This window comes from Pseudomonas sp. NPDC089752, from assembly GCF_044748725.1.
Taxonomy (GTDB): Bacteria; Pseudomonadota; Gammaproteobacteria; order Pseudomonadales; family Pseudomonadaceae; genus Aquipseudomonas.
Genome location: NZ_JBIVGP010000007.1, coordinates 1 through 112129, shown reverse-complemented (window position 1 = coordinate 112129; position 112129 = coordinate 1). Strand labels below are relative to the sequence as shown.

General features: G+C 62.6%; 111 protein-coding genes and 1 other RNA gene (1 of these 112 cut by a window edge). 52 read left to right on the top strand and 60 right to left on the bottom strand.

Translation table 11 applies throughout. The features are described 5' to 3' along the window. From murF to rsmI, 8 genes are all read right to left on the bottom strand, one after another. Nucleotides 1–1298, bottom strand: partial view of a UDP-N-acetylmuramoyl-tripeptide--D-alanyl-D-alanine ligase gene (gene murF, locus ACIPZF_RS13670; protein ID WP_400799989.1) — the 5' portion only. It extends 70 nt beyond the left edge of the window; 1298 of the gene's 1368 nt are visible here — the first part of the coding sequence; it begins with the start codon at nucleotides 1296–1298; its stop codon lies off the left edge, out of view. Continuing rightward, entirely contained in the window at nucleotides 1291–2781 is a 1491-nt protein-coding gene (locus tag ACIPZF_RS13665) for a UDP-N-acetylmuramoyl-L-alanyl-D-glutamate--2,6-diaminopimelate ligase (protein ID WP_400799987.1), read from the bottom strand. Before ACIPZF_RS13665 ends, murF begins: the two co-directional genes overlap by 8 nt. After that, on the bottom strand, nucleotides 2778–4511 hold the full coding sequence (locus ACIPZF_RS13660) for a peptidoglycan D,D-transpeptidase FtsI family protein (RefSeq protein ID WP_400800584.1): 1734 nt from the start codon (nucleotides 4509–4511) through the stop codon (nucleotides 2778–2780). Before ACIPZF_RS13660 ends, ACIPZF_RS13665 begins: the two co-directional genes overlap by 4 nt. Beyond that, nucleotides 4511–4804 carry a cell division protein FtsL gene (ftsL, locus tag ACIPZF_RS13655; RefSeq protein WP_400799985.1) on the bottom strand — a complete coding sequence of 98 codons (294 nt, stop codon included), beginning with the start codon at nucleotides 4802–4804 and terminating at the stop codon, nucleotides 4511–4513. The genes ACIPZF_RS13660 and ftsL overlap by 1 nt, the downstream gene beginning before the upstream one ends. Then, nucleotides 4801–5748 carry a 16S rRNA (cytosine(1402)-N(4))-methyltransferase RsmH gene (rsmH, locus tag ACIPZF_RS13650; RefSeq protein WP_400799982.1) on the bottom strand — a complete coding sequence of 316 codons (948 nt, stop codon included), beginning with the start codon at nucleotides 5746–5748 and terminating at the stop codon, nucleotides 4801–4803. Before rsmH ends, ftsL begins: the two co-directional genes overlap by 4 nt. Further along, nucleotides 5745–6200 (bottom strand): division/cell wall cluster transcriptional repressor MraZ, encoded by a 456-nt coding sequence (mraZ, locus tag ACIPZF_RS13645; protein WP_011535546.1) that lies wholly within the window; start codon nucleotides 6198–6200, stop codon nucleotides 5745–5747. The genes rsmH and mraZ overlap by 4 nt, the downstream gene beginning before the upstream one ends. A 308-nt stretch (nucleotides 6201–6508) precedes the next feature. After that, nucleotides 6509–6868, bottom strand: an RNA gene (gene rnpB / locus ACIPZF_RS13640) — RNase P RNA component class A. Between the two features lie 56 nt (nucleotides 6869–6924). Further along, nucleotides 6925–7800: a 16S rRNA (cytidine(1402)-2'-O)-methyltransferase gene (gene rsmI / locus ACIPZF_RS13635; protein ID WP_400799979.1), complete on the bottom strand. Its 876-nt coding sequence runs from the start codon at nucleotides 7798–7800 to the stop codon at nucleotides 6925–6927. A gap of 187 nt (nucleotides 7801–7987) precedes the next feature. Between rsmI and ACIPZF_RS13630 the strand changes: the two genes are divergently transcribed. From ACIPZF_RS13630 to ACIPZF_RS13610, 5 genes are all read left to right on the top strand, one after another. Then, a complete protein-coding gene (locus ACIPZF_RS13630) occupies nucleotides 7988–9805 on the top strand; it encodes a penicillin-binding protein activator (protein ID WP_400799976.1) in 1818 nt (605 codons plus the stop codon). Beyond that, entirely contained in the window at nucleotides 9805–10176 is a 372-nt protein-coding gene (locus ACIPZF_RS13625; protein WP_400799974.1) for a YraN family protein, read from the top strand. The genes ACIPZF_RS13630 and ACIPZF_RS13625 overlap by 1 nt, the downstream gene beginning before the upstream one ends. A gap of 86 nt (nucleotides 10177–10262) precedes the next feature. Next, nucleotides 10263–10856: a phosphoheptose isomerase gene (locus ACIPZF_RS13620; protein WP_400799971.1), complete on the top strand. Its 594-nt coding sequence runs from the start codon at nucleotides 10263–10265 to the stop codon at nucleotides 10854–10856. After that, nucleotides 10853–11431 carry a BON domain-containing protein gene (locus ACIPZF_RS13615; RefSeq protein WP_400799968.1) on the top strand — a complete coding sequence of 193 codons (579 nt, stop codon included), beginning with the start codon at nucleotides 10853–10855 and terminating at the stop codon, nucleotides 11429–11431. Before ACIPZF_RS13620 ends, ACIPZF_RS13615 begins: the two co-directional genes overlap by 4 nt. A 38-nt stretch (nucleotides 11432–11469) precedes the next feature. Then, entirely contained in the window at nucleotides 11470–11688 is a 219-nt protein-coding gene (locus ACIPZF_RS13610; protein WP_400799965.1) for a YgdI/YgdR family lipoprotein, read from the top strand. A 50-nt stretch (nucleotides 11689–11738) separates the two neighbouring features. Here the strand turns inward: ACIPZF_RS13610 and ACIPZF_RS13605 are convergent, their stop codons facing one another. The 7 genes from ACIPZF_RS13605 to rplM form a co-directional block, all read right to left on the bottom strand. Further along, nucleotides 11739–12170, bottom strand: coding sequence for a ClpXP protease specificity-enhancing factor (locus ACIPZF_RS13605; protein ID WP_400799963.1), 432 nt, complete (start codon nucleotides 12168–12170; stop codon nucleotides 11739–11741). A 10-nt stretch (nucleotides 12171–12180) separates the two neighbouring features. Next, complete coding sequence (locus tag ACIPZF_RS13600) at nucleotides 12181–12804, bottom strand: glutathione S-transferase N-terminal domain-containing protein (RefSeq protein ID WP_400799960.1); 624 nt, start codon at nucleotides 12802–12804, stop codon at nucleotides 12181–12183. 119 nt (nucleotides 12805–12923) lie between these two features. Continuing rightward, on the bottom strand, nucleotides 12924–13703 hold the full coding sequence (locus ACIPZF_RS13595; RefSeq protein ID WP_400799958.1) for a cytochrome c1: 780 nt from the start codon (nucleotides 13701–13703) through the stop codon (nucleotides 12924–12926). Continuing rightward, complete coding sequence (locus ACIPZF_RS13590) at nucleotides 13703–14914, bottom strand: cytochrome bc complex cytochrome b subunit (protein WP_016395499.1); 1212 nt, start codon at nucleotides 14912–14914, stop codon at nucleotides 13703–13705. Before ACIPZF_RS13590 ends, ACIPZF_RS13595 begins: the two co-directional genes overlap by 1 nt. Then, the gene (petA, locus tag ACIPZF_RS13585; RefSeq protein ID WP_400799955.1) at nucleotides 14914–15507 is read right to left on the bottom strand and encodes a ubiquinol-cytochrome c reductase iron-sulfur subunit; all 594 of its coding nucleotides are present in this window, start codon (nucleotides 15505–15507) and stop codon (nucleotides 14914–14916) included. Before petA ends, ACIPZF_RS13590 begins: the two co-directional genes overlap by 1 nt. 263 nt (nucleotides 15508–15770) lie before the next feature. Beyond that, on the bottom strand, nucleotides 15771–16163 hold the full coding sequence (rpsI, locus tag ACIPZF_RS13580; RefSeq protein WP_264311679.1) for a 30S ribosomal protein S9: 393 nt from the start codon (nucleotides 16161–16163) through the stop codon (nucleotides 15771–15773). Between the two features lie 14 nt (nucleotides 16164–16177). After that, nucleotides 16178–16606: a 50S ribosomal protein L13 gene (rplM, locus tag ACIPZF_RS13575; RefSeq protein ID WP_008097538.1), complete on the bottom strand. Its 429-nt coding sequence runs from the start codon at nucleotides 16604–16606 to the stop codon at nucleotides 16178–16180. Nucleotides 16607–16864: 258 nt separating this feature from the next. On the opposite strand from rplM, the gene ACIPZF_RS13570 reads away from it, so the two are divergent. Together ACIPZF_RS13570 and ACIPZF_RS13565 are read left to right on the top strand one after the other, a co-directional pair. Next, nucleotides 16865–17905 (top strand): NADP(H)-dependent aldo-keto reductase, encoded by a 1041-nt coding sequence (locus tag ACIPZF_RS13570; RefSeq protein WP_400799952.1) that lies wholly within the window; start codon nucleotides 16865–16867, stop codon nucleotides 17903–17905. Nucleotides 17906–18083: 178 nt separating this feature from the next. Next, nucleotides 18084–19004, top strand: a complete 921-nt coding sequence (locus ACIPZF_RS13565) for a GlxA family transcriptional regulator (RefSeq protein ID WP_400800582.1) — start codon at nucleotides 18084–18086, stop codon at nucleotides 19002–19004. A gap of 108 nt (nucleotides 19005–19112) precedes the next feature. Here the strand turns inward: ACIPZF_RS13565 and zapE are convergent, their stop codons facing one another. The 3 genes from zapE to ACIPZF_RS13550 form a co-directional block, all read right to left on the bottom strand. After that, nucleotides 19113–20207: a cell division protein ZapE gene (zapE, locus tag ACIPZF_RS13560; protein WP_400799949.1), complete on the bottom strand. Its 1095-nt coding sequence runs from the start codon at nucleotides 20205–20207 to the stop codon at nucleotides 19113–19115. A gap of 166 nt (nucleotides 20208–20373) precedes the next feature. Next, nucleotides 20374–21723, bottom strand: a complete 1350-nt coding sequence (locus ACIPZF_RS13555; protein ID WP_400799946.1) for a tryptophan--tRNA ligase — start codon at nucleotides 21721–21723, stop codon at nucleotides 20374–20376. A gap of 25 nt (nucleotides 21724–21748) precedes the next feature. Next, nucleotides 21749–22384 carry an alpha/beta hydrolase gene (locus ACIPZF_RS13550; RefSeq protein ID WP_400799943.1) on the bottom strand — a complete coding sequence of 212 codons (636 nt, stop codon included), beginning with the start codon at nucleotides 22382–22384 and terminating at the stop codon, nucleotides 21749–21751. Nucleotides 22385–22520: 136 nt separating this feature from the next. Between ACIPZF_RS13550 and ACIPZF_RS13545 the strand changes: the two genes are divergently transcribed. Continuing rightward, nucleotides 22521–22958: a YhcB family protein gene (locus ACIPZF_RS13545; RefSeq protein WP_400799940.1), complete on the top strand. Its 438-nt coding sequence runs from the start codon at nucleotides 22521–22523 to the stop codon at nucleotides 22956–22958. A 159-nt stretch (nucleotides 22959–23117) separates the two neighbouring features. Here the strand turns inward: ACIPZF_RS13545 and ACIPZF_RS13540 are convergent, their stop codons facing one another. Then, on the bottom strand, nucleotides 23118–24314 hold the full coding sequence (locus ACIPZF_RS13540) for a methionine gamma-lyase (protein ID WP_400799938.1): 1197 nt from the start codon (nucleotides 24312–24314) through the stop codon (nucleotides 23118–23120). 127 nt (nucleotides 24315–24441) lie between these two features. Between ACIPZF_RS13540 and ACIPZF_RS13535 the strand changes: the two genes are divergently transcribed. The 6 genes from ACIPZF_RS13535 to ACIPZF_RS13510 all read left to right on the top strand — a co-directional run bounded on the left by ACIPZF_RS13535 (nucleotide 24442) and on the right by ACIPZF_RS13510 (nucleotide 29114). Further along, a complete protein-coding gene (locus ACIPZF_RS13535) occupies nucleotides 24442–24921 on the top strand; it encodes an Lrp/AsnC family transcriptional regulator (protein WP_400799935.1) in 480 nt (159 codons plus the stop codon). 111 nt (nucleotides 24922–25032) lie between these two features. Continuing rightward, nucleotides 25033–27330, top strand: a complete 2298-nt coding sequence (locus ACIPZF_RS13530; protein ID WP_400799932.1) for an S-type pyocin domain-containing protein — start codon at nucleotides 25033–25035, stop codon at nucleotides 27328–27330. Continuing rightward, the gene (locus ACIPZF_RS13525) at nucleotides 27327–27587 is read left to right on the top strand and encodes a bacteriocin immunity protein (RefSeq protein WP_400799929.1); all 261 of its coding nucleotides are present in this window, start codon (nucleotides 27327–27329) and stop codon (nucleotides 27585–27587) included. Before ACIPZF_RS13530 ends, ACIPZF_RS13525 begins: the two co-directional genes overlap by 4 nt. Nucleotides 27588–27751: 164 nt before the next feature. Continuing rightward, entirely contained in the window at nucleotides 27752–28072 is a 321-nt protein-coding gene (locus ACIPZF_RS13520; protein ID WP_400799926.1) for an S-type pyocin, read from the top strand. Continuing rightward, nucleotides 28069–28332 carry a bacteriocin immunity protein gene (locus ACIPZF_RS13515; protein ID WP_400799923.1) on the top strand — a complete coding sequence of 88 codons (264 nt, stop codon included), beginning with the start codon at nucleotides 28069–28071 and terminating at the stop codon, nucleotides 28330–28332. Before ACIPZF_RS13520 ends, ACIPZF_RS13515 begins: the two co-directional genes overlap by 4 nt. Before the next feature lie 188 nt (nucleotides 28333–28520). Continuing rightward, on the top strand, nucleotides 28521–29114 hold the full coding sequence (locus ACIPZF_RS13510; RefSeq protein WP_400799920.1) for an RES domain-containing protein: 594 nt from the start codon (nucleotides 28521–28523) through the stop codon (nucleotides 29112–29114). Here the strand turns inward: ACIPZF_RS13510 and ACIPZF_RS13505 are convergent. The 4 genes from ACIPZF_RS13505 to ACIPZF_RS13490 all read right to left on the bottom strand — a co-directional run bounded on the left by ACIPZF_RS13505 (nucleotide 29001) and on the right by ACIPZF_RS13490 (nucleotide 33644). Beyond that, nucleotides 29001–29633 (bottom strand): hypothetical protein, encoded by a 633-nt coding sequence (locus ACIPZF_RS13505; RefSeq protein ID WP_400799917.1) that lies wholly within the window; start codon nucleotides 29631–29633, stop codon nucleotides 29001–29003. The genes ACIPZF_RS13510 and ACIPZF_RS13505 overlap by 114 nt on opposite strands. A gap of 160 nt (nucleotides 29634–29793) precedes the next feature. Next, complete coding sequence (cysN, locus tag ACIPZF_RS13500; RefSeq protein ID WP_400799914.1) at nucleotides 29794–31695, bottom strand: sulfate adenylyltransferase subunit CysN; 1902 nt, start codon at nucleotides 31693–31695, stop codon at nucleotides 29794–29796. 15 nt (nucleotides 31696–31710) lie between these two features. Further along, a complete protein-coding gene (cysD, locus tag ACIPZF_RS13495) occupies nucleotides 31711–32628 on the bottom strand; it encodes a sulfate adenylyltransferase subunit CysD (protein ID WP_060508578.1) in 918 nt (305 codons plus the stop codon). A gap of 257 nt (nucleotides 32629–32885) precedes the next feature. Next, a complete protein-coding gene (locus tag ACIPZF_RS13490) occupies nucleotides 32886–33644 on the bottom strand; it encodes a Nif3-like dinuclear metal center hexameric protein (protein ID WP_400799911.1) in 759 nt (252 codons plus the stop codon). Between the two features lie 158 nt (nucleotides 33645–33802). Between ACIPZF_RS13490 and algW the strand changes: the two genes are divergently transcribed. Then, the gene (gene algW / locus ACIPZF_RS13485) at nucleotides 33803–34966 is read left to right on the top strand and encodes a Do family serine endopeptidase AlgW (protein ID WP_400799908.1); all 1164 of its coding nucleotides are present in this window, start codon (nucleotides 33803–33805) and stop codon (nucleotides 34964–34966) included. Nucleotides 34967–35097: 131 nt separating this feature from the next. Here the strand turns inward: algW and ACIPZF_RS13480 are convergent, their stop codons facing one another. The 4 genes from ACIPZF_RS13480 to ACIPZF_RS13465 form a co-directional block, all read right to left on the bottom strand. Beyond that, on the bottom strand, nucleotides 35098–35862 hold the full coding sequence (locus ACIPZF_RS13480; RefSeq protein ID WP_054899237.1) for an amino acid ABC transporter ATP-binding protein: 765 nt from the start codon (nucleotides 35860–35862) through the stop codon (nucleotides 35098–35100). Nucleotides 35863–35872: 10 nt separating this feature from the next. Beyond that, a complete protein-coding gene (locus tag ACIPZF_RS13475; RefSeq protein WP_400799905.1) occupies nucleotides 35873–36970 on the bottom strand; it encodes an amino acid ABC transporter permease in 1098 nt (365 codons plus the stop codon). 10 nt (nucleotides 36971–36980) lie between these two features. Beyond that, nucleotides 36981–38159 carry an amino acid ABC transporter permease gene (locus tag ACIPZF_RS13470; protein WP_400799903.1) on the bottom strand — a complete coding sequence of 393 codons (1179 nt, stop codon included), beginning with the start codon at nucleotides 38157–38159 and terminating at the stop codon, nucleotides 36981–36983. A 66-nt stretch (nucleotides 38160–38225) separates the two neighbouring features. Beyond that, nucleotides 38226–39254 (bottom strand): amino acid ABC transporter substrate-binding protein, encoded by a 1029-nt coding sequence (locus ACIPZF_RS13465; protein ID WP_387525791.1) that lies wholly within the window; start codon nucleotides 39252–39254, stop codon nucleotides 38226–38228. Between the two features lie 331 nt (nucleotides 39255–39585). On the opposite strand from ACIPZF_RS13465, the gene ACIPZF_RS13460 reads away from it, so the two are divergent. Next, a complete protein-coding gene (locus ACIPZF_RS13460; protein WP_400799899.1) occupies nucleotides 39586–40242 on the top strand; it encodes an alpha/beta hydrolase in 657 nt (218 codons plus the stop codon). 100 nt (nucleotides 40243–40342) lie between these two features. After that, nucleotides 40343–41803: an ATP-dependent RNA helicase RhlB gene (gene rhlB, locus ACIPZF_RS13455; protein WP_400799897.1), complete on the top strand. Its 1461-nt coding sequence runs from the start codon at nucleotides 40343–40345 to the stop codon at nucleotides 41801–41803. 113 nt (nucleotides 41804–41916) lie between these two features. Here rhlB and moaE read toward each other — a convergent pair whose 3' ends face one another. The 5 genes from moaE to ACIPZF_RS13430 all read right to left on the bottom strand — a co-directional run bounded on the left by moaE (nucleotide 41917) and on the right by ACIPZF_RS13430 (nucleotide 46057). Continuing rightward, nucleotides 41917–42363, bottom strand: a complete 447-nt coding sequence (gene moaE / locus ACIPZF_RS13450; protein WP_400799894.1) for a molybdopterin synthase catalytic subunit MoaE — start codon at nucleotides 42361–42363, stop codon at nucleotides 41917–41919. 2 nt (nucleotides 42364–42365) lie between these two features. Beyond that, on the bottom strand, nucleotides 42366–42611 hold the full coding sequence (gene moaD, locus ACIPZF_RS13445; protein ID WP_400799891.1) for a molybdopterin converting factor subunit 1: 246 nt from the start codon (nucleotides 42609–42611) through the stop codon (nucleotides 42366–42368). Then, nucleotides 42611–43081 carry a cyclic pyranopterin monophosphate synthase MoaC gene (gene moaC / locus ACIPZF_RS13440; RefSeq protein WP_400799888.1) on the bottom strand — a complete coding sequence of 157 codons (471 nt, stop codon included), beginning with the start codon at nucleotides 43079–43081 and terminating at the stop codon, nucleotides 42611–42613. The genes moaD and moaC overlap by 1 nt, the downstream gene beginning before the upstream one ends. 173 nt (nucleotides 43082–43254) lie before the next feature. After that, on the bottom strand, nucleotides 43255–44649 hold the full coding sequence (locus ACIPZF_RS13435) for a PhoH family protein (protein ID WP_400799885.1): 1395 nt from the start codon (nucleotides 44647–44649) through the stop codon (nucleotides 43255–43257). A 280-nt stretch (nucleotides 44650–44929) separates the two neighbouring features. After that, nucleotides 44930–46057, bottom strand: a complete 1128-nt coding sequence (locus ACIPZF_RS13430) for a polysaccharide deacetylase family protein (RefSeq protein ID WP_400799883.1) — start codon at nucleotides 46055–46057, stop codon at nucleotides 44930–44932. Nucleotides 46058–46193: 136 nt separating this feature from the next. Here ACIPZF_RS13430 and yaaA point away from each other — a divergent pair, with 136 nt between their 5' ends. The 15 genes from yaaA to ACIPZF_RS13355 all read left to right on the top strand — a co-directional run bounded on the left by yaaA (nucleotide 46194) and on the right by ACIPZF_RS13355 (nucleotide 65481). After that, complete coding sequence (gene yaaA / locus ACIPZF_RS13425; protein ID WP_400799880.1) at nucleotides 46194–46973, top strand: peroxide stress protein YaaA; 780 nt, start codon at nucleotides 46194–46196, stop codon at nucleotides 46971–46973. An 870-nt stretch (nucleotides 46974–47843) separates the two neighbouring features. Continuing rightward, nucleotides 47844–49160 (top strand): nucleotide sugar dehydrogenase, encoded by a 1317-nt coding sequence (locus tag ACIPZF_RS13420; protein WP_400799878.1) that lies wholly within the window; start codon nucleotides 47844–47846, stop codon nucleotides 49158–49160. Nucleotides 49161–49233: 73 nt separating this feature from the next. Continuing rightward, the gene (gene alg8, locus ACIPZF_RS13415; RefSeq protein ID WP_400799875.1) at nucleotides 49234–50715 is read left to right on the top strand and encodes a mannuronan synthase; all 1482 of its coding nucleotides are present in this window, start codon (nucleotides 49234–49236) and stop codon (nucleotides 50713–50715) included. 36 nt (nucleotides 50716–50751) lie between these two features. Continuing rightward, entirely contained in the window at nucleotides 50752–51918 is a 1167-nt protein-coding gene (locus ACIPZF_RS13410; RefSeq protein WP_400799873.1) for a PilZ domain-containing protein, read from the top strand. 12 nt (nucleotides 51919–51930) lie between these two features. Beyond that, entirely contained in the window at nucleotides 51931–53358 is a 1428-nt protein-coding gene (gene algK, locus ACIPZF_RS13405) for an alginate biosynthesis TPR repeat lipoprotein AlgK (RefSeq protein WP_400799870.1), read from the top strand. Next, complete coding sequence (locus tag ACIPZF_RS13400; protein WP_400799867.1) at nucleotides 53355–54833, top strand: alginate export family protein; 1479 nt, start codon at nucleotides 53355–53357, stop codon at nucleotides 54831–54833. Before algK ends, ACIPZF_RS13400 begins: the two co-directional genes overlap by 4 nt. A 19-nt stretch (nucleotides 54834–54852) precedes the next feature. Then, on the top strand, nucleotides 54853–56412 hold the full coding sequence (gene algG, locus ACIPZF_RS13395) for a mannuronan 5-epimerase AlgG (RefSeq protein ID WP_400799864.1): 1560 nt from the start codon (nucleotides 54853–54855) through the stop codon (nucleotides 56410–56412). A gap of 13 nt (nucleotides 56413–56425) precedes the next feature. Further along, entirely contained in the window at nucleotides 56426–57868 is a 1443-nt protein-coding gene (locus ACIPZF_RS13390) for an alginate O-acetyltransferase (protein ID WP_400799861.1), read from the top strand. Nucleotides 57869–57876: 8 nt separating this feature from the next. Beyond that, complete coding sequence (locus tag ACIPZF_RS13385) at nucleotides 57877–58980, top strand: mannuronate-specific alginate lyase (protein ID WP_400799859.1); 1104 nt, start codon at nucleotides 57877–57879, stop codon at nucleotides 58978–58980. A 180-nt stretch (nucleotides 58981–59160) separates the two neighbouring features. After that, the gene (locus tag ACIPZF_RS13380) at nucleotides 59161–60618 is read left to right on the top strand and encodes an MBOAT family O-acyltransferase (RefSeq protein WP_400799856.1); all 1458 of its coding nucleotides are present in this window, start codon (nucleotides 59161–59163) and stop codon (nucleotides 60616–60618) included. A 10-nt stretch (nucleotides 60619–60628) separates the two neighbouring features. Continuing rightward, nucleotides 60629–61786: an alginate O-acetyltransferase gene (locus tag ACIPZF_RS13375; protein WP_400799854.1), complete on the top strand. Its 1158-nt coding sequence runs from the start codon at nucleotides 60629–60631 to the stop codon at nucleotides 61784–61786. A gap of 20 nt (nucleotides 61787–61806) precedes the next feature. Continuing rightward, nucleotides 61807–62454: an alginate O-acetyltransferase AlgF gene (locus ACIPZF_RS13370; RefSeq protein ID WP_400799851.1), complete on the top strand. Its 648-nt coding sequence runs from the start codon at nucleotides 61807–61809 to the stop codon at nucleotides 62452–62454. 35 nt (nucleotides 62455–62489) lie between these two features. Beyond that, nucleotides 62490–63944, top strand: a complete 1455-nt coding sequence (locus tag ACIPZF_RS13365; protein ID WP_400800579.1) for a mannose-1-phosphate guanylyltransferase/mannose-6-phosphate isomerase — start codon at nucleotides 62490–62492, stop codon at nucleotides 63942–63944. A 96-nt stretch (nucleotides 63945–64040) separates the two neighbouring features. Then, nucleotides 64041–64505 (top strand): multidrug transporter, encoded by a 465-nt coding sequence (locus ACIPZF_RS13360; RefSeq protein ID WP_400799849.1) that lies wholly within the window; start codon nucleotides 64041–64043, stop codon nucleotides 64503–64505. A 151-nt stretch (nucleotides 64506–64656) separates the two neighbouring features. Continuing rightward, nucleotides 64657–65481, top strand: coding sequence for an SDR family oxidoreductase (locus tag ACIPZF_RS13355; RefSeq protein WP_400799847.1), 825 nt, complete (start codon nucleotides 64657–64659; stop codon nucleotides 65479–65481). Between the two features lie 4 nt (nucleotides 65482–65485). On the opposite strand, the gene ACIPZF_RS13350 is transcribed toward ACIPZF_RS13355, so the two are convergent. The 4 genes from ACIPZF_RS13350 to ACIPZF_RS13335 form a co-directional block, all read right to left on the bottom strand. Further along, entirely contained in the window at nucleotides 65486–66937 is a 1452-nt protein-coding gene (locus ACIPZF_RS13350) for an efflux transporter outer membrane subunit (protein ID WP_400799844.1), read from the bottom strand. Beyond that, nucleotides 66934–67995 carry an HlyD family secretion protein gene (locus ACIPZF_RS13345; protein ID WP_400799841.1) on the bottom strand — a complete coding sequence of 354 codons (1062 nt, stop codon included), beginning with the start codon at nucleotides 67993–67995 and terminating at the stop codon, nucleotides 66934–66936. The genes ACIPZF_RS13350 and ACIPZF_RS13345 overlap by 4 nt, the downstream gene beginning before the upstream one ends. 26 nt (nucleotides 67996–68021) lie before the next feature. Further along, a complete protein-coding gene (locus ACIPZF_RS13340) occupies nucleotides 68022–69563 on the bottom strand; it encodes an MFS transporter (protein ID WP_400799839.1) in 1542 nt (513 codons plus the stop codon). A gap of 115 nt (nucleotides 69564–69678) precedes the next feature. After that, on the bottom strand, nucleotides 69679–70584 hold the full coding sequence (locus ACIPZF_RS13335) for a LysR family transcriptional regulator (RefSeq protein ID WP_400799836.1): 906 nt from the start codon (nucleotides 70582–70584) through the stop codon (nucleotides 69679–69681). A 155-nt stretch (nucleotides 70585–70739) separates the two neighbouring features. Between ACIPZF_RS13335 and ACIPZF_RS13330 the strand changes: the two genes are divergently transcribed. Continuing rightward, nucleotides 70740–71189: a universal stress protein gene (locus tag ACIPZF_RS13330; RefSeq protein WP_400799834.1), complete on the top strand. Its 450-nt coding sequence runs from the start codon at nucleotides 70740–70742 to the stop codon at nucleotides 71187–71189. Here ACIPZF_RS13330 and ACIPZF_RS13325 read toward each other — a convergent pair. The 5 genes from ACIPZF_RS13325 to ACIPZF_RS13305 all read right to left on the bottom strand — a co-directional run bounded on the left by ACIPZF_RS13325 (nucleotide 71186) and on the right by ACIPZF_RS13305 (nucleotide 76864). Next, nucleotides 71186–71845 (bottom strand): Abi family protein, encoded by a 660-nt coding sequence (locus ACIPZF_RS13325; RefSeq protein WP_400799831.1) that lies wholly within the window; start codon nucleotides 71843–71845, stop codon nucleotides 71186–71188. The two genes, ACIPZF_RS13330 and ACIPZF_RS13325, sit on opposite strands and share 4 nt — an antisense overlap. Nucleotides 71846–72096: 251 nt before the next feature. Next, on the bottom strand, nucleotides 72097–72960 hold the full coding sequence (locus ACIPZF_RS13320; RefSeq protein ID WP_400799828.1) for an efflux RND transporter periplasmic adaptor subunit: 864 nt from the start codon (nucleotides 72958–72960) through the stop codon (nucleotides 72097–72099). A gap of 10 nt (nucleotides 72961–72970) precedes the next feature. After that, entirely contained in the window at nucleotides 72971–73171 is a 201-nt protein-coding gene (locus tag ACIPZF_RS13315; RefSeq protein ID WP_008097766.1) for a DUF1656 domain-containing protein, read from the bottom strand. Beyond that, nucleotides 73161–75338 (bottom strand): FUSC family protein, encoded by a 2178-nt coding sequence (locus ACIPZF_RS13310; RefSeq protein ID WP_400799826.1) that lies wholly within the window; start codon nucleotides 75336–75338, stop codon nucleotides 73161–73163. The genes ACIPZF_RS13315 and ACIPZF_RS13310 overlap by 11 nt, the downstream gene beginning before the upstream one ends. Next, entirely contained in the window at nucleotides 75335–76864 is a 1530-nt protein-coding gene (locus ACIPZF_RS13305) for an efflux transporter outer membrane subunit (RefSeq protein ID WP_400799823.1), read from the bottom strand. Before ACIPZF_RS13305 ends, ACIPZF_RS13310 begins: the two co-directional genes overlap by 4 nt. 180 nt (nucleotides 76865–77044) lie before the next feature. Between ACIPZF_RS13305 and ACIPZF_RS13300 the strand changes: the two genes are divergently transcribed. Both ACIPZF_RS13300 and ACIPZF_RS13295 read left to right on the top strand, forming a co-directional pair. Beyond that, complete coding sequence (locus ACIPZF_RS13300; protein ID WP_400799821.1) at nucleotides 77045–77992, top strand: LysR family transcriptional regulator; 948 nt, start codon at nucleotides 77045–77047, stop codon at nucleotides 77990–77992. Between the two features lie 182 nt (nucleotides 77993–78174). Then, nucleotides 78175–79149, top strand: a complete 975-nt coding sequence (locus ACIPZF_RS13295) for a 2-hydroxyacid dehydrogenase (RefSeq protein WP_400799818.1) — start codon at nucleotides 78175–78177, stop codon at nucleotides 79147–79149. Here the strand turns inward: ACIPZF_RS13295 and ACIPZF_RS13290 are convergent. Beyond that, on the bottom strand, nucleotides 79146–80042 hold the full coding sequence (locus ACIPZF_RS13290) for a DMT family transporter (protein ID WP_400799816.1): 897 nt from the start codon (nucleotides 80040–80042) through the stop codon (nucleotides 79146–79148). The two genes, ACIPZF_RS13295 and ACIPZF_RS13290, sit on opposite strands and share 4 nt — an antisense overlap. 136 nt (nucleotides 80043–80178) lie before the next feature. Here ACIPZF_RS13290 and ACIPZF_RS13285 point away from each other — a divergent pair, with 136 nt between their 5' ends. Next, on the top strand, nucleotides 80179–81054 hold the full coding sequence (locus ACIPZF_RS13285; protein WP_400799813.1) for a helix-turn-helix domain-containing protein: 876 nt from the start codon (nucleotides 80179–80181) through the stop codon (nucleotides 81052–81054). Between the two features lie 108 nt (nucleotides 81055–81162). Here the strand turns inward: ACIPZF_RS13285 and ACIPZF_RS13280 are convergent, their stop codons facing one another. The 5 genes from ACIPZF_RS13280 to ACIPZF_RS13260 all read right to left on the bottom strand — a co-directional run bounded on the left by ACIPZF_RS13280 (nucleotide 81163) and on the right by ACIPZF_RS13260 (nucleotide 87213). Further along, nucleotides 81163–83553, bottom strand: coding sequence for a TonB-dependent siderophore receptor (locus tag ACIPZF_RS13280; protein ID WP_400799810.1), 2391 nt, complete (start codon nucleotides 83551–83553; stop codon nucleotides 81163–81165). 217 nt (nucleotides 83554–83770) lie between these two features. Further along, nucleotides 83771–85006, bottom strand: a complete 1236-nt coding sequence (locus ACIPZF_RS13275) for a sigma-70 family RNA polymerase sigma factor (RefSeq protein WP_400799807.1) — start codon at nucleotides 85004–85006, stop codon at nucleotides 83771–83773. A gap of 4 nt (nucleotides 85007–85010) precedes the next feature. Further along, nucleotides 85011–85337, bottom strand: a complete 327-nt coding sequence (locus tag ACIPZF_RS13270) for a DUF3325 domain-containing protein (protein WP_400799804.1) — start codon at nucleotides 85335–85337, stop codon at nucleotides 85011–85013. Beyond that, nucleotides 85337–86911, bottom strand: coding sequence for a PepSY-associated TM helix domain-containing protein (locus tag ACIPZF_RS13265; RefSeq protein ID WP_400799801.1), 1575 nt, complete (start codon nucleotides 86909–86911; stop codon nucleotides 85337–85339). The genes ACIPZF_RS13270 and ACIPZF_RS13265 overlap by 1 nt, the downstream gene beginning before the upstream one ends. After that, nucleotides 86908–87213: a DUF3649 domain-containing protein gene (locus tag ACIPZF_RS13260; RefSeq protein ID WP_400799799.1), complete on the bottom strand. Its 306-nt coding sequence runs from the start codon at nucleotides 87211–87213 to the stop codon at nucleotides 86908–86910. Before ACIPZF_RS13260 ends, ACIPZF_RS13265 begins: the two co-directional genes overlap by 4 nt. Nucleotides 87214–87314: 101 nt before the next feature. On the opposite strand from ACIPZF_RS13260, the gene ACIPZF_RS13255 reads away from it, so the two are divergent. From ACIPZF_RS13255 to ACIPZF_RS13235, 5 genes are all read left to right on the top strand, one after another. Next, nucleotides 87315–87860, top strand: a complete 546-nt coding sequence (locus ACIPZF_RS13255) for a sigma-70 family RNA polymerase sigma factor (protein ID WP_400799796.1) — start codon at nucleotides 87315–87317, stop codon at nucleotides 87858–87860. Beyond that, nucleotides 87857–88786: a FecR domain-containing protein gene (locus ACIPZF_RS13250; protein WP_400799794.1), complete on the top strand. Its 930-nt coding sequence runs from the start codon at nucleotides 87857–87859 to the stop codon at nucleotides 88784–88786. Before ACIPZF_RS13255 ends, ACIPZF_RS13250 begins: the two co-directional genes overlap by 4 nt. An 81-nt stretch (nucleotides 88787–88867) precedes the next feature. Continuing rightward, nucleotides 88868–91195 carry a TonB-dependent Fe(3+) dicitrate receptor FecA gene (gene fecA / locus ACIPZF_RS13245; RefSeq protein ID WP_400799791.1) on the top strand — a complete coding sequence of 776 codons (2328 nt, stop codon included), beginning with the start codon at nucleotides 88868–88870 and terminating at the stop codon, nucleotides 91193–91195. 229 nt (nucleotides 91196–91424) lie between these two features. After that, on the top strand, nucleotides 91425–91772 hold the full coding sequence (locus ACIPZF_RS13240) for an HPF/RaiA family ribosome-associated protein (protein WP_016395445.1): 348 nt from the start codon (nucleotides 91425–91427) through the stop codon (nucleotides 91770–91772). A gap of 125 nt (nucleotides 91773–91897) precedes the next feature. Further along, complete coding sequence (locus ACIPZF_RS13235) at nucleotides 91898–92200, top strand: DUF3509 domain-containing protein (RefSeq protein ID WP_400799788.1); 303 nt, start codon at nucleotides 91898–91900, stop codon at nucleotides 92198–92200. Nucleotides 92201–92203: 3 nt separating this feature from the next. On the opposite strand, the gene ACIPZF_RS13230 is transcribed toward ACIPZF_RS13235, so the two are convergent. Together ACIPZF_RS13230 and ACIPZF_RS13225 are read right to left on the bottom strand one after the other, a co-directional pair. Beyond that, nucleotides 92204–92500, bottom strand: coding sequence for a hypothetical protein (locus tag ACIPZF_RS13230; RefSeq protein WP_400799785.1), 297 nt, complete (start codon nucleotides 92498–92500; stop codon nucleotides 92204–92206). Nucleotides 92501–92613: 113 nt separating this feature from the next. Then, a complete protein-coding gene (locus ACIPZF_RS13225; RefSeq protein ID WP_400799782.1) occupies nucleotides 92614–93084 on the bottom strand; it encodes a phosphate-starvation-inducible protein PsiE in 471 nt (156 codons plus the stop codon). Between the two features lie 226 nt (nucleotides 93085–93310). Here ACIPZF_RS13225 and ACIPZF_RS13220 point away from each other — a divergent pair, with 226 nt between their 5' ends. Next, on the top strand, nucleotides 93311–93574 hold the full coding sequence (locus ACIPZF_RS13220; protein ID WP_028689835.1) for a YebG family protein: 264 nt from the start codon (nucleotides 93311–93313) through the stop codon (nucleotides 93572–93574). Between the two features lie 172 nt (nucleotides 93575–93746). Here ACIPZF_RS13220 and ACIPZF_RS13215 read toward each other — a convergent pair whose 3' ends face one another. Continuing rightward, nucleotides 93747–94766, bottom strand: a complete 1020-nt coding sequence (locus ACIPZF_RS13215; RefSeq protein ID WP_400799779.1) for a Leu/Phe/Val dehydrogenase — start codon at nucleotides 94764–94766, stop codon at nucleotides 93747–93749. Nucleotides 94767–94889: 123 nt separating this feature from the next. Between ACIPZF_RS13215 and ACIPZF_RS13210 the strand changes: the two genes are divergently transcribed. Next, nucleotides 94890–95696, top strand: a complete 807-nt coding sequence (locus ACIPZF_RS13210; protein WP_400799776.1) for a SirB1 family protein — start codon at nucleotides 94890–94892, stop codon at nucleotides 95694–95696. On the opposite strand, the gene maiA is transcribed toward ACIPZF_RS13210, so the two are convergent. The 3 genes from maiA to hmgA are packed head-to-tail and all read right to left on the bottom strand — an operon-like array spanning nucleotide 95690 to nucleotide 98932. Beyond that, a complete protein-coding gene (gene maiA, locus ACIPZF_RS13205) occupies nucleotides 95690–96322 on the bottom strand; it encodes a maleylacetoacetate isomerase (protein ID WP_400799773.1) in 633 nt (210 codons plus the stop codon). The two genes, ACIPZF_RS13210 and maiA, sit on opposite strands and share 7 nt — an antisense overlap. Before the next feature lie 12 nt (nucleotides 96323–96334). Continuing rightward, the gene (fahA, locus tag ACIPZF_RS13200) at nucleotides 96335–97627 is read right to left on the bottom strand and encodes a fumarylacetoacetase (RefSeq protein WP_400799770.1); all 1293 of its coding nucleotides are present in this window, start codon (nucleotides 97625–97627) and stop codon (nucleotides 96335–96337) included. Nucleotides 97628–97630: 3 nt separating this feature from the next. After that, a complete protein-coding gene (gene hmgA, locus ACIPZF_RS13195; protein WP_400799767.1) occupies nucleotides 97631–98932 on the bottom strand; it encodes a homogentisate 1,2-dioxygenase in 1302 nt (433 codons plus the stop codon). A gap of 114 nt (nucleotides 98933–99046) precedes the next feature. Between hmgA and ACIPZF_RS13190 the strand changes: the two genes are divergently transcribed. Beyond that, nucleotides 99047–99829: an IclR family transcriptional regulator gene (locus ACIPZF_RS13190; protein ID WP_400799764.1), complete on the top strand. Its 783-nt coding sequence runs from the start codon at nucleotides 99047–99049 to the stop codon at nucleotides 99827–99829. 230 nt (nucleotides 99830–100059) lie between these two features. Here ACIPZF_RS13190 and ACIPZF_RS13185 read toward each other — a convergent pair whose 3' ends face one another. From ACIPZF_RS13185 to ACIPZF_RS13175, 3 genes are all read right to left on the bottom strand, one after another. After that, nucleotides 100060–100974, bottom strand: coding sequence for an SDR family oxidoreductase (locus ACIPZF_RS13185; protein WP_400799761.1), 915 nt, complete (start codon nucleotides 100972–100974; stop codon nucleotides 100060–100062). Between the two features lie 114 nt (nucleotides 100975–101088). Next, nucleotides 101089–101994 (bottom strand): alpha/beta fold hydrolase, encoded by a 906-nt coding sequence (locus ACIPZF_RS13180; RefSeq protein WP_400799758.1) that lies wholly within the window; start codon nucleotides 101992–101994, stop codon nucleotides 101089–101091. 197 nt (nucleotides 101995–102191) lie between these two features. Next, complete coding sequence (locus ACIPZF_RS13175; protein ID WP_400799755.1) at nucleotides 102192–102647, bottom strand: flavodoxin; 456 nt, start codon at nucleotides 102645–102647, stop codon at nucleotides 102192–102194. A gap of 102 nt (nucleotides 102648–102749) precedes the next feature. Between ACIPZF_RS13175 and ACIPZF_RS13170 the strand changes: the two genes are divergently transcribed. Continuing rightward, the gene (locus ACIPZF_RS13170; RefSeq protein ID WP_400799753.1) at nucleotides 102750–103178 is read left to right on the top strand and encodes a PAS domain S-box protein; all 429 of its coding nucleotides are present in this window, start codon (nucleotides 102750–102752) and stop codon (nucleotides 103176–103178) included. A gap of 59 nt (nucleotides 103179–103237) precedes the next feature. Further along, complete coding sequence (locus ACIPZF_RS13165; protein ID WP_400799750.1) at nucleotides 103238–103855, top strand: hypothetical protein; 618 nt, start codon at nucleotides 103238–103240, stop codon at nucleotides 103853–103855. Here ACIPZF_RS13165 and ACIPZF_RS13160 read toward each other — a convergent pair. Next, nucleotides 103840–104763 carry a MerR family transcriptional regulator gene (locus ACIPZF_RS13160; protein WP_400799747.1) on the bottom strand — a complete coding sequence of 308 codons (924 nt, stop codon included), beginning with the start codon at nucleotides 104761–104763 and terminating at the stop codon, nucleotides 103840–103842. The two genes, ACIPZF_RS13165 and ACIPZF_RS13160, sit on opposite strands and share 16 nt — an antisense overlap. A gap of 251 nt (nucleotides 104764–105014) precedes the next feature. On the opposite strand from ACIPZF_RS13160, the gene folM reads away from it, so the two are divergent. The 3 genes from folM to ACIPZF_RS13145 are packed head-to-tail and all read left to right on the top strand — an operon-like array spanning nucleotide 105015 to nucleotide 106347. Next, nucleotides 105015–105707 (top strand): dihydromonapterin reductase, encoded by a 693-nt coding sequence (gene folM, locus ACIPZF_RS13155; protein ID WP_400799745.1) that lies wholly within the window; start codon nucleotides 105015–105017, stop codon nucleotides 105705–105707. Nucleotides 105708–105716: 9 nt separating this feature from the next. Then, complete coding sequence (locus ACIPZF_RS13150; RefSeq protein ID WP_400799743.1) at nucleotides 105717–106013, top strand: DUF1244 domain-containing protein; 297 nt, start codon at nucleotides 105717–105719, stop codon at nucleotides 106011–106013. Beyond that, the gene (locus ACIPZF_RS13145; RefSeq protein ID WP_400799740.1) at nucleotides 106006–106347 is read left to right on the top strand and encodes a HopJ type III effector protein; all 342 of its coding nucleotides are present in this window, start codon (nucleotides 106006–106008) and stop codon (nucleotides 106345–106347) included. Before ACIPZF_RS13150 ends, ACIPZF_RS13145 begins: the two co-directional genes overlap by 8 nt. 24 nt (nucleotides 106348–106371) lie before the next feature. On the opposite strand, the gene ACIPZF_RS13140 is transcribed toward ACIPZF_RS13145, so the two are convergent. The 3 genes from ACIPZF_RS13140 to ACIPZF_RS13130 form a co-directional block, all read right to left on the bottom strand. Beyond that, nucleotides 106372–107280, bottom strand: a complete 909-nt coding sequence (locus tag ACIPZF_RS13140; RefSeq protein WP_400799738.1) for an alpha/beta fold hydrolase — start codon at nucleotides 107278–107280, stop codon at nucleotides 106372–106374. 77 nt (nucleotides 107281–107357) lie between these two features. Continuing rightward, nucleotides 107358–108557: an enoyl-ACP reductase FabV gene (gene fabV, locus ACIPZF_RS13135; protein WP_400799735.1), complete on the bottom strand. Its 1200-nt coding sequence runs from the start codon at nucleotides 108555–108557 to the stop codon at nucleotides 107358–107360. A gap of 97 nt (nucleotides 108558–108654) precedes the next feature. Then, nucleotides 108655–109539 (bottom strand): LysR substrate-binding domain-containing protein, encoded by an 885-nt coding sequence (locus tag ACIPZF_RS13130; protein ID WP_400799732.1) that lies wholly within the window; start codon nucleotides 109537–109539, stop codon nucleotides 108655–108657. Nucleotides 109540–109674: 135 nt separating this feature from the next. Here ACIPZF_RS13130 and ACIPZF_RS13125 point away from each other — a divergent pair, with 135 nt between their 5' ends. Genes ACIPZF_RS13125 through ACIPZF_RS13115 form a run of 3 tightly spaced genes read left to right on the top strand, consistent with a single transcriptional unit; the run spans nucleotide 109675 to nucleotide 111930 of the window. After that, a complete protein-coding gene (locus tag ACIPZF_RS13125; RefSeq protein ID WP_400799729.1) occupies nucleotides 109675–110715 on the top strand; it encodes an agmatine/peptidylarginine deiminase in 1041 nt (346 codons plus the stop codon). Between the two features lie 34 nt (nucleotides 110716–110749). Next, nucleotides 110750–111835: an extracellular solute-binding protein gene (locus tag ACIPZF_RS13120; protein ID WP_400799727.1), complete on the top strand. Its 1086-nt coding sequence runs from the start codon at nucleotides 110750–110752 to the stop codon at nucleotides 111833–111835. Beyond that, nucleotides 111805–111930, top strand: coding sequence for an agmatine deiminase family protein (locus ACIPZF_RS13115; RefSeq protein ID WP_400799725.1), 126 nt, complete (start codon nucleotides 111805–111807; stop codon nucleotides 111928–111930). Before ACIPZF_RS13120 ends, ACIPZF_RS13115 begins: the two co-directional genes overlap by 31 nt. Nucleotides 111931–112129 lie beyond the last annotated feature (199 nt).

Genomic DNA, 112129 nt, shown 5'->3' with positions numbered 1-112129 from the left:
TTGATCAAGATAGTGGTGTTGCTGTCTGTCTCGGCGCCAACGGCCTCGATCAGCTCAGCTTGAGTCGCGAAATGACGGCCATTGGCGCCGAACGCCTTGACCGCATGTGTCATGTTGGAACCTACCGCGTACAGGGCGTCGACCTTGCCGCGTGCGTAGTCGCCCACCTGACGGTGGCCTTCCTCCGCCCACTGGCCCAGTTCGCCGATATCCCCAAGCACCAGAACGGTGCGCCCGGAAAAGCCGGCGAGTATATCAATGGCCGCGCACATCGAGGTGGGATTTGCGTTGTAACTGTCATCGATCACCCGCACCCCATTCGGCGCGATCTGCGCCACGGTGCGGCCCTTGACCGGTTGCACGGCATTCAGGCCCGCGGCGATGCCGCTCAGGCTCAGACCAACGGCGTGTGCGGCGGCGGCCGCGGCCAGCGCGTTGCTGACGTTGTGCTCACCCAGCACGTTGAGCTGCACAGCCACCGATTCGCCGGCGCCATGCAGGGTGAATGAAGGGCAACCACGCGCATCGCGACCGATATCGGTGGCGTAGAAATTGGCGCGAACGTCGTTGCGGGCGAAGCTGATGACCTTGTGCGCACCGGCACGGGCTTTCCAGATGGCAAAGGCCTTGTCGTCCAGATTGAGGATGGCCGTTCCGCCCTCGCCCAGGCCTTCGAGGATTTCACCCTTGGCTTCGACGATTTTTTCCGGGCCGCCGAACTCGCCAACGTGGGCGGTACCGGCGTTATTGATGATGACCACCTGCGGCTGGGTCAGGCCGACGGTGTAGCGGATTTCGCCAATGCGCGATGCGCCCAGCTCGATCACAGCGGCGCTGTGCTCAGGGGCGATTTCCAGCAGGGTCAACGGCGCACCGAGGTCATTGTTCAGGTTGCCTCGGGTGGCATGCACCAGGCCACGGGTGCGCAGGATGCTGGCGAGCATCTCCTTGACCGTGGTCTTGCCGCTGGAGCCAGTGATGGCCACCACCGGCTTGTCGAAAGCAGCGCGATTCAACGCACCCAGTTGGCCGAGCGCAACGCGGCAGTCCTTGACCAGCAGCTGCGGCAGGTCGACATCGCCGACCTCGCGCTCGACCAATGCTGCCACGGCGCCCTTGGCCTTCACATCGGCCAGGTAGTCGTGGCCGTCGAAACGCGGGCCGGTCAAGGCAACGAACAACTGCCCGGCAGCAACGCTGCGGCTGTCGATGCTGACACCGGTGAAGCTGGCATCGGCGCCAACCTGGCGAGCACCCAGTGCCGTGGTCAGCTGGCTGAGTGTCATGGGCTTAAGCATGTGGAGCCTCCCAGGCTGCAAGTGCCTTCTCGGCTTCGACCAGGTCGGAAAATTCATGGCGCTCGCCATGGATCTCCTGGTAATCCTCGTGCCCCTTGCCGGCCAGGACGATGACGTCATCGGCAGCAGCAGAAGCGATCAGGTGCGCAATGGCCTCGCCACGGCCGGCGACGAATTCGACGCTGTCGGGCTTGGCGAAACCAGGGCGAATATCGGCGAAGATGCCTTGCGGATCTTCAGTACGGGGGTTGTCATCGGTGACCAATACCCGGTCAGCCAGGCGCTCGGCCACCTCGGCCATCAGCGGGCGCTTGCCGCGATCGCGGTCGCCGCCACAGCCGAACAGGCACAGCAACTGGCCGTGTGCGTGCGGACGCAGGGCTTCGAGGACTTTTTCCAGGGCATCAGGCGTGTGGGCGTAGTCGACCACCACCAGCGGTTTCTTGCCGCCACCCAGGCGCTGCATGCGGCCAACCGGCCCCTGCAACTGCGGGGAAATCTTGAGAATTTCGTCCAGCGAATAATCCAGCGCCAGCAGCGTTGCCACGGCCGCGAGCACGTTGCTCAAGTTGAAACGGCCGAGCAATTGGCTACGCAGGGTGCGCTCACCCTGAGCGGTGACGAGGATCGCGCGCACGCCATCATCATTGAAGTGGGCTTCGCGGCAGAACAGCGAGGCGTCCGGGTTTTCCAGGCTATAGCTGAGCAGCCGGGTTTCGATAAGATCGGCACTCGGACGCCGGGCAAAGTCTTCGGCCAGACGGCGACCAAACCCATCGTCGAGGTTGACCACCTGGCAGCGCAGGCTCGGCCAGGCGAACAACTTCGCCTTCGCCGCCTCGTAGGCTTCCATGCTGCCGTGGTAATCGAGGTGATCACGGGACAGGTTGGTCATTACCGCGATATCGAATTCCAGGGCGGCGACACGGCCCTGCTCCAGGGCATGCGAGGAAACCTCCATCGCCACGGCCTTGGCGCCGCCTTTCTTCAGATCGTAGAGCGTCGACTGCACCGCGATCGGGTCAGGCGTGGTCAGGCGGCCGCTCTGCAGCTCACCATAAAAACCAGTGCCCAATGTGCCGATCAGACCACAACGCTGGCCCAGCGCGTCGAGCGCCTGCGCCACCAGTTGGGTGACACTGGTCTTGCCATTAGTTCCGGTGACGCCGACCAGGTTGAGCTGCCGGCTCGGCTCGCCATAGAAGGTGCCAGCAATTCTGGACAGCTGCGCCACCAGTCCCTTGACCGGGATCAGAGGGGCGTCGGTGATCGGCAGCACGCTGGCGCCCTGCTCTTCATAGGCAACGGCGGCTGCGCCACGGACCAGGGCATCGGCGATATGGTCACGCCCGTCGACCTTGGCTCCCGGCACGGCCAGGAACAGGTCACCCGGGCGCACGGCGCGGCTGTCCAAGGTCAGCTCACGGATCAACGGATCGCGGCTGGCGTGGGCGAAAAGCTTGCTCAGTGGCATTGTCATCATCCACGCCCTCCCTTGGCGGGTACTGCATTGACTTGCTGCTGTTCGGTCGGCGGTGGCAGGTTGTCCGGCGGCACGTTCATCAACCGCAGGGTGCCGGACATGACCTTGCTGAACACCGGCGCCGATACCAGGCCGCCGAAATAGCCACCCTTGCTCGGCTCATCGATGACCACGACCACGGCGTAACGCGGGTCGCTCATCGGGCCGAAGCCGGCGAACAGCGAGCGGTAGGCGTTTTCGGTGTAGCCCTTCGAGCCGACCGTGGCCTTGCGCGCGGTACCCGACTTGCCACCCACGTGATAGAACGGCACCTGGGCACGGAACACGCCGCGCGGCGCTTCGATCACCTGCTGCAGCATGCCCTGCACGGTTTCGGCGGTTTCCTTCGGAATGGCCTGGACGGCTTCAGGCGCCTTGTCGACCTTGAGGATCGACAGCGGCACCATCTTGCCGTCGTTGGCCAGTGCCGCGTAGGCATGCACCAACTGCAGGGCGGTCACCGACACGCCATAGCCGTAGGACAGTGTCGCGGTTTCAGCCTTGCGCCACTCACGGTGGTTAGGCAGGTTGCCGACGCGCTCGCCGGGGAAACCGAGGCCGGTGTACTGGCCCAGGCCTACCTGGGACATGACCCGGTAGATGGCCTCGCCGCCGATGTCGAAGGCGATCTTGCTCATGCCGACGTTACTGGAGTTGATCAGGATGCCGGTCAGGTCGAGGATCGGGCCCTCGCTACGGGACACGTCCTTGATGGTGTAGCGGCCAATCTGCAGGCTGCCTGGGTACACTTCGACCTTGTCGGTCGGCTTCCAGCGGCCGCTCTGCAGTGCAGCGCTCATGGAGATCGGCTTGACCGTGGAGCCTGGCTCGAACACGTCGATGATCGCCCGGTTACGCATGGCGGCCGGGAACATGCTGCGGCGGTTGTTGGGGTTGTAGGTCGGCTGGTTGACCATGGCCAGAACCTCACCGGTCTTGACGTCCATGATCACCAGGCTACCGGCCTTGGCTTCCTGCTCGGCAATCGCGTTGCGCAGCTCGCGAGTAGCCAGGTATTGCAGGCGCAGGTCGATCGACAACGCCAAGGTCTTGCCGGCCTTGGCGTTCTTGGTCACCTGAATGTCCTTGATCAACCGGCCGCGCCGGTCCTTGATCACCTGCCGCTTGCCGGGCACGCCGGCCAGCCACTCGTCGTAGGCCAGCTCCACCCCTTCACGACCATGGTCGTCGAGGTCGGTGAAGCCGACCATGTGGGCGGTGACATCACCGGCCGGGTAGAAGCGGCGGAATTCTTCCAGGCCGTACACACCTGGCACTTTCAAGTCGAGCACGTGCTGGCCCTGCTCCGGGGTCAGGCCACGGACAAGGTAGATGAATTCCTTGCCGGCCTGCTGGGTCAGGCGGTCGGCCAGCTGCTGGGGGTTCTGCCCAAGCGCCGCCGCCAGTTGCGGCCAGCGGTCCTTGGATGCCTGCATTTCCTTTGGGTTGGCCCACAACGTGGTGACCGGGGTACTGACCGCCAGTGGCTCACCGTTGCGGTCGGTGATCAGACCACGGTGTGCCGGAATAGGGATGTGCCGAAGGCTGCGGGCATCGCCCTGGCCTTTGAGGAAATCACGGTCGACCACCTGCAGGTCAATGATGCGCCAGCAGATGGCACCGACCATGATCGCCAGCAAGCCGATCACCACACGGAAGCGCCAAGGGTAGAGTGCGCCTTCGAGCTTCATCATGGCGACACCATCCGTACTTCATCAGCCGCGGGCACGCGCATTTTCAGCTGTTCGGAGGCAAGGCTCTCGATACGGCTGGCGGCGGTCCAGGTGCTTTGCTCGAGGATCAGCCGCCCCCACTCCGCCTGGGCCTTGTCGCGCTCATTCAATTCGCCGTAGAGGGTGTTGAGCAGCTGACGGTTCCAGTGGGCGCTGTACGACACGGCGATGGCCGAAATCAGCACGCCGACGAACAGCAGAAGCATGAGGAAGCTTCCGCCTGGCAAAGGCTTGGCGAATAGCCGGCTCACCGAAGCTTCTCCGCCACTCGCATCACGGCGCTGCGCGACCGCGGGTTGGCCTTGAGTTCGGCGTCGGAGGCGAACTGCGCCTTGCCGATGAGCTTGATCTTGGGTTCGAAGACCTTGTGCTGAACCGGCAGGTTGCGCGGCAGGTTGTCGGCTTCACCCTTGACCAGCTTGCGCATGAACAGCTTGACGATGCGGTCTTCGAGCGAGTGGAAGCTGATCACCGCCAGGCGGCCACCGACTTCCAGGGCATCGAGCGCGGCTTCAAGGCCGGTTTCCAGATCGCCCAGTTCGTTGTTGACGTGGATGCGCAGGCCCTGGAAGGCGCGGGTAGCCGGGTTCTTGCCCTTTTCCCAGGCGGGGTTGGCCACTTTGAGCACTTCGGCGAGGTCGGCGGTGCGGGTGAACGGTTGCTTCTCGCGGCGCTCGACCACGGCACGCGCCATGCGCCCGGCAAACCGCTCTTCGCCGTATTCCTTGAACACGCGGGCGATTTCTTCCACAGGTGCTGTGGCGATGAATTCCGCTGCGCTGATGCCCTGGTCAGGGTTCATGCGCATGTCCAGCGGGCCGTCGTTGAGGAAGCTGAAGCCGCGCTCCGGGTCATCCAGCTGCGGCGAGGAAACGCCCAGGTCGAGCAGAATGCCGCTGACCTTGCCGTCCAGACCGCGCTCGGCCACCTCGGCGCCCAGTTCGGCAAAGCTGCGCTGCACAATGACAAAGCGGCCGTCTTCGGCCGCTAGCGCTTGCCCGGTGGCAATCGCTTGAGGATCTTTGTCGAACCCCAGCAGCCGCCCTTGCGGCCCGAGCTTGCTGAGGATCAGACGGCTGTGCCCGCCGCGGCCGAAGGTGCCGTCGAGATAGCAACCGTCGGGGCGCAGGGCCAATGCCTCGACAGCTTCGTCGAGCAGGACGGTGATGTGGTTGAAGCCGCTATCTATGGTCACAGGATCAGGTCACGCAAATCGTCGGGCATGGCGCCCGGTTGTTGGATAGCTGCAAGGTCGGCTGCCGAAACTGCGTTCCAGGCATCCTCATCCCACAGCTGGAATTTGTTCAGCTGCCCCACCAGCATCGCCTTCTTGTCCAGCTTGGCGTACTCACGCAGGCGGGGCGGTACCAGGAAACGCCCACTGCCATCGAGCTCCAGGTCAACCGCATTGCCGATCAGCAAACGCTGCAGGCGACGGTTTTCCTCACGCAACGACGGCAAGGCGCGCAACTTGGCTTCAATCTGTTCCCACTCATCGAGGGGGTAAACACATAAGCAGGGGTCTACGGCATCGATGGTCACGATCAGCTGACCATTGCAACGCGAATCGAGCTCGTCACGGTACCGGCTCGGCATGGCGAGACGGCCCTTTGCATCGAGGCTGACGGCGTTGGCTCCGCGGAACACGGCTGCGATTCCCCACAATGTTAGCTTTTTTGTGCCAGAAAACCCACTTCATCCCACTTTCTGCCACTTGCGCACACTATAGGAATCCGCCTGCTGCACCGTCAAGGCACGTTCATAAGGAAAACCCTTACAGGACCGAGATTTAGCGCGATAGAAGAAGGAGGGAAGCATTACCAGGGACGAAAAAAACGTGAAAAATCAAACCCACTCAAACGAATGCAGTTCGAAGTTAAAGTGATTTATTAAGAGTAAGATTTTTTCGGTATTACCAGGAGCGATCTGCTATCGATTAAGCAGGAGGGAGGGAGGTGGAGAGTCGATCTGTAAGCCGGGTTTTGTCGAGAACAGTCATTCCTCTACGACGGCCATCACTGGACGCCTCTAGCAACCTACCCGGTTCCGACGCGGGCCACGCCTGATGGAACCCTATTTGGTCTTGCTCCGAGTGGGGTTTACCTAGCCACGCACTGTTGCCAGCCGTGCGGTGCGCTCTTACCGCACCTTTTCACCCTTACCGGCACCGAAGTGCTTAGGCGGTTATTTTCTGTGGCACTTTCCGTAGGCTCGCGCCTCCCAGGCGTTACCTGGCACTCTGCCCTATGGAGCCCGGACTTTCCTCCCCCATCTTTTGCGGAACAAAAGACAGCAGCGACTGTCCGATCGACTCTCCGCCGCCAAGGTTAACGGCACGCGCGCTCAAGAACAAGCAATACCGCAAATTACCTCACTGAGCTTTTTGCTTTTCCAGTGCCACCTGATACAGCAGGTTCTTGCGCACACCGGTAATTTCTGCGGCCAACGCCGCCGCGCGCTTGAGCGGCAACTCGGCCAGCAGCAAGTCGAGCACGCGTTGCGCTTCGGCGCTGATCGCCTCCTCGCCCTCCGGCGCGCTCCAGCCACCGACCAGCACCACACACTCACCCCGCTGCTGGTTGCTATCGCCCGCCACGAAGGCATGCAGTTCGCCGAGCGGCAGCCCCTTGAGGGTCTCGAAGGTCTTGGTCAGCTCGCGCGCCAGCAGCGCCGGGCGCTCGGCACCGAATACCAGCGCCATGTCTTCCAGGCATTCGAGAATACGATGGGGCGCCTCGTAGAAGATCAATGTGCGCGGCTCTTCCTTTACTTGCTCCAGGCGCGCACGACGGCCCGCGGTCTTGGCCGGCAGGAAGCCTTCAAAGATGAAGCGGTCGGACGGCAGGCCGGCCGCCGAAAGCGCAGCGATCAGCGCGCAAGCGCCGGGCACCGGCACCACATCGACCCCAGCGGCACGCGCCTGGCGTACCAGGTGATAGCCTGGGTCGGAAATCAGCGGAGTACCGGCATCGGATACCAGCGCCACATCCTCACCGGCCAGCAGCTTGGTGATGAAGCGCCCACCCTCGTCGCGCTCGTTGTGCTCATGGCAGGCCGCCAGCGGCGTGTCGATGCCGAAGTGCTGCAGCAGGCGGATCGAATGCCGGGTGTCCTCGGCTGCGATCAAGGCAACGTCGGCCAGCACCTTCAATGCCCTGGCGCTCATGTCGTCGAGGTTGCCGATTGGGGTAGCGACCACGTACAGCGTCCCCACGGTGGATTTCGAAGCCCCTGCCACATCAGTCACTGCGCACACCTGTCTTTCGGATCAAAGGCGCCATTGTAGCCCGAGCGCCGGTAACAGGGCGCAAAGAACTTCACCCGCGCCGACCGCTCAGCCACCTATAGTGAAGGTTCTGCAATCAGCAAGATCGCGCCCCGGCCAACCCTTCGGTACAATTGCCGGCCAACTTGATCGGTAACAGGACCTTTACATGATCGCTTGCCTGCGGCTGTTCACAGCCCTCTGCCTCGCTGCCCTGCTGGCAGCCTGCGCCAGCTCGCCCTCATCCAGCCTGGGCGAACTGCCACGCACCCCGGACGCGAGCATCGAGCAACTGCTCGAAAAAGCGGCGACTAGCAAGTCCGCAGAAGACGCGGCCCTGCTGCGCCTGAGCGCTGCCGACCTGGCCTACAAGCAGAAGGACTATCCGCGCGCCGCACGCATTCTCGAGCAGGTCCCGATGGATACGCTCAAGCCCGCCCAACAGATCTTCGCCGCCACCCTCGGCGCAGAACTGGCGATGAGCCGCAACCAGCCCAAGGCGGCCCTCAGCGCCCTGTCGCACCCCAGCCTGCAGCACATCGCCGAGCTGCCGGCAGAGCAACAGGTGCGCACCTACAGCGTACACGCCGCCGCGCTCGAGGCCGATGGCCAGGCCATGCCTGCCGCACAACAACGCGTACTGCTGAGCCCCCTGCTCAGCGGCCAGGCCGCCAGCAGCAACAATGACGCGATCTGGGCGCTGGTCGCCTCGCTGCCAGCCGAGCAACTGCAGCAGCCCGCCAGCAACGAAACCCTGGCCGGCTGGACCAGCCTGGCCCTGGCCGTGAAAAGCGCCGGAACCCTGGAGCAACAGCAGGCGGCAATCGACACGTGGCGCATACAGCACCCCGATCACCCGGCAGCCAAGCAACTGCCCCAGGCCTTGACCAAACTCAAGGAACTGGCCAGCCAGCCGCTGACCAAGATCGGCCTGCTGCTGCCCCAGGAAGGCCCGCTGGCCGGCGTCGCCCGCGCCCTGCGTGACGGCTTCATGGCCGCGCATTTCCAGGCCCAGCAGGCCGGCCAGCAAGCGCCAGCCGTGCAGGTTTACGACAGCTCGCGCATCGGCTCGCTCGACGACTTCTATCGCCAGGCCCAGGCCGATGGCGTACAGCTGGTGGTCGGCCCGCTGGAAAAACCCCTGGTGAAAAAGCTCGCCGCCAACCCGCAGCTGCCTATCACCACCCTCGCCCTGAACTACGCAGAGGCAGGCCAGACGGCTCCGCCGCAGCTGTTCCAGTTCGGCCTTGCCGCTGAAGACGAAGCTCGCGAAGTCTCGCGTCGCGCCCGCGCCGATGGCATGGTCCGCGCCGTGGCCCTGGTTCCGAGCGGTGAGTGGGGCGACCGTGTGCTCGCCGCCTTCCGTCAGGACTGGGAAGGCAACGGCGGCACCATCATCGCCGCCGAGCGCATTGCCCAGCCGGTCGCCCTGGCCCAGCAGATCGCCAACCTGTTCCAGCTGCGCCAGAGCGAAAGCCGCGCACAAAGCGTGCAAAGCACTGTCGGTGGCAGCATTGCCGCACAGCCGTCGCGCCGCCAGGACATCGATTTCATTTTCCTCGCCTCGACCCCGCAGCAGGCACAGCAGATCAAACCGACGCTCAACTTCCAGTACGCCGGTGACGTGCCCGTGTACGCCACCTCGAACCTGTACAGCGCCAGCGGTGACGTCAACCAGTACAACGACATGAACGGCATTCGCTTCTGCGAAACCCCATGGCTGCTCGACACCACCAACAGCTTGCGCCAGCAGGTGGTACAGCAGTGGCCTCAAGCCGCCGGCAGCCTCGGCCGCCTGTATGCCATGGGCGTCGATGCCTACAGCCTGGCGCCACGCTTGGGGCAGCTGAAAGCACTGCCGGACAACCGCGTACAAGGCCTTTCCGGCAGCCTGAGCATGAACGCCAGCCAGCGCATCGAGCGCCAGCTGCCATGGGCCGAGTTCTCCGGCGGTCAGGTCAAGCGCCTTCCGGACACCAGCCGCTGATGCCTGACGTATCGCCGACCAGCGCCGGCCAGGCCGCAGAAAACCACGCCCTTGAATACCTTCAGGGGCAAGGCCTGCAACTGCTGACGCGTAACTGGCGATGCAAAGGCGGCGAGCTTGATCTGGTCATGCTCGACGCCGATACAGTAGTATTCGTCGAAGTCCGCTATCGGTTGCACGCGGGCTTCGGTGGCGCCCTCGGCAGTATCGACGGGCGCAAGCAGAAACGGCTGGTGCTTGCCGCCAGTCTTTTCCTGCAGAAGGAGTCTCGCTGGGCCAACCACCCGTGCCGCTTCGACGTTGTCGCCTTGCAGGGTAGCCACCATGCAGGCCGGCCGTTTCAATGGCTGAAAAACGCCTTCGAATGCTGAATCCACTCCCAATTTTTTGCTCTATGTTTCGCGGGCTGGTCGCTGTTGCGCGTCGCGCCTGCCACCGCCCCACTTAAGGTCACCAGATGGACATGCAATCCCGAATCCGCCGGCTGTTCCAGGCCAGCATCGATACCAAGCAACAGGCAATGGACATCCTGGCACCGCACATCGAGCAGGCCAGCCTGGTCATGGTCAATGCGCTGCTCAACGAGGGCAAGATGCTCGCCTGCGGCAACGGCGGCTCCGCCGGCGATGCCCAGCATTTCTCTTCCGAGCTGCTCAACCGTTTCGAGCGCGAGCGCCCGAGCCTGCCGGCGATAGCGCTGACCACCGACAGCTCGACGCTGACCTCGATCGCCAACGACTACAGCTACAACGAAGTGTTCTCCAAGCAGATTCGCGCCCTGGGCCAGCCCGGCGATGTTCTGCTGGCGATTTCGACCAGCGGTAACTCGGCCAACGTTATTCAAGCAATCCAGGCCGCACATGATCGCGAAATGATTGTCGTAGCCTTGACCGGACGTGACGGCGGCGGCATGGCTTCACTGCTGCTGCCAGAGGACGTGGAAATCCGCGTACCTGCAACGGTCACTGCACGTATTCAAGAAGTCCACCTGCTGGCGATCCACTGCCTGTGCGATCTGATCGACAGCCAACTGTTCGGGAGTGAAGAATGATCCCCATGCGCCTCGGCCTGATGGCCCTGACCCTGTGCCTGAGCGTCACCGGCTGCAGCTCGGTACTGACCTCGACTCGTAATTCGCCGATCGAGGATGATCGCGGCACACGCACCATCGGCAGCAAAATCGACGACTCGCTGATCGAAACCAAGGCGGCGGTCAACATTTCCAAGGCCAACCCAGACCTGGACAAGAGCTCGCACATTGTCGTCAGCAGCTACAACGGCATCGTCCTGCTCGCCGGGCAAACGCCGCGCGCCGACCTCAAGAGCCTGGCCGAACAAACGGCTGGCCAGGTTCAGCGGGTGAAGAAAGTGCATAACGAGCTGCAGGTGATGCAGCCCTCCTCCATCCTGGCGCGCAACAACGACGCCTGGCTGACCACCAAGATCAAGACCCAGATGCTGACCGACAACGCCGTGCCCAGCTCGCGCATCAAGGTGATCACCGAAAATGGCATCGTCTACCTGCTCGGCCTGGTGACGCAGCAGGAGGCCAACGCCGCCACTGCCGTGGTACAGGGCGTGTCTGGCGTGCAGAAGATCGTCAAGTTGTTCGAATACATCGACTGAATCACGATTCAACCTTTCAAATAGTCAGGAAACACCGCATGAAAAAGCTGCTGCTGCCCGCCCTGCTGATCGGCGCCTTCGCCGCCCTGGCCGGCTGCTCCACCCCTAGCCTGATCACCCTCAACGACGGCCGCGAGATCCAGGCCGTCGACGCCCCACGCTACGAGAAGAGTTCGGGCTTCTACGAGTTCGAGCAACTCGACGGCAAACGCACGCGCATCAACAAGGACCAGGTACGCACCATCAGCGACCTGTGATTTCAGGCCTGACATGAAAAAGGCGATCCGTGTGGATCGCCTTTTTTTGTTTACTTGACCACCTTCAGGCTCGGCCGGCCACTAGGGCGTGGCGGCTGGCCACCACCTTGCGGCGGGCCATCGTCGTCCGGCTCGATACTTTCGTCGTCCAGCTCTTCATCCTCCATCACTGGCGGCTCCAGCTCGAAGACCATGCCTTGGCCGTTTTCACGGGCGTAAATGCCGAGAATGGCACCTACTGGCACGAACAGCGAATGAGCAACGCCACCGAAGCGACCTTCGAAGCTCACCGCATCGTTATCCATGTGCAGGCTGCGCACGGCACTCGGGGAAATGTTCAGGACGATCTGGCCGTCACTGGCGAAACCTTGCGGCACCTGAACAGCCGGAAACTCGGCATTGACCAGCATATGAGGGGTGCAATCGTTGTCGACGATCCACTCGTACAGTGCTCGAACCAGATAGGGGCGACTGGAGTTCATCAACGGCTCCTTAAAGCTTGCGCATTTCACGCTCAACGGAGGACAGGCTCGCCAGGAAAGGCTCGCGGGCGAACTGTCGCTCCATGTAATCCAGCAGCGGCTTGGCTTGCCGCGGCAATTCGATACCCATTACCGGCAAACGCCAGAGTATGGGCAATAGACAACAATCGACCAGGCTTTGCTCATCGCTCATGAAGCACGCGAACTCGTTGAACAGCGGCGAGACGCCGGTCAGGCTCTCGCGCAGCGCCTTGCGCGCCTCGGCGCGAGCGGCGTCACTGCTGCGCGGATCGAGCACGGTATCGGCCAACGCACACCAGTCACGCTGGATGCGGTGCATCAACAAGCGACTGTTACCCCGCGCCACCGGATAGACCGGCATCAGCGGCGGATGTGGGTAGCGCTCTTCGAGGTATTCCATCACCACGGTCGATTCATACAACGTCAGGTCGCGATCGACCAAGGTCGGCACGCTGCCGTAAGGGTTCACCTCAACCAGCTTGGGTGGCAGACGCCCGGGGTCGACGTCGATGATCTGCACACTGATACCCTTTTCTGCGAGCACCAGGCGTACCCGATGAGAGTAAGGATCAGCGGGATCGGAATAGCAGGCTAACCGGTTGGTCACGCCCATGTAGCGCCTCCTCGCATGGGATGCTTGTGAAACTGCAAATGCAAACGCGCCCTGGAGGCTCCCTCGCTTGCACGAGGGAGCGCCCAGGGCGCGTTCAACTACCAGAAATTACTGCGTGATCAATGCACGTCCTTCCAGTATTCGCGCTTGAGCAAATAGGCGAATACGAAGAAGAAAGCCAGATACAGCAACACGTAGGTACCGATGCGCTGGCTTTCCAGTTTGACCGGGTTGGCCGAATAAGCCAGGAAGGTCACCAGGTTCTTGACCTTCTCGTCGAACTGCTCGGTGGTCAGGGTACCGGAATTCGGCGTGATGGTCAGCTGGTCACACGCTTCATGGGTCAGCGGGCTGCCTGTCAATGGGTCGAATTGTTTCTTGCCATCGACCACCATCTGCACCTGCTTGCAACCGATCACCTGGTTGCCCTGCAGACCTACCAGCACGTTGGGCATGCCGACGTTGGGGAAGACCTTGTTGTTCACCCCATAAGGGCGCGACGGATCCTCGTAGAAGCTGCGCAGGTAACTGTACAGCCAATCGGTGCCGCGCACCCGCGCAACCAGGGTCAGGTCAGGTGGCGCGGCCCCGAACCAGGTCTTGGCGTCACTGGGCTTCATGCCGATATTCATGTGGTCACCGATCTTGGCACCCGTGAACACCAGCTTCTCGAGCATCAGCTCATGGGGTATGCCCAGGTCGTCGGCAACCCGCTCGTAACGCTGGAACTTGGCGCTGTGGCAGCCCATGCAATAGTTGGCAAAGGTGCGCGCACCGTCCTGCATGGCGGCTTTGTCAGTCAGGTCGATATCGACCTTGTCCAGCTCCAGACCATGTTCGGCAGCGAAGGAAAAGGCAGGCATCAGTGCCAGCAAAAATACTGCAATCAACTTTTTCATCAGCCAGTCACCCTTTCCGGAACCGGTTTGGTCTTCTCAAGCCTTGTGTAGAACGGCATCAGCAGGAAGTAGGCGAAGTACAACACCGTGCACACCTGCGACAGCAAGGTGCGCCCTGGCGTCGGCGCCAGCACCCCGAGAATGCCGAGGATGACGAAGGCAATGCAGAACACCAGCAGGAAGACCTTGCTGATCCAACCCTTGTAGCGCATGGAGCGCACCGGGCTGCGGTCGAGCCAGGGCAACACGAACAGCACGGCGATGGCGGCGCCCATGGCGATTACCCCCATCAGCTTGTCAGGCACGGCCCGCAAGATCGCGTAGAACGGCGTGAAGTACCAGACCGGGGCAATATGCTCAGGCGTCTTGAAGGCGTTGGCCTGTTCGAAGTTGGGTTTTTCCAGGAAGTAGCCGCCCATTTCCGGGAAGAAGAACACCACGGCGCAAAACACGAAGAGGAACACCACCACTCCGACAATGTCCTTGACGGTGTAGTACGGATGGAACGGAATGCCGTCGAGCGGGATGCCGTTCTCGTCCTTTTTCTTCTTGATGTCGACTCCGTCCGGGTTGTTCGAACCGACCTCGTGCAGGGCCAGGATGTGCAGTACGACCAAGCCGAGAATCACGATCGGCAAGGCCACCACGTGCAAGGCGAAGAAGCGGTTGAGGGTGATGCCCGAGATCAGGTAGTCACCACGGATCCATTGGGTGAGGTCGCCACCGATCACCGGGATAGCACCGAACAGCGAGATGATCACCTGGGCGCCCCAGTACGACATCTGCCCCCACGGCAGCAGGTAGCCCATGAAGGCCTCGGCCATCAGCGCCAGGTAGATCAGCATGCCGAACAGCCATACCAGCTCGCGTGGCTTCTGGTAGGAGCCGTAGAGCAGGCCCCGGAACATGTGCAGGTAGACCACGATGAAGAACGCCGAAGCACCGGTGGAGTGCAGGTAGCGCAGGATCCAGCCATATTCCACATCACGCATGATGTACTCGACCGAGGCAAAGGCCTCTTCCGCCGATGGCGTGAAGCTCATGGTCAGCCAAACGCCAGTGACGATCTGGTTGACCAGCACCAGCAGCGCCAACGAGCCGAAGAAATACAGGAAATTGAAGTTCTTGGGCGCGTAATACTTGCTCAGGTGGTCTTCCCACATCTTGGTCGCGGGGAAGCGAGCATCAATCCAGTCCATGAACTTGCTCATCATGCTTTCTCCTGGTCGACGCCGATGACGACGATGTCATCCGACTCGTAAGAGTGCGGTGGCACTGGCAGGTTGAGAGGTGCGGGTTGCGACTTGTACACGCGGCCAGCCAGGTCGTAGTGCGAGCCGTGGCATGGGCAGAAATAGCCACCTACCCACTTCGGCCCCAGGTCGGCCGGAGCGACTTCTGGGCGGAAGGTCGGCGAGCAGCCCAGATGCGTGCACAGGCCGACAAGAATGAGCAGTTCCGGCTTGATCGAGCGAATTTCCGGGTCGACGTACTCTGGCTGTACGGACGCCTTCGACTCGGGGTCGGACAGCTCAGGTGTGAGCTTTTTCAGATTCCCGAGGATCTCCTGCGTTCGCCGCACGATGAACACGGGCTGGCCGCGCCATTCCGCGACCATCTGCTGCCCAGGCTCGACCTTGGCGATGTTGACCTTCACCGGTGCACCAGCCGCCTTCGCCTTGGCACTGGGAAACCATGACCCCACGAACGGTACCGCAGCCCCCACTGCCCCCGCCGCCCCGACCACGGATGTCGCGGCTACGAGGAAGCGGCGCCGGCCTGCGTTGACGCCGTCATTGCTCATTCAGTCCTCTCCCATCAGCTTGCTTGGCCTGTTGCATCAGGCCTGTACTTAGGTAATGTCTGTGGCACCAAAATTTGGCCGTCATGGTAAGAAACAAATCCACACAGTGACAAGGTGATTAGCCTGGCAATGGGCCACAACCCTCGCTTTGCTTGATCTGCGTCTATACCGCGGGTTACCACGGACATGCTGACAGGTTAGTTCAAGACATAAAAAAAGCCCGGTTCCAAGGAACCGGGCTTTTTTCGACTGCCGAAGCGGTATTAACGCTTGGAGTACTGAGGACGCTTACGCGCTTTACGCAGACCCACTTTCTTACGCTCGACTTCACGAGCGTCGCGGGTGACGTAGCCAGCACGACGCAGAGCGCCACGCAGGGTTTCGTCGTATTCCATCAGAGCGCGGGTGATACCGTGACGGATCGCACCGGCCTGACCGCTGACACCACCACCGGCAACGGTGACGTAGATGTCGAACTTCTCGGTGGTTTCGGTCAGCTCGAGTGGCTGGCGAACAACCATGCGAGCGGTTTCGCGACCGAAGAACACGTCCAGAGAACGGTTGTTGATGGAGATGTTACCAGTACCCGGACGCAGGAAAACGCGAGCGGTTGCGGTCTTGCGACGGCCAGTGCCGTAATTTTGAGTCGCCGACATAATGAACTATCCCGTTAGATCTTCAGTTCTTGAGGCTGCTGAGCAGTGTGTGGGTGAGCAGCACCCGCGTACACTTTCAGCTTACGGTACATGTCGCGACCCAGCGGGTTCTTAGGCAGCATGCCTTTGACCGCGGTTTCGATAACACGCTCAGGGGCCTTGGCGATCAACTTCTCGAAGTTGATTTCCTTGATGCCGCCTGGGAAGCCGGAGTGGGAGTAGTACATTTTGTCGGAAGACTTGGCGCCAGTTACACGGATCTGCTCGGCGTTGATGACGACGATGTAGTCGCCGGTGTCAACGTGAGGGGTGTATTCTGGTTTGTGTTTGCCACGCAGACGGCTAGCGATTTCGGTAGCCAGACGACCCAGGGTCTGGCCAGCGGCGTCGACTACGAACCACTCGCGCTTTACTGTTTCCGGTTTAGCAGTAAAAGTTTTCATTCTCTAAAGCCTCAGAGGCCGCCCAGCGAAAAATAGACGGCGAATCTTACTGGATAGTGCACAGCTTGCCAAGGGCAAGCGCGCAGCCGAACACTGACGCTTTTGGGGGCTCGGGTCGGGCACGCCAATGTTCGACGGGGTTCTTCCTGCGTGGTGGTGCATCACTTCCGCCACACGGAGAGGGGCCGAATTATCCAGATTGCGCGAAAAATTTCAACCTGCTTTTATGGGCTTCTTTAGCCAAGGAGAGTTTTCCCGATGGAATACCGCAAGCTCGGCCGTACCGATTTAGACGTCAGCGCCTTGTGCCTAGGCACCATGACCTGGGGTGAGCAGAACAGCCAGGACGAGGCCTTCGCGCAGATCGCCAGAGCCAAGGCCAGCGGGGTCAACTTCATCGACACCGCCGAGATGTACCCGGTGCCGCCGCGCCCGGAGACCTACGCGGCGACCGAGCGCATCATCGGCAACTGGTTCGCCAGCAACGGTGACCGTGACGACTGGATCCTGGCCAGCAAGGTCGCCGGCCCCGGCAACGGCATCAGCCATATCCGCGATGGCCAGCTCAAGCACAACCGCCAGCACATCGTCGCGGCGCTGGAGGAAAGCCTCAAGCGGCTGCAGACCGACCGCATCGACCTCTACCAGCTGCACTGGCCGGAACGCAGCACCAACTTCTTCGGCAAGCTGGGCTATCAGCACTTGCCGCAAGACCATTTCACCCCGCTGGAAGAAACCCTGGCGGTGCTCGACGAACAGGTGCGGGCTGGCAAAGTCCGTCACATCGGCCTGTCCAACGAAACGCCGTGGGGCACCATGAAGTTTCTGCAGCTGGCGGAAAGCCGCGGCTGGCCGCGCGCGGTGTCGATCCAGAACCCCTACAACCTGCTCAACCGCAGCTTCGAAGTGGGCCTGGCGGAAGTCGCCATTCGCGAGCAGTGCGGCCTGCTGGCCTACTCGCCGCTGGCCTTCGGCATGCTGTCGGGCAAATACGAAAACGGCGCGCGCCCGGAAAAAGGCCGCCTGACCCTGTTCAGCCGTTTCGCCCGTTACTCGAACCCCCAGACCGTGGCGGCCTGCAGCCGTTATGTGCAGATGGCCAGGGACCACGGCCTGGACCCGGCGCAAATGGCCCTGGCCTTCGTTACCCGCCAGCCGTTCGTGACCAGCAACATCATTGGCGCAACCGATCTGGTGCAGCTGGAAAGCAACCTCAAGAGCCTGGAGCTGAACCTGAGCGATGAGCTGCTGGCGGCCATCGAAGCAATCCATCAGGAGCAACCAAACCCGGCGCCTTGAGCCGAAAAGGGCAGCCCAATTCTGCGGGGTAGACACAATCGCCAAAAAATAAGACGATCCAGCCGGTGATTGACCACTCTACCCTATAAGAACAATGACAATGATGTTTACCCAACCTTCCGCGTCGTTGCGGCGCGTCAGCATCCTGGCCATTGACAAGGTGTTCGCTTCGACCTTGATGCAAGCCAAGGACTTTTTCCACCTCGCCAGCCTGCGCTACAGCAAGCAGCTGGGCCTGGGCTTGCAGCCCATGTTCGAGATCAGCCTGGTGAGCCCGGATGGCCAGCCGGTGGACAGCTTCAGCAACGTACAGCTGCCGGTCGATGGCGGCCTGGACGATGCCGACGTGATCATCCTCCCGGCATTCTGGGAAGACTTCGACAACCTCCTGCAACGTTATCCGCAGGTGCTGCCGTGGCTGCGTGAGCAACATGCCCGCGGCGCCGTGCTCTGCGCCGAAGCCAGCGGGGTGTTCTGGCTGGCCGAGTCGAGCCTGCTCGACGGCAAGGAGGCGACCACCTACTGGCGTTTCTTCGCCACGTTCGCCGAGCGTTTTCCGAAAATCCGGCTGAACCAGGACAAGCACCTGACCGATGCCGACAACCTTTACTGCGCCGGCGGCACTACCTCAGCCTGCGACCTGTACATCTACCTGATCGAGCGCTTCTGCGGGGCCAACGTGGCCCGTGCCGTGGCCCGCGACATCCTCTACGAAGTGCAGCGCAACTACACCCCGGGGCGCATGGGCTTTGGCGGGCAGAAGCTGCACCAGGACCTGATCATCCTGCAGATCCAGCACTGGCTGGAGGAGCACTTCGCCGACAAGTTCCGCTTCGAGGACGTGGCCCGCAACCACGGCATGAGCATTCGTAACTTCATGCGCCGGTTCCAGGGCGCGACCGGCGACAAGCCGTTGCATTACCTGCAGCGGCTACGGATCGAGACGGCCAAAGGGTTGCTGTCGAGCACGCGCAAGAGCATCAAGACCATCAGCTATGAGGTCGGCTATGACGATGCGAGCTTCTTTGCGCGGTTGTTCCGCCAGCACACGGAGTTGTCGCCGAATCAGTATCGGCAGCAGTTCATGCAAGAGGCTTGATGGGGCTGCTTTGCAGCCCTTTCGCGGGGCAAGCCCGCTCCCACAAATAGCCCTGCGTATGCCGGCGACTGTGGGAGCGGGCTTGACCCGCGAAGCGGCCCCAGCAGGTTAGGGTTTGTGCGCGCGCGACAAGAATTCGTGCGACTGCATTTCCAGCAATCGGCTCAGCGTACGCTGGAATTCGAAGGCCAGCCGCCCACCGGTGTACAGGTCTTTGAGCTCGACCTCGGCCGAAATGATCAGCTTGACGTTGCGGTCGTAGAACTCATCCACCATGTTGATGAAACGGCGGGCGATGTCGTCGGTGGTGACGCTCATCTGCTCGACGTTGCTCAGCAGCACGGCATGGAAGATCTTGCCTAGCTCGATGTAGTCGTTCTGGCTGCGCGGCCCGTCGCACAGGTCACGGAAGTTGAACCAGGCGACATCATCGCAGGTACGCAGGGCCTTGATCGGGCGGTTCTCGATCATCAGCACGTCATTGTCGACAGCCTGGGTGCACTCCGGGGTCAACGCCTTGAAGCTGGCCCGCATGCTCTGCTCGGCGGCTTCATTGAGCGGGAAGTGGAACAGTTCGGCCTGCTCCAGATGACGCAGGCGGTAGTCGACGCCGCTGTCGACGTTCACCACGTCGGTGTACTGCTTGATCATGGCGATGGCCGGCAGGAAGCGCGCACGCTGCAGGCCGTCCTTGTACAAGCCGTCGGGAACGATGTTGGAGGTCGCCACCAGCGAGACGCCGTTCTTGAACAGCTCTTCCATCAGGGTGCCGAGAATCATGGCATCGGTGATGTCGGATACGAAGAACTCATCGAAGCAGATCACCTTGGCTTCTTCGCTGAAGCGCTTGGCGATGATGGTCAGCGGGTTCTTCTCGCCCTTGAGGGTTTTCATTTCCTCGTGCACGCGCTTCATGAAGCGGTGGAAGTGCGTCCGCATCTTCTGCTTGAACGGCAGCGCTTCGTAGAAGGTGTCGACCAGGTAGGTCTTGCCGCGGCCGACGCCGCCCCAGAAATACAGGCCCTTGACCGGCGTCTGCTCCTTCTTGCCGAACAACTTGCCGAACATGCCCGGCTTGTTGTTCTGCGCCTGCACCAGGTCGTCGTACAGGCGCTGCAGGTGACGCACCGCAGTCTCCTGCGCCGCGTCATGGAAGAAGTCGGGACGTTTCAGATCTGCTTGATATCGTTCTAGGGGCGTCATGATTTCGTTAGCGAGGCAACAAAAAACGGGCCGTCACTGTAGCGACAGGCCCGCATTATGGCAATCAGTCTGTGGGAGCGGGCTTGCCCGCGAACACCGGCAAAGCCGGTGCCATCCAACGCGGTGACTGTTTCGCGGGCAAGCCCGCTCCCACAGTTCGACAGGTTCAGTCCGCTTGCGGTGCAAGCGCTTCACGCAGGCGTTCGACGGCCGTATCTCGGGCCTCGGCGCTGTCGAACTGCGGCCCGTCGGCAACATGCTCGCCGTCAAGCCACAGGCTGAAGCCCAGCCCTTCAACGCGCACATCGGCCTCGCCACCTTGCTGTAGCTGCTTGCTCACGGCGCCGGCACTCTTGCCGTCGGCGAAGCTGCGCGACAGCAGCAGTTGCTCGCCATCGGCCGCCAGCAGGCGGAAGCGGAAACTGCCGTCTTCATCACGGAAGCTGACGAAACGCGCGCTCTTGGCAGCCTTTTTCTTCACTTCGGTGCTGGCCTGCACGCTGCTACGGAACGAGCGCAGGCCAACGGCTTCGCGCAGTTGTTCGAGGAACGGCGTGGCGATCTTGCGGGCCTTGGCAGCACCGGTCAGTAGAATGTCTTCGAGATCCGCCGGGCGCGAAATCAGCTGGTGATAATGCTCGCGCTTCTCGGCTAGCTGGCCGTCCAGCAGTTGGAACAGACGCTGCTTGGCCTCGCCCCAACCCAGGCCCTGCAGCAACTCTTCGCGGAACTCGGCGCACTGCGCTGGCGACGAGAAGGCCTGGAACAGGGTGAACAGGTGCGAGTTGTCCGGGTCCTTGGCTTCGCCGGGTGCGCGCGAGTCGGTGACGATGCGCGAGATGGCGTCTTTCATATCCTTCGCGCTGGTGAACAGCGGAATGGTGTTGTCGTAGCTCTTGGACATCTTGCGACCGTCCAGCCCCGGCAAGGTCGCCACGCTCTCCTCGATCACCGCCTCGGGCAGGGCGAAGAAATCGTTGCCCTGGCCGAACAGGTGGTTGAAACGCTGGCCGATGTCACGGGCCATTTCCACGTGCTGGATCTGGTCGCGGCCGACCGGCACCTTGTTGGCGTTGAACATCAGGATGTCCGCGGCCATCAGCACCGGGTAGCTGTACAGGCCCATGGTCACGCCGGCATCCGGGTCTTCGCCGGTTTCCAGGTTCTTGTCCACGGAGGCCTTGTAGGCGTGGGCGCGGTTGAGCAGGCCCTTGGCCGCGACGCAGGTCAGCAACCAGGTCAGCTCGGGGATCTCGGGAATATCGGACTGGCGGTAGAAGGTGACCTTGTCTGGATCGAGGCCACCGGCCAGCCAGGTGGCGGCGATTTCCAGGCGCGAGCGCTGGATGCGCAGCGGGTCGTCGCACTTGATCAGGGCGTGGTAGTCGGCCAGGAAGTAGAACGAATCGACACCGGGCTGCTGGCTGGCGACGATGGCCGGGCGGATGGCGCCGGCGTAGTTGCCCAGGTGCGGGGTGCCGGTGGTGGTGATACCGGTGAGAATGCGCGTGGTCATGGGTGTTCGCTTATTCAGGCTTGGCTCAATTCGAAAGGCGCGGCAGCAGCAGATCCTTCAGATCGGTCAGCTTGCCATGGAAGAAGTGTCCGCATTCTGCCACTTTCAGCAGCTCATGGGGGCGCGACAGGGCGTCGGACCATTCGTAAACCAGCTGCGGCGCGACGACTTCGTCGGCGTCGGGCTGCACCACGGTGATCGGGCAGCGCTGGGGCAGCGGGAATTCCGCCGTCAGGCGCATCACCGCCGGGGCGATCATGAACAGCTGTTGCAGCTCGACACCGGCGCATTCCAGACGGCCTGCAAGGCTGGTGGCGACAAAACCACCGAACGAAAAGCCCATCAGCACCAGCGGCAGGTGCGGGTGCTTTTCACGCAGCCAGGCCGCGACGGCCTCGGCATCGGCCACTTCACCCGAGCCCATGTCATGGCTGCCTGCGCTCTGGCCGACACCGCGATAATTGAAGCGAAGCGTCACGTAACCCGCGTCTCGGGCGGTGCGCTGCAGGGTCGAGACCACCTTGTTGAGCATGGTGCCGCCCTGGACCGGGTTGGGGTGGCAGATCAGCACTGCGCCGCGGGCGTCGGCCACGTCCAGGTACAAGGCTTCCAGCGGGCCTTCGGGGCCATCGATGAACAAGGGGGTTTCGCGGACAAGCAAGGCACTAACTCCGTGACCTCGAAGGGGGTCGATTCGTCTAGGTGAGGAATTCTGTTCTGATTTGCGATCGCTCGCGGTATACAGCGCAGGTCTGAGCCGTTAACGTAAAGCAAAGCCGTTTATAGAGGAAGGACTCGTGGAACTCTCGCTCCTTGTTTGGTTGTTGCCAACCCTGGCCCTGGTCATCGGTGTGGCGGTCGGTTTCATCGTGGCCCGCCTGCTGCCCAATGCGGCGCCCAGCAATACTCAGCGTCAACTGGATGACATCCAGAAGCGCTTCGACAGCTATCAGAACGAAGTGGTCACCCACTTCAACAGCACCGCCATGCTGGTCAAGAAACTGACCCAGAGCTACCAGGACGTGCAGGATCACCTGGCTGAAGGCGCCAACAGCCTGGCTCTCGACGACGTCACCCGCCAGCGCCTGCTGGCTGCGCTGCATTCCGAAGCGGCCCAGGGCCCACGCGATCGCCTGACCCCGCCGCGCGACACCGCTGAAGTGCCGCGTGACTACGCGCCGAAGACCCCGAACTCGCCGGGCATGCTCGATGAGAGCTACGGCCTCAAGCGCTGATCCGCTGAAATGAACAAGGCCTCGCGAGAGGCCTTTTTCTTGCGCAGTATAAAGGTCAGCTGTGGGAGCGGGCTTGCCCCGCGAACACCGGCACAGCCGGTGCCAATCACCGCAGCGCCATTTTTGCGGGGCAAGCCCGCTCCCACAAGAATTGGCAACCTAGCTGCAAATTTTCAATGCTTGCTCAATGTCGGCAATCAGATCCTCGACATCCTCCAGACCCACCGACAGGCGCACCAACCCCTCGGAAATCCCATGATGCGCCCGCTCCTGCGGCGTGTAGCTCGAGTGGGTCATACTGGCCGGATGCTGCGCCAGCGACTCGGCATCGCCCAGGCTCACCGCCCGGGCAAACAGCTGCAGCGCATTCATGAAGCGCCGCCCCGCCTCGATGCCGCCCTTGAGCTCGAAGGCAATCATTCCGCCCGGCAAGCGCATCTGCCGTCGCGCCAGCTCGTACTGGGCAAACGATGACAGGCCCGGGTAATGGATCAGCTCCACCTGCGGTTGAGCTGCGAGAAACTCGGCAACCTGCTGGGCATTGGCGCAGTGACGATCCATGCGCAACGCGAGCGTCTTGATACCACGCATCAACAGCGAGGCATCGTGTGGCGACAACACCGCGCCGGTCATGTCCTTGAGCCCTTCCAGGCGAATGCGATCGATAAGCGCCTTGCGGCCGATCACCAGCCCGGCCGTTATGTCACCGTGGCCACTGAGGTACTTGGTCGCCGAGTGCACCACAAGGTCAGCGCCCAGCTCCAGGGGCCGTTGCAGGTAAGGCGTGCAATAGGTGTTGTCGACCACGATATGCAGGTCATGCCCCCGCGCCGCCTCGGCCACTGCGGCGATATCGACCAATTGCATGTTCGGGTTGGCCGGGGTTTCGAAGTAGATCATCCGGGTCTTATGGGTGATCGCAGCTTTCAGCGCCTTGGCGTCATTGAGGTCGACATGGCGGACCTTCACCCCGAATTCACCGATGCCATGGTGCATGTAGGCGAAGGTGCAGCCATACACCGTGCGCCCGACAATGAGCTCGTCACCGGGGCGCAGCAAGGTCCATAGCGTCGAGGTGATAGCGCCCATGCCAGACGCCAGCGCCAGGCCCGCCTCCCCACCTTCCAGAGACGCCATGCGCTGCTCCAGCAAGGCCAGGGTCGGGTTGGAGATGCGACTGTAGAAGTGCCCGCCCTCCTCCCCGGCAAAGCACGCCGCGCCGTATTCGACGCTGGGGAAGGCATAGGTCGAGGTCTGGTAAACCGGTGGCACCAAGGCGCCGCCGTGGGAAAGCGGGTCGTAGCCATGATGGATGGCGCGAGTGGAAAAACCGGTGTTGTTATGGGAGTCGCGCATGGCAACAGCCTCTGGTGGTTTGCTATAAGCTTATGCCACCGAGCCACCTGAATTTTTCCAAAATATCCCACGCTTTTGCGCCTGTTTTGGAAAGAAAACAATAAATATAACGACAGGAGGGCAAACCATGCCTTCAAGCCTCGACCGTACCGACCGCGCCTTGCTCGCCGCTCTGCAGGACAACGCCCGCCTTACCGTGTCCGAACTCGCCGATCGGGTGGCACTGACCACCTCGCCCTGCTGGCGGCGGGTAAAGCTGCTGGAGGACAACGGCTATATCACCGGTTACCAGGCGATCCTTTCGCCCAAGTCGCTGGGGTTCGGGGTGACGGCGTTCGTCAGCATCATGATGGATTCGCATACTAAGGACGTCGCGTTGGCATTCGAGAAACGGCTGATGGAGATTCCAGAGATTGTGGCCTGCCACAACATCTCCGGACGGTATGACTTTTTGCTGGAGATACTGGCGCGGGACCTGGAGTCGTTTGGGGAATTTACCCGGGAAGTGCTGCAGCGGTTGCCGGGGGTGAAGGAGATTTACTCGAGTTTTTCCTACAAGGCAGTTAAGGAAAAACGCGTTATCCCCGTTTCAGAAACTCATATCTGAATCAGATCTTTCAAGTCCTTAAGAACGCTCCTACCGATTGACGTACCGCGACTGACATACAAGAAAAATTTCCTGAAACACGCTTGCCATGTAGCGATCAGGAGAACCTACATGGAACAGGGAACAACGTATTATCTGGATGAAGCTCTATTTATCAGCGCGAAGGCCCCAACAGCTGATGTCATTAACTACATAGGTTCGGGAGGTGGCGGGCCTGGTAGCGGCGGTTGGGGGCTCGGCCAAGGAACCCCAAGAGGAACAAGCCCCAGCAGGTCTGACATTTCAAGGGTCATATCCACGCGAAGAGTGCTGGGCGAAGAATATCAAATCATCGAGAACGATTACGCAGAGCAATACGCTCCGCAATTGGCTCAGCTTGCAGAAACTGTGGAAGCCTTGAAACAACAAATTATAACTGAAGCAAGTAGTCTTCCTGACCCCCTCTCCCAAGCAATAGCACGACAGCAGATTCTAACCTCGCGCATTACTCAGATTCGCGATGGCTATCTGCAAATCGTGCCAGACGCCAATGCCTACTATGGCGCCCCGGCATTTTATAAGCGCGCCGACTCGATGATGAGCAGACTGCTGGAGCCTGGAGTATTTACCGAAACGGGTGAAGCGATGGGACGGGAGTTTGGCTCACGGCTTCATAGATCATGGGAGGGCGCCTATAAATTACACATCGAATCACAAAAGCACCAAACACTGGCTGATGGCCTCGCGACCGTGGCCGCGCAAGTGGATGGAGCAGAACTTGGCCACCCGCCAGTCGACCTGATAAAGGCCGCCGAACGTAGAACCACGCAAATCAATGCCGAACGGCAGATTCATTTCGATTGCCTACCCAATGTTCTGCAACATGAATTGAGTCAGCAAACCGCTGTAGACCCTTCATGGACGCTCGCCCAGACGCTCAATGCTTATTTGGCAACCGCTGCATCCATGGCACAAGCCAAACAAGCTCAAACTCCGTCATTCGCGCAACAGAACCCGCAGATCAACGGCCCCCTGTCGAAACCTCAGCTCGAAGCACTTTTGCACCTTGTGGACGAGCAAAACCTGAGACGAGCCGGAGCACGCTGGAAGGAGTATCACCATGCTCTGGCACTGAGCGAGTCGATCAGGTTTCTCGGCGTTTATTCGAGCGGCACACAGAACCTGGTTCACCGCGCCAACGAAGTGGAGCGATTGCTTGCCCAGCATGCCAGTCAGCTTGAGGCAGCCCGTCAGCAGGCAGAAGCTGAGAGACTGGCGGCAGAGGAAGCTGCGCGACAAGCAGCCGAGGCTGAACGCCAGAGGCAGGAAGCAGCGCGTCAACGCATCAACTACATCAACGACACCCATACAGCCGCATCTGCGCCGACTGTCATTCCGATTGGCGCAGCGACTTTCGCAATCGCCGAAACCGCTGCGACCGCCCTTCTGGAGGCAATAGCAGCAGCCATAGGACGCCTGGCCAGGGCAACGGCGGCAGCGGCCACCCCGCTGGCTGTCGGCATGCTCTCGGCAGCATGGCCATCGCCCCTGGGCAACGCCGAAAGGCGGTACCTGATCAGCACACCCCTTTCCAGCCTCTCGCCGCATGGCGGGCCTGACTTGGCCGCCCTTGCTATCTCTTCAGCAAGCGTCGACGTGCCTTATTTGCTGGCAGGCCGTGAGGAGGCAGAGGGTATCGGTCTCTACGTGGTCCCCGGCGGCAAACCGGTGGCCGTACACCCGGCGACGTTCGATACAGAGCGGCAGGTCTACAGCTTGGCGCTCGATAATCCACAGCGCATCCTGACCTGGACACCGGCCAGTGCGCCTGGAGTAGAAGAAGGCAATTCCACCAGCCTACCGTCAGTGCCGCCGGGCACGGTGGTTTATACGGGCAGCAGCCTGAACCCGGTCAGCACCGAGACGGAACGTTATCCTGCGCTGGACTTGCTGGATCAGGAACGGCTGATCATCACCTTCCCGATAGACTCGGGATTGCCGCCTATTCTGGTGGTGTTCAAGAGCCCGAGATATGAAGCTGGTATCTCGACTGGACAAGGTGCGCAGGTTACAGATACATGGCGTACACAGGCGGCGAGCCTTGAAGGGGCTCCAATTCCTGCCCAGATTGCCGATCTGCTCATAGGGGGTGATTTCAGAAACTTTGACGCATTTCGGCGACAATTTTGGAAAGCCGTCGCTAACGATCCTGAGCTTTCTAAACAATTCAGTGAAAGGGACCTCGCGCGCATGAGGAAACATGGAAATGCACCATTGGTGAATGACGAGGACATTTACATGAGCCAGATGACCTTCGCAATCCATCACGTGCTACCAATAAGTGAAGGGGGAGGTGTTTACGACATGAGCAACTTGAGAATCGTGACACCAAGGGTGCATAACACCATTCATTACGGAGAAAAGCCATGACACTCAAGGAAAATCTTAGTGATTACACAGAGCAGGAATTCCTGGAGTTTCTATCTGAAATCGACAGAGCAAACGAGGACGAGCCGGACGAGGTGCTCACGCCTTTACTGCAGCATTTCAGAAAAGTAACTGAGCATCCTTCTGGAATAAATCTCTTGTACAGGCCAGCCACCCCGGAAGATGGTAAACCTGAGAAAATTATAGAAATCATTAAGTCTTGGCGACTAGCCAACGGAAAAATCGGATTTAAGTCATAACCCACATATGCCTCGTCTTCACGGGGCATATCATTCCCTCATAGATCCTGAAAATTCCTACACGCTCATCAAAAAAACTCACATCAAACGCTGCACGTTAAGTATTCTCACCCCAAACAAACACAGTCATGATCCATGCATCACGTCAAGAGAGAAACGCTGTCATGGCTATGCACCTCCCAGGGCAAATCCTAAACAAGCTGGCAGAACAAACCTTCGAGAACTTCGACGATTTCTCCCAAGCCTTCTGGCTGGCAATCGCCGAAGACCCGATTTACTCCCAACAATTCGTCACCTCGCAACTCAATCGCATCAAACAAGGCTGGCCACCCCGCGCCCCCTTCGGCGAAACCGCCAAAGGCGTGCGCAACTATCAGATCTGCCACATAGACCCGCACACCTTGGGCGGTACACTCTACGACGCCGAGAATCTGCGGATCATGAGTGCTCTGCAGTACGCGCTGTCTTCGGAGGTGGACTGGTGATCTGTCAAAAGCACAGCCTTGCCGATTACACCTGCGCCGAGTTCAAGGCGGTGATCGAAGAACTGCTCCAGGCCTCTGGCACCTCGGCCTGGCAAGACCGATTGCTCGAACACTTTATCGTTATCACCGAACACCCTGAAGGTTCGGACCTGCTCTATTATCCGCCAACCGAAAATGACGGTTACGCCAGCGAGGTAATTGCCCGTATCATCACCTGGCGAATATCAAAGGGACTTCCGCTGTTCAAGGACGCGAAATGAAAAAACCGTTACTTGTGTTGGTGCTATTACTGTCCGGCTGCACTGACGGAAAATTCTTCCTGCTCCCTGATCAGCAAAACCTGAGATTTGGCTGTGACATGGACCCTTACAAGCAAGGGTGTGAACGACAAAGCGATTACGATAGGCATTTCAAATCCGTCGATGACAACAAGGCTAGCTAGCCCCTCATGGACATAAGGCTCAAGCAACACGCTACCGAGATAGCCGGGCAAGTGCTGGAAGCACTGAACAAGTATCCGGAACTGATACGGCGAATCCTTACGGACACTTCCCTGCACCGTGTTCAGCCCTCCCGCTACGATGCCAACCCCATCAACTACCGCGCAGATTCCGATACCCGTTACGCGGACCCTGCCAAGCGAATCGGCGTTTATTACCTGGGCTTCACCGAAGAAGTCGCCGTGGCCGAATCGTTTCAACCTGGCCAGGGTGTTGACGATCAGGCGGTGCGCCTGTCGTACCTTGAGCAGACATCACTGCACCTGCTCAAAGCGGCTCGCGATCTGCAGGTGGTGGACGTGGCCGCTTTGGCGAACAGGGCCACTCATCACAAACTACGGGATATCGTGCAGGCCAAGGGGCAAGGCAGGCTGGGCTACGCACTGACTCAGCAATTCAGCCAGGCGTGCATGCAGCGCGCCCGGCTATCACTGCCCCACTGCCAAGGCATTCCTATAGTCGCGCTTGATGATCTCCAGCGCCTCGCTGTCGTCCAGCAATTCGAAACGAGACACCTCATTGCTCGGCTCACCAGGATCTGAATAGTCCATCCTGCCGACCAGGTGCTGAACCAGAAAATTCATGGCTTCGGTGTCGGCGGGATCGACATCGAGCGCCCTTATTAGGCTTGCCACAACCGCCTTGGGCTTGTTTTCGGCGAACTGAAACGATGGGTAGAATTTTCTGCGGTTACCGCTATTCGTGTAAGCCAGCAGGTTTCCAGCCTTGGTCTTCTGGCTCAGCGCCTGCTTTGTAATGCCCAGTATTTCATGGGCGGCCTTAGCGTCCAGCAGCTCGCAACGACTAGCTACGCGATCGAACGCACGCGATTTCATCCTTGCCACGGCTTCCTGATTGCGCGTTTCGACACTTCGTTTCGCTTCGACATCGACCTTGGCAAGTGCGGCAAATGCTTTCTCATCCGCGAGGGCCACGGCCTTCAGCACTACCGCTGCCGATGCACGGGCCAAGTGCTCTTCAAAGCGCTCACGCAAGGCTGCCTTGGCGGCTTCGATACGAGCGGTTACTGGATGAAGAGCTTCGTGTGCAACAGTTGTCATGGTGCCTCCTCAGGGCCTGAATCGTCCCTCTGTGGACAGGCTAGTCCGCGCCAAACATCATGTCAACCTGTCAATTTGTCTACACGTCAACTTTGATAGTCCACACCTCTCAAAAACAAGAAACCCCGCCGAAGCGGGGTTTCTCAAAAAGCACTAGCGCTTAGATCGCACCACGCTGACGCAGCACATCCAGCACCTGCTTCACACCTTCTTCAACACTGGTGTTCTGCGTATCGATCACCAGGTCCGCATCCAGCGGCACATCGAACGGGAAGCTCTCACCCGGAATGTTGTCGCCACCGGCAGCGTACAGGCCCTGCGGGTCACGCTCACGGCAAGCCAACGGCGAGGCCTGCACATAAACGGTCACCAGGCGCTCCTTGCCGATCAACGCCTTGGCCTGTTCGCGACCTTCGGCATCCGGTGCAACGAACGCCGCCAGGGTCAGCAGACCGGCCTCGTTGAACTGGCGCGCCACATGCGCGGCGCGGCGCCAGTTCTCGGTGCGACCAGCGCGGTCCTGTGGCAGGCCCTTGTTCAGGTCGTGGCGCAGGTTCTGGCCATCGAGTACGTACACCGCACGGCCCATGTCGAACAGCTTGCGCTCCACGGCATAAGCCAGGGTGCTCTTGCCAGCGCCGGACAGGCCGCTGAACAGCACGGTGGCCGGTTGTTGGCCAAAGCGCAGGGCACGCTCTTCGGTGGCTACGTGGGCCTGCTTGCCATGCTGGCCAGAACCGCCGTGCGGCAGTACCGGCTGGGCGATGATCATGCCGGCGCCGACGGTGCCGTTGGTCAGGCGGTCGATGACGATGAACGCGCCGGTGGTGCGGTTGCTGTCGTAACCGTCCAGGGCGATGGCGCTGTCCAGCGCGACCTTGACGCGACCAATCTCGTTCAGCTGCAGCGCGCTGGCGGCGTTCTGTTCAAGGGTGTTCACATCGACCTTGTGGGTGATGCTGGCAATCGAGCCCGGCACGTAGCTGGTGGCGCGCTTGATGTCGTATTTCTTGCCCGGGAGCATTGGTTCTTCGGCCATCCACACCAGCATGGCGTCGAACTGGTCGGTGACCGGTGGGACGTTGTCGGCATGCACCAGCAGGTCGCCCCGGGAGATGTCGATTTCGTCTTCCATGGTCAGGGTCACGGCCTGGCCTGGGCCGGCGTTTTCCAGCTCACCTTCATAGGTGACGATCGATTTGACCCGGCTGCTCTTGCCCGAAGGCAGCACGACAATTTCGTCACCTTTGTGCACCACGCCACTGGCGAGGGTGCCGGCGAAGCCGCGGAAGTTCAGGTTCGGGCGGTTGACGTACTGCACCGGGAAACGCAGGTCGGTGAAGTTGCGGTCGGCCGAAACCTCGACGGTTTCAAGGATTTCCATCAGCGTCGGGCCGGCGTACCACGGCGATTGCTCGCTGTGGTTGACCACGTTGTCGCCCTTGAGCGCCGACATCGGCACGAAGTGCAGGCTGCTCGGCGTCAGGTTGATGGCTTCGGCGAACTTCAGGTAATCGGCCTTGATCGCCTCGAAGACGCCTTCATCGAAGCCCTTGAGGTCCATCTTGTTGACCGCGACAACGATGTGCTTGATGCCCAGCAACGAGGCGATGTAGCTGTGGCGACGGGTCTGGGTCTGCACGCCATAGCGGGCATCGACCAGAATGATCGCCAGGTCGCAGGTCGACGCACCGGTGGCCATGTTGCGGGTGTACTGCTCGTGGCCCGGGGTGTCGGCGATGATGAACTTGCGCTTGGCGGTGGAGAAGTAGCGGTAGGCGACATCGATGGTGATGCCCTGCTCGCGCTCGGCCTGCAGGCCGTCGACCAGCAGCGCCAGGTCGACTTCTTCGCCTGTGGTGCCGGACTTCTTCGAATCACGGGTGATGGCCTCGAGGTGGTCCTCGTAGATCATCTTGGAGTCGTGCAGCAGGCGCCCGATCAGGGTGCTCTTGCCATCGTCGACGTTGCCGCAGGTCAGGAAGCGCAGCAGTTCCTTGCGCTCGTGCTGGGCCAGGTAGGCGAGGATGTCCTCGCTGATCAGATCAGATTGGTGCGACATGGAGTAACCCTGAAATTAGAAGTAGCCTTGGCGTTTCTTGTCTTCCATGGAACCGGCGCCATCGTGGTCGATGACACGGCCCTGGCGTTCGGACGTACGGGTCAGGAGCATTTCCTGAATGATGTCCGTCAGGGTCTCGGCTTCCGACTCGACAGCGCCCGTCAGCGGGTAGCAGCCGAGGGTACGGAAACGCACCTTCTTCTTGACGATGCGCGCTTTCTCTTCCTCGGACAGGTGCTCGAGGATGCGATCGTCGTCGATCATGATCAGGGTGCCGTTCTTCTCGATGACTTCACGCTCGGCGGCGAAATACAGCGGCACGATCGGGATGCCTTCGAGGTAGATGTACTGCCAGATGTCCAGCTCGGTCCAGTTCGACAGCGGGAACACGCGGATCGACTCGCCCTTGTTGACCTTGCCGTTGTACACGTTCCACAGCTCGGGGCGCTGGTTTTTCGGGTCCCAGCGGTGCTTGCTGTCGCGGAACGAGTAGACACGTTCCTTGGCCCGCGACTTCTCTTCGTCGCGGCGCGCGCCACCGAAGGCGGCGTCGAAACCATGCTTGTCCAGCGCCTGCTTGAGGCCCTGGGTCTTCATGATGTCGGTGTGCTTGGAGCTGCCATGGGTGAACGGGTTGATGCCCTGCGCCACGCCCTCTGGGTTGACGTGGGTGATCAGCTCCAGGCCCATTTCCTCGACCATCTTGTCGCGGAAGCTGTACATCTCCTGGAATTTCCACTGGGTGTCGACGTGCATCACCGGGAACGGCAGCTTGCCTGGGAAGAAGGCCTTGCGCGCCAGGTGCAGCATCACGGCGGAATCCTTGCCGATCGAGTACAGCATCACCGGGTTGTCGAACTCGGCGGCCACCTCGCGGATGATGTGGATGCTCTCCGCCTCCAGCTGTTTCAAGTGCGTCAGTTTGTCGACCATGGCTACTCACGAAAAACGATCTTATGGACGGCCTGCGGGCCGTGTTCGAGCGAGCCACTTTATCACAGCGGCTGATTCTATTTAGGCGGCGGGCTAGATCGAAAAGGTCTAACGATATGACTGGGGGTTTGGGCTGCAAGGGCCACTTTGAGGCCCATTCGCGGGACAAGCCCGCTCCCACAAAAAATCCCGCTGCATCAAACTTTGTGGAGTAGCTGTGGGAGCGGGCTTGCCCCGCGAAACAGGCAACACCGATATCAGATCGGGTTCGGGCAATCGATGAACAGGTGCTCCAGAGCAAAGCGCCGCGCCAGGTAATCGCCCAATGCCTGCACGCCGTAGCGCTCGGTGGCATGGTGCCCGGCGGCAATGAAGCTGACGCCGTTTTCGCGGGCGCTGTGGTAGGTCTGCTCGGACGCTTCGCCACTGATGAACAGGTCGACACCGGCCGCAATCGCGGTATCGATGTAGCCCTGCCCGCCGCCGGTGCACCAGCCGACCCGACGGATCATTTCGTCACCTTCGACCAGCAGCGGCTCGCGCCCCATGACCTCCTGGACGCGGCGGGCGAAGTCACGCGCGGTCATGGGTTCGACCAGCGAACCGACCAGCCCGACCACTTTGGGGTTTTCCGGGTCCAACGGCCCTTCCACGGTGATGTCCAGCTGCCGCGCCAGCTGCACGTTATTGCCCACTTCCGGATGCACATCCAAAGGCAGGTGGAACGCCAGCAGGCTGATGTCGTGCTTGAGCAGCGTCTTCAAGCGACGCTGCTTGATCCCGGTGATGCACGGGTTTTCGCCCTTCCAGAAATAGCCGTGGTGCACCAGCACCAGGTCGGCCTCGGCCTCGACCGCCGCGTCCAGCAGTGCCTGGCTTGCGGTAACGCCGCTGACGATGCGGCTGACCTGCGGCCGGCCTTCGACCTGCAGGCCATTGGGGCAGTAATCCTGGATTTTCGCACTGCCCAGGTAGCGCTCGGCTTCTTCGACCAGGGTGTTGAGGGCGACGGCCATGGAAAATCTCCTCGAAATCTGCACGTTCAACGGGAACAACGCCCGTATACTGGCGGCCATTATGGGCCGTCGCCGGCGTTGGGGAAACCGGTGTATGATCGCGCGCGCTTGCGCCTCGCCGCGCCACCATGGCTCTCGCCCACTCCCAGGATTCGTTCATGTTCAAGGCTTTGCGTTACTTTGGCTGGCCCCTGCTCACCGGCATTCTGATCGCCGCACTGATCATCCAGCGCTTCCCGCAATGGGTCGGCCTGCCCAGCCAGGACGTCAACCTGCAACAGGCGCCGCAGACCACGCAGATCATGCAGGGCCCGGTGTCGTATGCCGACGCCGTGACCCTCGCCGCACCGGCGGTGGTCAACCTGTACACCACCAAAGTGGTGAACAAGAGCGCCCACCCGTTATTCGAAGACCCGCAGTTCCGCCGGTTCTTCGGCGACAACCTGCCCAAGCAGAAGCGCTGGGAATCGAGCCTGGGCTCGGCGGTGATCATGAGCCCAGAGGGCTATTTGCTGACCAACAACCACGTCACCAGCGGCGCCGACCAGATCGTCGTGGCGCTCAAGGACGGCCGCGAAACCCTGGCCCGGGTGATCGGCAGCGATCCCGAGACCGACCTGGCGGTACTGAAGATCGACCTCAAGAGCCTGCCGGCGATCACCATCGGCCGCTCCGACAGCATCCATATCGGTGACGTCACCCTGGCCATCGGCAACCCCTTCGGCGTCGGCCAGACCGTCACCATGGGCATCATCAGCGCCACCGGCCGCAATCAGCTGGGCCTGAACAACTACGAAGACTTCATCCAGACCGACGCCGCGATCAACCCCGGCAACTCCGGCGGCGCGCTGGTCGATGCCAACGGCAACCTGGTGGGCATCAACACGGCGATCTTCTCCAAGTCCGGCGGTTCGCAGGGCATCGGCTTCGCCATCCCGGTCAAGCTGGCGCTGGAAGTGATGAAATCGATCGTCGAGCACGGCCAGGTGATCCGTGGCTGGCTGGGCATCGAAGTGCAGCCGCTGAGCCAGGAGCTGGCCGAATCCTTCGGCATGAAGGGGCGCCCCGGTATCGTGGTGGCGGGGATCTTCCGCGACGGCCCGGCGGCGAAGGCCGGGTTGCAGCTGGGTGATGTGATCCTCAGCATCAATGGCGAGCCGGCCGGTGACGGGCGCAAGTCGATGAACCAGGTGGCACGGATCAAGCCCAACGAGAAGATCACCATCGAAGTGGTGCGCAATGGGCAGCAGTTGAAGCTGATCGCCGAGGTGGGGCTGCGACCGCCACCGGCTCCGGCCCCCGCACAGAAAGAAGAGAAGTAACAGCGGGGCTGCTTTGCAGCCCTTCGCGGGGCAAGCCCGCTCCCACAGGAAAATTACTGAACTTAAAAACTGCGCCGGACCTGTGGGAGCGGGCTTGTCCCGCGAAGGGCCGCAGAGCGGCCCCAACAGCATCAATGCAGGATCTGGCTGAGGAACAACTTGGTCCGGTCACTGCGCGGCCGGTCGAAGAAGTCATCCGGCGCCGCCTGCTCGACGATCTCCCCCTTGTCCATGAAGATCACCCGGTTCGCCACGGTGCGGGCAAAGCCCATCTCGTGGGTCACGCAGAGCATGGTCATGCCGTCTTCGGCCAGGCCGACCATGGTGTCGAGCACTTCCTTGACCATTTCCGGGTCGAGCGCCGAAGTCGGCTCATCGAACAGCATGATTTTCGGCTTCATGCACAGCGCCCGAGCAATCGCCACGCGCTGCTGCTGGCCACCGGACAGCTGCCCCGGGAACTTGTGCGCCTGCTCCGGAATGCGTACCCGCTCCAGGTAGTGCATGGCGATTTCCTCGGCCTTGCGCCGCGGCATCTTGCGTACCCACATGGGCGCCAGGGTGCAGTTTTCCAGGATGGTCAGGTGCGGGAACAGGTTGAAGTGCTGGAACACCATGCCCACTTCGCGGCGGATCGCCTCGATCTGCTTGAGGTCGTTGGTCAGCTCCACGCCATCGACCACGATGCGTCCCTGCTGGTGCTCTTCGAGGCGGTTGAGGCAGCGGATGGTGGTCGACTTGCCCGAGCCGGACGGCCCGCACAACACGATACGCTCGCCCTGACGCACGTTCAGGTTGATGTCCTTGAGCACATGGAACTGGCCGTACCACTTGTTCACCCCCTGCATCTGGATGATGCCTTCGGGGCCGGCAGGCTGCTTGATCGCTTCACTCATTTAGAAACTCCTAACGCTTGTGGCCAGTGTCCAGCTTGCGCTCCAGGTGCATGGAGTAGCGGGACATACCGAAACAGAAGATCCAGAACACCAGGGCGGCAAACACGTAGCCCTCGGTGGCCATGCCCAGCCAGGCCGGGTCGGCGGCGGCTTGCTTGACGCTGTTGAGCAGGTCGAACAGGCCGATGATGATTACCAGGCTGGTGTCCTTGAACAGGGCAATGAAGGTGTTGACGATGCCGGGAATCACCAGCTTCAGGGCTTGCGGCAGGATCACCAGGCCCATCGAACGCCAGTAGCCCAGGCCCATGGCCGCAGCCGCTTCGTACTGGCCCTTGGGGATGGCCTGCAACCCGCCGCGCACCACCTCGGCGATGTACGCCGACTGGAACAGAATCACCCCGATCATCGCCCGCAGCAGCTTGTCGAAGCTCATGCCTTCGGGCAGGAACAGCGGCAGCATCACCGACGACATGAACAGCACGGTGATCAACGGCACGCCCCGCCAGAACTCGATGAACGTCACGCAGACCACCTTCACCGCCGGCATCCGCGAACGCCGCCCGAGGGCCAGCAGGATGCCCAGCGGCAAGGCGCCGACGATGCCCACGGTGGCGATCACCAGGGTCAGCATCAGCCCGCCCCACTGGCTGGTCGGCACGCTTTCCAGGCCCAGGTAGCCGCCATGCAGCAACGTGTAGGCGAGGATCGGGTACAGCACCAAAAAGCCCAGACCATAAACGGCCTTGCGCGGGAAACGCTTGATGAACAGCGGCGCTGCGCCCAGCACGGCAAGCCACACGGTCAGGTCCACGCGCCAGCGCAGTTCAGCCGGGTAGTAGCCATACATGAACTGGCCGAAGCGCTGCTGGATGAACACCCAGCAGGCGCCCTCTTTCGTGCAGTCGGCGCGGGTGGTGCCGACCCAGTTGGCGTCGATCAATGCCCACTGCAGCAGCGGCGGCACGATCAGCCACACCAGGTACACGGCGAACAAGGTCAGCAGGGTGTTGAGCCAGCTGGAGAACAGGTTGGCACGCATCCAGGCGAGCACGCCGACGGTTTTCACCGGTGGCGGCATGTCAGGTTTGAAAACATGAGCATTCACGGGCGTATCCTCACCGCTCGATCAGCGCAATGCGCTTGTTGTACCAGTTCATCAGCAACGAAATGCTGATGCTGATGGCGAGATAGACACTCATGGTGATGGCAATCACCTCGATGGCCTGGCCGGTTTGGTTCAGCACGGTGCCGGCGAACAGCGAGACCATCTCCGGGTAACCGATACCGGCCGCCAGCGACGAGTTCTTCGCCAGGTTCAGGTACTGGCTGGTCAGCGGCGGAATGATCACCCGCAGAGCCTGGGGAATGATCACCTTGCGCAGGGTCGGGCCTTCGCGCAGGCCGAGCGAACGGGCCGCTTCGGTCTGGCCGTGGCTGACCGAGCGAATGCCCGAGCGCACGATCTCGGCGATGAACGCCGCGGTATAGATAGTCAACGCCAGGGTCAGCGCCAGCAGTTCAGGGATCAGCACCCAGCCACCGACGAAGTTGAAGCCCTTCAGTTGCGGCACTTCCCAGTGCACCGGGCTGCCGAACAGCAACGCGCAGAGGCCCGGGATGGCAATCAACAGCGCCAGGCCCACCCAGAACTTGTGGAACGGCTCGCCGGTCTCGTTGAAGCGTTTGTTGGCGTAACGCACCATCGCCACGATCGCCACGATCGCCAGCAGCACGGCAACGACGAACGGCCAGAAGCCATCGGCCATCGAGGCGCCGGGCATGTTCAGGCCACGGTTGCTGATGAAGAACATGTCGTCGATGTTGATGCTGCCCCGTGGCCCCGGCAGGGTCAGGAACACCGCGAAGTACCAGAACAGGATCTGCAGCAGCGGCGGAATGTTGCGGAAGGTCTCCACATACACCGTCGCCAACTTGTTGATCATCCAGTTCGGTGACAGCCGCGCCACACCGATGATGAAGCCCAGGATGGTCGCCAGGATGACGCCGATGAAGGTCACCAGCAGCGTGTTGAGCAGGCCGATGACGAATACTCGCGCATAGCTGTCGGACTCCACATAGGGAATCAGATGCTGGGCGATGCCGAAGCCGGCACTGCGGTCGAGAAAGTCGAAGCCGGAGGTGATCCCCCGGTGTTGCAGGTTGGTTTGCGTGTTGTGGAACAGGTACCAGCCCAGGCCCACCACGAAGATGATCGTGAGAACCTGGAACAGCCACGCGCGCACACGCGGATCGTTCAGGGATAGCCCCTTTTGCGCGCCGATTCGATTTTGCATGAAGTGCCCCGGACAGTAGGGTTCGAACAGCCTGCGGCGGCGGAATGCCGCCGCAGGGTGCAGCCATCAGCGCACAGGTGGCGCGTACTGGATGCCGCCGTTGTTCCACAGGGCGTTCATGCCACGGTCGATCTTCAAGTCAGTGCTCTGGCCCAGGTTCTTCTCGAACACTTCGCCATAGTTGCCCACTTGCTTGACGATCTGCACTACCCAGTCCTTAGGCAGTTTGAGGTCCTTGCCGTACTCACCGTCAGCGCCGAGCAGGCGGGCGTTGTCCGGGTTCTTGGTGGACTTGGCTTCGGCCTCGACGGTCTTCGAGGTGATGCCTGCCTCTTCGGCATTGAGCATGGCGAACAGCGTCCACTTGACGATGCTGAACCACTCCTCGTCGCCTTTGCGCACCACCGGGCCCAGCGGTTCCTTGGAGATGGTCTCCGGCAGCACCACGTAGTCGGTCGGCGCGGCCAGCTTGGAGCGCTGGGCGAACAGCTGCGACTTGTCCGAGGTCAGCACGTCGCAACGGCCCGATTCCAGCGACTTGGCGCTTTCGTCGGAGGTGTCGAAGGTGATCGGGGTGTACTTCAGGCCGTTGGCGCGGAAGTAGTCGGAGACGTTCAGCTCGGTGGTGGTACCGGCCTGGATGCAGATGGTCGCGCCGTCGAGCTCCTTGGCGCTGGAAACACCGAGCTTCTTGTTGACCAGAAAGCCGACGCCGTCATAGTAGGTGACACCGGCGAACACCAGGCCCATACCGGCGTCGCGCGAGCTGGTCCAGGTGGTGTTGCGCGACAGCACGTCGACTTCGCCGGACTGCAGCGCGGTGAAGCGTTCCTTGGCGTTGAGCTGGCTGAACTTGACCTTGGTGGCGTCGCCGAACACGGCGGCTGCCACGGCGCGGCACACGTCGGCATCGATACCGACGATCTTGCCCTGCGCATCAGGTACCGAGAAGCCTGGAAGACCGTCGCTCACGCCACACTGGACGAAGCCCTTCTTCTTGACCGCATCGAGGGTGGCGCCGGCCTGGGCGGTGCTCACGGCGCCCAGCGCGGCGGCAGCGGTGAGGACTGCCAGGGTGGTTTTCAACATCTTCATTCACAACCTCCAAATCGCTCTTGTTGTACGAGCCGGAATTGCACCGCACCCTTATGAGGCGCATCCGACCCTTGTTGGCTTGTTATTGGGTCAATTGGCGCAATGGGCTGTTCTACGACAGCCTTCGCTTGCAAAGGGTGTTACCGTGCCGGCCTGACCCTTGCATCGAATGATTCATAGCAAACGGCGTACCACAGTCGGCGGCTAAAGCGATTAAGCCCACGTCAAGTAGGGAAAGTTGTATCGTTGCGACATTCTTTTTCTGACAATCATTTCCGGCGCCTTCTTTTTGCGCATGCCTTTACAAGATCCGCACACTTTCGGAGCAGTCATGACCAACCCGCTGATTCTCGAACCTCAGAAAACCGCAGACGCCTGTGTGATCTGGTTGCACGGCCTGGGTGCCGACCGTTACGACTTCCTACCGGTTGCCGAATTCATGCAGGAACGCCTGCTCAGTACACGGTTCGTCATGCCACAGGCGCCGACTCGGCCAGTCACCATAAATGGCGGTTATGCCATGCCCAGCTGGTACGACATCAAGGCGATGACCCCGGCCCGCGCCATCGACGAGGCGCAGCTGGAGAAGTCCGCCGAGCAGATCATCGCGCTGATCAAGGCGGAACAGGCCAAGGGCATCAACCTGGCGCGGATCATCCTCGCCGGATTCTCCCAGGGCGGCGCGGTTGTGCTGCATACCGCCTATATAAAGTGGCAAGAAGCGTTGGGCGGGGTAATCGCATTGTCCACCTACGCCCCCACCTTCAATGAAGAACACCAGCTCAGCGCCTGCCAACAGCGCACCCCAGCCCTGTGCCTGCACGGCGTACACGACCCGGTGGTGATCCCGTCCATGGGCCGCACCGCGTTCGAGTACCTGAATACCTGGGGCGTGGCCGCGCAATGGCACGAGTACCCCATGGAACACGAAGTGGCGGTCCAGGAGCTGAGCGATATCCACGACTGGCTGAGCAAACAACTGCAATAAGCAGGCTCACTGGTAGTCGTGGGCCTATTCCGCTACGCCGCGCCCGGTTCTTGCATTACACTGCCCGGCGTACATTCCTTAATCAGTTGATGAGACGATCGTGCTCAAGGCACTCAAAAAAATCTTCGGCAAAGGAGACGCCGCGCCCCAGGCCGCCGCTCCTGCTGCCAGCGCCACGCCGCCCGCGCCCGCCGCGGCCCCCGTGGCTCAGCCCGAGCGCCAGCCCCGCCAGCCGCGCGCCAAAGCCCCCGCCAAAGCCCAAGCGCCTGAGGCAGCGCCCGCTGTCGAGCAGCCGGCCAAGGAAAAACCGCGTCGCGAGCGCAAACCTAAGCCCCAGGCCAGCCTGTGGAAACCGGAAGACTTCGTGGTCGAGCCGCAGGAAGGCAAGACCCGCTTCCACGACTTCAAGCTGTCCAACGAGCTGATGCACGCCATCCATGACCTGGGCTTCCCGTACTGCACGCCGATCCAGGCCCAGGTGCTGGGTTACACCCTGCGTGGCCAGGACGCTATCGGCCGCGCCCAGACCGGCACCGGCAAGACCGCCGCGTTCCTGATTTCGATCATTTCCCAGCTGCAGCAGACGCCGCCGCCCAAAGAACGCTACATGGGCGAGCCGCGCGCACTGATCATCGCGCCGACCCGCGAGCTGGTGGTACAGATCGCCAAGGACGCCGCCGCCCTGACCAAGTACAGCGGCCTGAACGTGATGACCTTCGTCGGCGGCATGGACTTCGACAAGCAGCTCAAGTCCCTGGAAGCGCGCCACTGCGACATCCTGGTGGCCACCCCGGGCCGCCTGCTGGATTTCAACCAGCGCGGCGACGTGCACCTGGACATGGTCGAGGTGATGGTGCTGGACGAAGCCGACCGCATGCTCGACATGGGCTTCATCCCGCAGGTACGGCAGATCATCCGCCAGACCCCGCCGAAGAGCGAACGCCAGACCCTGCTGTTCTCCGCCACCTTCACCGACGACGTGATGAACCTGGCCAAGCAGTGGACCACCAACCCGGCGATCGTCGAGATCGAGCCGGAGAACGTCGCCAGCGAAACCGTCGAGCAGCACGTTTATGCCGTGGCCGGCAGCGACAAATACAAGCTGCTGTACAACCTGGTGACCCAGAACAAGTGGGAACGGGTGATGGTGTTCGCCAACCGCAAGGACGAAGTGCGGCGCATCGAGGAAAAACTGGTGCGCGATGGCATCAATGCCGCCCAGCTGTCGGGCGACGTGCCGCAGCACAAGCGCATTCGTACCCTGGAGAACTTCCGCGAAGGGCGCGTCACCGTGCTGGTGGCCACCGACGTGGCAGGGCGTGGCATCCATATCGATGGCATCAGCCATGTGATCAACTTCACCCTGCCGGAAGACCCGGATGACTATGTGCACCGCATCGGCCGCACTGGGCGTGCGGGGGCTGAGGGTGTGTCGATCAGCTTTGCCGGGGAAGATGACTCGTATCAGCTGCCTGGAATTGAAGAGCTGCTGGGGCGCAAGATCAAGTGCGAGATGCCGCCGGATGAGCTGCTCAAGCCGGTGCCGCGCAAGCATCACTGATCCGCGTCGCCCTCTTCGCGGGGCAAGCCCGCTCCCACAAGGTTGGTGGAGATCTCTGTGGGAGCGGGCTTGTCCCGCGAACCGGGGCAAAGCCCCGGCCATCCACCCCACACCTACCAGCGCCCCGCCGCCTCCTGGTCACTCTGCTTGCCTTCCACCCAATGCGCCCCCTCCTGGGTATTCTCCTTCTTCCAGAACGGCGCCCGGGTCTTCAGATAATCCATGATGAAATTGCAGGCATCGAACGCCGCCTGCCGATGCGCGCTGGCCACGCCGACGAACACGATCGGCTCACCCGGCTCCAGCGCCCCGATCCGATGCAGCACCTCGACCTTCAGCAGCGGCCAGCGCTGCTCGGCCTCGACCACGATCTTGGCCAGTGCCTTCTCGGTCATGCCCGGGTAATGTTCGAGGAACATCCCCGCCACATCCCGACCATCATTGAAATCGCGCACATAACCGACAAAGCCAACCACCGCGCCCACGCCAACATTGGCAGCGTGCATGGCATTGACCTCAGCGCCTGGGTCGAACGCTCCCTCCTGCACTCGCACGGCCATGTTCAGCCTCCGGTGACCGGTGGAAAGAACGCCACCTCATCGCCCGCCTCCAGCGGTTCATCGAGTTTGCACAGCTCCTCATTGCGCGCGCACATCAGGTTCTGCTCGGCCAGCACTTCATAGTGCCCGCCCTTGGCCACCAGGGCCTGGCGCACATCGTCGACCACCTTGAAATCCCCTTGCAAGCGCTCTGCATCCACACCGAGCAACTCGCGATAACGGGCGAAATACATCACTTTCACATTCATCACGCATCCACCTTGTAGTGGCCGCTCTTGCCACCCAGTTTCTCCAGCAGGCGCACCTGCTCGATCACCATGCCCTTGTCCACGGCCTTGCACATGTCATAAATCGTCAGAGCGGCGACACTGGCAGCAGTCAGGGCTTCCATTTCAACCCCCGTGTGCCCGGCCAGCTTGCAGCGGGCGACGATATGCACCACATCCTGCCCCTCGGCGCTCAGCTCGACCTTGACGCTGGTCAGCATCAGCGGGTGGCACAGCGGGATCAGGTCACTGGTCTTTTTCGCCGCCTGGATGCCGGCGATGCGCGCCACGGCGAACACATCACCCTTGGGGTGCTCACCGTCGACGATCATCTGCAGGGTCTGCGGCAGCATGCGCACCCGCGCTTCGGCCACGGCCTCGCGCTCGGTCACGGCCTTTTCGGTGACGTCGACCATGTTGGCGCGCCCCTGGGAATCAAGATGTGTCAGCACTGCTCTGCTCCTGTGAAGGGAACACAGAGTGTAAACCTGTGGGTCAGGTTTGAGCAGTGGATTGTTTTGGCCAGGTCCGGCCTCTTCGCGGGACAAGCCCGCTCCCACAAGATCCTGTGGGAGCGGGCTTGTCCCGCGAAGAGGCCGGGCGGCACACCACCCGGCTTGAAGAGTTACAGATGCGACTCGGCGTACTCGGCCAGCACCGAGCGCGGTACGCCCTGCAGGGTGATGTGCACGCCGTGGGGAAAGTCCTTGAAGCGCTCGGTCAGGTAGGTCAGGCCCGAGCTGGTCGCGGACAGGTAGGGCGTATCGATCTGCGCCAGGTTGCCCAGGCAGACCACCTTGGAACCGGAGCCGGCACGGGTGATGATGGTTTTCATCTGGTGCGGCGTGAGGTTCTGGCACTCGTCGATCAGAATCAGGCTCTGCTGGAAGCTACGCCCTCGGATGTAGTTCAGCGATTTGAACTGCAACGGGACCCGTTCGAGGATGTACTCGACGCTGCCATGGGTGCTTTCGTCATCCATGTGCAGGGCTTCGAGGTTGTCGGTGATGGCGCCCAGCCACGGTTCCATCTTCTCCGCTTCGGTGCCCGGCAGGAAGCCGATCTCCTGGTCCAGCCCCTGCACGCTGCGGGTGGCGATGATGCGCCGGTAACGCTTGCTGACCATGGTCTGCTCGATGGCAGCGGCCAGGGCGAGGATGGTCTTGCCGGAACCGGCGGCGCCGGTCAGGTTGACCAGGTGGATATCCGGATCGAGCAGCGCGAACAGCGCCAGGCTCTGGTGGATGTCCCGCGGCTTCAGGCCCCACGCCTCCTGGTGCAGCAGCGGCTCCTGGTGCAGGTCGAGCAATAGCAGTTCGTCGTTACGGATGCCTTTTACCCAACCAACAAAACCTTGCTCATCGATGATGAACTCGTTGATGTGCACTGCCGGTAGGTTGTCGATCATCTGCACCCGATGCCAGGTGCGCCCACGCTCCTGGCGGGTATCCACCTTGCTGACCCGGTCCCAGAACGAGCCCGTGACCGAGTGGTAGCCCTTGGACAAAAGCGACACGTCGTCCACCAGCTGGTCGGTGCTGTAATCCTCGGCGGCAATCCCACAGGCCCGCGCCTTCAGGCGCATGTTGATGTCTTTGGTGACCAGCACCACGTCGAAGTCGGTGCGCCGGGCCCGCACTTCCAGCAGCTGGTTGATGATGATGTTGTCGTTGAGGTTTTCCGGCAGCAGCTTGTTCGGCTCGTTGCGCGGGGTCATCAGGATGGACAGGAAGCCCTTGGGCCCACTTTTGTTGCGCTGGATCGGCACGCCCTGCTCGACATCGCTGGGCGAAGCGTCACCGAGGGTCTGGTCGATCAGGCGGATGGCCTGGCGACATTCGGCGGCGATGGTCTGTTTACCGGTCTTGAGCTTGTCGAGTTCCTCCAGCACCGTCATGGGAATGGCGACGTGGTGCTCCTCGAAGTTGAGTAATGCGTTGGGGTCGTGAATCAGGACGTTGGTATCGAGCACATAGAGGATTGGCTTTGTGGAGGAAGGGTTGCGTCCTTGGTCATCCATACTCGGTCACCTTATGTCGAAGCCACACGGCGCGGTCTGCTGCGCCGCAGAGTGACTGCCGAGCTCCCCGTATCCGCGTTGCTACGGGCGGGAAGTAACCTGGCAAGGTGGGCTTGGATGACGCCACCTGTGCTGCAGGAATCGGCTGTCTGGTTTCTTCATACCGCAAAAACGATGACTAAAAAAAGCATTTTTACGTGTTGGTGAAGTTTATTTTTCCGAATGACGAACAGGGCTTGGCGGTAGCATCAGACCGGACTACAGTCAGAAGTCAGACCCGTTATTGCTGATGTCCATATTCGCGGCAATCTGCCCAGCCGATGCCGCTCTGCGCGGTATTGTGCAGCAACCATTCCACCGCCGGCTGCGCCTTGGGCAGGCTGTCATGGAACTGGATCACGCCTTTGCGCCACAACAGCATCAAGGTCACCACACGTTGCGCCGAGGCCTCGGCGGTCAGCGGCCCGTCATCCTGGGCATCGATATCCCACAACGACACCTGCAACTGCTGGCTGGCCATGAACGCCTCGCCATCGGCTCGACGCTGCCCATAAGGCGGGCGGAACAGCGGTACGTACTGATCCGGCAGGTCGGCCTGGACCCGCGCCTGGCTGCGCTTGAGCGAATCTTGCCAGCCGTTCCACTGGGCATGCGAACGGTACTCCCAGCCCTGAATCCCCACGCATTGCCCTTTATAAAGCTGGCCCAACGCATTGGCAGCGCCAGCATCGCGGCGTTGCTGGAAGCGGTTGCCCAATACGAAGAAGATGCCCTGCAGCTTTTGCTTGCGCAGGTAAGCGGTCAGCGTATCGGTGGTACCACCCTCGGGGCCGGGGCCGCCGACGAAGGTCAGGAGGAATACGCGGTCGTTCAACTCATCGCCATTGCGCTCACGGTTGGACAGGCGCTCCACTTCGCTGCTGGTTTGCGGCAACAAAGCCGCCTTGCGCAGCTGCTCGTCCAGATAGCGAACATGGAACTGGTGGCTGGGCTCGATCCAGCTGGTATAAAACGTGCCGACATCGGCGGCGAACGTCGCCGCTTTAGTGCGTAAATCCGCCATGGACTCGACCAGATAACAGAACGAGGCATCCTGCTCGCAACTGCGCTGAGCCTGCTGATAGCCCTGCCACAGACGCTGCCAAAGGCGTGCCCGCAAGGCGCGCACTTTCTGCAGGTTGATCTGCCGCAAACCCAGCCGCGCAGCCAGCGCGCCATCATCGAGCAACTCGCTTTCGTGCAGCACCTGGGCGAACGACAAGATCTCCGCCCGCGAGGCGACATCGAACAGCGCCGGGCTGTCCAGTTGCTCGGGCCACAGACTGCGGTCGAGGCTGGCGGGAGGAAGGGGGGCAGCCTGGGCGGCGAGGCTCAACACTGAGGCCAGCAAGGCAGCGGCAATGCGCACGATCGGTCTCTCCGTGACAGCGAAACGCGCACTATAGCTTTTACGTTGGCGATGGTCTGTGTCTATTGTCGCCATAGTTTGGCGATCCCTCCCCCAGTCCGTAGAATTGCCGCCTACGATTCCAGGAGCCGACCCGATGCTGACGGTGATTTCCCCCGCCAAGACCCTCGACTACGACACCCCGCCGGTGACCGAGCGTTTCACTCTGCCCCAGTACCTCGATGACTCCCAGGAACTGATCCAGCAGCTGCGCGAGCTGTCGCCTGCGCAGATCAGCGAGCTGATGCACCTGTCAGACAAGCTCGCCGGCCTTAACGCCGCGCGCTTCGGCAGCTGGACCCCGGACTTCACCCCGGCCAACGCCAAGCAGGCGCTGCTGGCCTTCAAGGGCGACGTATATACCGGCCTGGATGCAGAGACCCTCGGCGAGGCCGATTTCACCTACGCCCAACAGCACCTGCGCATGCTCTCCGGCCTGTACGGCCTGCTGCGCCCGCTTGACCTGATGCAGCCCTACCGCCTGGAAATGGGCACCAAGCTGGCCAATGCCCGCGGCAAGGACCTGTATGCCTTCTGGGGCACGCGCATCAGCGAGTGGCTGAACCAGGCGCTGGCCGAGCAGGGTGACGATTTGCTGCTGAACCTGGCCAGCAACGAGTATTTCAGCGCCGTGAAGCGCAGCGCGCTGAAGGGCCGGGTGATTAACGTCGACTTCAAGGATTGGAAGAACGGCCAGTACAAGATCATCAGCTTCTACGCCAAGAAGGCCCGCGGGATGATGAGCCGTTTCGTGATCCAGGAGCAGGTCAACGATCCCGAGCAGCTCAAGCAGTTCGATGTGCAGGGCTACTACTACAGTGCCGAGCAGTCCAAGGCTGATCACCTGGTGTTCCTGCGCGACCACCCCGCCGAGTGATTCAGTAAGGGCCTCTTCGCGGGGCAAGCCCGCTCCCACAGGTTCATGACTCGACTTTCGGTCAGTGCACTTCCTGTGGGGAGCGGGCTTGCCCCGCGAAAGGGCCATCTGTATCTCTACACCTCTCCTCGCCCTGCAACAGGGCACGCATCAAATTGCCACCTCGTCATTAAAATGACGCCAAAAAACCACCACGCCTATCGTTATCGCCAACCGTCATAAGACCGTTCGTACTTTTTTGACGAATTTTGAAAATATTTTTTCAATGCTGGCACAAAAATATCTCGTAACGTTTTCGCCCTTTATATCCAAGGGTGAAACACCCGAGTGCCATCAATATGAAAGTATTTACCCCTGAAGAATTATTTAGAAATCTTTCATCGACGCCGAACCGACCCAGGAACTTCTCCTACAACCTATCGCTCATAGTGCCGTAACGAATTTCATGCCCCATCGGTGTGAGAGATGACTTACAGATGACAACGGCAGGTATCCGCTACCCGCCACGGAGAAGTAATACAGGCTTTACCGGTGTCCCGGAATGCCCTGTCACCGCAGGAGAGACGCGCCCCATACAATTCGTCCTAGTGGTTGATTTCAAAGGATTTATCCACTTGAAAAAACAAGCACAGCAACGCGCCAAGTAGCGCATTGCAATAAAGACGGCTGCATTTCAGGGCACGCCTTTTAATTACTGGCCTTTTACTGCCAACTTTGAGTGCATAACTTTGTGCGCTCCAGACTTATTCATGCCTGCGCTCGGTGAAGTGTGCATTCGCCAAGGATCCGTGCGCCTTGAAACTGTTGTTAATCAACCCAGTCCGGCTCTTCCGTGAGGAGTCGACGTGATAAACACATGAGGTGATAGCGATGCGTATCAGCATCTTTGGTTTGGGTTATGTGGGTGCGGTCTGTGCAGGCTGCCTGACGGCGCGAGGCCATGACGTGATTGGTGTGGACGTATCCAGCACCAAGATCGACCTGATCAATCAGGGCAAGTCGCCCATCGTCGAACCTGGCCTGGAAGCGCTGCTGCAACAGGGCATCGCCAATGGCCGCCTGCGCGGCACCACCGACTTCGCCGAGGCCATCCGCGCCAGCGACGTGTCGATGATCTGCGTCGGTACCCCGAGCAAGAAAAACGGCGACCTGGGCCTGGAATACATCGAGGCCGTGTGCCGCGAAATCGGCTACGTCCTGCGTGACACCAGCCGCCGCCACACCATCGTGGTGCGCAGCACCGTGCTGCCGGGCACCGTCAAGAACGTGGTCATCCCGATCCTCGAAGACTGCTCGGGCAAGAAAGCCGGCGTCGACTTCGGCGTTGCGGTCAACCCTGAGTTCCTGCGTGAAAGCACCGCGATCAAGGACTACGACCACCCGCCGATGACCGTCATCGGTGAACTCGACAGCGCCAGCGGCGACGTGCTGCAAAGCCTGTACGAAGAACTCGACGCCCCGGTCATCCGCAAGCCGATCGAAGTGGCCGAGATGATCAAGTACACCTGCAACGTGTGGCACGCCACCAAGGTCACCTTCGCCAACGAAATCGGCAACATCGCCAAGGCCGTGGGTGTCGATGGCCGTGACGTGATGGACGTGGTCTGCCAGGACAAGGTGCTGAACCTGTCGCAGTACTACATGCGCCCAGGCTTCGCCTTCGGTGGCTCGTGCCTGCCCAAGGACGTCCGTGCCCTCACCTACCGCGCCGCCAGCCTGGACGTGCGTGCGCCGCTGCTCGATTCGCTGATGCTCAGCAACGAGTCGCAGGTGCAGAACGCTTTCGAACTGATCGAAGCCCACGACAAGCGCAAGGTCGCCCTGCTCGGCCTGAGCTTCAAGGCCGGCACCGACGACCTGCGTGAAAGCCCGCTGGTGGAACTGGCCGAGCGCTTGATCGGCAAAGGCTACCAACTGGACATCTACGACGAGAACGTCGAGTACGCCCGCGTTCACGGGGCGAACAAAGAGTACATCGAGTCGAAGATCCCGCACGTCTCGTCGCTGCTCAATGCCAACTTCCAGAAGGTCATCGACAACGCCGACATCATCGTCCTGGGCAACCGTGACGAGCAGTTCCGCGCCCTGGCCGAGCAAGCGCCGGCCGGCAAGCAGGTGATCGACCTGGTTGGCTTCATGGGTAAAGCGACCTGCCCCACCAGCCGTACCGAAGGCATCTGCTGGTAAGCCCTCGGCCGGGCGACGCAAGCCTCCCCACTTGCGTCGCCCGCCTTTCCCGAATTCTCGACGGATGCTGAACATGCAAAGGCTCCAGACAGTGCTGTTGCAGTGCGCCGGTTGGCTGCTCTACATGAGCCTGCTCATGTTGATCGCCCTGGCCCTGCCGGCCGATATCTTCGACTCGCAGTCGAAGCACTTCATCTTCCTGGTCGGCGCAGTCGGCATCTGGCGCTACTCCATGGGCGCCACCCATTTCATCCGCGGCATGATCTTCCTCTACGGCGTCTACCCGTATTTGCGCCGCAAGGTGCAGAAGATGGGGTCGGCGGCCGATCCGTCGCACGTGTACCTGATGGTCACCAGCTTCCGTATCGAAGCGCTGACCACCGCCCAGGTGTACAGCTCGGTGATCCGCGAGGCGATCGACTGTGGCTTCCCCACCACCGTGGTCTGCTCGCTGGTGGAGATGTCCGATGAGCTGCTGGTCAAGAGTTTGTGGGCCAAGTACAACCCGCCCGCCCACGTCAAACTGGACATCGTGCGCATCGCCGGTACCGGCAAGCGCGACGGCCTGGCCTACGGATTCCGCGCCATCTCGCGGATGCTGCCGGACGAAAACGCCGTGGTTGCGGTGATCGACGGCGACACCGTGCTGGCCGAAGGCGTGGTCCGCAAGACCGTGCCGTGGTTCAAGCTGTACCCCAACGTCGGTGGCCTGACCACCAACGAATTCTGCGAAGTGCGCGGCGGCTACATCATGAGCGAGTGGCACAAGCTGCGCTTCGCCCAGCGCCACATCAACATGTGCTCGATGGCCCTCAGCAAGCGCGTACTGACCATGACCGGGCGCATGTCGATGTTCCGCGCCAGCGTCGTGACCAACCCCGAGTTCATCGCCGACGTCGAAAGCGACTCGCTGATGCACTGGCGCCTGGGCCGCTTCAAGTTCCTCACCGGTGACGACAAGTCCAGCTGGTTCAGCCTGATGCGCCTGGGCTACGACACTTTCTACGTGCCGGACGCCGCCATCAACACGGTCGAGCATCCGCCGGAAAAGAGCTTCCTCAAGGCCAGCCGCAAACTCATGTACCGCTGGTACGGCAACAACCTGCGGCAGAACTCCCGCGCGCTGGGCCTGGGCCTGCGTCGCCTGGGCCTGTTCACCAGCATCGTGCTGTTCGACCAGCGCGTGTCGATGTGGACCAGCCTGCTGGGCCTGACCGTGGCGGTGATCGCCAGCCTCAAGTTCGGCATGGGTTTCCTGCTGGTGTACCTGCTGTGGATCGGCATCACCCGCCTGATCCTGACCATCATGCTGCTGTGCTCGGGCCACAACGTAGGCCCGGCCTACCCGCTGATCCTCTATTACAACCAGATCGTTGGCGCGCTGATGAAGATCTACGTGTTCTTCCGCCTCGACAAGCAGTCCTGGACCCGCCAGCCCACTGCCCTCAAGCGTGACCTCGCCAGTTTTCAACAATGGTTCAACACCTGGTCCTCGCGGACCATGACCTTCTCGGCAGCCAGCATCTTCGTCGCTGTGCTGTTCATGGTCGTGTGAGCCCAACCCGGATCGGATTAACAGGAACAAACCACCATGAATACCGCCGTGAACGTCAATGTCGTGCATGAGTCCGAAGCCCAGCGCCAACACGCCCGGGTGCGTATCCCAGCCAAGCTGCGCTTCCTGGATGCCCAGCGCCAGACCCACGAGGTGAAAGTCGAGGACCTCTCCGCCGGTGGCCTGAGCTTCTTCACCAAGCAGCCGCTGTCGGTGGGCGATGTGCTGCGCGGGCGCCTGCAGTTCGTGGTCGACAACCTCGGCCTGTCGATGGACATCGAATTCCAGGTGCGCTCCTACCAGACCGACAGCGGCCGGACCGGTGCCCAGTTCCAGAACCTTGAACCGCGCGACATCGCCACCCTGCGCCATATCATCACCAGCCATCTGTCTGGTGAACTGATCAGCATCGGCGACGTGCTCAGCACCCTGCAGCGCGACAACTTCACCAAGGCGCGCAAGCAGAAGGACAGCGGCTCCGGCCTGTCCGCCTTCGGCCGCTTCAAGGCGGTGACCATGACCCTCGGCGTGTTCGTGGTCGGCGTGGCTGCGTTCGGCTTCGTCGCCAAGTCGCTGTACGGCATGTACTTCGTCAGCCACGCCGAAGCCGGCGTGGTCGCGGTACCGACCACCAACGTCACCATGCCGCGCGACGGCACCGTCAACAGCCTGGTCGAGAGCGGCGGCCTGGTGGTCAAGGGCGCGCCACTGGCGAGCTTCAGCACCAGCATGCTGGACATGCTCAAAGGCCATCTGGACGACTCGCAACTGGAGCCGGCCAAGGTCGAGGAACTGTTCGGCAAGCAACTTTCCGGCACCCTCACCAGCCCCTGCGATTGCGTGGTCGCCCGCCAGCTGGTGGACGACGGCCAGTACGCCGCCAAGGGCCAGCCGATCTTCCAGCTGATCCCGCGCACCACCAACCCGATGGTCGAGGCGCGCTTCAGCTACCGCCAGTTCGACGAGGTCAAGCCCGGTACCCGGGTCAACTTCCAGGTCGCCGGCGAAGACGAAATTCGCACTGGCCAGATCGTCAGCAGCGCCAGCCTCGACAGCGACAACCTGGCCTCCGACATCCGCGTGCAGATCAAACCCGACAGCGGCCTGCCAGCAGAACTCGCCGGGCGTCCGGCCTCGGTCAACAGCGACCGTGGCCCTTCGCTCAACTGGCTGATCGACAAAGCCGTGGCCCGTGGTCTGTAAGAGGATCCTGCGATGATTACCCATAAGAAAAGCGCAAGCCTGGGCCTCTGTGCCCTGGCTGTGGCGATCGCCCTGGCCGGCTGTGCGGGCCTGCCCGACCAGCGCCTGGCCAACGAAGCCCTCAAGCGCGGTGACACCGCGCTGGCCGAGCGCAACTACAAGGCCCTGGCCGACATGGGCTACAGTGACGCGCAAGTGGGCCTGGCCGATATCAAGGTCGCCACCGGCGACCCGGACCAGTTCAAGCAGGCCGAGGAAACCTACCGCGCCGCTGCCGCCACCTCGCCGCGCGCCCAGGTGCGCCTTGGCCGCCTGCTGGTGGCCAAGCCCGACAGCACCCAGGCCGAGCGCGAAGAGGCCGAGACCCTGCTCAAGCTTGCCGCCGCGCAGGGCGAACAGAAAACCCTGATCCCCCTGGCGATGCTCTACCTGCTGTATCCGCAGAGCTTCCCCAAGATCAACGCACAGCAGCAGATCGACCAGTGGCAGGCCGCCGGCCACCCGGAAGCGGGCCTGGCGCAGATCCTGCTTTACCGCACCCAAGGCACCTACGACCAGAACCTGGACAACGTCGAGAAGCTCTGCAAGCAAGCCCTCGACACAATGGACGTGTGCTACGCGGAACTGGCCACCGTCTACCAGAAGCGCGGCCAGGCCGACCAGCAGGCCGCCTTGTTGCAACAGCTCAAGGCCGGCTATGCCCGCGGTACCGTGCCCGCCACCCGGGTAGACAGCGTCGCTCGCGTATTGGCCGACCGTAACCTGGGCCAGACCGACGAGAAAACCGCCAAGGACCTGCTCGAACATATCGCCCCGGCCAACCCGGCTTCCTGGGTCAGCCTGGCGCAACTGGTCTACGACTTCCCCGAGCTGGGCGACACCGACCAGCTACTGGCCTACATCGACAAGGGCCGCGAAGCCGAACAGCCGCGCGCCGACCTGCTGCTGGGCCGTCTCTACTACGAAGGCAACGCCCTCCCGGCCGATGCCGAAAAAGCCGAGCTGCACCTGCAAGCCGCCGCCGATGCCGGCGAGATCAGCGCCGACTACTACCTCGGCCAGCTGTACCGCCGTGGCTATCTGGGCGATGTCGAGCCGCAGAAGGCTGTCGACCATCTGCTCGCTGCCGCCCGTGGCGGCCAGAACAGCGCCGACTATGCCCTCGCCCAGCTGTTCAGCGAAGGCCACGGCATCCGCCCCGAGCCGACCAACGCCTGGGTCTTCGCCCAGCTGTCCCAGGTCTACCCGACGCCGCAATCGACCGAACTGGTGCAGCAACTCGACCAACAACTCACGCCCGAACAGCGCAGCCAGGCCCAGAGCCTGCTGGCGCAGGAAAAACAGGCGCGCGGCAACATGGCCCAGGTGGGCCGCCGCAGCCTGACCATCGATGCCCTGCAAGACCAGGATTCTGCTGTAGACGGTGAGGACATGCTATGACGCTCAACCCCTTCGTGAAAGCCGGCATTGGCCTGACCTTCGCCCTGCTCTGGTCGTGCCCGACCCTGGCCGACATCACCGCGCAGAAGAACTTCGGCATGGACGTGAAGATCACCGGCCAGTCGGAAGACGACCGTGACCTTGGCACCCGCTCCGGCGGGGACGTCAACGGCCTGGGCCTCGACCTGCGCCCCTGGGTGTACGGCGAGCGTGGCAACTGGAGCGCCTACGCCATGGGCCAGGCGGTCGCCGCCACCGACACCATCGAAACCGATACCCTGCGCCAGAACGACGACGGCACCACCACCGACACCGGTGACGACAGCCGCAAACCTGACAAAAGCTACTTGGCCATGCGCGAGTTCTGGGTCGGCTACAGCGGCCTTACCCAGTATCCCGGCGAGCAGCTGCGCCTCGGTCGCCAGCGTCTGCGCAGCGACGACGGCATGTGGCGCGACACCAACATCGAAGCACTGAACTGGACCTTCGATACCACGCTGCTCAAGGCCGACCTGGGCGTGGCCCAGCGCTTCAGCGAATACCGCACCGACCTTACCGAGCTGGCCCCGGAAGACGAGGACCGCACGCACCTTTACGGTAACGTCGCCACGCAATGGACGCCCGGCCACTGGGTCGGCCTGCGCGCCCACCACACCCATGACAGCGGTAGCCTGAAAAGCCCGGGCGAGACCATCGATGCGCTGGACAAGACCCGCACCGGCGACCTCACCTGGCTGGGCCTGGAAGCCAATAGCGATGCCTACAACTGGCGCAACGACCACACCGTCAACTACTGGGGCAGCCTGACCTGGCTGACCGGTGATCGTGACAAGCTGAGCAGCCAGCTGGTTGGCGACGACCAAGTGGTTACCGGCAAGCAGAGCGGCGACGTCAACGCCTGGGCCACCGACCTCGGCATCCGCCTGCGCCTGGACCCGCAATGGCAAGTCGGCGCGGCCTATGCCCGTGGCAGCGGCGGCGGTGGCGACGACGGTTCGAACAACTTCGAGCAGACCGGACTTGAGAGCAACCGCTCCAACTTCACCGGCACCCGCTCGCGCGTGCACCGCTTCGGCGAAGCCTTCCGTGGCGAGCTGGGCAACCTGCAGGCGGCCACCCTGTTCGCCTCCTGGCAGCTGCGCGACGACTACGACGCCAGCCTCATCTACCACAAGTTCTGGCGCGTCGATGGTGAGCAGAACATCGGTTCCAGCGGCATCAATGCGGCGGTCAACGACAACGGCGTGAGCCGCCCGCTGGTCAACGGTGAAAAGGACCTCGGCCAGGAAATGGACGTGGTCGTCACCAAGTACTTCAAGCAAGGCCTGTTGCCGGCCTCGATGAGCCAGGCGATCGACGAGCCGTCCGCGCTGGTGCGCCTGCGCGCCGGTGTGTTCAAGCCGGGCGATGCCTATGGCAAGGAAGCGGATTCGTACATGCACCGCGCCTTCGTCGACGTGATCTGGCGCTTCTGAGGCCGGGAGAGGACCTGCTATGAACCTTCACCCGCACATCCGTCACAGCCTCCTGGCCAGCGCCCTGCTGCTGGCATCCAACCTGGCCGTCGCCGCAGAACCTGCGGTGATCGCCAAGGAACTGCAGCAGGCCAAGACCTACACCGTGGCCAGCGCACCGATCGAGCCGCTGCACATGGAGCCGCCCAAGCTGCCCGACCTCAGCGGCTACACCGCCGAGGCCGTGCAGAAGAAGATCGACCGCCGCCACAAGGGCAAGGTCAGCGTGCGCCGCATGCTGCAGGAAGAGTCGCTGAAGGAATTCATCGGCGGCGACAACAAGGCCGCCGAGTGGGTGCAGCGCCAGCACGGCATTCCCCAGGCGATCTTCGTCGATGACGGCCATGTCGACCTGGTGGAGTTGAGCAAAAAAGTGCCCAACCAGTACCTGCGCGAGGTCGAGCCGGGTGTGTACCTGGCGCGCCTGCCGATCGTGGTCGGGCAGAAGGGCATCCTCGAAATCGACGGCAAGGTCAAGCAGCTGCGCCTGTCCCAGGAAGGCGGTGCGTTCCTGGTCAACGACGGCAAGCTGTTCGTCAGCGACACCCAGGTCACTGGCTGGCGCGAGAAGGACAACGGCCCGGCGACCTTCCGCTCGCCCAAGGAATTCCGCCCGTTCCTGCTGTCGTGGGGCGGTACCGAGACCTACATCGTCAACACCAGGATGGCCAGCTTCGGCTACGCCAAGTCCAAGTCGTACGGCGTGAGCATCTCGCAGTACACGCCGAACATGGCCAAGCGCATGGGCCGCCCGGAACCCACCGGCTGGATCATCGGCTCGGAATTCAGCGACATGTGGTACGGCTTCTACTGCTACGAGACCCAGGACTTCGTGGTCAAGGACAGCACCTACCGCGACAACATCGTCTACGGCATCGACCCGCACGACCGTTCGCACCGCCTGATCATCGCCGGCAACACGGTGTACGGCACCAAGAAGAAGCACGGGATCATCGTTTCGCGTGAGGTCAACGACAGCTGGATCATCAACAACAAGAGCTACGACAACAAGCTCTCCGGCGTGGTGATCGACCGTAACAGCGTCAACAACCTGATCGCCTACAACGAGATCTACCGCAACCACACCGACGGCATCACCTTGTACGAAAGCGGCGACAACCTGATCTGGGGCAACAAGCTGATCAACAACCGCCGCCACGGCATCCGCGTGCGCAACAGCGTGAACATCCGCCTGTACGAAAACATCGCCATGGCCAACGGCCTGGTCGGGGTTTACGGGCACATCAAGGACCTCTCCGACACCGACCGCGACATCGCCCTCGACCCGTTCGACACCAAGGTCTCGCTGATCGTGGTCGGCGGTGAACTGGCGGCCAACGGCTCCGGCCCGCTGTCGATCGACTCGCCGCTGTCGGTCGAGCTGTACAAGGTGTCCATGCTCGCCCCGCGCAAAGCCAACGGCATCAGCCTCAACGGCATCCTCGGCGAGCGCCAGGACGAAATCCTCGACCTGCTGGTGCGCCAGCAGAAGGCCGTGCTGATCGACCCGGTCGAACGCCAGACCGAAATGATCGATTAAGGAAGCCCAGACCATGACTCCACACCTGATCAAACTGCTGGGCCTGTCCGCCGCCCTTCTGGCCATCAGCCAGGGCGTGCGCGCCGATGAGGTGAAGGCTCCGGCCTTCACCGCCGAGCCCTGCTGCCAGCTGTGCCCCGAGGCGCATGACGCCAGCCGCTACACCACGCGCTACCAGCAGAACTTCACCACGCTGGTGCAGGCCCAGGGCGACTGGCTGTTCCGTACCCGCGAAGACCTGCGCACCGAATTCAACACCACGCCGGCCGGCTACAAGCGCCTGCAGCAGGTGCACGACGCGTTCAAGAAACGCGGCGTGGAACTGGTCGTGGTCTACCAGCCGACCCGTGGCCTGGTGAACCGCAACATGCTCAAGCCCGCCGAGAAAGCCGCCTTCGATTACCAGAAGGCCCTGGGCAACTACCAATCCATGCTCAAGCGCTTCGCCAGCATGGGCTACAACGTGCCCGACCTGTCGCCGCTGACCAACGAACAATTGGCCGCCGCCGACCAGGGCAAGGACTTCTACTTCCGCGGCGACCAGCACTGGACGCCGTACGGCGCCGAGCGCGCAGCCAAGATCGTGGCCGACACCGTGCACAAGATGCCGGCCTTCGAGGGCATCCCGCGCAAGGAATTCGAAACCCAGAAGTCCGGCCGCATGGGCAAGACCGGCACCCTGCACAATGTCGCTGGCCAGCTGTGCAACACCAGCTACGCGGTGCAATACATGGACCAGTTCGCCACCGAACCGAAAGGCTCGAGCGGCGGTGGCGACGACCTGTTCGGTGATGCCGGCAACGCGCAGATCACCCTGGTCGGCACCAGCCACAGCGGCAAGAACTACAACTTCTCGGGTTTCCTTGAGCAGTACATCGGCGCCGACGTGCTCAACGTCGCCTTCCCCGGTGGCGGCCTGGAAGGCTCGATGATCCAGTACCTGGGCAGCGAGGAATTCCAGAACAACCCGCCGAAGATCCTCATCTGGGAATTCTCGCCGCTGTATCGCCTGGACCAGGAAACCATCTGGCGCCAGATCCTCGGCCTGCTCGACGACGGCTGTGACGCCCGCCCCGCACTGATGAGCGCCAGCACCACGCTCAAACCCGGCAAGAACGAACTGATGGTCAACGGCAAGGGCGGCGTGATCAAGGACCTGATCAACCGCAACCTGCAGATGGACGTCAAGTTCGAGGACCCTTCGGTGAAGGTGCTGCAGGCGACCCTCTGGTACCTCAACGGCCGCCACGAGGACATCAAGTTGGAGAAACCGACCACCTCCGACACCGACGGCCGCTTCGTCTTCCAGATGCGTGAAGACGAAGACTGGGCCAGCCAGAACATCTTGGCCTTCGAGGTCCAGGGGCCGGAGGAAGGCACCCAGAAGGTCGAGGCCAAGCTCTGCAAACGCAACAACTTCGCCGTGCCCGCGCACACCGCGCAAGCCGGCCAGTGAGGCGACCCATGACCCAGACCCAGCGACTCTTCCGCCCCGCCCTGCTCGCTCTGGCCCTGTTCGGGGGTGCCGCGCATGCCGCGCTGGTACCGCCCCAGGGTTATTACGAGGGGATCGAAAAGCTCAAGACCAGCGACGGCAATTTCCGCTGCGAAACGCCGCCAAAGCCGTATACCGGCGCGCTGCAGTTTCGCAGCAAGTACGAAGGCTCGGACAGGGCGCGGGCGACCCTGAACGAGGATTCGGAAAAGGCCTTCCGCGACTCCACCAAGGACATCACCAGCCTTGAGCGTGGCGTGGCCAAGATGGTCAACCAGTACATGCGCGACGGCCGCCCGGCGCAGCTCGACTGCACCCTGACCTGGCTGGGGACCTGGGCCCGCGCCGATGCGCTGATGTCGACCAACTACAACCACACCGGCAAGTCCATGCGCAAATGGGCGCTGGGCAGCATGAGCGGTTCGTGGTTGCGTTTGAAGTTCTCCAACTCGCAGCCACTGGCCGCGCACCAGGCCGAGGCCGAGCTGATCGAGAAGTGGTTCGCCCGCCTCGCCGAACAGACCGTGCGCGACTGGAGCAACCTGCCGCTGGCGAAGATCAACAACCACAGCTACTGGGCGGCCTGGTCGGTGATGGCCACCGCCGTGGCCACCGACCGCCGCGACCTGTTCGACTGGGCGGTGAAGGAATACAAGGTCGGCGCCAACCAGGTCGACTCGCAGGGTTTTTTGCCCAACGAAATCAAGCGCAAGCAGCGCGCCCTGGCCTACCACAACTACGCCCTGCCGCCGCTGGCGATGATCGCCAGCTTCGCCAAGGCCAACAACGTGGACCTGCGCAGCGAAAACAACTTCGCCCTGCAGCGCCTGGGCGAAGGCGTGCTGTACGGCGCCCGCGACCCACGCCACTTCGCCGAACGCGCCGGTGAAAAGCAGGACATGAAAGACCTCAAGGTCGACAGCAAGTACGCCTGGCTCGAACCCTGGTGCGCGCTGTACCAGTGCGTCGGCGACACGCTGGAGCGCAAGCATGACATGCAGCCGTTCGACAGCTTCCGGCTGGGCGGCAACGTGACCCGGGTCTATGACCCGAGCGCGGCCTCGAAGAAATAGAAACACAACCCTGTGGGAGCGGGCTTGCCCGCGAAGAATACACCGCGGTGTAGGGCAAGGGCTTCGCCCTTGTTCGCGGGCAAGCCCGCTCCCACAGGATCTCGGTGACCCCTCGCTTTTTTGTGGGGGGTTTGGGGGGCGCTTTGCCCTGGATGCTGTGAACAATTTAGGAGAACCGGGATGGTCTTCTCGTCCAACGTGTTCCTGTTCCTGTTCTTGCCGATATTCCTCGGCCTGTACTACCTGAGCGGGCAACGCTATCGCAACCTGCTGCTGCTGGTCGCCAGCTACATCTTCTACGCGTGGTGGCGGGTGGACTTCCTCGCCCTGTTCGCCGGCGTCACCCTGTGGAACTACTGGATCGGCCTGAAAGTCGGCGCCGCCGGCGTGCGCACCAAACCGGCCCAGCGCTGGCTGCTGCTGGGCGTGGGCGTGGACCTGGCGATCCTCGGCTACTTCAAGTACGCCAACTTCGGCGTCGACAGCCTCAACGCGATCATCAGCTCGTTCGGCCTGGAGCCGTTCATCCTTACCCACGTGCTGCTGCCGATCGGGATCTCGTTCTACATCTTCGAGTCGATCAGCTACATCATCGACGTGTACCGCGGCGACACCCCGGCCACCCGCAACCTGATCGACTTCGCGGCGTTCGTGGCGATCTTCCCGCACCTGATCGCCGGCCCCGTGCTGCGCTTCAAGGACCTGGTCGACCAGTTCAACAACCGCACCCACACCATGGACAAGTTCTCCGAAGGCTGCACCCGCTTCATGCAGGGCTTCATCAAGAAAGTGTTCATCGCCGACACCCTGGCGGTGGTCGCCGACCATTGCTTCGCCCTGCAGAACCCTACCACCGGCGACGCCTGGCTCGGCGCCCTGGCCTACACCGCGCAGCTGTACTTCGACTTCAGCGGCTACAGCGACATGGCCATCGGCCTGGGTCTGATGATGGGCTTCCGTTTCATGGAGAACTTCAAGCAGCCGTACATCAGCCAGTCGATCACCGAGTTCTGGCGGCGCTGGCACATCAGCCTGTCGACCTGGCTGCGCGACTACCTGTACATCACCCTGGGCGGTAACCGCAAAGGCACCTTCAACACCTACCGCAACCTGTTCCTGACCATGTTGCTGGGCGGGCTGTGGCACGGCGCCAACTTCACCTACATCATCTGGGGCGCCTGGCACGGCATGTGGCTGGCGATCGAGCGGGCGCTGGGCCTGGACACCAACCCGCAGCGCTTCAACCCGGTCAAATGGGCCTTCACCTTCCTGCTGGTCGTCGTCGGCTGGGTGATCTTCCGCGCCGAAAACCTGCACGTCGCCGCCCGCATGTACGGCGCCATGTTCAGCTTCGGCGAGTGGCAGCTGTCCGAGCTCAACCGCTCCCAGCTCACTGGGCTGCAGGTGGCCACCCTGGTCATCGCCTACCTCAGCCTGGCGTACTTCGGCCTGCGCGACTTCTACCGCAATGCCAAGCCGACGCCCACGGCGACCCCGGTGCAGGTCAACGCCGACGGCTCGATCGGCCTGGACTGGACCCGGGTGATGACCCGCGCCCTGATCCTGCTGCTGTTCGTCGCCTCGATCCTCAAGCTTTCGGCGCAGAGCTACTCGCCGTTCCTGTACTTCCAGTTCTGAGGTGGATGACATGACCCGGACATTACGCATCACCTATTCGCTGTCGTTCATCGGCCTGCTGGTCGGCATGGGCGCCTGGTCCACCGGTGGCCTGCAAAGTTTCCAGCGCACCGAGCCGATGACCCTGCTCAACGGCAAGCTGGCCAAGGCCGCCGAGACCCACTACGACGCCGAGTTCCCGATCAAGCGCCTGGGCACCAACCTCTGGGCCGCGCTGGACTTCAAGCTGTTCAACGAAGGCCGCCCTGGCGTGGTGCTGGGCCGTGACCAGTGGCTGTTCAGCGATGAGGAATTCAAGCCCACCGCCGGTGCCGAGCAACTGATGCAAGAAAACCTGGCGCTGATCCGTGGCGTGCGCGACACCCTGCAGCAGCACGGCAGCCAGCTGGTGCTGGCGATCGTCCCGGCCAAGGCGCGGGTGTACTCGGAGTACGTCGGCAAGGAGCTGCCCGCCAGCCTGCATGACGACCTGTACAACCAGTTCCATGCCCAGGCCCGCCAAGCCAACGTGTTCGCCCCGGACCTGATGGCGCCCATGGAACAGGCCAAGGCCCGCGGCCAGGTGTTCCTGCGCACCGACACCCACTGGACGCCCATGGGCGCCGAAGTCGCCGCACAAGCCCTGGCCGAAGCGGTCAGCCGCCAGAGCCTGCTCAACGGCGATCCGCAGACCTTCATCACCGAGGCCGGCAATACCGCGCCGTACAAAGGCGACCTGACCAACTTCCTGCCACTCGACCCGCTGTTCAGCAACCTGTTGCCGACCCCGGACAACCTGCAGCAACGCACCACGCGCCCGGCCGAGGCCGAAGGCGAAGCCGGCGATGCGCTGTTCGCCGACAGTCAGATCCCGGTGGCGCTGGTGGGCACCAGCTATAGCGCCAACCCGCACTGGAACTTCCTCGGCGCCCTGCAGCAGGCCCTGCGCAGCGACGTCGCCAACTACGCCGAAGACGGCCATGGCCCGCTGCTGCCGATGCTCAAGTACCTGCAGAGCGACGCTTTCAAGAACGCCGCGCCACAGGTGGTGGTGTGGGAATTCCCCGAACGTTATCTGCCGATGAAAAACGACCTCAGCAGCTTCGATCCGCAGTGGATCGCGCAGCTGAAAAACTCCCGTAAATCCGAAGAAAACCTGGCCTTGTCGTCCACCCGGACGAATCACTGATCGATAGAGAGGAAATGCACATGACTACCAAGACTTCCATTGCCAAAGCCCTCACCCTCGCGGCCGGCCTGTCTCTCGCTTCCATGCAGGCCTTCGCCGGCGCCGACGCCGCGCTGTATGGCCCGAGCGCACCGAAAGGCTCGACCTTCGTGCGCCTGTTCAACGCGTCCAGCGCACCGGCTGCCGCCAGTGTCGGCAACACCCAGATCAAGCAGGTTGGCGCCCAGGCCAGCAGCGATTTCAGCTTCCTGCCAGGCGGCGACTACACCGCCCAGGTGGGCGGCAAGAGCGTGCCGGTCAAGCTGGCCTCGGACAAGTACTACACCCTGGTCAACAACGGCAGCGGCAACCCGCAGCTGATCGAAGAGCCGCCATTCAAGAACAAGCAGAAAGCCCTGGTGCGGGTGCAGAACCTCAGCGACCAGGCCGTGACCCTGAAGACTGCCGACGGCAAGACTGAAGTGGTCCCGTCGGTGGCTACCAAGGGCCGTGGCGAACGTGAAATCAATCCGGTCAAGGTCAACCTGGCCTTGTTCGAAGGCAACAAGAAAGTCAGCGACCTGAAACCGGTCGCCCTGGAGCGTGGCGAAGCTGCCGTGCTGTACGTAACGGGTTCCGGCAGCAACTTGTCGCCGGTGTGGGTAACTCGCCCCGTGACCAGCAACTGATCCCCCTGCCTCATAACGACTATTGGAGAAACATGATGATCCCGGTAATTCTTTCTGGTGGTAGCGGTTCGCGTCTGTGGCCTCTGTCGCGCAAGCAGTTCCCCAAACAGTTCCTGGCCCTGACCGGTGAGCACACGCTGTTCCAGCAGACCCTCGAACGCCTGGTGTTCGAAGGCATGGACACCCCGATCGTGGTCTGCAACAAGGACCACAAGTTCATCGTCCAGGAGCAGCTGGCAGCGCTGAAGCTGGAAACCCAGGGCATCCTGATGGAACCCTTCGGCCGCAACACCGCCCCAGCGGTAGCCATGACCGCCATGAAGCTGGTCAACGAAGGCCGTGACGACCTGATGCTGGTGCTGCCGGCCGACCACGTGATCGACGATCAGAAAGCCCTGCAACGCGCCCTGGCCCTGGCCACCGTGGCCGCAGAGCGTGGTGAGATGGTGCTGTTCGGCGTGCCGGCGACCAAGCCTGAAACCGGCTACGGTTACATCCGCTCCAGCCAGGACGCGCTGCTGCCCGAAGGCGTGGCGCGGGTCGCGCAGTTCGTCGAGAAGCCCGATGAAAAACGTGCCGCCGAATTCGTCGCCGCCGGTGGCTACTTCTGGAACAGTGGCATGTTCCTGTTCCGCGCCAGCCGCTTCCTCGAAGAGCTGAAAAAACACGACACCGACATCTACGACACCTGCGTGCTGGCCCTTGAGCGCAGCCAGGAAGACGGCGATGTGCTGAGCATCGACGAAGCCACCTTCGCCTGCTGCCCGGACAACTCCATCGACTACGCAGTAATGGAAAAGACCCAGCGCGCCTGCGTGGTGCCGATGTCGGCCGGCTGGAGCGACGTGGGTTGCTGGTCGTCGCTGTGGGACGTGCACGAGAAGGACGCCGACGGCAACGTCACCAAGGGCGACGTGGTGGTGCAGGACAGCCGCAACTGCATGATCCACGGCAACGGCAAACTGGTGTCGGTGATTGGCCTGGAAAACATCGTCGTGGTCGAAACCAAGGACGCGATGATGATTGCCCACAAGGACAAGGTCCAGGGCGTCAAGCAGATGGTCAAGACCCTCGACGAGCAGGGCCGCAGCGAAACCCAGAACCACCTGGAAGTGTATCGCCCATGGGGCTCGTACGACTCGGTGGACATGGGCGGCCGCTTCCAGGTCAAGCACATCACCGTCAAGCCGGGCGCCAGCCTGTCGTTGCAGATGCACCACCACCGTGCCGAGCACTGGATCGTGGTCTCCGGCACCGCCGAGGTGACCTGTGACGAGAACGTGTTCCTGCTCACCGAGAACCAGTCGACCTACATCCCGATCGCCTCGATCCACCGCCTGCGCAACCCGGGCAAGATCCCGCTGGAGATCATCGAAGTACAGTCCGGGAGCTACCTGGGCGAGGATGATATCGAGCGCTTCGAGGATGTGTATGGGCGAACGTCCACGCCGGTCGAGCGTGGCGTGTCGGTGAAGACCATCGCGCAGTAAGTGAACCCAGGGGCCGCATCGCGGCCCCGCTTTTGAGCCTTCCTCCATTTCCGGCTACGATGGTCAGACCCTGCGCAACCAAGGTCTGCACGCACCATGATCATCGGCGCCTTCCTCATCCTCACATGGCTGGTACTGCTGCTGCGCTACCCAGGCAAGGCCCTGCCGATTTCGCTGGCCGCTGTCTGCGGTCTGGGATTGGTCGCCCTCTTCGTCGCCTGGCAAGACAGCCGCGAAGCCTCGCAACTGGCACGCCTGGACTTGCGTCTGACCTACGCCCCCGAACAATGCCCTGCCGACCGAGCGCTGCAAGTGCACATGAAGAACGGCAACAAGGCGCCACTGACCGAACTGCGTTGGCGGGTCGGCGCCTATGCGCCGGGCGATAGCGTGAACCTTGCCGAAAACACCTACAGCGCTCCGCGCTACCGTGGGCCGGGTGAACTGCAGCCGGGGGCCGAGTGGAAGGACTGCCTGCCGTTGCCGCCGCTGCGTTCCGGATACAGGCCGCAGACTTTGGAGTTTCGTGCGGAGCATCTGCAAGGTACATTCGCTAATTGACCTACAGTCTGTACCGGCCTCTTCGCGGGCAAGCCCGCTCCCACAGGTACACCACTGCCCTTTAGAACAGCGGCATATCTGTGGGAGCGGGCTTGCCCGCGAAGAGGCCGGTACAGCCCACACACACCTCCCAGACCCAAGGCCCTCTCACATGCCCACCGTTCTCATCACCGGTTGTTCCAGCGGCATCGGCCGCGCCCTGGCCGAAGCCTTCCGCGATGCCGGCCACGACGTCTGGGCCACCGCCCGCAAAGCCGAAGACGTCGAACACCTGGCCGCCGCCGGCTTCACCGCCCGGCAACTGGATGTCAACGACGGCGAGGCCCTGACGCGCCTGGCCGACGAAATGGAAGCCAACCTCGGCCGCCTCGACATCCTGATCAACAACGCCGGCTACGGCGCCATGGGCCCGTTGCTCGACGGTGGTGTGGAGGCCATGCGCCAACAGTTCGAAACCAACGTGTTCGCCGTGGTCGGCGTAACCCGCGCGCTGTTCCCGCTGCTGCGCCGCGCGCGTGGGTTGGTGGTGAATATCGGCAGTGTTTCGGGCGTGCTGGTCACGCCGTTCGCCGGCGCCTATTGCGCGTCCAAAGCCGCCGTGCAGGCACTGAGTGATGCTCTGCGCCTGGAGTTGGCGCCGTTCGGCATCCAGGTGATGGAAGTGCAGCCGGGTGCGATCGCCTCGCAGTTCGCCAGCAATGCCCAGCGCCAGGCCGATCAGGTGGTGGCGCAAGCGTCGCCGTGGTGGCCGCTGCGCGAGCATATCCAGGCACGCGCACGCGCTTCGCAAGACCGGCCAACGTCTGCAGCGGAGTTCGCCCAAGGGTTGCTGGCTGCTACACGCAAATCGCCTGTGCCAATGCTGGTGCGGCTGGGCAATGGCAGCACCGCGTTACCCTTGCTTGCTCGTTGCCTACCACGGCGGTTACTGAACTGGGTGCTGCGAAAACGCTTCGGGCTGCTGCGTCCGCTTTGATGCCTCACGCCTCTTTCGAAGGCTGTGCAGCAAACGCCTGCCAGCCACCGCCGAGGGCCTTGTACAACCCCACCAGCGCCTGGGACACCGCCGCCGAGCTGTCGATCCACTGCTCTTCGCTCGCCAACAGTGCGCCCTGCACGGTGAGCACATTGAGAAAGTCCACCGCCCCTTCCACGTACTGGCGCTGGGCAGTCTCCAAGGCGATGCGGTTCTGCCGCACCGCCTCGGCCAGATGATCACGGCGCAACTGGCTGGCGTTGTACAGGCGCAGCACATCGTCGATCTCATGCCAGGCACCGAGCACCACCTTGCGGTAGTTGAGCGCGGCTTCCTGTTGTTGCGCCTCACGCAGTTCAAGCGTGCCCTTGAGCCGGCCACCCTCGAAAATCGGTAACGACAGCTGCGGGCCGAAGGCAAAACGGCGGGCATCCCAGGCGCCGAAGTCCGACAGCTGCATGGCCTGGAAGCCGACGCTGCCAGACAAGCGGATGCTCGGATAGAAGTCCGCCTTGGCCACACCGATGCTTGCTGTGGCCGCATGCAGGCGCGCCTCGGCCTGGCGTATATCGGGCCGGCGCTCGGCCAGTTCGGACGGCAGGCCGATCGCGAACTGCTGCTGCGGCGCAGGCAATTCGCCGCCCTCCAGCAACTGCGCCTGCAGGCTGCGCGGTGGCTCGGCCGCCAGCAGGCTGAGGGCGTTGATCAAGTCATCGCGGCGGGCTTCCAGGCTTGGTAGGCGCGCTTCGATCGAGGCGACCTGGGCGCTGGCCTGGGCCACGTCGAGGCGGGTCGCTACCCCTTCGGCCTGGCGATCCTGAGATAACTTCAGGCTGTGCTGGGCAACCTTGAGGTTGTCGCGGGTAACGTCGAGGGTATGCTGCACGGCGCGCAGCTGAATGTAGTTGCCGGCCGTTTCCGACAACAATGCCAACAGCACCCCACGCCGGTCGTTCTCGGCCACTTCCACCGTCGCGTCGGCGGCTTCCACCTGGCGACGCACGCGCCCCCAGAGGTCCAGCTCCCAACCGGCGACCAGGTCGCCCTGCCACAAGTTAAATGCTGATTTGCCGGCCTTGCCGGACGGGTCGCTCAAGCCTTCGGCGCTGTTGCGGGCGCGGCTGTAACCGGCGTTCACATCGACTGACGGTGCTTCGTCAGCCGCGACCGTGCTGCGCAAGGCGCGGCTTTGCAGCAACCGGGCGCTGGCGATCTGCAGGTCGAGGTTGCGTTCGGCCACCTGTTGGATCAGCGCGCTCAGGCGCGCATCGTGGAAGGTCTCCCACCAGCGCAGCTCCAGCGGTTCGGCCTGCGGCTGGCTGGCCGCTGCCTCGCCCTGCAGGGGCGCCCATTGCTGCGGCGCCTGACTGTCGGGGCGCTGGAAGTCCGGCCCCAGGGTGCAACCCGCCATGACCACGGCAAGCAGCAAGGGGCTCAAGCGCAATGCTGGTTTCATCGTGCACTCACCTCTTTGCCGGCGAGCTTGTCGCCATGGGTGTCGATGGTCGCTTCCACCGACATGCCCACCCGCAGACGTGCGAGCAGCGGCTGGCCGTCATCGAAGACGATCTTCACCGGGATGCGTTGCACCACCTTGGTGAAGTTGCCGGTGGCGTTGTCCGGTTTGACGGCGGCGAAGGTCACGCCGGTGGCCGGCGCGATGCTTTCGACATGCCCCTTGAGGGTTTCGCCGGAAAAAGTGTCGACGCTGATGCTGACCGGCTGACCCGGCTGCACGTGGGTCAGCTGGGTCTCCTGGAAGTTGCCGACCACGTAGGCATGCTGCAACGGCACCACCGACAGCAAGCGCGCGCCCGGGTTGACGAAGGCTCCCACACGCAACGCTCGCTCACCGACCATGCCATCCACCGGCGCGGTGATGCGGGTGTAGGACAGGTCCAGTTGCGCCTTTTCCAGGCCCGCTTCAGCACGCTTCAACTGGCCATCGGCGCTGGCCACCTGGGCGCTGAGAATGTCCACCTGCTTACGCGTGGCGACCAGCGCCGCCTGGGTGTTGGCCAGCCGTGCGCGGGCCTGGTCGACGCGGCTGCGCGCCTGCTGGGCATTCTGTACGGTGCCGGCGCCCTGCTCGGCAAGGCGGCTGTAGCGGTTGACTTCATGGTCGGCGAACGAGGCCTCGGCCTGGGCCGCCTTAACCGCCGCCTGCGCCTGAGCGATCAACGCCGCCTGGCGCTCCAGGGTAGCGCGGGCATCGGCGCTTTGCGCCTTGGCCACCAACAGCTGGGCCTGGGCGGCATCCAGGGCGGCCTGGTAGTCGCGAGCATCGATGGTCGCCAGTAACTGCCCAGCCTGCACTCGCTGATTGTCTTCGACCAGCACTTCTTTGATGAACCCCGCCACCTTAGGCGCGACCACGGTGTAATCGGCGATCACGTAGGCGTCGTTGGTGCTTTGCCGGTGATCGCTACCGAGCATCCAGGGGCCGACGATGCCGGCCAGCACGGCCACGGCGAGTACCGAGCCGATAAAAAGGGTCTTGCGCTTGTTGGTCATGTTCAGTGTCTCGAATTCATCCAGGTTCAGGCCACCGCGCGTGGCGGATAGACCCGGGTAGGCACGAAGGGAATCAGGCAGATCAGGGCCACGGCGATGCAGGCCATGACCAGGTACAGGTCGGCCGAGGTCAGCACCAGCGCCTGATCATGGATGCGCTTGGCCAGGCCCGCGGTGCTGTCATCGACCAGCGGGGCGTTGCCCAGGCTGTCCACCAGGTGGTTGGAATGAAAGTGCCGGCGCAGGGTGCCGAGGGCGTCCAGCAGGCCACCGGCGATGACCGCGGCAAGGCCTTTGACGGTGTTGAACCAGCTTGAGGCGAACGGGCCTTCCTGCGGTGTCATGCCATTGGTGGAAAGCATCAGCAGCGGCAGCACCGCCATCGGCTGGCCGAACACCTGCAGCAGGTAGAAGGGGTAGAAATCGCCACGGATCCACTCACTGGTCAGCAGGCTGCTGCCGACGCACGACACCGCCAGCATCGCCAACCCCGTGGCCAATACCCAGCGGCAGTCCACCGCACGGATGTTGCACAGGGCGGCGGTGAGCGGCAGTGCGATCAACTGCGGCATGGCCACCAGCATCATCAGCGGGCTGGTTTGTGCCGGGCGATAACCCTGGATCTGCGCAAGGTACGCCGATGGAATGCTGGCGACTCCCGACAACACGATCAGCACCCCGGCCAAGGTCACCAATGCGAAACTCAGGTTGCGTCGTGACAGCATGCGCAGCTGGAAAAACGGCAGCGGCTCGGACCACTCGTTGTACATGAACAGCGCCAGCAGCAGCACGCCACCGCCCAGCAGCCAGCAGATCAGCGGCGAATCGAACCAGCCCCAGCGGTCACCCAGCGACAGGCCGAGCACGATGCAGCTGATCGCCGGCAGGCCAAGCAGCACGCCGCGCCAGTCGAACTGCTTGAAGCGCTCCAGGCGCAGCGGGTCCTGTGGCAGGCCCCAGCCCACGCAGAACATGGCCAGGGCTGACGGCAGGATGATCTGCCAGAACGCCCACTGCCACCCCACGTACTCGGTCCACAACCCCGCCAGCGGCGTGCCCAGATTGGGCCCGAAGGTCGCGGTCAAGGCATAACACGCCAGGCCGTAGACCTTGATCCCCGGTGGCAGAAAGCGCAGCGCCACGCTCATCAGCATCGGCGGCAAGGCACCGGAGGCAAAGCCCTGGAGAATGCGCAGCAGCATCAGGCTGTGCAGGTTAGGGGCGAACGGCTGCAACAGGCCGAGCACGGCAAACAAGCCGACCGCGCAGAGGGTGAAACGGCGCAGCGAAAAGGTGGTGGCCAGCCACGGCGCGAAGGCCATGGCCGAAACCGAGGCGGCGCTGTACACCGCCAGCAGCCAGGCGCCCTCGTCGGCGCCGATGCCCATCGCGCCACGGATATCCGCCAGGGAAATTTTCGTCACCGACTCGTTGAGGCCGGCGCAGAGCACCGCCAGCAACACGCCGAACAGGCCGACCACCACCCGCAGGCCGAACGCCGCCTGCGCAGGCGCGGCCGGCGCGGGGGCGGCGGCAATCGCGGCAGCAGGGGCGGACAGGGAACTCATGGACAGACAACTCCAGCAACAATTTTGGCTGGAGCAAGTCTAAGAAGGTCGAATGCTGACGAAAACCAACTTGTTGGCAGCTTTATATTGCGTCAAACGCAATCCATGTTTGATTTCACGGATCGATACTGCCGCACACTTTGAGGGTTTGACGCAACCAGCGATGCGCTGGGTCATTGTCGAAACGTGGGTGCCAGGCCTGCATCACGTTGACCTTTTCCAACGGCACCGGGATTTCGAACGAGCGCAGCGGCAACTTCAGCCGCTGCACGCTGTTGAGGATATTGGCAGGTATCGGCAGGATCAGGTCCGAGTCCGGCAGCGAGAACATCGCCGAATGGAAACTCGTGGTGATCAGCGCCACCCGCCGCTCCACCTTGTGGTTGGCCAGCGCCACATCGATCGGACCATTGGCCCGGCCGCGTCGTGAGACGCTGATCTGTGGGTACGCGGCGAAGCGCTCGGGCGTGATCGAGGCATTGAAGATCGGATGATCCTCGCGCGCCAGGCCCACGAAATAAGTGTTGAACAGGCTCTGGACTTTGATTTCCGGACCCAGCTCCACCGAAGAGCTGATGATCAAGTCGATCTGTCCGTTGCGCAGAACCGCATCGTCATCTCCGCTGCCCTCAGGTACGAAACGCAGCACGGTCCGCGGCGCCTGGGCCAGCATCATGCGCAGTAGCTGAGCACCATAGAGGGCAATGAACAGGTCATTGGTGCGGATGTTGAAGGCCCGGTCGAGGTTCACCAAGTCGACATCGTCGCGGCTGCGAAATACCTGCCCGGCCTGTTCCACCAGCCCATGAACCTGCTCGCGCAGGGCCAGCGCCCGCGGTGTCGGCACCAGGCCCCGCCCGGCGCGCACCAGGATCGGGTCGCCCAGGGCTTCGCGGATGCGCCCCAGCGTTCGACTCATCGCCGCCGGGCTCAGGTTCATGCGCTGCGCCGCGCCGACCACGCTACCTTCGTCGAGCAGGGCGTCGAGGGCGACCAGCAGGTTCATGTCCGGGAGTTGCATGGCCGATTTCCGTGGCGGTTGTGGGAATAGCGATATTAACAGGTCGGATGATTGCGCCAGACGCAATGCGCTCGTGCGCGGTGGGGCATTTATCTTGAGGGTGGGATGGGCCATAAGTGATGCAACCGAACAGTCAGCTTCATCAAGGATCCCGCATGCCCAGCCCCGTCCTGATCGCCATCGACGCCTCCCCTGCCTCGACCGCTCTGCTCACCCTCGCCCGCCGCTACTGCCGCCCCGATGAACACGAACTGCACGTGCTGCTGGCCATCGACTCGACCTTCGCCGTGCACGACAAACCCGCGCCCTATACCACCGAAGAACTGGAGGAGTACCCCGCCGCGTGCGAAGAACAGCGCCTGGGTGACCGCGCCGTGGCCGAGGCCGTTCAGAGCCTGCAGCAGGCCGGGTTCACCAGCCAGGGCTGCATGGTCGCCGGGCAACCGGTCGAGGCCATCGTCGGCAAGGCGCAGGAGCTGCAGTGCGAGCTGATCATCATGGGCCACCGGCATTTGTCGCGGCTGGGGCGGTTGCTGGATCCGTCGATCAGCGCGAAGGTGATTGATCGGGTTGAGGTGCCGGTGTTGGTGGGGGCTGCAGTCTAAAGTGGGCATGCAGTGCAGCCGATCCAATTGGACCAGGCTTGAGGAAATGCATCGTATTGCGTAAGCCAAGGTTTCAAATCAGGATCCACCCAACCGATGACCTCAAGGCAGAGCATATGCCGTTGGCGAATATCAGGCTGCAACCAAAGCAAGGCATCATGATGTGCGGTGCGATTACGAAGGTCCCGAATCAGGTTCAAAATCTTGGATATATCGTTGCGTTGCCGTCTTTGCTTCGGACATCGAGGAAAAGCAAGCCGTAATACCTTCCAGAACTCATGCTCATGACGGGTGTTCAGCAATGAAACCCAGAATCCGAAACTCAGATCAGAAACGATTTTGTCCGGTGTGACCACGTGACGCTTGGCCTTGATAGCGTTTCTGGCTTTCTCGATCTCGGAACGGTCCGCTGCAGTAAACGAAGTAGCGTCTTCCCACCAGTCCGCCCTTCCGTACTTGAGCCTCAATGCTTGGTGCATGGAATTACGCAGACTGATTTCCAGCACATGCAAGCAGGGATAAAGTGCCTGCCCCAAAAGCATATTGTGAGCGTAGGCAGTAGCTGCCTTTGTTTTGCGAGGGTTGATTGCATATCGAGCCAAGCGCGGTTTTGAAAATGCCTGTTCGAGCGATTGGCTCCAATCCGGGTTTGTCAAAATCGACCATCCTGTATTAGCATTCGCAGTGCAGCCCTAGGCCGCCCTCTCCCAGAAGTCCGATGGTCATGCTGGTGAAGACGCTAGGTACGTATCAATGGCCCCGCATCGCGGGGCCATTTCATTTCCGGATCACTGACAGCGAACACTCAGGCGCTGGGCGGACGATGCGCAATGCGGAACCAGCATTGTGCAGCGTGAGGCACATATACCTCATGCCATCTCTTTCCCACCCCAATGTAGGCTGTTTCCTAAAGCCCCTCATTCGGCTTCACCACCACCGTACACGTCGTCCCCGCCGCCAGCAGAAACCCGTCCGGCACTTCATCGATATGAATCCGCACCGGCACCCGCTGCGCCAAACGCACCCAGTTGAAGGTCGGGTTCACATCGGCGATCAGCTCGCGGCTTTGCGGATTGTCGCGGTCGTAGATGCCACGGGCGATGCTTTCCACATGGCCCTTGATGCGCTCGCCGCTCATCATCTGCAGCTCGGCCTGGTCGCCGACCTTCACATGCGGCAGCTTGGTTTCCTCGAAGAAGCCGTATACCCAGAACGAGTTTTCATCGACCACCGCCATCACCGCCTCACCGGTCCGCGCGTAGTCGCCCTTGTGGATGTTCAGGTTGGTCACATAACCATCGACCGTGGCGACGATATGCGTGCGTTTGAGGTTCAGCTCGGCCGCAGCCAGCGCGGCCTGGGCCTGCTGGTAATCGGCCAGAGCGGCGTTGGCGATGTTGCTGGCGTCGTCGCGGTTTTCCTTGGAGATCACCAGGTTGTCCATATCGGCGCGGCGTCGGGCGTTGACCTTGCGCATATCCCAGGTCGCCTTGCGGGAAGCCACCAGCGCCTTGGCCTGGTTGACCGCCAGTTGATAGTGCTCAGGGTCGATCTGGATCAGCAGGTCGCCCTTATTCACCCGCTGGTTATCCTTGACAGGTACGTCCACCACATAGCCCGGTACGTCGGCGGCGACGTTGATGATGTCGGCGCGCACGCGGCCATCGCGGGTCCACGGCGTGGTCATGTAGTGCAGCCACAACTGGCGGCCAATCACCACGGCAGCGGTCAGCACCAGCAAGGTGGCGATCAGGCTGAAGAACTTTTTCATCGAAGGTTTCTCACCAATAGAGCGACAGCGCCAGGGCGCCGAACAGGCAGACGAACAGGGACAGGCGCAGCAGCGCCGGGTGCCAGAAAAAGCGATAGCCATCGTGGCTGGCGATGAAGCGGTCCAGGCCCCAGGCCAGGCCCAGGGCGAACAGGAACATCAAGGTCATGGTAGGCATGTACACGCCATGGAAGGCGATCTCACGGGGCATGGTGCAGTCCTTTCGCCGGGGCCAGCGGCGATTGTGGGTCGAGCAGGGAAGAGCGGATGAAATGCAGGTAGCTTTGCGCGCGGCGCAGCACCGAGGTGTCGAAGTGCCGGGCGAACGGTTCGTCGGTGGCCTGCACGCGGCTGATGGCGTGGTCCACCGCCACCAGCGCGCGTTCGTGGTTGCTGGCGCTGGGCTGCAGGAACAGCCGCGCCAGGGCTCGGCCCATGACGCGGATCGCCTGGCGCCAGGGCTGCGACTCGGCATAGGCCGGGTGGATCGGCGCACGGGCCTGTTCCTTGCGCAGTTCGATGATCGCGTGGCCGACTTCCAGCACGGTGAACATCCAGCCCATCAGCGCGCTTTGCACCTGTGGTTTACCGGCGGCCAAACCATAGGCCTGGTGCAGCAGGTCGCGGGTGCGGCTTTCGAAGGCCGAGCCGAGGCCACGCAGGCGCCCGCTGATGGCGAACAGCACCTGTTCGCGCAGCTCCTGCTCCAGGCGACTCCACAGCCAGCGGCTGTTCGGCGGCAGGATGATCGCGCCTGCGGCGGCGCAGACGAACATGCCGATGACCATGCCGATGTAGTCGTTGATGAAGGTGTAGGGGTCGTACACCGTCAGGTTGTTCGGCACCGAACCGATGGCGAAGAACACCAGCAGACCAATCCCGTAACCCGCATAGGCCGGCCGCGACGACAGGAACGCGCCGAGCACGAACACCGGCGCCAGCACCATGCACAGCAATGGGAAACCGTCGATCCAGGGGAACACGAAGAAGGTTTCGAAGAAGCCGATGAAGGCACCGATCGCCGTACCGCAGGCCATCTGGAACGACATGCGCTTGGGGTTGGGCGATGCCGCCGACAGGCCCACGGTCACCGTTGCGATCAGGGTCATCATCGCGCCGCTGGGCCAGTCGCTGAGCAGCCAATAACTGCCGAGCAGCAACAAAACCGCCGAAGCGCGCACGCCAGCGGCCAGCGATACCAGCCAGCTGGTCTGGGCCACGTAGGGCTCGTTCCACTGCTCGCGTTCGTGCGTGTGCGCGGCCAGCGAGGCGTGGGTCTCGGCGTAGCTGAACATCTCGTCGACGAAGCGGTAGAGCAGCTCGAAGGCTGTGTGAAAGTCGAGCAGGTCGGACTCGCTGGGTTCGGTTTGCAGGTACTCGGCACGCAGGCCACGGACCTGAGCTTGCAGCCCTTCTTTGTAGGCCGCCAGCTCCAGCGTGAGGCGCAGCGCATCGGCGTCGGTCAAGGCCCGGCCCACATAGGGTTGCAGCAGCTCGACCAAAGTATTCAAGCCCGGCTCGATGGCCCCGACGATCTGCAGCGGGCCGCGCGCGCGCAAGCGTTCGAGCAAGCGGTGCAAGGCGTTGAAGCGCGTGGTGATGGCCATGAACTCGCTGTTCATGCGCACCAGGCGACCAGAGCGCCTGCGCATGTGCGGGTCTTCGAAGGCGGTGACGTTGCGCAGGCTTTCCAGGCCGACTGCCTCAGCAACGAAACGCACATTGCTGGTTTCGAAACGGTCGCGCTGGCTGTCACCACGCAGCGCCTCGACCACTACCCCGGCGAACACGCCAAAGCGCTGGTACAACGCGTTGCGCATGGCGGCGCTGGCCGACTGCGGCAGGATCGCGGCGCTGACGAAGGTCGACACCAGAATACCCAGGGCAATCTCCAGCACTCGCCACACCGCCGCCATGAATGCCTGGTCAGGGTGCTGCAGCACCGGCAGGCCGATCATCGCCGCCGTGTAGCCGGCCAGCACGAAGCCATAGGCGCGGAAGGTGCGGTAGCGCATGGCACCCGCCGAGCACAGGCCCACCCACAGCGCAAGGCTGGGCAGGAACAGCTCGGTGTTCTGCGGGAAGAGCGCGATCAGCGCCACCATCATCGCCGAGCCGGCCAGGGTGCCGAGCACCCGATAGAAGCTCTTGGCGAACACATGGCCGCTTTGCGGCTGCATGACGATGAACACGGTGATCATTGCCGTGCGCGGTTGCGGCAGCTCCAGACGCATGGCCAGCCACAGGGTGATGAACGCGGCAGCCAGCACCTTGAAGATGTAGACCCAGGTCACCCCATCGGTACGCGCCCAGGCAAAGAAGCCACGGCGCCATTCCAGGCTGTACAGCCAGCGCAGCGGCAGGCTTGATGTGCTCATTCGGCGTGGCCCGCTTTACGGTCGAAGAGGGCCAGCGTGGCCGGCGATTTCGGTGCGGCCTGGCGTTTTTCTTCCGGTACGTCTTTACCGGCCTGCAGGCCACCACCCAGCGCGGTCACCAGCTCGGCATGGGCCATCAGCCGCGCAGCCTGGACCTGCTGTTGCACTTGTTGCTGGCGGAACAGCAAGGTCTGCGCGTTGAGCACGTTGAGGTAGTCGGTAAGCCCACGTTGGAAGGCGATCGTGGCGATGTCGTAGGTCTTCTGTGCGGCGGCCACCGATTCGGCGGCGAAGTGCGACTGTTCCTTCATCGACTCACGGCGAATCAACTGGTCGGAGATGTTCTTCAGCGCGCCGATCACCGTCTGGTTGTAGCGCGCAACGGCCACGTCGTAACCCGCCGAGGCCACACCCAATTGCGAGCGCAGACGGCCGCCGTCGAAGATCGGCAGGCTGATGGCCGGGCCGACGTTGTAGTTGAACTTGCGTCCGGTAAGGAATTCCAGCGGCCCGCCCCCAGTGGCCATGAAGCCGAGGCTGCCGACCAGGTCGACATTGGGGAAGAAGCCGGCGTGGGCGACGTCGATACCACGTGCCTGAGCGGCTACCTGCCAGCGGCTGGCGACCACGTCGGGGCGCTGGCCGACCAGTTCGGCCGGCAGTGCCGACGGCAGTTTCAGTGGTGCCGCGAGGGTCAGGCTGGGGCGCTGGAGCTGCGCGCCTTCCCCTGGCCCTTTGCCTGCAAGTGCCGCCAGCTGGTTGCGGGTCAGGGCGATTGCTTCGTCGAGGCTGTCGAGCTGGCGGTGGGTTTCGGGCAGCGGCGCTTCGGCCTGGCTGACTTCGAAATGCGTACCGATGCCGCCATCGAGGCGGCGCTTGGCCAGGGCCAGGATCTGCTCCTGTTGTTCGAGCTCGGCCTTGACGATATCGCGCTGGGCAAAGTGCAGGCTCAGCTGGATGTAGGCGCGCACCACATTGTTCTGCAGCTCCAGCTGCGCCTGACGGGCCTCGGCCACGCTCATGTGCGCCTGGTCCACCGCCTGTTCGCTGGCGTTGCGTTCGCGGCCCCACAGGTCAAGGGCATAGCTGAAGCCGATGGCGGCGTTGTTATCCCAGGTGTTGGCGCCCGACAGCGCGCCGGGGCCGTAGAACTGGTCTTCGGGCCAGTTGTGGCGCTTGAGAGTCGCCTGGCCGTTAGCCTGGAGCTTTTCCGCCGATTCGACCACGCCGGCCATGGCCTTGGCTTCGCGCACCCGCGCCGCCGCCATCGCCAGGCTCGGGCTGCCGGCCACGGCCAATGCAAGCCAACGGTCCAGTTGCGGGTCGCCATAGGCGTGCCACCACTGCTGGTCGGGCCAATGGGCGTCGGTGGCGGCGTCACGAATGGCCGCGTCAGTGGTCAAGGAATTGGCTGGCAGCGTCTTGCTTTGCGGGGCAATACCCCAGGTTCCGATACAGCCGCTCAAGGTGAGGCTAAAGGCACAGGCACTGAACGCTTGAAGCGTTCTGATGATGCGACGCGGCACAGCTGCGATTTCCCGAGGAAGAGGTGGAGGGGCCGAGCAATTCTAGGGGGCCGCCACACTGGCGATAAGCGCAGATTCCTGCGAATCTTTGTTACCGAAACAGCGATAATCCGGCTTTGGTCGAAGGCACTTTTGCCTGGCTTCGTGACACAATTTCGTCCTCTACCTTGAGAGTGACCCATGGACACCCTGCAAAACATGCGTGCTTTCAGTTGCGTAGCCCAGCTCGGCAGTTTCACTGCCGCCGCGGCACAACTGGATACGACCACCGCGAACGTGTCGCGGGCGGTCTCCAACCTGGAAGCCCATCTGCAAACCCGGCTGCTCAACCGCACCACCCGGCGCATCGCCCTGACCGAAGCAGGCAAGCGCTACCTGATGCGCTGCGAACAGATCCTCACCTACGTCGAGGAGGCCGAAGCCGAGGCCAGCGACGCCCACGCCCGGCCTGCCGGGCAACTGAAGGTGCATTCGATGACCGGGGTCGGCCAGCACTTCGTGGTCGATGCCATCGCCCGTTACCGCGAATCGCACCCCGACGTGACCTTCGACCTGACCATGGCCAACCGCGTGCCAGACCTGCTCGACGAGGGCTATGACGTGTCCATCGTACTGGCCACCGAGCTGCCGGACTCGGGCTTCGTGTCGCAGCGCCTGGGCATCACCTACAGCATCGTCTGCGCCTCGCCCGACTACGTAGCCAAACACGGTTTCGCGCACAAGCCCGTCGACCTGCTGCAGCACGCCTGCCTGCGAATGGTCAGCCCGGTGATCCCGCTGGAAAAGTGGTTGTTCGACGGCCCGGAGGGTCAGGAGCTGGTCAACATCACCAGCTCGCCGTTCCAGGTCAACTCGGCCGACGCGATGAAGACGGCGATCCGCAGCGGCATGGGCATGGGCGTGCTGCCGATCTACTCGGCCATCGACGGCCTGCGCGACGGCAGCCTGGTGCGGGTGCTGCCGGACTACCGCCTGCAGGAGCTGAACCTGTATGCGATCTACCCCTCGCGCCAGTACCTGGATGCCAAGATCAAGACCTGGGTCGAGTACCTGCGCAACTCGCTGCCGGAGATTCTCGCCGCCCATGAGGCGGACCTGAAAACCCATGAGTTGCTGATCGCCAACTGAAAAAGCTGCTGCAGTGCGCGGGTGGACAATGGTAGGTTGCTAATCAATGGCGGCCTCTTCGCGGGGCAAGCCCGCTCCCACAGGTACCCCACTGTTCTCAAGGGCAGTGGGGTACCTGTGGGAGCGGGCTTGCCCCGCGAAAGGGCCACAACTGACCCACCACCGCCTTGAGAAGTTGCCCGATGAAAAAGACCGTCCTGGCCTTCAGCCGCATCACCCCGGCCATGGCCGAGCGCCTGCAGCAAGACTTCAACGTGATCGTGCCGAACCCGAAACTCGGCGACATCAGTGCCCAGTTCAACGAAGCGTTGCCTGAAGCCCACGGCCTGATCGGGGTTGGCCGCAAGCTGGGCCGTGCGCAACTTGAAGGGGCGGCAAAACTTGAAGTGGTGTCGAGCGTGTCGGTCGGCTACGACAACTATGACGTCGGCTACCTCAACGAACGCGGCATCGCCCTGACCAATACCCCCGACGTGCTCACCGAAAGCACCGCCGACCTTGGTTTCTCGCTGATCATGGGTTGTGCGCGGCGTACCGCCGAGCTGGATGCCTGGACCAAGGCCGGCCAGTGGCAGGCCACCGTCGGCCCGGCACAGTTCGGCAGCGATGTGCACGGCAAGACGCTGGGTATCGTCGGCCTGGGCAACATCGGCGCGGCCATCGCCCGCCGTGGTCGCTTCGGCTTCAACATGTCGATTCTCTACGCAGGCAACAGCCGCAAGACGGCGCTGGAACAGGAGCTGGGCGCGCAATACCGCAGCCTTGAGCAACTGCTGGCCGAATCGGACTTCGTCTGCATCGTGGTACCGCTGTCCGATGCCACGCGCAAGCTGATCAGCGCGCGCGAGCTGCAGCTGATGAAGCCGAGCGCCTTCCTGATCAACATCGCCCGTGGCCCGGTGGTCGACGAGGCGGCGCTGATCGAGGCATTGCAGAACGGCGTCATCCGTGGCGCCGGCCTGGATGTGTACGAGAAGGAACCGCTGAGCGACTCGCCGCTGTTCAAGCTGCCCAACGCGCTGACCCTGCCGCACATTGGCTCGGCCACCGCCGAAACCCGCGAAGCCATGGCCAACCGGGCGATCGACAACCTGCGTGCGGCGCTGCTGGGTGAGCGGCCGCAGGACCTGGTGAATCCGCAGGTGTGGAAGGGCTAACGCGCCAGAACCACCGCAGGCTTGGCCCCAGGCTTGCGAAACACCAGCACATTCCCCGCCATCACCGCGACGAGCCCCAGCAACGCTGGGGCCGTCCATTGGTAGCCTTCGGCAAACGCCGACACATTCAGCGCCACCAGCGGGAACAGCACCGTGCAATAGGCCGCGCGCTCCGGGCCCATGCGTCCGACCAGGGTCAGGTAGGCGGTGAAGCCGATCACCGAGCCCGGAATCACCAGGTACATCAGTGAGCCGATGTAACGAGAGTTCCACTCCATGTCGAACGGGATGCCGCTGACCAGGCAATACAGCCCCAACATCGAAGCGCCGTAGGCCATGCCCCAAGCGTTGGTGGTCATCGGTTTGAGCCCGGCTTTCTGCTGCATGGCGGAAAGCATGTTGCCGGCTGAGAAGCACAGCGTACCGAGCAGCGCCAAGCCAAGGCCGAAGAGCGTTTCGCGGCTGGCCGCATGGTGCGACAGCTCCGGCCAGAACAACAGGCCCAGCCCCAGCAGGCCGAGTGCGCCGCCACCGAGAACGTTGCTGGCGATCCTCTGGCCGAAGAATACCCGTGCATTCAGCGCATTCCACAGCGTCGCGGTGGAAAACACCACGGCGATCAGGCCACTGGCGATCCATTGGCTGGCGGTGAGGAAGCACATGAAGTTGACGCAGAACAGGCACAACCCCTGGGCCAGGCAGATCAAGTGGCCGCGCCGGCTCATCGGTTGCAGGCGGCGGCTGAGCAGGAGAATGGCGAACAGGATCAGGCCGGCCAGGGCGAAGCGGTAGACGATCGAGACCGGGATGGCGACCACGCCCAGCTGCAGTTTCAGGGCAATCCAGGTGGTGCCCCAGATCAGGACGGTGAGCAGGTAGAGCGACAGGTTCATGGCAAGGATTCCTTGGGCCGAGCCTACAGTGTTCGCCCTGCCTGCCCGTCCGGCTTGCACAAACTTGCGCTTTTCCCTTTCAGGCTGCTGTCACCACCGCTCAAGCGCAGTACGATGGCCATCAGAGGAAATGCTCATGACCCCACTCAGCCAGTTGCAAGTGTTCAACGCCATGCACGCCTCGCCCCACGCGAAGCTGGAGCTGAGCGCGCACCTGGGTGATGGCCTGGCGGCGGCGCTGTGGCGCAACCGTGACGATGCCCGCGACTACCAGACACCCAGCCACCATACGCTGTCGTGCTACATCGCCGACGGCACCGGCACCTTCCGCCGCCAGCGCCCGGCCGACAAGGGCGCACCGAACAAGTTGTGCATCATGCCGGCTGGCCACGAGTCGAACTGGGTGGTCAACGGCTCGATTCGTCTGGCGCACCTGTATATCAGTGAGGCGCAGTTCGCCCTGGGTTGCGTTCGCCTGCTCGACCGCGAGCCACGGGAGTTGCAGTTGCAGGAGGCGACGTTCCTCGACGACCCGCAGCAGTCGCTGCGCTTTCGCCAATTGATCAACCTCGGCTGGGATGAGCCTGGGGAGCGCTTGCTGGCCAGCAGCCTGGCGCACGAGATCGTCGATCATGCGGTGCTCAGCCAGGTTGGCCTGCGCCAAGGTCTGCGCCTCAAAGGCGGGCTGGCGCCGAACCTGCGTCGACAGTTGGTCGATTACATCGAGGCGCACCTCGACCAGCCCGTTACCCTCGGTGAGCTGGCCGTGCGCTGCAACCTGTCCGAGTATCACTTCGCGCGGATGTTTCGTACCAGTTTTGGTTTGCCGCCACACCAGTATCTGCTGGCCCGGCGGTTGCACCGTGCCTGTCAGCTGCTGCGCCTGGGCCAGTTGCCGCTGGGCGAGATTGCCTTGCTGTGCGGGTTCGCCAGTGCCAGCCATTTCAGCAACCGCTTTCGCCAAGCACTAGGTGCGCCGCCTGGCGACTATCGCGCCGCCTTCAGCGCTTGATTGGGGCCGCTTTGCGCCCCTTCGCGGGCAAGCCCGCTCCCACAGGGAGTGCACCTTTCCTGTGGGAGCGGGCTTGCCCGCGAAGGGCTGCAAAGCAGCCCCGATACTTCAGAATTCAAAAGTGCTGGAAAGGCTCACCTGCCGCGCATCACCAATCGCGACAAAGTACTGGTTCACCGCCGAGCTGTAATAGACCTTGTCGAACAGGTTCTTCACGTTGAGCTGCAAGCGCACATTGTGCTCATCGAGCTTGGTCTCGTACGTGGCAAAGGCATCGGCGACGGTATAGCTCGGCAGGTCGAAGGTGTTGGTCGCATTACCCGCGCGCTCGCCGACATACCGCGCCCCGGCACCGAAGCGCAGGCGGTCGCCACCGAACAGGCTGCCGAAGTCATACACGGCCGACAACGAACCGCTGTGCTTGGCCACGTTCTGCAGCCGATTACCTTCGAGATCCGGGTCCTTGGTGACCTTGGCGTCGGTGAAGGCATAGCTGCCGATCAGGCTCCAGCGCTCGCTGAGTTGTCCGGTCAGGTCAAGCTCCACACCCCGTGAATTGACCTCGCCGGCATTGCTGTACACGGTCTCGCCGGTGCCGGTATCGAAGTTGGCCACCAGCACGTTGCGCTTGGTGATGTCGAACAACGCCAGGGTGCCGGTCAGGCTGCCCGGCATGTCGAGCTTGGCGCCCAGTTCCCACGACTTGCCCTCTTCGGGCGCGACCGAGCCATCCAGCACCACACCGCCAGTCAGCGGGGCAATGCTGGAGTTGGGCTTGAACGACTCGCTGTAGCTGCCATAGAACGACAGTTGGTCATCGACCTTGTAGACGATGCCGGCATGCGGCACCCAGGTCTGGCCGTTGCTGTCGGTATTGGCCGTGAACGGACGGCCACGGCCGGCGTACTGGTCGTACTGCTGGAAGCGTGCTCCACCTACCAGGATCCAGTGCTCGTCCAGGTGCAGCGCGTCCTGCACGAACAACGCGTCGGTACGCAATTTGTCGGTCTGGTCGCTGTCGCTGGCGCGCACCGTGCTGCCCTCCACTTCCTGGCCGTAGACCGGGTTCACGTAGCTGAAGGTGGACTTGGCGGTCTGCCGGATCAGGTCGCCGCGAAAGACCTTGCGGTCTTCGTGGTCGACGCCGAACAGCAGGTCATGCTGCATCCCGGCCAACTCGACGTTGCCGTTCAGGCTCAAGGTGGCGAACTGGTCGCGGCTCATGGCGTTATGGGTGCCGTCGATGCTGCGTGTCAGCGTGCCCTTGGCTTCGTTGACGCCGGTCACGCGCACCTGGCTGGCATCGTAGGTCTCGCGGTTGAAGCTGTAGCCGAAGTGCAGCTTCCAGTCGTCGGCCAGTTGATGATCGACCTCCAGACGGTACAGGTCGGAACGGCCTTCCATGTCATTGAAGGGCTCATCCAGGCGGCGGGTAGCCGGGATGTCCAGCGGGTGGCCGTTGCTGCCGAATGCCGTGCCACGGTCGAACGGGTAGAGAAACTCGCGATGCTCGTAGGCCAATACCACTTGGGTGTCCTCGCCCAGCCAGGCCAACGACGGCGCCACCAGCGATTCGCGGTGCACACCATAGTTGCGCCAGTAGTCTTCGTCCTCATGGTCGACGATCAAGCGGTAGGCGAGCTTGCTGTCGCCCAGTGCGCCGGTGCTGTCGAAAGCGCCGCCACTGCCGTTCTTGCCGCTGCCATAGGTCGAGCCACGCACGGTCAGAGCGTTGTACTGCTGCAGTTGCGGGCGCTTGCTGACCACGTTGATCACCCCGCCCGGGTCCTGGATGCCGTACAGCAACGAGGCCGGGCCCTTGAGCACTTCGACCCGCTCGGTGCTGGCGTTGAGGCTGCGGCCCTCCACGATCGGCATGCCGTCGCGCATGATCGAACCGTCGCGGTTATCACCGAAACCACGCTTCATCACCGTGTCGGAAGTGCCGCCGAAGTTGTTGCCCTGGGTGATGCCGCTGACGTTGGCCAGGGCGTCATCGAGATTGCGTGGTGCCTGGTCGCGGATCACCTGGGCAGGCACCACGTTGATCGCCTGGGGAATGTCCTGGGACGGGCCTTGCCCGCGCATGATCGAGGCGCTGGCGGGGGGCTGGTAGCTGTAGGCGTCCATCTGCGCATTCACCGGGGTGGCTTGCAGATTAAGGGCGCCGGAGGTGTCCAGCGGTTCAAGCGTCAGGGTGCGGGTGTCGACCCGGCGCCAGGTCAGGCCCGCGTTACCCACCAACTGTTGCAGGGCCTGCTCGGCGCTGAAGCTGCCATTGAGGGCCGGGGCCTGCGCGTCTGGCAGTTCGAGGGTGTAGACCACGCTTTGCCCGGAGGCGCGGCTGAAGGCGTTGAGCGCTTGGCCCAAGGGTTGGCTGGGCTGGGCGAAGGTGTGCAACTGCAGTTGCTCGGCAGCCAGTACAGCAGGGGCCGCGGTGATGGCCGCAAGCGCAGAGAAGCCGAGCCAGAGGGGAACGCAACGCGGGGTGAACTTCATGGACGCTGACCTGTGAGAGGGTTGTGACTGCGAATGAATCGCACTTCCACTCATTACACGGATGCCACGTCCTGTTACCTCATCCGCTTTTTGAATTAATTTTCCCTGTACCGGCCTCTTCGCGGGCAAGCCCGCTCCCACAGGTACAGCGCAACATTCGAGAACTGCGCTGTACTTGTGGGAGCGGGCTTGCCCGCGAAGAGGCCAGCACCAACAACTACCGAATAACTGTGAAACGCCCAAGAACGGTGTGCCGGGAGAAGCCCATCACCTTACCCAGCGAATCCAGCGCCATGAGCGGGTCACCTACCGGGAAGCTGCCGCTGACTTTGCGCTGCGCCAATTCGTCACCCAGCAACACGATCCGCCCTGGGTAATAGCGCCGCAGATCCTCGACCACCTGCGCCAACGGCACCTGGTCGTAGGTAAGCCAACCCTGGCGCCAGGCCAGGCGGCTGTCGCTGTCCACACTCAGGATTTCTCCCGCAAGCCCTTCGGCATACGCCAATTGCTGATTGGCCGTCAGCTCTCGGGGCGCCTGCCCCTGTGCCGAGGTCACCGCCACGCGCCCGCTGCGCACGGTGACCTGTGCACCGTCTGCCTGATCGCGCACTTCGAATTCGGTGCCGAGCACCCGCACCTGCCCCCCTGCAGCCTCCACCACGAACGGCTCACCGGTATGCGTGACCTTGAAGAATGCAGCACCATGCAGCAACCGCACATGGCGTTCGCCCTGCTGGAAGTCGACCGCGATAGCGCTCCCCGCATCCAGGGTCACCTGCGATTGGTCTGCCAGGATTACCTGATGAATCGTATCGGCGCTGCTGAAATCGGCCTGCAGGTCCTGCAGCCAGTATCCGGGACGCCAGCCCCCGGCAACGCCGATGGCCAGCACCAGGCACGCGGCTGCGCCCAGGGCACGGCGCCAGTGCGTGGACCGGGGCGCGGCAACACTCGCCTTGCACGCATCCAGAGCGCGCATCATGTGCTTTTCCACGGTGCTCTGGGACAATTGCAGGGCGTCGGCGATTTCGCTGTACTTCAACCCGTGAATGCGGTTGAGCCAAAAGATCTGCCGGGTACGCTCGGGCAAGGCGTGCAGTGCGGCTTCGATGCGCTGCAGGTCATGATCGACCTCCAGCGCCTGCTCCGGGGCCTGGGCCGAGTGAATTTCGTCCAGCGGCAGCGCCGCTTGGGCGATGCGTGCGCGGCTACCTTCGCTGCGCAAATGATCGATGGCCAGGTTGCCGGCGCAGCGCAGCAGGTAGGTATCCAAAGCCTCGACTTTGACCTCCGGGCGCCGCCAAAAGCGCAGGAACAGTTCCTGCACCAGGTCCGATGCCGTGGCACGACAGCCGACCCGGCGGCTGACCAGCGCCTCCATGCGCGCACGCTGGGCCAGGAAAACCTGGACGAAACGTGCGCGGCTACTGTCGCTGTCCGGCTCGGTCAAGGCGTCACCCGGCGAACACGGCCAGCAGCGGGCCCGCTACCAGGCTGACCGCCGCCAGCCCCAGCAACAGGCGCGGCTGATACGGCAACCCGAACACCCACAAGGTCACCCCGGCCATCAGCACTGCGATCCACTCCACCACGCCATGGGCCCAGCCACGCTGGTGCACCGACAGCACGAGTGAAACCAGCAGCAACAGCCAGCCCACCAGGCGCAGGCCACGTAATTGTCCAGGCACAGGTTTGCGCCCGAGCAGGTCGCTGAAATGCTTGTCCATCGCCAGGCACAAGGCGGCGAACCCGGCGTAACCGATCATGGCGATACTCAACATCAGTTCACCTCGACGGTTTCAGCCGTGGCCTTGGGCGCCCGAGGTGCGCGCTTGGCCACCGGCTTTGGCGCGCGCAGCATCTTGGCTGCCGCCCAGGCCAGGAACAGGCCCGTGCCCAGCGCCGTGAGGTCGAAGCCAGCCATGGCCCAGTCGCCGGCCAGCACGGAATGGTTCAACCCCTGCCCCGTGGCCACAGCGTTGAGCAACGGCAGCGCGGCGAAGGCCAGCGCCCCCAGCCCCAGTTGCTCGCCCCAGGCACGACGCCCTGGGCGCAGCAGCGCGTGCACCAGCGACAGCAGCCAGACCACGAAGAACGTGTTCACTTCCCAGTCGGCCCGGCCCTGCATCGCCGCCGGCAGCAACCGGTTGGCCCAGAAGAACCCGGCCACGGCGAGCATCAGGCCACTCATGCTGGCGATGTTGAGCACTTCGACCAGGCGCAGTTCGCCTGGCATACGCTCACTTTTTGCATGCTTGAGCTGGCGCTTGCCCAGCCACATCACCAGGCCCGTACCGATCACCGCAGTGCCCGCCACGCCGAACACGAAGTACAGCCAGCGCAGCCACGGCCCGGCGAAGTTGCCCATGTGCAGGCCGACCATCGTGAACGAGGTCATCATCGCCGCTGTTTCCGGAGCACCCTGGCTCAGCAGTTCGCCCGTACTGCCGTCGAACATCCAGTTGGCGCTGCGCTTATAGGCGACATTGTCGGCCGACGCCTGGGCGAAGCTGACCCGGGCGTTGCGGTCGCCCGGGTTGTGCACCTGGATGTAACCCATGCGCGCGCCCGGCACCTGCTCCTGCACCTTGACGTACAGGCTGGGCAACGGCACCAGTGGCGCCGCCACGTTGGCCACCTTGGGCACGTCGTCCCGGCCGAACAGGTCGTTGAAATAGCCGTTGGTATTGCCGCCATAGCTTGCCATGATGCTGGCCGGCATCACCATGTACATGAAGATCACCAGGCTGCTGTAGCTGATCATCAGGTGGAACGGCAGCACCAGCACGCCGATGGCGTTATGCCCGTCGAGCCACGAGCGCTGACCCTTGCCGGGGCGGAAGGTGAAGAACTCCTTGAAGATCTTCTTGTGGGTGATGATCCCGGTGATCAGGCCGAGGAACATGATGAAGGCGCAGAACGTCGACAGCCAGCGCCCCCAGGGGTGGGGCATTTGCAGCTGGAAGTGAAAGCGGTAGAAAAAGTCGCCGCCACGGCTGTCGCGAGCTTCCACCGGTTCCCCGGCTTGCGCATCGAGCTTCTTGCTGACAAAACCTCGCCGACCGCCATTGGGGTCACGCCAGCCCACGCTCAGCGCTGCCTCGCGCTCGTTGGGCAGGCGGATCATCCAGCTCGACGAATGCCCGGCGTTGGCCTCCAGGTAGCGCTGGGCCAGGCCCAGGCTGGCCACCGGGTCGAGGGCATGGCGACGGACTTCCGGCTGCGTCCAGTGGCTGATCTCTTCCTTGAAATACGAAAGCGTGCCAGTCAGGAAGATGGCGAACAGCAGCCAGCCAAAAATCAGCCCGGTCCAGGTGTGCAACCAGGCCATCGCCTGACGGAAACCTTCCTTCATGGGTTTTTCATCCAGTAGGCGAGCCCATTGACCAACCCCAGCAGCAGGCTTGGCAGCAACACGCCGAGCCAGGCCCGCCATGCACTGCGGCAGGCGAAACACCAGATGAAGGCCAACAGGTAGAAAACGAACGACAGCATCATGCCGGTCATGGCCGCGTCGACCTGCGGCAAGGGTGCCAGCAGGGCGATGCAGACGCTGGCCATGGACGCCAGCAGGTAACCACCCAGCAGCGCAGCCAGGCTGCGTGAGGTCACGGCCAGGCGGTAGCTGAGAGGAAGGCCGGCGGCATTGCGCTTCATGGCGGTGGTCCGGGGAAATTCGGGGCTGCAATAGTAATGATTTCAATTCTCATAAGCAAAGTCTGAACGCTCGGTTGCCGAGCAACAGGCATGTCACTACAATGCGAACAATTCTTACTACCAGTTGCGCGATTTGGCGCCGGAGTATCACGGTGCACAGCGCCCTTTCATCTACGGTCGAAGGCCTTTACCACGCCCATCACAGCTGGCTGACCGGTTGGTTGCGCCGTCGCCTGGGCTGCCCGCAGAGTGCCGCCGACCTGGCCCAGGACACCTACGTGCGCCTGCTCCAGGCACGCGAAACTCCGCAATTGATCGAGCCACGCGCATTCCTCACCACCGTGGCCAAGCGCGTGCTGTGCAACCATTTCCGTCGCCAGGAACTGGAGCGCGCCTACCTGGACGCGCTGGCGCAAGTCCCTGAAAGCGTGGCACCAAGCGAAGAACAGAAGGCAATCATCTTCGAAACCCTGCTGGAGCTCGACCGCCTGCTCGACGGCCTGCCGCCGCTGGTCAAACGCGCATTCCTGCTGGCGCAGGTCGATGGCCTGGGCCAGGCAGAAATCGCTCGCGAGCTGGGGATATCGCTGGCCACGGTCAAGCGTTACCTGAACAAGGCGGCCTTGCGCTGCTATTTCGCCCTGTGAATACGTCGTTTTCTTCCCAGGTGGCCGAGCAGGCCGTGCACTGGTTGATCGAGTCCCAGGGCGACGACTTCGACGACACCCAGCAACAGGCGCTGCAACACTGGCTGCTGGCTGATCATGAGCACCAGCGGGCCTGGGCCCATATCCAGCAGGTCAACCAGCGCCTGCGCGGCGCCACCTCGCCGGTGGTACATGCGACGCTCCAGGCACCACCCTCCCCCGCCCGTCGTCGGGCGCTCAAGGCCTTGCTGCTGGTGGGTGTGGCCAGCGCCGCTGGTATGGGCCTGAATTCGCACAACCCCTTGCCCGGATTGATGGCCGACTACCGCAGCCAGGTTGGCCAGCGCCGGCGCATGCAGCTGGACGACGGCAGCCTGCTGCAACTCAATACCCGCAGCGCCGCCGATGTGCGCTTCGATGGCCAGCAACGCGTGGTACGGCTGCTCGAAGGCGAGCTGGCGCTGGACGTGGCCCGCGACACGCGCCCCCTGCTGCTGCGCACCGCTGAAGGGGCTCTGCGACTGGACAGCGGCCGCTTCAACGTGCGCGAGTTCGAGGGTTTCAGCCTGGTCTCGGTGTTCAGTGGCCAGGCCAGTTTCGCCGGCCAGGCGCTGCTGGCTGGGCAGCGAGCGCGCTTTACCGGGCATGGCTGGCAGGCCATCGCCCCGCTGGACCGCAACAGCGGCGCCTGGGTCGACGGCATGCTGGTGGCATCGCAGATGCGCCTGACCGACTTTCTCGCCGAGCTTGGGCGTTATCGCCAGGGGCAGCTGGGCTGCAGCGAACGGGTGGCTGACCTGCGGGTGTCCGGCTCGTACCCGCTGGATGACAGCGAGCGGATTCTGCAGATGCTGGAGGTGGCCCTGCCGGTGCGCGTGCGGCGCTTCACCCGCTACTGGGTCACGCTCGAAGCGCGGGTCAGTTGAAAATAGTTTCAATCACCTGAGCCATTTCCTGAACCTCGCGTGACAGAGAAGGCAGAACCCCTTTTTACAGGACCCTTCTCGATGCCCCTGCGCCCCACTCCGCTCGTCCACGCCCTGCTGCTCGCCACCAGCCTCGGCCTTGCCACGCCGGCCCTGCACGCCGCCGAGGCACGCACCTACCACATCGCCGCCGGCTCGCTGGAAGACGCCCTGAACCAGTTTGGGCGCGAAAGCGGCGCGCTGATTTCCTTCGGCTCGCAATTGACCCAAGGCATGAGCAGCCAAGGCCTGGACGGCCAGTACGATGTGGCCCAGGGCCTAGACGCCCTGTTGCACGGCAGCGGCCTGCAGGCAAAGCAGGAGGCCGACAATGCCTTCAGCCTGCAACCGGTCGATGCCGCCAAACCTGGGGCTGCCGTAGAGCTTGGCGCGTCGACCGTGGTTGGCGATTGGCTGGGCGAAGCGCAGCAGGACAACGTTTTCGAGCACGCCGGGGCCCGCGATGTCGTACGTCGTGATGAGTTCGAACGCAACGGCGCCACCACCGCCCGCGAAGTGCTCAACCGCATGCCAGGCGTCAACGCCCCGGACAACAACGGCACCGGCAGTCATGACCTGGCACTGAACTTCGGCATTCGCGGCCTCAACCCGCGCCTGGCGTCGCGCTCGACGGTGCTGATGGACGGTATCCCAGTGCCCTTCGCCCCGTATGGCCAACCGCAACTGTCGCTGGCGCCGATCAGCATGGGCAACATGGATGCGGTGGACGTAGTGCGCGGCGGCGGCGCCGTGCGCTATGGCCCGCAGAACGTCGGCGGCATCGTCAACTTCGTGACCCGCGCCATCCCCGAGCAGGCGACCTTCAAGGCCGCCATGCAGAACCAGATCAGCCCGTCGTCCAGCCATGACGGGTTCAAGAACAGCGCCAATCTGCTGGTTGGCGGCACCAACGACAACGGCCTCGGCGGCGCCCTGCTGTACTCCGGCGTGCGCGGCGGCGACTGGCGTGAGCACAGCGATACGCAGATCGATGACCTGATCCTCAAGGGCAAGCTGCAACCGGATGAGGCCAACAGCCTGCACGCCATGGCCCAGTACTACGAGGGCGAGGCCGATATGCCAGGCGGCTTGAGCACGGCCGACTTCGACGCCGACCCTTATCAGTCGACGCGTCTGAAAGACAAGTTCTGGGGCCGCCGCACGCTGGTCAACTTTGGCTACGACTACAAACAGGACGACCGTCAGTTCAGCGTCAACAGCTTCTTCACCAAGACCCTGCGCAGCGGTTACCTGGACCAGGGCAGCTTCGTTTCGCTGTCGCCTCGCGAATATTGGGTGCGCGGTATCGAAACGCGCTTCTCGCAAGGCCTCGCACTTGGCAAGAGCTGGCACGAGCTGGGCATCGGCTACCGCTACATCAACGAGGCCGGCCACGAGTTGCGCTTCCGTGAGCCGGTCAATGGCAACCTTCCGACCACCGCCAGCCGCAACGACCGCGATACCCGTGGCAGCACCGAAGCCCATGCCATCTACCTGGATGACCGCATCGACATCGGCCGCTGGACCATCACCCCGGGCGTGCGCTACGAGATGATCGATTCCGCGCAGAACAACAATCTCAGCGGCCAGCGCTACCAGGGCAGCTACAACACCGCCCTGCCCGCACTGAACGTGATGTATCACCTGACCGACAGCTGGAACCTCTACGCCAACACCGAAGGTTCGTTCGGCAGCGTGCAGTACAGCCAGATGCCCAACCGCGTGACCAGCGGCGAAGTGAAGCCGGAAAAAGCCCGCACCTGGGAGGTCGGCACCCGTTACGACAACGGCGACCTGCAGGCCGAGATCGGCGCGTTCCTGATCAACTTCGACAATCAGTACGAGAGCAACCAGACCAACGACTCGGTGATCGCCCGCGGCGAGACCCGCCACCAGGGCATCGAGACCAGCGTGCGCTATGCGCTCGATGGGTTGAGCCCGGCGCTGGCAGGCGTTGATGTGCATGCCAGTTACGCCTTCGTTGACGCGACCATCCGCGAAGATGGGCCGAACGAAGGCAATCAGGTGCCGTTCTCGTCGCGCCACAAGGGCAACCTGGGCGTGGGTTATACCGACGGGCCATGGCAGTTGAACCTGGATGCCAGCTTCCAGAGCAGCCAGTATGCGGACAACGCCAACACCAGCGCCGAAAGCGCCGACGGCAGCACCGGGCGCATCCCTGGGTACATGCTGGTCAGCAGCCGTGCCGGGTACGACTTCGGGCCGCAGCTGTCGAACCTGAAGGTCGCGGTGGGGGTGAAGAACCTGTGCAACCGCGAGTACTACACGCGCTCGTTCGATGACAACAACAAGGGCAAGTATGTGGGTGAGCCACGGACCTTGTACGTGCAGACGTCGGTTGAGTTTTAAGTCTTGGTGGTCCGGGTTGAGTGATGGGGTGTTGCGCAAATCGAGCGCCGCGCGGGCGGCGCTCGATCTCGACAACACCATCACTCTCCAGGCGTACACAAATATTTTCAAAGAGGGGTTGAAATTGTCGCGCGGTTGCCTGACCTTAGAGTCAAGAGGCGCAGAAATATCAAGGCCCTCAAGGGCCTAGGCACGCCTCCATGCGAGCAAGCTGAATAAGGATTGAATCATGCAAATCCAGGTCAACAGCAGCAACCATATCGAAGGCAACATCCGTCTCAACGAGTGGGTCCGCAGTACGCTGGAAGCCACACTCGAACGTTACGAGGAAGACCTCACCCGCATCGAGGTGCACCTGCGCGACGAGAACGGCGCCAAGCCCGGGCCGCATGACAAACGCTGCCAGATGGAGGCTCGCCCGAAAGGCCATCAACCGATTTCCGTGACCCATACCGCCACCTCGCTGGACCAGGCGGTCGACGGGGCCGCCAGCAAGCTGAACAATGCGCTGGAACACTTCTACGGCAAACTCCGCAGCAAGCGCGGCGTGCTGGAGCTGAGCGATCCCGACGCCTGATTCGCCTGTGAACGACAACGCCCGGCCAAGTGCCGGGCGTTTTCGTTTGCACCGATCAATGGCCTTGAACCAACCTGAGCGTTGTCCGGTCAACTTCTGCAGCCATTCTTTGCAGACTACCGACCATGAACAACCCATTCGAGCAGATCAGCGCCGCCTTCGCCCCCGAGTACCGAGTCAACCTGAGCATCGAGCGTCTGGACGGCAGCATCATGCTGACCCTGTCCGACGATGCGGGCGTGGTCGCCAAGCGCCTGATCAGCCAGGCCCAGCGCAACGACCCGGTGCGCCTGCAGCGGGTCATCGACAGCATTCGCCTGGGCCTGGCCATCGAGCTGGGGCAGAACCCACTGCAGGTGCTGGCCGCGCTGACCTGCAAAACAGCCGGTGATGCCAGGCCATTGGCGACGGTAGGCGTGGCTAACTGATCTTCAGCCCAGCGACGCCAACATCCGGCCGATTTCCCGCTCAAGATCCGACAAGCGCACATGGGCTACGCGATGCGCGGCGTCGAAGGTGCCCGGTGCGTAGAACAGCCCGAACAGGCCTTGGTCGTAGGTCGGTTCCTGCTTCTGTTTCAACCAGTGCAGAGACTCTTCTACCAGGGTGCGGCTACGCACTACGCTGAGATCGATGACATCGGTGACCTCAGTGACATGCATCTTATCGGGGTCAAGGTTCAGTGCCTTCTTGAGGTGGGCATGCACATTTTCGGCGTTAACGCTCATTGTTGTTCTCCTGAGGCGCCCGTTGATCGCGACCCTATGCCACGACGTTCGTTGAGCGCCAGCCAAGATTCAACATCTCGTCAGGCAGGCATTGGCACTAGATGGATAGCACCTTACTTGCCGTCTTCCACTTCCTTGCCATTGGCATCCAGCACCTTGGTCGAGGGGTAACGGTACGAGGCGTAGCGCACCACCAGGATCGAAAACGCCAGCAGCAGGATGCCACCGCACAGATACAACAACCCTTCATCCGGCGCCTTGTGGTGCGAGACATCGCCGATCAGCAGGCGGGTCAGCGCAGTGATCGCCACGTACAGCAGGAAGCGGATCGGCATGTGGTTGGTCTTGAAGTAGATCCCGACCATCGCCCCGAGCTCGAGGTAGATGAACAGCAACAGGATGTCATCGACACTGATTCCGCCCTTGCCGAGCATGTCCAGGAACGTCATCACTGCCGCGTAGGCGGTGATCGCGCCAATGCCGAACAGGGCGAGGTAGTGGAACGCCTCGACACACAGATTGCCCAGCGAGTCGGCCGAGCCGTGCAGGCCTTTGCGCAATTTTTCCGCCCATTTGATGTTCACGATTCCAGCTCCCCGATACGACGTGAAGGATGATGCGCCACCGCTGTGACGTTTGTGCCATGCAGTTAAAGGGCCCATGCCCCTGTCTTGGAAGGCGACCGATTGCCGCAAGGCACCTGTGAGCCAGGCTTTTTTGCGGCAAGGCTTGCACCTGAGGAGCGATGCCATTACTGTATGCGCATACAGTGATCTATCAACCAACCGCAAAAAGGCACAGAGGTGATGAATGGCCGTCGAAGTGGTGTACCGCAGCAGCCGCGACCCGGAGCGCTTGTTCATGGATAAGGCCGAAGCAGATCGTCACGACAAGATGCTCGAACTGGCCGAGCGCCTGGCCGAGGTGTTGCAAAAGGCGGTGCCTTCGCTGAGCGAGCAACAGGTCGAGGAAGCCGGTATCTACATGGCCAAGAACCGTGACGTGTTCGCACGGGCGTTCAAGAGCCAACCGGATGCGTTGGCTGAGTTGCTCGAAGGTGGCGCTGCAGAGTAAGGGCGCGCTTAAGCCGCCTACCCTGTGGGAGCGGCTTTAGCCGCGAAGCGAGCGAAGCGGTGGATGGCACCGGCTTCGCCGGTGTTCGCGGCTAAAGCCGCTCCTACTGGGATCGTCGCGTCAGCTTGGGGATTGTGGGAAAAGCATACCGACGGTCAAGTCGATCAGTTGTTCATCCGTACAGCAACCGCTCCGCCAGCATTTGCGCCACCCTCGCCGGCGAGCGTTTCTCGGCCTGGGCGTGGGCATACACTTCGGTCAGCCGTTCGGGTATCCGCGCCAGTTGCCCAGTGATGGTGCTCAACTCTTCACCACGGTGCTTCATCGCCACGTAGATCAACCCACCGGCGTTGATCACGTAATCCGGCGCATAAAGAATCCCGCGGGACTCCAGCTGGTCAGCCACCTGCAAGGTGGTCAGCTGGTTGTTGGCCGCGCCGGCTACCGCAGCGCAGCGCAATTGCATCACCGTCTGGCCATTGAGCACCGGCCCCACGCCGCACGGCGCAAAGATATCGCAGGGGGTGCTGATCAACGCATCGTTCGTCACCGGGTGAGCATTGAACTGCTCGACCGCCAGCCGTACCCGCCCAGGGTCCAGGTCACTGACCAGCAACTCGGCACCTGCCGCATAAAGTTGCTCGGCCAAGGCATAGCCGACGTTGCCCAGGCCTTGTACCGCCACGCGCAAGCCTTTGAGATCACTGTTGCCCAATCGCGCCAGGCACGTCGCGCGAATGCCGGCGAACACCCCCATGGCCGCGTGCGGTGAGGGGTCACCCGATGCCGTGGTGCTGGTCACATGCGGCGTGCTCTGGGCAATGCAATCCATGTCCAAGGTCGACGTGCCGCTGTCTACGGCGATGATGAAACGCCCTTGCAGGGTATCGATAAAACGGCCGAACGCCTCGAACAGCGCCGCGCGATTTTCCACATGCGGGTTGCGCATGATCACCGCCTTGCCACCGCCCAATGACAACCCGGCCAGTGCCGCCTTGTAGCTCATGCCCTGGGCCAGCCGAATGGCGTCGGCCATGGCACTTTCGTCATCGGCATAGGGCAGGTAGCGGCATCCTCCCAACGCCGGCCCGCGGATCTCGCTATGAATCGCCACCACGGCCTTGAGGCCGGTTTTCGGATCGGTGAACAGGTGCAGCGACTGGGTGCGGGTGCTTTGCATCAGCGCGAACATCGGCGGGCTCCCCTACGAGGTGCTTTTTCTAGTATAGGCATCGGCTTACACAGCACCGGGCAACCGGACCACTGGACGAATCACGGCACCACAGCTATTACTCAAGCATGTGGAGATACCCCGATGAACCCACGCCAAGCCTGCCTGGCCTGCCTGGAACGCGAGCCGGTCGCCCTGCTGGAAGCCGCCCTGTGGATTGCCGTCGAGCACGATTGCAAGATCGAGCCCGCAGCCAGCCTTGCCACCGTGCAGCACCTGTACGCCGAGATCAGCGCCACCTTGCCGCTACTACCTGTGGGCGAATTGGCCCAGCCACTGCTGCGCCAATTGAACACGCTGGGTTTCCAGCAGGATGAATACCACCCCTTGCGCCCGCAAGCGGCGCTGATGGACAAAGTGCTGCAACGCCGTCGCGGCCAGCCGCTGGCGCTGGCGATCATTACCCTGGAACTGGCCCGGCGCCTGTCCATTCCACTGGAAGGAGTGGCGTTTCCTGGCCATTTCTTGCTGCGGGTACCCGGTGCCGATCACCTGCTCGACCCGTGCGGCGGCCGGCGCTTGTACCCCAATGATTGCCGCGAGCTGCTCGCTCGTCAGTTTGGCCCCCATGTGCCGCTCACCGCCGAGCACCTGCGCACGGCCACGCCAACGCAGATGCTGCAGCGCCTGTCGCGCAACCTGCGCCAGTTGCACATCAGCAACGACAATCACCTGGCTGCGCTGATCGACGCCGAGCGGGTGATGCAACTGGGCCCGGTGCAGGTCAGCGACTACACGACCCGCGCATCGCTCTATCAGCACCTGGGTTGCCCACAGGCCGAACGCTTCGACCTGGAGCACGCCTTGCTGCTGACCGACGACCCGGTGCAGCGCCTGAAGTTGTCCGAACGGATTGGCAAGCTGCCGCTGGCCAACCGTTCCATTCACTGAGCTGGAGTATCCGGCTGACAGGCGGGGTGCGCCTTGGCGAATGCCGGGTGCTCGGTGGCCAACTGCGCCACGCGTTGGATACGCGGATAAGGGCCAAGGTCGATGTTGAAGCGTTCGGCCGCATACAGTTGTGGGATCAGGTAGACATCCGCCAACCCGGGCGCCTCGCCGAAGCAATAGCCTTCATCACCGATCAACTGCTCGACGGCTGCCAGCCCTTGGCCGATCCAGTGGCCAATCCACTGGTTGACCTGTGCCTCGTCATGGCCCAACTGGCGCAGCTGGTTGAGCACACTGACGTTATGCAACGGATGGATATCGCAACCGATGAGCGCCGCCACGCCACGCACCGTGGCTCTTGCCGCCGCGTTGGCCGGCAACAACGCGGGTTGTGGATAGACCTCTTCCAGGTATTCGATGATCGCCGGGGACTGCACCAGCACCGCGCCCTCATCAGTGCGCAGCGCTGGCACCCGTCCTTGTGGGTTGACCTCGACATAGCCATCGGCGCGCTGCTCGCCCTTGAGCAGGTTCACGGGCAAGGCCTGGTAGTCCAGGTCCTTGAGTGCCAGGGCGATACGCACGCGGTACGAAGACGTGGAACGGTAATAGGTGTACAGCTGCATGGCCCGGCTCCCTCAGTTAGCGGCGATGACCTTGCCGCGGCACTCACCGAAACCGATGCTCGCCACGCCATCACGCTGGCAACGGGCACGCAGGATGATCTCGTCGCCATCTTCGAGGAACTTGCGCACCTCGCCACTGGCCAATTCCACCGGCTGCTTGCCGCCCTCGGTGATCTCCAACAGGCTGCCATACGAATCCGGCGTGGCGCCGGACAACGTGCCCGAACCGAACAGGTCGCCTGGCTGCAACTGGCAACCGTTGACGCTGTGGTGGGTGATCAACTGTGCCACGGTCCAGTACATGTTCAAGGTGTTGCTCAGCGCCAGGCGGTGGGCAGGCAAGCCCTGCTCGCGCATGCGCTCGGTGAGCAGCAGCACTTCCAGTTCGATGTCGAAGGCGCCATTGGCCTGGTCGCGCGCGTCGGACAGATACGCCAGCGGTTGCGGATCACCTTCGGGGCGCGGCGGCTGGGCGCAGCGGAACGGCTCCAGCGCTTCGGCAGTGACCACCCAGGGCGACAGCGTGGTGATGAAACTTTTCGACAAGAAGGGCCCCAGCGGCTGGTATTCCCAGGCCTGGATATCGCGCGCCGACCAGTCGTTCAGCAGGCACAGGCCCGCCAGGTGCTGGTCGGCTTCGGCGATCGGAATCGCCTGGCCCATGTCATTGCCCTGGGCGATCCAGATGCCCAGTTCCAGTTCGTAGTCCAGGCGCGAGCAGGGGCCGAAGCTCGGTTCAGTATGGCCGGCCGGCAGGGTCTGGCCTTTGGGACGGCGCACAGCGGTACCCGATGGGCGCAAGGTCGAGGCGCGGCCGTGGTAGCCGATCGGCACGTACTTGTAGTTGGGCAGCAGCGGGTTGTCGGGGCGGAACAACTTGCCGACGTTGGTGGCGTGCTGAATGCCCACGTAGAAATCGGTGTAGTCACCGACCTTGGCCGGCAGGTGCAACTGGCAATCGCTGGCCGGGTACAGTGCGGCGTTGAGCGCGGCTTGGTGCTCGCTTTGTTCGCCGAGCAGCGCCTGCAACCGTTCACGCAAGGCAACACGGGCATTGCGGCCGAGGGCGAAGAACGCATTCAGCGCGCCGCCACGGGTGGCCTCCACGGCGGCCTTGGCCTGGCCTTCGAACAATCCGGCAGCCAGCACCGCCTCCAGATCGAGAATCGCATCACCAATGGCGACGCCGCAGCGCAGCGCTTCACCCGGGCGGCTGAAGATGCCCAGCGGCAGGTTCTGCAGCGGGAAGTCGCGGTGCCCGTTGGCAGTCTCGACCCAACTACGGGCAATGGCGGACAGGGTCATGGGTTACCTCCGGTTCGGGTTGAAGGTGCTCGGCAAGGTCGCCCAGCAACTATCGTAGTCGGCCTGCAATTGCGGGCACTCAAGAGCCTGCTGGCTCGGGCGCAGCACCTGGCTGGTCTCGAACATGAAGGCCATGGTGTTGTCGATCTTGTGCGGCGCCAGGTCGGCGGCAATGGCTTTGTCGCAGGTTTCGGCATCGGGCCCATGGGCGCTCATCACCCCGTGCAGCGAGGCGCCGCCGGGCAGGAAGCCTTCGGCCTTGGCATCGTAGGCACCGCTGATCAGGCCCATGAACTCATTCATCAGGTTGCGGTGGAACCACGGTGGCCGGAAGGTGTTCTCGGCTACCATCCAGCGTGGCGGGAAGATCACGAAGTCCATGTTGGCCAGGCCATGCACACTGGTCGGCGAGGTCAGCACGGTGAAGATGGACGGATCGGGGTGATCGAAGCTGACCGTGCCAATGGTGTTGAAGCGGCGCAGATCATACTTGTAAGGCACGTTGCTGCCGTGCCAGGCGACCACGTCCAGTGGCGAATGCTGCAGCTCGCAGGCCCAGTGTTCGCCGAGGAATTTCTGCACCAGTTGAACCGGGCCAGCGGATTCTTCGTAGTGCGCCACTGGCGTCAGGAAGTCGCGCGGGTTGGCCAGACCGTTACTGCCGATCGGGCCTAGGTCTGGTAAGCGCAGCGGTGCGCCATGGTTTTCGGCGATGTAGCCACGGGCCTGGCCATCGAGCAGTTCGACGCGGAACTTCATGCCACGCGGGATCAGCGCAATTTCCAGCGGTTCAACTTCCATCACCCCCAGCTCGGTGGCAATACGCAGCCGGCCCTGTTCCGGGACCAGCAGCAACTCACCGTCTGCGTTGAAAAACACCCGTTCCATCGAGCGGTTGGCGCAGTAGATGTAGATGCTGACCCCCGCCGGTTTTTCCGCCGCCGAGTTGGCCACCATCGGCCGCCATCCTTCGATGAAATCGGTCGGTTCGGGCGGGAATGCTTGAGGGCTCCAACGCAGGCGATTGGGGTTAGCCGCTCCTAGCGGTCCGCTCAAGGGTTGGCGCGCCAGACGCTCGAAGCGCGGGTGCAGCGCCGAGGGGCGGATGCGATACAACCAGGTACGGCGCAGTTCGCTGCGCGCCATGGTGAACGCGGTGCCCGACAGCAGCTCGGCATACAACCCATAAGGCGCCTTCTGCGGTGAGTTCTGCCCGACGGGCAGCGCCCCAGGCAATGCTTCACTGGCGAATTCGTTACCGAAACCGCTGAGGTACTGAAGGTCTGGCGACGCGTCGCGGTTCATCGATGCCTCCGGAAATTGTTATTATCGTAATCACATTACGAATAACGTAATTTGCTCAGGGTAAAGCGTCAAGCTATAAAGGCGCGACTCGTAAAACTCGGAAACGTCCTACCCATGGCCAAAGCCAGCTCCCCTAGCGACAACGGCAAACAGAAGGTCCGATCGGCGGAAGTCGGCACCGACATCCTCAAAGCGCTCGCCGAATTGTCGCCCTCTACCTCGCTGTCGCGTCTTGCCGAACATGTGCAGATGCCGGCGAGCAAAGTGCACCGCTACTTGCAGGCGCTGATCGCCAGTGGTTTTGCCGAACAGGATGCGGCCACCAACCACTATGGGCTGGGGCGTGAGGCATTGCGGGTGGGTTTGGCGGCACTGGGCAGCATCGATGTGCTCAAGGTCGCAGCGCTGCCGCTGTCGCAGCTGCGCGATGAGCTGAACGAGAGCTGCTTCATTGCCGTGTGGGGCAATCAAGGTGCTACGGTGGTGAGCATCGAGCCTGCGGTGCGCGCCGTAACGGTGGTGACCCAGATCGGTTCGGTCCTGCCGCTGCTCAGCTCGTCCACTGGGCTGGTGTTCGCTGCCTACCTGCCCGAACGCGAAACCCTTGAGCTGCGTGACAAGGAGCTGGCAGTGCTGCAGCACTGCGCCAGTGATTACGACGAGCTGCTGGCCGGCATTCGCGAGCAGGGACTGCACCATGTGCATGGTTTGCTGATGCCAGGGGTGGATGCGCTCTCTGCACCGGTGTTCAACGCTCTGGGGCAGATCGCCGCGGTGATGACCGTGGTCGGGCCGACGTCGATCTTCCATGCCGATGAACATGGGCCAGCGGCGCAACGCCTGCTGGCAGCGGCGCGGGACACCAGCTGGCGCATGGGCTACTCGCCACAGCCCTGAAACGGCACCGTGGCACTGTTGCCCCAAACGTAAAGGTGAATGTCACAAGCGGCTATTTTTCCCACAGGATCAAGCGCTTATTCTTTACTCACTGGCCGGCCTGAAGGGCAACTACCCCCCCAGCCCTTCAGGCCCGCGAGGTTCACCGGCGTTGATTTTGAAGCTCCTTGATCTAACGTCTCGATTGGCCGCTGCGCTTTGCAGCGGCCTTTTTTATTGCCCGTTGAACATCATCCCAGCGGATACTCCTGCAGGTTCGCCATCATCTGCTGCAACGCTTGCAAGCTGTCTTGCGGGTGCACCGCCTCGGTAAAGTCACCGATCTGCGCCCAGCTTTGCGCCACCTGTTCCGGGGTGAACCCTTCGCGCGGGTCGAAGCCGACACCCAGGCTGCGCTCCCAGCGCACCTTGCCAATCCAGCCACCGCCCACCTCGAACAGCTGGCCGCTGTCCTGGCACTGCTCGCTGCCCAGGTAAACCACCAGCGGGCTGACCAGCTCCGGCTTGAGGCGTTCGAACACTTGCGGTGGAATCAGGCCCTCGGTCATGCGCGTGCCACCCGTTGGCGCAATCGCATTGACCAGCACACCGTGCTTGCGCCCTTCGATGGCCAGGGTGCGGGTCAAGCCATACAACCCCAATTTGGCCATGCCATAGTTGGCCTGGCCGAAGTTGCCGTAGATGCCAGAGGTCGATGCGGTGAAGATCACCCGCCCCCAATTCTGCTCACGCAAGTGCGGCCAGGCTGCACGCGTGACTTTGTAGGCGCCCTCGACATGGACCTGGTAAACCTGCTCCCAGTCGCTGTCTTCCATCTTGAGGAAGGACTTGTCGCGCAGGATGCCGGCATTGTTCACCAGCACATCGACCCGGCCAAAGCTGTCCAGAGCCTGTTCGACGATGCGTGCGCCGTTGCTGACCGAGTCGTGATTGGCCACCGCCGTGCCACCTGCCGCGCGGATTTCGTCCACCACCCGATCGGCCGCCGAAGCGCTCGCGCCTTCACCTTGGGTGGAACCGCCAAGGTCGTTGACCACCACCTTGGCGCCACGCGCGGCGAACAGCAGCGCATGGGCGCGGCCCAGGCCACCACCGGCCCCCGTTACGATCACCACACGGTCTTGCAGACTTACCGGCTCGCTCATGCTCATGGCTCCAGATCAGGTTGAATACGTCGAGTGTCCGCCAGCCCCTGCCGACGGACAATCAAGCTCACTCAGGCTGAATGCCAGGCGATAACGCTGAACGATGTCACCCGTTCAGGACCAGGCCACCTTCTGCGGCAGGTAGCTCAGCGGTTGTTCACGAAAGGCCAGGTAGTGGCGCAACACCTGCACCGGCGCTTCGGTGTGCGGGTAATGGCCAATGCCTTGCAGTTGCACGGTGTCCGGGTTGGGCACCAATTGCCGATAGCGTTCGACCATGTGCGCGCCGGAAAGCGGATCGACCGCACCATTGATGAAGCGCAGCGGCACGTTTTCGCGCTGCAGTGCGCCGACCCAGCGCTCGCGATGCAGCCTGCGCTCGGTCACGAAACCGACCAGCTTGTGCAGGATGCGCGTGCCGCCGTTGGCCGCAATCAGGCTCCAGAAGTCATCCAGCGCACTCTCGCTGGGGTGCGTGCACGGCCCGTAAACCTGGGTGACATTGCGCACCAGATCATCACGCCCGAAAGAACGCGCCACCAGCCAGCCCAAGCGGCTGAGCAGCAGCTTCTGCACCAGCAGTACCCGGCAGCTTTCAGCAATCAAACCGCTGTTGAGGAACACACAGCTGGCAATTTCCGCGCGGCGCTCGTGGTGTCGCGCCAGCAGTTCCTGGGCCACGCTGCCACCGTAATCGTGCGCCAGCAGATGTACGGGCTGGCTGACCTCCAGGTGGGCAAGCAGCGCCTGCTGCAGATCGGCTTGCTCCATCAAACTGTAGGTATGGTTGAGCGGCTTGGCCGAATCGCCGAAGCCCAGCATGTCGCAAGCGATGAGCCGAAAGCGTTGGGCAAGCGGTGCCCAGAGGTAATGCCAATCCCAACTGGCGGTCGGGAATCCATGCAGAAGCAGCAGGGGCTCTCCTTGCCCTGCGGTCCAGTAGCGAATGCTCTGGCCCCGGAATGTGAAACTCTGACTCCGGGTACGCCAGACGCACAATGGTATCTCGGCCAAAGGCATCAGAGTCGTCCCGGTAGTGAGGGGGTGTTGAGGGAATAGGGCAAGGCTGCGGTCATTGCATGTCACCTCGGCACATACATGTGCTCTCTATGTCGAGGCTGAGTCTAGTCAGGCGCAATGCCGGTGAAACTTGCGTTGCCAGCCAGCTTGATGACCGAGCGAGTCAGTGGCACGAACGGTCACTTTGCTGGCCTGCCTCAAGCCTTCAAAGCCTGGGCGAACGCTGCCAACCAGGGCTCGGCATCGGTCTCCGGGGTGACCGTCTCGCTGGCATCGAGCTTGAGCATCGGCTGCACTTCACGCACGCCAAGTTCGGCGAACAACTCACGCAGCTGCTCACCACCGCCGCAGTAGGTATCGCCGTAACTGGAATCGCCCAGGGCGATCACCGCCCCCGGCAGGCCGCGCCAGGCGGCAGGCAATGTGTCACGGATGGAGCTATACAGCGGCATGAGGTTATCCGGCAGTTCGCCCATGCCGGTGGTCGAAGTCACTGCCAGAAACGCTTGCGGGGCAAAACCTTCGAGATCCTGCTGGGTGGCGCGGGCCGCGTGCCAGGCTTCGAAGCCTGCAGCCTTGAGCAGCGATTCGGCGTGGCGGGCAACTTCTTCGGCGGTGCCATACACCGAGCCAGAAATAATGGCGACTTTCATCGGGAAGTGGATTCCGAAACTGAGTGAAAACGTAGGATACTAGCATTCAACGATGGCAAAAGGCCGCACCTACCAAAGTCCCTCTCTGTGAAAGGCCCGGGCATGATCAACGCGCAACTGCTGCAATCCATGGTCGACGCGTCCAACGACGGGATCGTCGTCGCCGAACAGGAAGGTGAAGACACCATCCTGATCTACGTGAACGCGGCGTTCGAACGCCTGACCGGCTTCAGCCGTGATGAAATCCTTTACCAGGACTGCCGCTTCCTGCAGGCCGATGACCGCGACCAGCTTGGCCGCGCACGCATCCGCAAGGCGTTGAGCGAGGGCCGCCCGTGCCGCGAAGTGCTGCGCAACTATCGCAAGGACGGCAGTGCGTTCTGGAACGAGCTGTCGATCACCCCGGTGCGCAGTGATGCCGACCAGCGCACCTACTTCATTGGTATTCAGAAGGACGTCAGCCGCCAGGTCGAGCTGGAACGCGAACTGGCCGAATTGCATGCTCGTCGAAATTCTGACGAGCGCCCCTGAACCAAGCGCCTTTCGCACGGTCAATCCCGTTGAAGAAATCGTCACCACCGAGTTCGATCATGCATGCCGATGCGCTTTTGACCCAGGACGAGCTGGATTTCATCCAGGACATGCAGCATTCCCCGCAACTGAACCTGGCCGACCCCATGTCGAGCCTGCGGGTCAATGGCGACCGTCGCATCCAGTCGTTGCTGACCCGCCTGGTCGCCAATGAGCAGGTCACCCTGCAGGCGCAGTTCAACAACCAGCAGATCAGCTTCCCGCTACAACTGGTGGAAGACGAGTTCCACGCCGTGCACTTGCAGATCGGCTCGCCGGAAATTTACGAGGACGGTCCGATGTTGCGCCCCTGGCGCCTGTCGATGGACCAGCCGAGTGCCCTGCTCGACGCTGATGGCAAGGCCAGTGGCCTGTTCGTGCGTGATATCTCGTTCAAGGGTGCGCTGCTGGAAGTCCGTGGCCTGCCGGAAGCGCCAACGCGTTTCGACTTGCGCTTTGCACCAGCGGACATCCCTCCAATCAGCCTGCACGGCAGGCTGCGCCGACGTATCGGCCCGGATCTTGCGGCCTACGACCTCAGCCGCAGCTCGGACGACGAAGTCGAGCGCTTGCGTGAATACATCCTCCAGGCCCATCGCCACGCCCACCCGGAGCTGCACGCTCAGGTATCGAGCTGACCGGCGAGGTACTGCCGCAGCTGCCGCCGCATCACGGCAGCGTCGGCGCCCAGGCACGCAACCGTGCTGCCCGCCAGGCTCTCCTGGGCTGATTCCGCCGCCTCTCCAGCCAATAGTATTGGGCACTCCAGTGTCAGGGCCTGACGACCCAAACGTTTGCCCAATTCGGCAGTGGGTGCGTGATTGGAGAACAGTATCACCGCATCCGGCCTGAGCCTGGCACAGACCACCGCCAGTTCATCCAGCGGCTGGCCAGGCATCAACAAGGTCACCCCAACCTCATCGCTGCTCAGCACCAGGCCAGTCACCAGCAACTCCAATTCGAAGCACTGCCCTGGCAGCGGCGCCAGCAACACGTTGCAGCTGCGCGCTATGCGTGCGAGCTGCAGGCGTGAAAACACACGGGCGCGCAGGAATTGATCGAGGAACAGCCACTCACTGACTTGGCCGAACGCCCCTTGCGCGCCCAGGTCATGCCAGACAGGCATGAACACCTCGCTGAACACCTGATCCTGGCTAATGGCAGCGAACACCTGATCGAACAGACGATCGAGGCTGGCGGCATCGAAGCGTTGCACGGCTTCACGCAACTGCGCCTGCCAGCGAGCGGCCGAATCGGCCGCCAGCATGCCTTGCACATGGGCTTGGCCACGCGCGAGGATGCTGCCGACCTTGCTCACTGCAACGCCACGCTCGAGCCAACCGAGAATGCGGCGGATATCGTCGATATCCACCTGTGAGTACAACCGGTGGCCGCTCTCGGTACGGGTGGGCTGGATCAACCCGTAACGGCGCTCCCAGGCACGCAGGGTCACTGCATTGACCCCGGTGAGGCGGGACACCTCACCGATCGGAAACAGTTCCTTATGTTCCAGCTCGCTTTGCGAAATACGTCCCTGTTTGTTCATCTGCACTGAGTTACCTGTGCGCGGTAATTGAATGCGCATTCTACTATGAGCTCTTGACCTACGGGTTAGCCACTATTTGCCACTAGATATTTGCCCCCTCCCCTCTCGATCCGCCTACTGGCCAATTGGATGCCCCCCTCGCCGCCAACTGGCACGGCATTGCGTGGCCGTTGCGGCCAGGCCATACAAGAGGGAAACAGTTCCGGTATGCTGGGCGGCAACGACAGGAACGACAAGTTGACCGCCCGCACATGAACAGCCCAATTCTCGTTACCGGAGCCAGCCAGCGCGTCGGGCTGGCCCTGGCCCTTGAACTGGCAGAGGCCGGCCATACCGTGGTCAGTGCCAGCCGCAGCGCCCAACCGCAGTCCGCGCACCCGAACATCGTGCACTTCCAGGCCGACCTGTGCCAGGCGAGCGACCGCCAGGCACTGATCGACCATCTCCAGCAGCACTACGACGGGCTGCGCGCGATCATCCACAACGCCTCGCTGTGGCTCGACGACGGCCTGGACAACCTCGAGACCATGTTCCGCCTGCACGTCGAAGCGCCGTACCACCTGAACCTGGCATTGGGTGACCTGCTGGCCAACGTCGACAAGGCCGACATCATCCACATCTGCGACGAAACCTCATCGCGGGGCAGCAAGAGCCATATCGGCTATGCCGCGACCAAGGCCGCGCTGCAGAACATGGTGTTGTCGTTTGCCGAAAAATACGCGCCCAACGTGCACGTCAACGGTATCCTGCCTGGGCTGCTGATCCTCAAGGAAGGGGGTGACGACGCCTATCGGCAGCAGACCTTGCAAAAGGCCCTGCTGCCATTCGAACCCGGCGCCGCGCCCCTGATCGAGACGGTCAAGTACCTGCTCGCCAGCCAGTACAGCACCGGCAGCCAGGTGGTCATCAACGGTGGCCGCCACCTGAAGAATCGCATGACCTGAGAGAAGCCCATGACGCCCCAACAACAGCTCGAACTCGAAGCCGCCGCCTTCCGGCGCCTGGTCGACCATTTGCAGAAGCGCACCGATGTGCAGAACATCGACCTGATGAACCTCTCCGGTTTCTGCCGCAACTGCCTGTCCAAGTGGTACAAGGCCGCTGCCGACGAGCGCCAGGTCGACATCAGCCTGGATGACGCCCGCGAAGCGGTGTATGGCATGCCCTACGCCGAGTGGAAAGCCCAGTACCAGAAAGAAGCCAGTGCCGACCAGCAGGCGGCATTCGAAAAAGGAAAACCTCGTGACTGATCTGAATACCCTGCGCGCCAGCCTGGCCAGCGGCCAACACGCCTTTGCCGATACCCTGGCATTCATCGCTGGCAACTACAGCTACCAGCCGCAAGCCTTCAACAATGGCGGCGTGGAAAACGCCGCCGGGCAGAACGAAGGCTCGTGCAAGACCCTGGGCCTGGCCCTGCTGGAAGGCTTGAGCGATCAGGAGGCCCTGCTGGCCTTCGGCGAGCACTACCGCGATGTGCTGGCTACGCCGGAAGGTACTGACCATGGCAATATCCGGGCGCTGATCAAGCATGGCCTGGCGGGTGTGAAATTCACCGCGCAGCCGCTTTCGCGCAACGCCTGATTCCCACGGGCCGGGCAGGCACCTTCAGCTGATGACCTGCCCCGGCCCGTCCGCCATCAACCTGCCGTGCTGCAACCATTGCAGCGCAACAGGCCACAAGCTTTCGCGGAACCGATCATGGAAGAACGCGAAGTGGCCAATTTCTTCGACCGAGATATCCACAGGCGCGATCCGCAGATGCCGGCGCTCGGCGCCCTGTACATAAGCTAGCAGTCGCTCAGTGGCCGCCACCGTGCCAAACGGGTCATCGGTCAGGCTGATCGCCAGCGTCGCCGCCTGCAGCTGGGCAAAAGGCACCCTCTCCAGGCTGCGCCCGCTGGGCCTGTGCTCATAGCGCGGGGTACGCGTGGTCCAGTCCTGCACCACGCCTGCCGGGGTGTCTTCCATCCAGCCCAGGCGCTTGCCGGGGAAATAGCCGAACGCACGGGTCAGCAACGGCATCAGCACATGCCATTTGCCAAACAGCCGCCAACGCTGATCGGCCGCGTAATCGCGCCAGTAGGCGAATTGCGCACCCACCATCACTACCCGCCGGACCTGCCCGGCAGACGGCGCCAGCCCTACGGCGCAGCCGCCAAAGCTGTGCCCCACTACATCCACCGGCTGGCCAGGAAACGCCTGTGCGGCGTGTGCCAGCATGGCTTCGAAATCCAGTCGACCCCAGTCACTCCACGAGGCTTGAAAGCCGCGCAAGGACGTTGGTCGGGATTCGCCGATGCCTCGGTAGTCGTAAGTAAGGACGTCGCAGCCTTGGGCGAACAGGTAGTCGGCAAAGCGGGCGTAGTAACGGCAGCGCACGGACGTGGCAGCGTTGATGATCACCAGCGGGCGCTGGCCATTGGCCTGGGCGTGGCGCCAGCAGAAACCACCGAGGCTGTAGCCGTCGGCTGCGGTCTGGCGAAAGGGCGTGGCCGGTTGGATGAGGCTGCTCATGGCGCGCTTCCTGTTGTTGTGCGCCAACGCTAGCAAAAAAATGGGGGCCTGTATCGGCCCCCATCTTCTACATCGAATTACAGCTCGATGCAGTCGAACTTCACATCGGTCGCCACGTCTTCGTCGTAGTTGACGTCAGCGCGCTCGAAGCCGAACAGGTTGAGGAACTGTTTCTTGTAACCGGCGTAGTCGGTCAGCTCGAACAGGTTCTCGGTGGTCACCTGCGGCCACATGGCCTTGCAGGCGTCCTGCACGTCGTCGCGCAGTTCCCAGTCGTCCAGGCGCAGGCGGCCTTTCTCGTCCAGCTCCGCCGGGGCGCCGTCGGCTCGGTACATGCGGTCACGGAACATGCGGTCCAGTTGGTCCTGGGTACCTTCGTGAACACCCTTCTCCTGCATGATCTTGAAGACCATCGACAGGTACAGCGGCATGACCGGAATGGCCGAGCTGGCCTGGGTGACCACCGACTTGAGCACGGCTACGTTGGCGCTGCCGCCGACTTTCTTGGCCAGGCGCTCGGCCGTTTCGTCCAGGTCCTGCTTGGCCTTGCCAAGGGCGCCGTGCCAGTAGATCGGCCAGGTAATTTCGGTGCCGATGTAGCTGAAGGCTACGGTGCGGGCCTGCGGTGCGAGCACGCCAGCGGCGTTCAGGGCATCGATCCACAGTTCCCAGTCCTGGCCGCCCATGACGGTGACGGTGTCGGCGATTTCCTGCTCGGTGGCCGGCTCGATGCTGGCCTCGATGATGGTGTCCTTGTTGGTGTCGATGGCAGTCGACTTGTACGGCTGGCCGATTGGCTTGAGCGCGGAGCGGACCAGTTCACCGGTCTGCGGCAGCTTGCGCACTGGCGAGGCCAGGGAGTAGATCACCAGGTCGACCTGGCCGCCCATTTCGTTCTTGATCAGCTCGATGACCTTGGCGCGGGCTTCGTCGGAGAAGGCGTCACCGTTGATCGACTTGCTGTACAGGCCCTCGGCCTTGGCGAACTTGTCGAAGGCGGCAGCGTTGTACCAGCCGGCGGTACCGGGCTTGGTCTCGGTGCCTGGTTTTTCGAAGAACACACCCAGGGTGTCGGCCTTGAAGCCAAAGGCTGCGGTGATGCGCGCCGCCAGGCCGTAGCCGCTGGATGCGCCGATGACCAGGACCTTCTTCGGGCCATCCTCGCGCACGCCCAGCTTGCGGGTGGCTTCGATCTGGTCACGGACGTTGAGCTCGCAGCCCTTCGGGTGAGTCGTGGTGCAGATGAAACCGCGAACCTTAGGATGAATGATGGCCAATGTCTGTACCTCGTCAGGTTTATGCAGGGAAGCGCCGCCATGGGCGATTCCGTTTGATCAGAGGGTGAGACTACCCCCGCAGGTTATCCGACACATATTACGGGGTGTTTGAAGGGATGCAAAACGGCGCTTGCTCTGCCAGCTGGCCTTGCAGCCACTGCAGAAAGCGCCGCGCCAAGGGATCGTCCTGGCTGTCGCGGTGCACCAGGCAGGCCCATGCTGGGCCACGTACGCACTGCGCCGAGAGCGCCTGCAAGCGCCCCTCCTGCACCGCCCGCTGGGCCAGCAATTGGCTGACCAGGGCGATGCCCAGCCCTTCACTGGCGGCATCCAGCAGCAGACCGGGGTCGGAAAAGTTCAGCCCCTTGCCCTGCTGCCCGACATCTTCGCCACCTTCCAGCTGCCAGTGGCTCCAGTCCATTTCCCGTTCGCCGTGCAAGGTGGTGCGCGTCGCTGAAGACGCCAGCGAAGGGTGGCAAGCCGGGTACAACCGATCCTGATGCAACACGCTGAAACTGCATTCGGCCTGAGCACTCAGGTCGTCACGGATGGCCAGGTCGATGGTCTCGCTGGCCATGTCCGGCACCTCGAAACTGGTGAACAGCCACAGGTCGACCTCCGGGCAGCGCTGATGGAAATCCGCCAGCCGCGGCAGCAGCCAGTGCCGGGCGAAGGCCGGGCTGGTGTTGACCACCAGCTGGTTGGGCTTGCGGTATTGCTCCAGCCGGCGAATGCCCACGGCCAGGTGCTGCAGCAGCGACTGGGTGGTGCTGAGCAGGTCATGCCCGGCGTCGGTCAGGCTCACGCTGCGGCCTGCGCGGTGGAACAACGGCTGTTCCAGGTAGGTTTCCAGGCTGCGAATCTGTTGGCTGATGGCCGACTGGGTGAGATTGAGCGATTCGGCAGCCTTGTGAAAGCTGCCGAGCCGTGCGGCCGCTTCGAAACCCCGCAGCGCGTTGAGGGGTGGCCAGTGTTTGAGCATGATCGATAAGCCCTGCTGATCAGATATGCGCTAAATCTATCGTTTGTCGCGCCCTCTTCATAGCCATAGCATGGACACCAACACCCGCGACGGCGGGCTTCGTTGATAAAAATCCTTAATAGATCGGAGTTCTCTATGCACCTGTCCCTCGACAGCGGCTGGCGCATGCCCGCCGAATGGGCCTGCCACGCGGCTACCTGGATGATCTGGCCACACAATCAAGCCCTGTGGGAAAACGGCTGGAACGTCAACCTCGCCGACGTGCAGCGCGACTATGCCCGCGTCGCCGCCGCCATCGCCCGCTTCGAGCCGGTGAAAATGGTCGTTGATCCCTCTGCAGTAGAGAGCGCTCGCGCCCTGTGTGGTGCCAACATCGAACTGATCGAATTGGCCGTGGACGACAGCTGGTGCCGTGACAGCGGGCCGAGCTTCCTCTGCCATCCACAACATGGCCTCGCCGGGCTGAGCTGGCGTTTCAACGCCTGGGGCGGCAAGTCGCAGCATGGCCATGACCGCAGCCTGGGCCGACGCATGCTCGACCACCTGGGCCTGGACGGTTTCAGCACGTCCTTGTGCAACGAAGGCGGTGCGATCCATGTGGACGGCGAAGGCACGCTGATCACCACCGAGTCGGTACTGCTCAACCCCAACCGCAACCCCGGCATCAGCAAGGCCGATTTCGAAGCATGCTTCGCCCGCTACCTGGGCGTCAGCAAAACCATCTGGCTGCCGGGTGACCCGCAGTACGTCACCGGCGACATGACCGATGGCCACGTCGACGGTGTGTGCGCCTTCGCTCGCCCCGGCGTTTTGCTGGTCGACGCTACCCATGAACACCACTCGGTCTACGCCGACGTCGTACGGGAAAACCGCCGTGCTCTCGAATTGGCTACCGACGCCCAGGGCCGCCACTTCGAGCTGCTCGATCTGTACGAGGCCAGCGCTGCGGTCGATCAGGACGCCGAGGTGTTCTGCGCGTCCTACACCAACTTCTACATCGCCAACGGCGCGATCATCATGCCGGCCTATGGCATCGCCGCCGACGCCGAAGCCGCCGCGCAACTGGCCCACGCCTTCCCCGGCCGGGAGATCGTGCCGGTGCGCATCGACCACATCGCCCACGGCGGTGGTGGCATCCATTGCATCACCCAGCAACAGCCGGAGGTCTGCCGATGAGCCTGCTGCGCGTCGCTACCGCGAGGACCTGACCATGAAGCTGCCTGCGATGGCCGCGCTCGCCCTGGCCCTGTGTACCAGCCAGGCTCACGCCGACCAACCGACATTGCGCCTGTACAACTGGGCCGACTATTTTGCCGAGGACACCCTCAAGCAGTTCACCGCCGAAACCGGCATCCAGGTGATCTATGACGTGATGGACGGCAGCGAGGTGCTCGAAGCCAAGCTGATGTCCGGGCGCAGCGGCTACGACCTGGTGTTCCCCGGCGATACCGTGGCCGAGCGCCTGATGCGCGCCGGCAGCCTGCAGCCGCTCGACCCGAGCCGGCTTGAGGCGCTGGACGACATCGAGCCAGGCCTGCGCAAGCTGCATGCGCAGTACCCCAAGGCCAGCCAGGCGACCGTGCCTTACACCTGGGGCACCATCGGCCTGACGGTCAACGCCGCCAAGGTCCGCGAGCGCATGCCGGATGCGCCGCTGGACGACCTCGACCTGCTGTTCAGACCGGAGCTGGCGGCCAAGTTCGCCGATTGCGGCATCTCGGTGATCGACTCGCCCGACGAAGTGCTGGCCGTGGTCCTCCATTACCTGGGCCGCGAGCCGCGCAGCGCCAAGCGTGAAGACCTGGCCGCAGCAAGCGCGCTGCTCAAGGCCGTGCGGCCGTACATTCGCAAGTTTCAGTCCCAGCCGGTGACCGAGTTGGTCAACGAAAACCTCTGCCTGTCGCTGGGCTACAGCGGCGACGTGATCCAGGCCCAACGCACGGCCACGGCTGCCGGCAAGGCGCTGGACTTCCAGTACCGCGTCCCCCGCCAGGGCACCACGGTGTGGATGGACACCATGGCCATCCCCGCCGACGCCAAACACCCCGAATACGCCTATCGTTTCATCAACTTCGTCATGCGCCCGGCGAACATGGCCGCGATCAGCAATTTCACCGGCTACCCCACCGCCAGTGCCAAGGCGCGTCAGGCGGTCGACCCGCAGATGCGCGACAACCTCGATATCTACCTCGACGAAGCCACCTATGCTCGCCTGATCCCGGGCCGGGACATCCCGCAAGCCGACATGCGCGCACGCATGCGGGTGTGGACGCGCTTCAAGACTGCACAGGACTGACACCGGGGCGCGATATCGTGCAGCTGGATATAGATGCAATTGCCGCAGGCGGTGGTGGTATCCATTGCGTCACCCACCAGTGCCCGGCGATCTAGACCTTCGCTGGGGGCACAGTCCAGGCGAAATGCCTCAGACGGCATGCAATCCCCGTGGGAGCAACTGTCTTCCACAAAACTTAAAAAGCTGCGCGGATTGAGCTGTGGGAGCAACTGTCTTCCACAAAACTTAAAAAGCTGCGCGGATTGAGCTGTGGGAGCGGCTTCAGCCGCGAACACGGGCGTAGCCCGTGCCATA

Bases quoted from the DNA above. Each gene is read 5' to 3' on its own strand.
- ACIPZF_RS13535 (WP_400799935.1), top strand. From the start codon at position 24,442: ATGCCTTCAAGCCTCGACCGTACCGACCGCGCCTTGCTCGCCGCTCTG.
- petA (WP_400799955.1), bottom strand. From the start codon at position 15,507: ATGAGCAATGACGGCGTCAACGCAGGCCGGCGCCGCTTCCTCGTAGCC.
- ACIPZF_RS13240 (WP_016395445.1), top strand. From the start codon at position 91,425: ATGCAAATCCAGGTCAACAGCAGCAACCATATCGAAGGCAACATCCGT.
- zapE (WP_400799949.1), bottom strand. From the start codon at position 20,207: ATGACGCCCCTAGAACGATATCAAGCAGATCTGAAACGTCCCGACTTC.
- ACIPZF_RS13620 (WP_400799971.1), top strand. From the start codon at position 10,263: ATGGACATGCAATCCCGAATCCGCCGGCTGTTCCAGGCCAGCATCGAT.
- ACIPZF_RS13360 (WP_400799849.1), top strand. From the start codon at position 64,041: ATGATCATCGGCGCCTTCCTCATCCTCACATGGCTGGTACTGCTGCTG.
- ACIPZF_RS13600 (WP_400799960.1), bottom strand. From the start codon at position 12,804: ATGGGCGTGACCAACCGGTTAGCCTGCTATTCCGATCCCGCTGATCCT.
- maiA (WP_400799773.1), bottom strand. From the start codon at position 96,322: ATGCAGCTGTACACCTATTACCGTTCCACGTCTTCGTACCGCGTGCGT.
- fecA (WP_400799791.1), top strand. From the start codon at position 88,868: ATGCCCCTGCGCCCCACTCCGCTCGTCCACGCCCTGCTGCTCGCCACC.
- ACIPZF_RS13280 (WP_400799810.1), bottom strand. From the start codon at position 83,553: ATGAAGTTCACCCCGCGTTGCGTTCCCCTCTGGCTCGGCTTCTCTGCG.
- ACIPZF_RS13625 (WP_400799974.1), top strand. From the start codon at position 9,805: ATGCCTGACGTATCGCCGACCAGCGCCGGCCAGGCCGCAGAAAACCAC.
- ACIPZF_RS13220 (WP_028689835.1), top strand. From the start codon at position 93,311: ATGGCCGTCGAAGTGGTGTACCGCAGCAGCCGCGACCCGGAGCGCTTG.
- ACIPZF_RS13330 (WP_400799834.1), top strand. From the start codon at position 70,740: ATGCCCAGCCCCGTCCTGATCGCCATCGACGCCTCCCCTGCCTCGACC.
- cysD (WP_060508578.1), bottom strand. From the start codon at position 32,628: ATGGTCGACAAACTGACGCACTTGAAACAGCTGGAGGCGGAGAGCATC.
- ACIPZF_RS13570 (WP_400799952.1), top strand. From the start codon at position 16,865: ATGGAATACCGCAAGCTCGGCCGTACCGATTTAGACGTCAGCGCCTTG.
- ACIPZF_RS13260 (WP_400799799.1), bottom strand. From the start codon at position 87,213: ATGAAGCGCAATGCCGCCGGCCTTCCTCTCAGCTACCGCCTGGCCGTG.
- ACIPZF_RS13185 (WP_400799761.1), bottom strand. From the start codon at position 100,974: ATGAGCGAGCCGGTAAGTCTGCAAGACCGTGTGGTGATCGTAACGGGG.
- ACIPZF_RS13490 (WP_400799911.1), bottom strand. From the start codon at position 33,644: ATGGCCGTCGCCCTCAACACCCTGGTCGAAGAAGCCGAGCGCTACCTG.
- ACIPZF_RS13505 (WP_400799917.1), bottom strand. From the start codon at position 29,633: ATGACAACTGTTGCACACGAAGCTCTTCATCCAGTAACCGCTCGTATC.
- ACIPZF_RS13150 (WP_400799743.1), top strand. From the start codon at position 105,717: ATGACGCCCCAACAACAGCTCGAACTCGAAGCCGCCGCCTTCCGGCGC.
- ACIPZF_RS13230 (WP_400799785.1), bottom strand. From the start codon at position 92,500: ATGAGCGTTAACGCCGAAAATGTGCATGCCCACCTCAAGAAGGCACTG.
- yaaA (WP_400799880.1), top strand. From the start codon at position 46,194: ATGCTGACGGTGATTTCCCCCGCCAAGACCCTCGACTACGACACCCCG.
- ACIPZF_RS13390 (WP_400799861.1), top strand. From the start codon at position 56,426: ATGACTCCACACCTGATCAAACTGCTGGGCCTGTCCGCCGCCCTTCTG.
- ACIPZF_RS13630 (WP_400799976.1), top strand. From the start codon at position 7,988: ATGATCGCTTGCCTGCGGCTGTTCACAGCCCTCTGCCTCGCTGCCCTG.
- hmgA (WP_400799767.1), bottom strand. From the start codon at position 98,932: ATGAACCGCGACGCGTCGCCAGACCTTCAGTACCTCAGCGGTTTCGGT.
- fahA (WP_400799770.1), bottom strand. From the start codon at position 97,627: ATGACCCTGTCCGCCATTGCCCGTAGTTGGGTCGAGACTGCCAACGGG.
- ACIPZF_RS13400 (WP_400799867.1), top strand. From the start codon at position 53,355: ATGACGCTCAACCCCTTCGTGAAAGCCGGCATTGGCCTGACCTTCGCC.
- ACIPZF_RS13385 (WP_400799859.1), top strand. From the start codon at position 57,877: ATGACCCAGACCCAGCGACTCTTCCGCCCCGCCCTGCTCGCTCTGGCC.
- ACIPZF_RS13340 (WP_400799839.1), bottom strand. From the start codon at position 69,563: ATGAGTTCCCTGTCCGCCCCTGCTGCCGCGATTGCCGCCGCCCCCGCG.
- ACIPZF_RS13365 (WP_400800579.1), top strand. From the start codon at position 62,490: ATGATCCCGGTAATTCTTTCTGGTGGTAGCGGTTCGCGTCTGTGGCCT.
- ACIPZF_RS13190 (WP_400799764.1), top strand. From the start codon at position 99,047: ATGGCCAAAGCCAGCTCCCCTAGCGACAACGGCAAACAGAAGGTCCGA.
- ACIPZF_RS13520 (WP_400799926.1), top strand. From the start codon at position 27,752: ATGGCTATGCACCTCCCAGGGCAAATCCTAAACAAGCTGGCAGAACAA.
- rpsI (WP_264311679.1), bottom strand. From the start codon at position 16,163: ATGTCGGCGACTCAAAATTACGGCACTGGCCGTCGCAAGACCGCAACC.
- rplM (WP_008097538.1), bottom strand. From the start codon at position 16,606: ATGAAAACTTTTACTGCTAAACCGGAAACAGTAAAGCGCGAGTGGTTC.
- ACIPZF_RS13380 (WP_400799856.1), top strand. From the start codon at position 59,161: ATGGTCTTCTCGTCCAACGTGTTCCTGTTCCTGTTCTTGCCGATATTC.
- ACIPZF_RS13140 (WP_400799738.1), bottom strand. From the start codon at position 107,280: ATGAGCAGCCTCATCCAACCGGCCACGCCCTTTCGCCAGACCGCAGCC.
- moaD (WP_400799891.1), bottom strand. From the start codon at position 42,611: ATGAATGTGAAAGTGATGTATTTCGCCCGTTATCGCGAGTTGCTCGGT.
- algK (WP_400799870.1), top strand. From the start codon at position 51,931: ATGATTACCCATAAGAAAAGCGCAAGCCTGGGCCTCTGTGCCCTGGCT.
- ACIPZF_RS13300 (WP_400799821.1), top strand. From the start codon at position 77,045: ATGGACACCCTGCAAAACATGCGTGCTTTCAGTTGCGTAGCCCAGCTC.
- ACIPZF_RS13595 (WP_400799958.1), bottom strand. From the start codon at position 13,703: ATGAAAAAGTTGATTGCAGTATTTTTGCTGGCACTGATGCCTGCCTTT.
- ACIPZF_RS13370 (WP_400799851.1), top strand. From the start codon at position 61,807: ATGACTACCAAGACTTCCATTGCCAAAGCCCTCACCCTCGCGGCCGGC.
- ACIPZF_RS13610 (WP_400799965.1), top strand. From the start codon at position 11,470: ATGAAAAAGCTGCTGCTGCCCGCCCTGCTGATCGGCGCCTTCGCCGCC.
- ACIPZF_RS13605 (WP_400799963.1), bottom strand. From the start codon at position 12,170: ATGAACTCCAGTCGCCCCTATCTGGTTCGAGCACTGTACGAGTGGATC.
- algW (WP_400799908.1), top strand. From the start codon at position 33,803: ATGTTCAAGGCTTTGCGTTACTTTGGCTGGCCCCTGCTCACCGGCATT.
- cysN (WP_400799914.1), bottom strand. From the start codon at position 31,695: ATGTCGCACCAATCTGATCTGATCAGCGAGGACATCCTCGCCTACCTG.
- ACIPZF_RS13590 (WP_016395499.1), bottom strand. From the start codon at position 14,914: ATGAGCAAGTTCATGGACTGGATTGATGCTCGCTTCCCCGCGACCAAG.
- ACIPZF_RS13235 (WP_400799788.1), top strand. From the start codon at position 91,898: ATGAACAACCCATTCGAGCAGATCAGCGCCGCCTTCGCCCCCGAGTAC.
- ACIPZF_RS13510 (WP_400799920.1), top strand. From the start codon at position 28,521: ATGGACATAAGGCTCAAGCAACACGCTACCGAGATAGCCGGGCAAGTG.
- ACIPZF_RS13320 (WP_400799828.1), bottom strand. From the start codon at position 72,960: ATGAAAAAGTTCTTCAGCCTGATCGCCACCTTGCTGGTGCTGACCGCT.
- ACIPZF_RS13210 (WP_400799776.1), top strand. From the start codon at position 94,890: ATGAACCCACGCCAAGCCTGCCTGGCCTGCCTGGAACGCGAGCCGGTC.
- ACIPZF_RS13565 (WP_400800582.1), top strand. From the start codon at position 18,084: ATGCAAGCCAAGGACTTTTTCCACCTCGCCAGCCTGCGCTACAGCAAG.
- ACIPZF_RS13375 (WP_400799854.1), top strand. From the start codon at position 60,629: ATGACCCGGACATTACGCATCACCTATTCGCTGTCGTTCATCGGCCTG.
- ACIPZF_RS13120 (WP_400799727.1), top strand. From the start codon at position 110,750: ATGAAGCTGCCTGCGATGGCCGCGCTCGCCCTGGCCCTGTGTACCAGC.
- moaE (WP_400799894.1), bottom strand. From the start codon at position 42,363: ATGGCCGTGCGAGTGCAGGAGGGAGCGTTCGACCCAGGCGCTGAGGTC.
- alg8 (WP_400799875.1), top strand. From the start codon at position 49,234: ATGCAAAGGCTCCAGACAGTGCTGTTGCAGTGCGCCGGTTGGCTGCTC.
- ACIPZF_RS13125 (WP_400799729.1), top strand. From the start codon at position 109,675: ATGCACCTGTCCCTCGACAGCGGCTGGCGCATGCCCGCCGAATGGGCC.
- ACIPZF_RS13420 (WP_400799878.1), top strand. From the start codon at position 47,844: ATGCGTATCAGCATCTTTGGTTTGGGTTATGTGGGTGCGGTCTGTGCA.
- ACIPZF_RS13465 (WP_387525791.1), bottom strand. From the start codon at position 39,254: ATGAAGATGTTGAAAACCACCCTGGCAGTCCTCACCGCTGCCGCCGCG.
- ACIPZF_RS13265 (WP_400799801.1), bottom strand. From the start codon at position 86,911: ATGAAGGAAGGTTTCCGTCAGGCGATGGCCTGGTTGCACACCTGGACC.
- ACIPZF_RS13130 (WP_400799732.1), bottom strand. From the start codon at position 109,539: ATGCTCAAACACTGGCCACCCCTCAACGCGCTGCGGGGTTTCGAAGCG.
- ACIPZF_RS13290 (WP_400799816.1), bottom strand. From the start codon at position 80,042: ATGAACCTGTCGCTCTACCTGCTCACCGTCCTGATCTGGGGCACCACC.
- ACIPZF_RS13295 (WP_400799818.1), top strand. From the start codon at position 78,175: ATGAAAAAGACCGTCCTGGCCTTCAGCCGCATCACCCCGGCCATGGCC.
- ACIPZF_RS13180 (WP_400799758.1), bottom strand. From the start codon at position 101,994: ATGCCTTTGGCCGAGATACCATTGTGCGTCTGGCGTACCCGGAGTCAG.
- ACIPZF_RS13660 (WP_400800584.1), bottom strand. From the start codon at position 4,511: ATGAAGCTCGAAGGCGCACTCTACCCTTGGCGCTTCCGTGTGGTGATC.
- ACIPZF_RS13410 (WP_400799873.1), top strand. From the start codon at position 50,752: ATGAATACCGCCGTGAACGTCAATGTCGTGCATGAGTCCGAAGCCCAG.
- folM (WP_400799745.1), top strand. From the start codon at position 105,015: ATGAACAGCCCAATTCTCGTTACCGGAGCCAGCCAGCGCGTCGGGCTG.
- ACIPZF_RS13335 (WP_400799836.1), bottom strand. From the start codon at position 70,584: ATGCAACTCCCGGACATGAACCTGCTGGTCGCCCTCGACGCCCTGCTC.
- ACIPZF_RS13530 (WP_400799932.1), top strand. From the start codon at position 25,033: ATGGAACAGGGAACAACGTATTATCTGGATGAAGCTCTATTTATCAGC.
- algG (WP_400799864.1), top strand. From the start codon at position 54,853: ATGAACCTTCACCCGCACATCCGTCACAGCCTCCTGGCCAGCGCCCTG.
- ACIPZF_RS13255 (WP_400799796.1), top strand. From the start codon at position 87,315: ATGCGAACAATTCTTACTACCAGTTGCGCGATTTGGCGCCGGAGTATC.
- ACIPZF_RS13665 (WP_400799987.1), bottom strand. From the start codon at position 2,781: ATGATGACAATGCCACTGAGCAAGCTTTTCGCCCACGCCAGCCGCGAT.
- ACIPZF_RS13175 (WP_400799755.1), bottom strand. From the start codon at position 102,647: ATGAAAGTCGCCATTATTTCTGGCTCGGTGTATGGCACCGCCGAAGAA.
- ACIPZF_RS13470 (WP_400799903.1), bottom strand. From the start codon at position 38,159: ATGCAAAATCGAATCGGCGCGCAAAAGGGGCTATCCCTGAACGATCCG.
- ACIPZF_RS13355 (WP_400799847.1), top strand. From the start codon at position 64,657: ATGCCCACCGTTCTCATCACCGGTTGTTCCAGCGGCATCGGCCGCGCC.
- ACIPZF_RS13310 (WP_400799826.1), bottom strand. From the start codon at position 75,338: ATGAGCACATCAAGCCTGCCGCTGCGCTGGCTGTACAGCCTGGAATGG.
- ACIPZF_RS13160 (WP_400799747.1), bottom strand. From the start codon at position 104,763: ATGAACAAACAGGGACGTATTTCGCAAAGCGAGCTGGAACATAAGGAA.
- ACIPZF_RS13215 (WP_400799779.1), bottom strand. From the start codon at position 94,766: ATGTTCGCGCTGATGCAAAGCACCCGCACCCAGTCGCTGCACCTGTTC.
- ACIPZF_RS13555 (WP_400799946.1), bottom strand. From the start codon at position 21,723: ATGACCACGCGCATTCTCACCGGTATCACCACCACCGGCACCCCGCAC.
- ACIPZF_RS13170 (WP_400799753.1), top strand. From the start codon at position 102,750: ATGATCAACGCGCAACTGCTGCAATCCATGGTCGACGCGTCCAACGAC.
- ACIPZF_RS13165 (WP_400799750.1), top strand. From the start codon at position 103,238: ATGCATGCCGATGCGCTTTTGACCCAGGACGAGCTGGATTTCATCCAG.
- ACIPZF_RS13435 (WP_400799885.1), bottom strand. From the start codon at position 44,649: ATGGATGACCAAGGACGCAACCCTTCCTCCACAAAGCCAATCCTCTAT.
- ACIPZF_RS13615 (WP_400799968.1), top strand. From the start codon at position 10,853: ATGATCCCCATGCGCCTCGGCCTGATGGCCCTGACCCTGTGCCTGAGC.
- ACIPZF_RS13540 (WP_400799938.1), bottom strand. From the start codon at position 24,314: ATGCGCGACTCCCATAACAACACCGGTTTTTCCACTCGCGCCATCCAT.
- ACIPZF_RS13350 (WP_400799844.1), bottom strand. From the start codon at position 66,937: ATGAAACCAGCATTGCGCTTGAGCCCCTTGCTGCTTGCCGTGGTCATG.
- ACIPZF_RS13345 (WP_400799841.1), bottom strand. From the start codon at position 67,995: ATGACCAACAAGCGCAAGACCCTTTTTATCGGCTCGGTACTCGCCGTG.
- ACIPZF_RS13315 (WP_008097766.1), bottom strand. From the start codon at position 73,171: ATGCCCCGTGAGATCGCCTTCCATGGCGTGTACATGCCTACCATGACC.
- ACIPZF_RS13460 (WP_400799899.1), top strand. From the start codon at position 39,586: ATGACCAACCCGCTGATTCTCGAACCTCAGAAAACCGCAGACGCCTGT.
- ACIPZF_RS13285 (WP_400799813.1), top strand. From the start codon at position 80,179: ATGACCCCACTCAGCCAGTTGCAAGTGTTCAACGCCATGCACGCCTCG.
- ACIPZF_RS13525 (WP_400799929.1), top strand. From the start codon at position 27,327: ATGACACTCAAGGAAAATCTTAGTGATTACACAGAGCAGGAATTCCTG.
- ACIPZF_RS13480 (WP_054899237.1), bottom strand. From the start codon at position 35,862: ATGAGTGAAGCGATCAAGCAGCCTGCCGGCCCCGAAGGCATCATCCAG.
- ACIPZF_RS13270 (WP_400799804.1), bottom strand. From the start codon at position 85,337: ATGTTGAGTATCGCCATGATCGGTTACGCCGGGTTCGCCGCCTTGTGC.